A 115,343-nucleotide genomic window follows, 5' to 3' on the forward strand; every position below is an offset into this window, starting at 1 on the left:
CGTGCACACCGGCGAGCTTGCCGCGCACGGCATCGTTGATCTCGAACGTCGTGTTCGCCATTCCGAGCGGCTTGAAGATGCGTTCGGCGAAGACCTCGCCGAGCCGCTTGCCGGTAATGCCCTCGACCACCTGCCCGACCCAATCGATGTTCGTTCCGTATTCCCATTTCGAGCCGGGATCGAACAGAAGCGGCGTCATCAGCGAGGCCTTCGACGAGGTGATCACGCTCGGCTGCCCGTGGTCGGTCGCCAGGCGCAAATAGCTTTCATTGAAGAAGTCGTAACCGAAGCCGCCGACATGCAGCAGCAGCATGCGCGTGGTGACCTCGCGCTTGGGTGCGCGGAGCATGGGCTGGCCCTTGGCGTCGAAGCCGTCGATCACCTGCAGTTTGCCGATGTCAGGCGCATATTTCTTGGCGGGGGCATCGAGGTCGAGCTGGCCCTCTTCGATCAATTGAAGAGCCGCGGTGCCGGTGATCGCCTTGGTGGTCGAGAAGATGGCGAAACTCGAGTCCGTCGTCATCGCTTCCGGCTTGTCGGTGCGACGTTTGCCGGCGGCGCCTTCGTAGATATTGCCGTTGCGATCCGTCACCATGGCGACGACGCCCGGGACACCCGGCCCGCTCGTGACCGTCTCATTGAGGATTGCGTCGGCGTCTACTGCGAATTCCTTGCACATGTATTCCTCCAGTTTGTGTTTTATGAGATGCGAGAAAGGAGGGCCGCGCTCGCGGGGAGCGCTCGCGCGACCTTGCGTCGATCACTGCTTGGCAAAGCCGGGATAGGCCGAGGAGGCAACTTCATCGCACTTCTGGCGATAAGTCCCGACGCCACCGATATAGGAGAGCAGGCGGCGCGGCTTGCCCTCGACATTCGAGCCCATGTACCAGGAGTGCGTCTTGGTCACGAGGGTGGTGTTCGCGACCTCATCGTGATGCGCGACCCAGGCGTCCTGCGTCTCCTTGGTGGGCTCGATGACACTCAGATGGTTCTTCTTGAGATAGGCGATGCAATCGCTGATCCACTCGACCTGCTGCTGAAGACATGTCGTCATGTTGCAGAGCGCCGTCGAGGGCGCCAGCGGCGCGCCGGTCGTGAACATATTGGGATAGCCGTGGACCTGAAGCCCCATCGTGGTCCTGATGTCGCGGCTCCACTCGTCCTTGAGCGAGCGGCCGTCGCGGCCACGGATGTCGATGCGCGTCAATGCGCCGGAGCCGGCGTCGAAGCCGGTCGCGAGGATGATCACATCCAGCCCATACGACGTTCCATCGGTGAGCTCGATACCCTCTGGCGTGATCCGCTTGATCGGGTTGTTCTTGACGCTGACGAGCTCGACATTCGCCTGGTGAAAAGCCTCCAGATAGTTGGTCTCGAGCGGGACCCGATGCGTGCCGAAGCCGTAATCGGTCGGGATCAGTGTCTCGCAGAGCTTGGGGTCCTTCAGGCGCGCGCGCATCTTCTTGCGGACGAACTCTGAGATCTCCTCGCTGACGTCCTCCTCGAAGAACATCTCGACAAATGAGGCGAGCCACAGCCGCAGCGAGCCTTCATCCCAGATCTTCTCCAGAACGGCGTGCCGCTGGTCCGCCGTGAGATCCTTCCAAGCGCCGTTGGTGAAGTCGTATTCGAAGCCGGTGAAGGAGTGCGGCAGGACCTTGCGGAATTCCTCGAACCGCGCCTTGTAGGCCTCGACCTCCTTCGGCCCGTATTTCGGGTTCTTCATCGGGATGATGTATTGCGGCGTGCGCACGAACGCCTTCAGGCTGCCGACCTCGCCGGCGATGGTCTGGATCACCTGAATGCCAGTAGCGCCATTGCCGACCACGGCGACGCGCTTGCCGGCGAGATCGAGCTTCTGCTTCGGATAGCGGCTGGTGTGGACGAGGACCCCCTTGAACGTCTCCTGACCGGGAAACACCGACGTCAGCGGCGCGGACAGCATGCCGCAGCAGGTGATCAGGAACTGCGCGTCGATGACATCGCCCTTGTCGGTTGTGATCGTCCATCGCTGCGTCGCCTCGTTGAAGGCCGCGCTCGTGATCGTCGTCGAGAACCGGATGTCCTTGCGCAGATCGAGCTTGTCGGCGACGTAATTGAGCCACCTTTCGATCTCGGGCTGACCGGGGAAACGCTCGCTCCAGCTCCAGCCTTTGTACAGCTCCTCCGAAAAGAGATACTGGTAGATATAGGCTTCGGAGTCGAAACGTGCTCCCGGATAGCGATTCCAGTACCAGGTGCCACCGACGCCGGTGGCCGTATCGACGGCCTTGACCTTCAGTCCCTGCTCGTCGCGCAGCTTGTAGAGCTGGTAGAGGCCGGCAACTCCCGTGCCGATCACCACGGCGTCCAGGCTTTCGTGCCTGCCAACGCCATTGCTCTTGGACTCACTCATGCATTCCTCCCAATGTCAGACTTGTTCTGCTCCCCGCGGCAAAGCGCGGGAGACGCAAAGGGGGAAACGCAGATTGCGTGCCAGATCGGATTTCTGGATTTAAGCGCTTGCAGTCATTGAGGTGTTGGCTGCGGAAGCCAATTTCTCATCCGTTCGAAATTCAAACGGGACGTATGCGGCCAGACCGAATTTCGATCGCCAGACTCAGGAAACCCGAACGCTAAGAACGTGGCACGCTACATCACCGGCACGGTGATCCCGGTGGACGGCAGCTTACTGCCGTGCCCTAGGGCGCGGGGTTCTTAGGAGCAGACAGCGTCGGCTCGCTCTCATGAACCGGCTGAGAGCCAAGCACAGCCTCTCCCGCCGGGTCCCTTTGACCAAAGCGGCCGTGTTTGAGAGTCCAGATCTTGCCATTTCTACGAGAACTCGCGTATGCACGACCTGTAGGATCGTAGTGTGAGAAATTCAAATGGCGATGGAGCTGACGGGCGCGCAAGGCGAGGGATTTGCGACGATTGCCGCTGATGGTCGCGTGTTAGATTCCTGGTTTCTTCGGCTACGCCTGGTTGAGGAGGCCGGCAACGCGGCAACGGTGCGGCTGACGAGCGACGAGATCAACAGATCGTTGGGTGAGTCGGCAGACGGATATGCGCGACACGACGACATCCGCAAAGTCGACATCGTTGCCATTCGCACAGAAATTGACTCCCTTGCATCTGCGCCGACTGATGTGCACGATGCATTTCTTCGGCTCCATCTGCTGAGCCACCGGCTCGTCCAGCCGAATTGCCTGAACCTTGAAGGAATTTTCGGTCTGTTACCCAACGTTGCCTGGACGACGCTCGGTCCCTGTGAATGCTCTCGTGTACCGGAGGCGCGAATCCTCGCGCGAAAGCGTGCTCTCGCGTTTGAGGTGACGGGCGTGGATAAGTTTCCGCGCATGACTGATTATGTGACGCCAGCGGATGTGAGAATTGCAGATGCGGATCGCGTAAGGCTCGGAGCCAATTTGGCTCCGGGCACAACCGTCATGCATGAAGGCTTTTGCAATTTTAATGCGGGTACGCTCGGTCCCTGCATGGTCGAAGGCCGGATAACCGCCGGTGTGGTTGTGGGTAGCGGCAGCGACGTTGGTGGCGGAGCGTCGATCATGGGCACTCTGTCCGGAGGAGGGAAAGAGAGGATTACAGTTGGTGAGCGCTGCCTGATCGGAGCCAACGCCGGTATCGGCATTTCATTGGGTGACGATTGTATCGTCGAAGCGGGCTGTTATGTCACGGCAGGCGCGCGCATCCTTTTGGAAGATGGCCGGGTACTGAAAGCCAAGGAACTCTCGGGCCAGAAGGGCCTGCTTTTTCGACGTAATTCCCAGAGCGGCGCTCTTGAGGCAACCAGACGTACACCAAATTGGGACGGCCTCAACTCGCAACTTCACAGCTAGGCAGTTCAATCCAATGCGAGCGCTTATTGCCGCGGCCTGCGCACGTAGAGCGAGAGAAACCGGTCGATCATCGGATTGATCTGTTCCGGCACTTCCAGCGACAAGAAATGCCCGGAGCCGACGGCCTTGGCCGTAACCAGTTGCGGGCATAATGCCGCAAAGCGATCCAGATCTGCGAGCCGATGAGCCGCTTCGATATACAGCACTGGGACCCGGCAGGCCTGGGCGCACGAGCCCGCCCGATGCAGATCCCAGGGGAATAGACTTGTAAACGTCGAGACCATCACGTGCTGCGGTGTCGCGAGAAAGGTCTGTTCAACACGGGCGCGACAGGCGTCCGTCGGCAGACAGGACTCCGCCACTATTTTTCGCACCTCGTCCGCAAAGCTCGGCCCCCTCAGGCCTTCCAAATAACCGGTGAACACTGCTCCTGCTGAGGCAGGGAAGAACACCCCGGAGTCGAGCAGCACCAGGCCTGCAGGAAAGTCCGGATAGCGCGCGGCGATTTCCAGTGCCATGTTGCCACCCATGCTTTGACCTACGATGACCGGCTTCGTGATCTGTTGCTGGGTGCATAGCCAAACGAGATCCTCGGCGAAGCCTTCGATCGAATAGGCCTGTTGCGGCTTGTCGCTCTCACCATGGCCCCGTAGTTCGGCATTCAAAGCCCGGCCGTGACGAGTGAAATACTCCATCTGGGGGGCAAAATGCGTGCGATCCCCGCCAAGCCCATGCACGAACAGGAACTCAGGCGTTCCGGCCCCGGCGATGTCGAAAGACAGTTGGACGCCGTCACGCGCGATCTTCATGGACTATCTCCATTCTTGCCGACACCCATCGGCGATTGATGCGGTGCCTCGATTCCGGACTGTGCAAGCTGGCGGTGCTCGGTAGCAGTTCTATCACACGCGAGAACAGCTATGTCGCCCAAGAGGGCGCGCTTCTACGTCCGGTCTACCCCGATCACAGCAGCCATTTCGAAGCCCGACCCAACTTCGATATCGAGCCACCAACGCATGCCTATTGCCGATCGATTACTTCCCGCCCCAGCGCCAGCGCGGCGGTTCGCCTTTCCACCAGCAGACGCCGACAAGCGCAAGGCCCAGAACAACGACATAGACGACGAATATGACTGGCGACTGGCGAGCTGGAAGCACCACGGCGCCTCCGATCAGCAGGACGATGAAGACGGCGAAGACGGTCCAGCCTTGCCAGGTGATGGGAAAGCCCCAGCCCCATCCGTAACGCTTAGTCGGGAACCAATAACGGACTTCATCCTGCATGGGCCCGCTCCAAATCGAAATTCGGTCTGACCGCGATATAGGCGCAGGTCCAAAGTTTTGGAGGGGTACCGGGAGACGCCCGCGCGCTCGGCGCGCTGCCTCGCCCCGCTCTTGCGGGGGTGCGACCAGCTTCGCTCGCGCTGGAGGCGAAGGGGTGGCTCACTCTGACTGCAAAATTTCCGCGATGGCGGCGCCGGTCGCGATCGTGCCGAGTTGGCCGCCGACGTCGCGCGTGGCCCGCCCCCGCGCGATCGCCTTCGCCACCGCGTCCTCGATCGCGTGGCCCGCCTCTTCATAGCGTGCGGCCCCCGTCTTCTCCCCGTGCCAGGCCAGCAGCAGCGCGGTCGACAGGATCAGCGACACCGGATTGGCGACGTCCTGCCCGGCGATGTCGGGCGCCGAGCCGTGCGCGGCCTGCGCCATGGCGTGGCGGGCGCCGACATTGAGGGAGCCGCCGAGGCCGAGGCTGCCGGACAATTCCGCGGTGAGATCGGACAGGATATCGCCAAACATATTGGTAGCGACGATGACGTCGAAGCGCTCCGGGCTGCGCACGACATGCGCCATCATGGCATCAACCAGGATGTCGTCGACCTCAAGCCCACGATAGCCCCTCGCCGCCTCGCGGCAGATGTCCAGAAACATGCCGTCGCCGATCTTGAGCACATTGGCCTTGTGCACGATGGTGAGATGCCTGCGCCGCTTCATCGCCAGCCGGCAGGCCGCATGCGCAATGCGCTCGCAGCACAAGCGCGTGATCCGGCGCAGTGAGATCACGACATCAGACGTGACCAGCAGCTCGCCATTGCCTTCTTCCATGTTGCGGTCGGCATAAAAACCCTCGGTGTTCTCGCGCACCACGACGAGATCGAAATCGCCGAGTCGGCCGGGCCGTCCAGCATAGGTACGCGCCGGGCGGATGTTGGCGTAGAGGTCGAGGTTCTTGCGGAAATAGCGCGACGGATTGATCTCGCCACGCGCCTCGTCCTTGAAATCGAAGGTCGCGGTCGGGCCGAGGATCAGGCCGTCTGCGGCGCGCACAGTGTCGAGGAGCTCGCCCCGCACCGTCGTGCCGAATTGCTTCAGGCTGGCGTGACCGACGGCATGCTCCTCGAGCCGCACATTGAGCTCGAAGCGTTCGGATGCGACGCGCAGCACGCCCGTGGTCGCGGCCGTGATCTCCGGCCCGATGCCATCACCTGGCAGCACCACAATTTGCATGGGTCATACCTCTCAAGCCGGCTCGGTCCGATCATACGCCATCGCGCGCGATCACCGCCCGATCTTCGTGCATACCCGCATGCAAGCATATGCCTGTGGCAGGCGGCGCGGCTGTAGTACATCCCGAAAAGCAACACTCAACCCACGCTTTGCGGAGACGGCGCAGGCAATGACAATGACGTTACCTGCGCTCGCGAAAGAGCCCGAACGCCCCCTCGCCGACGGCCTGCCCACGATGCGCCGGCGCTGGGCGATCGCCGCGATTTTCACCGCACTCGCGATGGCCTCGCTCGATACCGCGATCGCCAATATCGCGCTGCCTGCGATTGCGGCCGATCTCCATGTCAGCCCCGAGCAGGTGGTCTGGGTGGTCAACGTCTACCAGATCGCGCTGGTCGCCACGCTGTTGCCGCTGGGAGCACTCGGCGAGATCGTTGGGCATCAGCGCATCTATCTTGGCGGCCTTCTTCTGTTCACGATCGCCTCGCTGCTCTGTGCGGTGGCCTGGTCGCTGCCGAGCCTGCTCGTGGCGCGCACGCTGCAGGGCCTCGGCGCGAGCGGCATCATGAGCGTCAACACGGCCCTGGTGCGCTTCGTCTATCCCGGGCGGATGCAGGGCCGCGGCTTCGGCCACAACGCGCTGGTGGTCGCGACCGCCTTCACCTTGGGGCCGTCGATTGCGTCCGCGATCCTCGCCCTCGGGCCGTGGCCCTGGCTGTTCGCGGTGAACATTCCTTTTGGCCTCGTCGCCATGGGCATCGGCTTTGCGATGCTGCCGAAGACGCCGCGCGCCGATCACGGCTTTGATTTCACCGGTGCCGTGCTGGCCGCGATCTGCCTCGGCCTGTTCATCACCGGCATCGGCAGCGCGGCTCATAATCTCTCCCCGCGCCTCGTCGCGGTCGAGCTGGTCGCAGCACTCGTGATCGGCTTCATCCTGACGCGCAGGCATGCAGATCATCCCGCACCGATGCTGCCGATCGACCTGTTCAGCCGCCCCATGTTCGCGCTGTCGGCGGCGACCGCGGTCTGCTCGTTCGCGGTGCAGGGCCTCGCCTTCGTCTCGCTGCCGTTCTATTTCGAGGACGTGCTCGGACGCTCCCAGGTCGAGACCGGCTTCTTCATGACGCCGTGGCCGCTGGTCGTCGGCATCATGGCGCCGATCGCGGGACGCCTCTCAGACCGCCACGCGGTCGGACTGCTTGGCGGCATCGGGCTCGTGCTGCTCGGCATCGGCATGGCGCTTTTGGCGACGCTCCCGGCCAATCCGTACATCCCCGACATCATCTGGCGCATGGTGATCTGCGGCATGGGTTTTGGGTTCTTCCAGGCGCCGAACATGAAGGCGGTGATGGGAAGCGCACCGCCACATCGCAGCGGCAGCGCAAGCGGCATCGTCGCCACCGCGCGGCTGACCGGACAGACGACCGGCGCAGCGCTCGCCGCGCTCTGCTTTGCCCTCGCGGGACATGACGGCGCCACCGTCGCACTGGCGCTCGGCGCCGGTTTCGCCGCGCTCGGCAGCGTGATGAGCTTCCTCAGGCTGGCGGTGAAGTAGAAAGTGACGCGGACGCGACTGCCGCCGGGATCGGCATCTTCTCGTTCAAAGAAGCCAGACGCTCATCAATGGCGTCGATGACCCGGCGCGAGAACGGTCCGAGATGCGCGTAGGCCGCGATCATCGCGACCGCGATGCGGGCCGAGGATGTGTCGCGCTTGGCGCAGCTGAGAAAGGTTTTCCAGAGCGGACCGTGCGCTTCGGGAATGCTCGACGTCACGCGATGCACGGTTTCCAGCGCACGCACCTTGTTGCGAATGTCGCCCTCGGGAAGCTCCGGACGCTGCCGTGAGCGGTCGAGCATCGTCATCAACCGGTCGACACGGCTCGCATAGGCGGCCGGGTCGTAGATCCTCTCCAGGATTTGCCTGTAGTCCATCAGGATGTCGCGCAGCGGACGCACCGGATCGAAATTGATTCCGGCGGTGCACTGGTCGCCGCCGTTCATGGTCGCCGCCGAATCGTGGTTCGGACGCAACCGGCCTTCGCGGGCGAGACGTCGCGTCAGCTGCGTATTGGGCAGGGCAAAGAGCAGGCCGACCATGCAGACCGGAATCGCCGCCTCCTCGATGAAGTCGATCATGGCATCGGCCATCGAGACCTTCTCGCTGTCGAAGCCCACGATGAAGCCGGCGGTGACGAGCATTCCGGCGCTGTAGATCCTGTGAATGCTCTCGGCGATGTTGCGCCGCGTGTTCTGCTTCTTGCGCATTGCGACCAGCGTCGCCGGATCCGGACTTTCGATGCCGACGAAGATACCGAAGAAGTTAGCAGCCGCCATCAGGTTGAGGAGCTCCGGATCGTCGGCGAGGTTGACCGAGGCTTCAGTCGAGAATTCGAAGGGATAGTCGTGCGCGCGCTGCCATGCGGCGAGCTCGGGCAGGAACAGCTTGAGCGACTTCTTGTTGCCGATGAAATTATCGTCGACAAAATCGAGATGGCCGCGGTAGCCCATCCGGTACAGCGTCTCGAGCTCGGTGAACATCTGCGGCGTCGTCTTGGTACGCGGCACGCGTCCGTAGAGCTCGATGATGTCGCAGAACTCGCAGGTGAAGGGGCAGCCGCGGGAATACTGCACACCGAGATAGAGATAGTCCTCGAATTTCAGGAGGTCGAAACGCGGCACCGGCGTCCTGGTGACGTCGGCCTGGAATTTCGGCGCCGTGAAGACGCCTGAGCGGGCACCGCCCTGCCAGGCCGCGACGAACTCGTCGATGATGCTCTCGGCCTCGCCCAGCACCTGAAAGTCGGCTCGCGCGTAGAGATGGGGGCTCGATGTCGGATCGGGGCCACCGACAACCACCGGCTTGGCCTTGGCGCGGCAAAGCTCGATCAGCCGCAGCGCATCGGTCTGTTGTGGCAGCATCCCGCCGGTGAAGACGACATCCGCCCAGTCAAGGTCATCATCGCCAAGCGGCGTCGTGTTGCAGTCGATGAGGCGTATCGTCCAGCTCTCGGGCAACATCGCCGCGACGGTGATCAGCCCCAGGGGCGCCGCGGGGCGCCGGACGCCCATCAATTTGCAGGACTCGCCAAAACTCCAGAACGACTCCGCCGTGAACAGCGGATAGAGCATGAGCACGTTGCAAGGCCGCGGCACGTTCATGGAACCCCCCAAAGGCTTCGTACCGAGTGTATCAAAGCGCGCCCGTCTTGCATCCCTACAAGCGGGACAAGCGGTCACTTTCTGTTCCAGTGAGAGTCAAACGCCGGAATTGTCGTCAGCTGGGCGTCGTGACAGGCCGCTTTGCCGACGTTCGAAGCGACGGCTCACCGGTACCTGTCCTCGCGGAACTCACCCGCGACCAAAGTCTATTGCTGCAGTGCCTGTTCATTGGGAACCGGGCGACGGCCCAAGCTTTTGTTCGGATGTCCTCACGCGCAGGAGGTGCGTCATGAGCAAGTGGCAAGAGCGCGAAACGGTCCCCGATATCTACAACCTGTTTCTCGCCGCCGTGTTGTTCTTATCGCCGTGGCTGTTCAGGCTGACGAACGAGCAGGGCAAGGTCGATCTCTGGATCACCGGCATCATCATCGGCCTGGTCTCGCTGGCGGCCGTCATCACCTATCGGGATTGGGAGGAATGGCTCAACGTCCTGATGGGAGCCTGGCTCATCGTTTCGCCCTGGCTGTTGGGATTCCCGCATACGCGGGCCATGCACATCAGCATCGGTATAGGCGTGGTCGTCGTGCTTCTGGCCTTCCTCGATCTCTTCCTTCACTACGAGAAGAGGCACCCGGAGGAATTTGCTTCGCCGGGCGGACAGGAAGGACCTCACCCCTAGAGTGCGACGCAGCAGCGCGACGCGGACCTGGATGCCGGGGACGTCATGAGCTGCACGCGCCTTTCCACTGCGCATGCCGCATGGCAGCTTGCTCGGCTGCAACACCGCGCAAGCGGCAATCTTCCTGCGATCCAGCAAAATTCTTGGGCCCCAACCCCAGATTGTTGATTTGAAACGGTTCCGTTTGCCGGACAAATTGCGCGCCTTGAGCCTCATCGGTGGATGGGCCAATCAGGGGACTTGCGATGGCAAACCTTACGATCAACGGAAAATCGATCACTGTCGACGTCGAGCCGGATACACCGCTGCTCTGGGCGATTCGCGAGAACGTCGGCCTCACCGGCACCAAATATGGCTGCGGCATCGCGCAATGCGGCGCCTGCACGGTTCACATCGACGGAGTCGCCACCCGCTCCTGCGGCGTCGCGGTCAGCGAGGCCGTGGGCAAGCAGATCACCACGATCGAAGGGCTGGCGAATGGCGCTACGCTGCACAAGGTACAGCAGGCCTGGATCGCCCATGACGTCCCGCAATGCGGCTATTGCCAGAGCGGCATGATCATGGCTGTCGCGGCGCTGCTCAAGGAGAAGCCGAAACCGACCGACGCCGATATCGACGAGGCCATCACCAATATCTGCCGCTGCGGCACCTTCCAGCAGGTGCGCGAAGCGATCCACACGATCGCGAACGCTTGAGGAGGCGGCCATGAACAAGCACGTTTCACCCGCCATGAATCGCCGCGCCTTCGTCATCGGCACCGCCGCGGTCGGCGCCGGCCTCGCGCTCGGTCTCGACATTCCCTTCGGCGGTCCGGCCGTGGTCCGCGCCGCTGACGGCTCACCCGAGGTGAACGCCTGGGTCGTGGTGCGGCCCGACGACACCGTGGTGATCCGCATCGCCCGCTCCGAGATGGGCCAGGGTACGCTGACCGGCCTTGCGCAGCTCGTCGCCGAGGAGCTGGAATGCGACTGGTCGAAGGTCACGACCGAATTCCCCTCGCCCGGACAGAACGTCGCCCGCAAGCGCGTCTGGGGCGAATACTCGACTGGCGGCAGCCGCGGCATCCGCACCTCGCACGACTATGTGCGCAAGGGCGGCGCCACGGCACGCATGATGCTGATCCAGGCCGCCGCCAATGAATGGAAGGTGCCGGCCTCCGAATGCACCGTCGCGAGCAGCGTCATCACCCATACGCCGTCGGGCAAGACGACGACCTATGGCAAGGTTGCCGAGGCCGCCGCAAAGCTGCCACCGCCGACCGACATCAAGCTGAAGGATCCCAAGGACTGGAAGCTCATCGGCAAGGGCGTCAAGCGCCTCGACACGTCCGACAAGGTCACCGGCACCACTGTCTACGGCATCGACGTCAAGCTGCCCGGCATGCTCAACGCCGCGATCAAGGACTGTCCCGTCACCGGCGGCAAGCTGAAGAGCTACGACGAGGCCAAGATCGCCGGCATGAAAGGCGTAAAGAAAGTCGTGCGAGTCGGCGACAGCGCGGTCGCCGTCGTCGCCGATACGTTCTGGCACGCCAAGACCGCGCTCGATGCGCTGCCGATCGTCTGGGATGAAGGCGAGAACGTAAAGGTCTCGAGCGAGTCGATCGCGAAATGGCTGGCTGAGGGTCTCGAAAGCGGCCCGGCCTACGTCGGGAATTCGAATGGCGACGCGAAAGCCACGCTGGCGGGGGCCGCCAAGAAGATCGAGGCGGTCTACAACTATCCCTACCAGAACCACGCCACCATGGAGCCGATGAACGCCACCGCGCTCCATACCGGCGATAAGTGCGAGGTCTGGTGCGGCACGCAGAATGGCGAGGCCGCGCTCGCCGCCACGCTGGAGGCCTCAGGTCTTCCGGCCGAGAAATGCGACGTCAACAAGCTGTTGCTCGGCGGCGGGTTCGGCCGGCGCGGCCAGACCGATTACGTTCGACAGGCCGTCCTCATCGCCAAGCAGATGCCGGGCACGCCGGTCAAGCTGCTCTGGACGCGCGAAGAGGACATGACGCATGGCCGCTACCATCCGATCACGCAATGCAAGATGACGGGCGGCTTCGACGCCGACAACAATCTGACCGCGTTGCACATACGGATCTCCGGCCAGTCGATCCTGTTCAGCCTGCGTCCGGAGGCGATGGTCAACGGCATGGATCCGGCGACCTTCGCCGGCCTCAACCCCAAGGGCGACGCGCCGTTCGGTTATTCGGTCCCCAATCTCCTGATCGAACACTCGATGCGCAATCCGCACATCATCCCTGGCTTCTGGCGCGGCGTGAACGTCAACCACAACGCCATCTACGTCGAATGCTTCATGGACGAGCTGGCGCACGCCGTGAACCAGGATCCGCTGGAGTTTCGGCGCAAGCTGATGAAGGACCGTCCGAAGCATCTAGCGGTGCTTGAGGCCGTGGCCGAGAAGATCGGCTGGGGCAAGCCGCCGCCGCAAGGCATCTACCGCGGCCTTGCGCACTTCGCCTCCTATGGCAGCTATGTCGCGGCGGCCGCGGAAATCTCGGTGACCGACGGCACCAAGATCAAGGTGCATCGCATCGTGGCCTCGACCGATCCCGGCTATGCCGTCAACCCGGCACAGATCGAGCGCCAGATCGCCGGCTCCTTCGTCTACGGGCTGACCGGACTGTTCTACGGCGGCTGCACCGTCAAGGACGGCGCGATCGTCGAGACCAACTTCGACACCTACGATTCCATGCGTATCGCAGCGATGCCGAAGGTCGAATCGATCGTGATGCCGAGTGGCGGCTTCTGGGGCGGCGTCGGCGAACCCACGATCGCCGTTGCAGGACCAGCCGTGCTCAACGCCTATTTCGCAGCGACCGGCAAGCGCATTCGCTCGGTGCCGCTGCGCGACCAGAACATCACCTTCGCTTGAGAGGGTGCGGCCGCGGCGGCCCAAGGGCCGCCGCAGCATTATCCGGATGATGCTCATGACCACGCGCTCCGTGACACGGCGGAAAGCCGTCCTCGGCATCGCGGCCGCATCGCTGGCCGTCCCTGCGATTGCGCGCGCGCAAGGCGGGGCGCGCGTTGTCGTGGTCGGCGGCGGCTTTGGCGGGGCGGGCTGCGCGCGTGCGCTGAAACGGAACGGTGCGGATCTGCAGATCACGCTGGTCGAACCGAACAGGACCTTCACCGCCTGCCCGTTCAGCAACGAGGTGATCGCAGGCCTGCGCGAGATCGAGGCGCAGCAGTTCGGCTATGAGAAGATCGCTGCTGATGGCGTAACCGTCATCGCGCAGGCCGCGACCGCGGTCGATCCGCAAGCGCGGCGCGTCACGCTGGCCGATGGCTCATCGCTTCCCTACGACCGCCTCGTTCTCTCGCCCGGCGTCGACTTCCATTTCGAGGCGCTGCCCGGCTATGACGAAGCCGCAAGCCAGAAGATGCCGCACGCATGGAAGGCCGGCGAGCAAACCATGCTGCTGCGCAGGCAGTTGGAGGCGATGGAGGATGGCGGCCTCGTCGCAATCGCGGTGCCGGCCAATCCCTCGCGCTGCCCGCCTGCTCCTTACGAGCGCGCCAGCCTGATCGCGCATTATTTCAAGACGAAGAAGCCGCGCTCAAAGGTACTGATCCTGGACGCCAAGGATAATTTCACGCAACAAAGACTGTTCGAGAAAGCGTGGACGGAGCTTTACGGCGGCCTGATCGAGCGCGTATCCCTGTCGCAGGGCGGCCGCGTGACCTCCGTCGATCCCGCGAGCAACACCGTCATTACCGAGTTCGGCAATTACACGGCGCAAGTCGCCAACGTTATTCCGCCGCAGCGCGCCGGGCGCATTGCGGCGGTTGCCGGGGTGGCGGATACCACCGGCTGGTGCCCGATCGATCCCATGACCTTCGAATCAAGACTTGTGCCGAACATGCACGTCATCGGCGATGCCTGCCTCGGCGGTGGCATTCCGAAATCGGCCTCGGCTGCGAGCGCGCAAGGCCGGGCCTGCGCGGATGCGATCGTCAACCTCATCGCGGGCCGAACGCCACAGACACCACGGCTGACCGGCGTCTGCTACAACACCGTCGCGCCCGCCTACGGCTTTTCGCTCGCCGGCAACTATCAGCCCAAGGGCGACATCTTCGCCGAGGTCGAGGGCGGCGCCACCAGCCCGCTCGACGCCCCGCCGGAACGACGCGCTCGCGAGGCTGCGGACGCCGAGCGCTGGTTTCAAACCCTCACGGCGGCGACCTTTGGCTAGGCCGATGAATCATATCGCCGCGCTCATCACGGCGAGCTTTGCGCTTTCCACCGGCGCACGTGCGCAGGCGCTGGTGCCCTACGACATCGTCGGCGACGGCATCCCGGAGTCGCTCACCGGGGTGCCGGGCGATGCGGCGCGCGGGCGGGCGTTGGTGCTCGATCGCAGCACGACCTGCATCCTCTGCCATTCCGGGCCGTTTCCGGAAACGCGGTTCCAGGGCGATCTCGCACCCGATCTCACCGGTGCGGGGAACCGCTGGTCGGCAGGTCAGTTGCGACTGCGATTGGTGGACGCATCGCGCTTTAACCCGCAGACCATCATGCCGTCCTACTTTCGCACTGACGGGCTCGTTCGCGTCGGCCGCAACCTTGCCGGCAAGCCGATCCTCAACGCGGGCCAGATCGAGGACATCGTGGCCTATCTTGCAACGCTCCGGGACTAGGACGATCGATGCGAAGCACACGTCGACAATTCTTGCGTCTCACCGTCGCGGCCGGGACGATCCCCATCGTCACGATTCGTCCGCTCGAGGCGACCCCCGCGATGCTGAACACGGCGATCCGCAACGTCATCGGAGAGGCACAACTGCACACCGGCAAGGTCAGGCTCGACATTCCGCCGCTAGTCGAGAACGGCAACACCGTGCCGATGACGGTCAGCGTCGCGAGCCCGATGACGGCGACCGACTATGTCAAGAGCATCCACGTCTTCAACGAGAAGAACCCACAGCCGAATATCGGCAATTTCCATCTCGGCCCGTGGGCCGGGCGCGCGCAGGTCTCGACCCGCATCCGGCTCGCCGACAGCCAGAAGGTTGTCGCGATCGCGCGCCTGTCCGACGACTCCTTCTGGCAAGTCGCAGCCGACGTCGTCGTGACACTTGCCGCCTGCACTGAGGAGGTGAACTGATGGCCTCTGCCCTGATCAACGTTCCCCCGAAAGCGAAGCGCGGCGAAGTCATCGAGATCAGGACGCTGACCTCGCATATCATGGAGAGCGGCTTTCGCCGCATGGCAGCTGGCGATCTCGTGCCGCGCGACATCATCACGAACTTTACCTGCCGCTACAACGGCACCGAGATCTTTCGCGCCGACCTCTTTCCGGCGATCGCAGCGAATCCGTATCTGTCTTTCTTCACGGTCGCGAAGGAAAGCGGCAAGTTCGAGTTCGAATGGATCGGCGACAACGGCTTCGTGTCGACGGCCTCGGCGTCGATCACGGTCGAATGAGTTTTGCGCGCACGATCATCGCGGCGATGCTGCTGCTCGTCGCCGCACCTGCCCTGCTCGCCGGCGAAATCCCGCTTGAACAGCGCCGCTCGGGTTATTCCTTCATGGGACCCGACACGCGCGCGATGCAGGACGACGATACGTCCAATCCGGGCATGCTGTTCGTGCTGGACGGTGAAACATTGTGGAAGACGAAAGGCGGCATTGCCGGCAAGTCGTGCGCCGATTGCCACGGCGATGCGCGCGAGACCATGAAAGGCGTCGCCGCGCGTTATCCCGCCTTCGACAAGACGCTCGGCCGCCCCGTCACGCTGGACCAGCGCATCAATCTCTGCCGCGCCAGACATCAGCGGGCAACGGCGTTGCCTTACGAGAGCCGCGACCTCCTCGCGCTCGATGCCTTCGTCGCGCACCAGTCGCGCGGCGTCGCGATCACGGCCGGCGACGATCCCGAGCTCAAGCCGTTCGTCGAGCAGGGTCGCGCGCTGTTCATGCAGCGCGAGGGCCAGCTCAACCTTGCATGTGCCAATTGCCATGACGACAACTACGACAAGCATCTGGCGGGCGCGCCGGTCACGCAGGGGCAGCCGACCGGCTATCCGCTCTATCGCCTGGAATGGCAAACACTGGGATCGCTGGAGCGGCGGTTGCGAAGCTGCATGACGGGGGTCCGCGCACAAGCCTATGACTATGGTGCGCCCGAGCTGGTCGCGCTCGAGCTCTATCTGAAGGCGCGGGCGCGCGGCATGCCCATGGAGAGCCCGGCCGTGCGGCCTTAATCCGCAGAGGAATATTAGGACTAGGCAGGCGCGGCACGGACGCTAGTATCCCCTCCCAAGAAACGAGTCACAGGGAGGACAGACGTGGCTGACCATCGTATTTCGCGCCGCACGCTTTTGCAGGGGACCGCTGCGGCTGGCGCGCTCAGCCTGACCGGATTTCCGGCGCACGCCGAGGTCAATTGGAAGAAATATGCCGGGACAAAGCTGGAGGTGATCCTCGCCAAGGGTCCGCGCGGCGACAATCTGCAAAAGAACATCAAGGAGTTCACCGATCTCACCGGCATCCAGGTGGAGTCGGAGCAGATTCCCGAGCAGCAGCAGCGTCAGAAGTGCGTCATCGAGCTCACTTCGGGCCGGCCGAGCTTCGACGTCGTCCATCTCAGCTATCACGTGCAGAAGCGTCAGTTCGAAAAGGCCGGCTGGCTCGCCGACATGACGCCGTTCATGAAGGATCCGACGCTGACTGCGCCCGATCTCGTCGAGAACGATTTTTCGGCCGCAGGCCTGCAATACGCCAAGAACGACAAGGGCCAGATGCTCTCGCTGCCCTGGTCGGTCGACTATTTCATCCTTTACTACAACAAGGAGCTGTTCCAGAAGAAGGGCGTCGCGCTGCCCAAGACGCTGGACGAGATGGTCGCGGCCGCCGAAAAGCTCACCGATGCCAAGGAAGGCACCTATGGCTTCGTCGGGCGCGGCCTGCGCAACGCCAACATGACCTTGTGGACCAACTTCTTCCTCGACTATGGCGGCGAGTTCCTCGATGCCAAGGGCAACATCCTGACTGACGGTCCCGAAGCCATCGCGGCGACGAAGCTCTACCAGACGCTGTTGACGAAGGTCGCTCCGCCCGGCGTCGCCGGCTTCAACTGGATGGAGTCGATGGCCTCGTTCACGCAAGGACGATCCGCGATGTGGATCGACGGCGTCGGCTGGGCGCCGCCGCTGGAGGATCCGGCGGCCTCGCGCGTGGTCGGCAAAGTCGGCTACACCGTCGTGCCTGCAGGGCCGAAGGGACAGTATTCGGCGACCTACGGCGACGGCCTCGGCATCGCCGCCGCGAGCAAGAACAAGGAAGCGGCCTATCTACTCTGCCAGTGGGCGGTCTCCAAGGCGCAAGGCGCGCGGCTGTTGCAGGCCGGTGGCGGCGTGCCGTTCCGCAACTCGATCCTGAACGATCCCGAGGTGCAGAAGGGTGTGAAGATGCCCGCGGAGTGGCTGCAATCGGTGATCGATTCTGCCAAGATCAGCAAGCTCGGCCTGCCGGTGGTGATCCCGGTTGCCGAATTCCGTGACATCGTCGGCGCGGCGATCACCGCAACCCTTTCCGGGGCCGATCCGGCGACCGAGTTGAAGAAGGCCAACGATCAGTACCGGCCGATCCTGGAGCGTAGCGAAAAGGCGTGAGTGCGTTGACACAAGCAACTCCGGCCGCGGCAAAATCTGGTGCCGCGCCGGAGAAGGAGTTGCGGCCCCCCTCCTACTGGCCGTTCGTGGTGCCGGCGCTGGTCGTCGTGCTCGCCATCATTATCTTCCCGTGGGTCTTCACCATCTGGATGAGCCTGAACGAGTGGAAGGTCGGCGCGCCGACCACCTTCGTCGGGTCTTCCAACTATCTGCGGCTGACAACCGATCCGCGCTTCCTCGAGGCGGTAGGCCACACCATCGTCTACACCGTGCTGTCAGTGGTGCTGCCGCTGATCCTCGGCACGCTCGCAGCCGTGGTGTTTCACCAGAAATTTCCCGGCCGCGGCTTCCTGCGCGGCATCTTCATCATGCCGATGATGGCAACGCCCGTGGCGATCGCGCTGGTCTGGACCATGATGTTCCATCCGCAACTCGGCGTGCTCAATTACCTGCTGTCACTGGTCGGGATTCCGCCGCAGCTGTGGGTGTTTCATCCTGCAACCGTGATCCCCTCGCTGGTGCTGGTCGAGACCTGGCAGTGGACGCCGCTCGTCATGCTGATCGTGCTCGGCGGCCTGGCTGCGATCCCGACCGAGCCTTACGAAAGCGCGCAGATCGACGGTGCCAATCTCTGGCAAGTGTTCCGCTTCATCACGCTGCCGCTGATCATGCCGTTCCTGTTCATCGCCGGCATGATCCGCATGATCGACGCGGTAAAGAGCTTTGACATCATTTTCGCGATTACGCAGGGCGGACCGGGCTCGGCGTCGGAGACGATCAACATCTATCTCTACAGCGTCGCCTTCACCTACTACGACCTCGGCTACGGTTCGGCGATCGCGGTGGTGTTCTTCCTTCTCATCGTCGCACTCGCTGCCCTGATGCTGTACATGCGCCAGCGCTTGCTGTGGACCGAAATCGCGAGGGGCGCATGACCCCACGTCAGATCATCGGCCAGATCGGCCTGTGGCTTTCGGTGCTCGTCATCGTGTCGCCGGCGATCCTGTTCTTCCTTTGGATGGCTTCGCTATCGCTCAAGTTCGAGGTCGACAACGCCGCCTACCCGCCGGTGTTCTTCCCCGAGCATATCGCGTGGAAGAACTATGCCGACGTGCTCGCCTCCAACCGCTTCCTCACCTATTTCTTCAACAGCCTGGTCGTGACCGGCAGCGCGACCGCGCTGGCGCTGATCGTCGGCGTTCCCGCCGGCTACGGGATCGCGCGGATGGCCGCGCACAAATCCGCAATCGTGATCCTGATTGCCCGCATCACGCCCGGCCTGTCCTACCTGATCCCGCTATTCCTCTTGTTCCAGTGGCTGGGACTGCTCGGCACGCTGGTGCCACAGATCATCATCCACCTCGTGGTGACGGTGCCGATCGTGATCTGGATCATGATCGGCTATTTCGAGACCACGCCGATGGAATTGGAAGAGGCCGCGCTGATCGACGGCGCCACGCGCTGGCAGGTATTCCGCCATGTCGCGCTGCCGATCGCAAGGCCAGGCATCGCGGTCGCCTTCATCCTGGCGGTGATCTTCTCCTGGAATAATTTCGTCTTCGGCATCGTGCTGGCCGGGCGCGAGACGCGCACCCTGCCCGTCGCCGTCTACAACATGATCTCGTTCGATCAGTTGAGCTGGGGCCCGCTCGCCGCCGCAGCGCTGATCGTCACCTTCCCGGTGCTGCTGCTGACGGTGCTCGCCCAGCGGCAAATCGTCGCCGGGCTCACTGCGGGAGCAGTGAAAGGCGGATAAGCCCCCCTCGTCGCACCGACCAAGCCGAAGGAGCGATGAGGCCATTCGCTGCGTACGCAGCAATCATCCTGAAGAAGAAAAGATTGGGACCATGGGACGAAGCACAGGCGCCGACCGTATCAAGCGAAGCCACGCGACGTGCCGCGCGTCGAAGGCCGCAGCCAGCCTGGCCCTCTGCGCGATCGTGTTCTCCGTGAGCGGCGGATCATCGGCGGCAGACGAGGCGCTTCAAGGCGCCTGCGCAAGCCTCGCTGGGCGAACGATCCCGGCTCGGCTGATCGGGCTTCCCAGCGGGGACGCTACCGTCACGTCGGCCAGCGTCACGCTGGCGGCACCGGCAAAGGCGGCCGCTCCCGCGACGCCGAACTTCTGCAAGGTGACGGGCACCATTGCGCCAGTCGACCCGGCAGCACAACTGATCAACTTTCAGCTCAACCTGCCAGCCGTGTGGAACGGCAAGCTGCTGCAATATGGCGGCGGTGGTTACAACGGCACCCTGGTGAGCGGCCTTGCACCGCTGCGCGATGCAGCTCCCGACGATGCGCTGCCGCTGACGCGCGGCTATGCCACGCTCGGCACCGATTCCGGGCATCAGGCCGCGAGCTTTGCTCCCGATCGCATCGGCCAGTTCGGCCTCAATGACGAAATGCTGAGCAATTACGGCTACGCCTCCTACAAGAAGGTGCGCGATGTCGCCGTCGCGCTCATCGGTGCGCTCTATTCGAAACGCCCGGCGAAAATCTATTATTTCGGCGGCTCGGAGGGCGGTCGCGAGGGGCTCACGATGGCCCAGCGTTTCCCGGCCGATTATGACGGGATCGTCAGCGTGGTACCCGTTGTGCAGCTCTCGATGCTGTTTCAGTCCTACATCCCGAACAATCTGCCGCAATTCAAGGGTGGCTGGCTCAACCCGGCCAAGAGCGAGACGCTTGCGAAATTCGTCGCCAATGCCTGTGACGAACTCGACGGCTTGCGTGACGGCATCATCAGCAACTATCTCGCCTGTCAGCCGAAGGTGAACCTGCAGGCGCTGCGTTGCCCGGAGGGCGCGGACACAGGCGATGGTTGCCTGTCGGACGCGCAGATAACAGCGGTTCAGACCGTGCACGCTGCACATCCGTTCCCGCTTGCGATGGCGAACGGCATCACGACCTATCCGCAATCGCTCTACGGCAACGAGACCACACCAGACCCGCAACGGATGACCATGACGCGTTGGGTGATGGGCACGGCGGCGCCAACGGAGCAACTCGATGTCGCCACGGTCTCGCAGCAATGGCTCTACGGCAGCAACGCCGTGCGCTTTCTCCTGACGCGTGACGAGAAGTTTGACCCGCGCACCTATCGTCCAGAAGACTTTCGAGCGCGCGTCGAGGAGGTGTCGAAGATCCTCGACTCCACCAATCCGGACCTGTCCGCGTTCTTCGCCCATGGCGGCAAGCTGATCCTGCGCGAGAACATGGCCGACCTCGCGCAAAGCCCGCTCGCCGGAATCAACTATTTTCAGTCGGTCGTGGCGCGGCTCGGCGAGGCGACGGTCGAGGCATCGGCGCGGCTCTACGTCTCGCCCGGCTCGACGCATACAGGACACGGTACAAGCGTGCTCGACGGCTCCGCGATCCCGACGATGGTCGACCTGCTCGAACCGCTCGACCGCTGGGCGAGCGACGGCGTCGCGCCGCCCGACGCACTGGTCCAGACGTCGAAGGAGCCTGCGCCGCCGTTCGCGCTGAAGGCAGCCCGGCCGATGTGCCGCTACCCGAACTACCCGCACTATGTCGGTGGCGACAAGGCAGCGGCCGCAAGCTACATCTGCAAGATGTCGACGCCGTGAAAAACGGCGGGCGGTGATTGGCCGCCCGCGCTTGCACGTCCCATTCCGAAGCTTGCTATGTGCCGTTGGCGCTCTACCTGGCGTTGACGCAAAGTTTGCATATGCGTATGCTACGGTTTGTAGCACAAGCTCAATGTGGTGCGCCCCCGAACCACGAGAGACGCCAGATGTCACCTCGTCCCCTGATCCCTCGCCGAAAGCTGTTTGGTAATCCGACATACGTTGGAGCCAAGTTGTCGCCGGATGGCCGGCGTCTGTCCTGGCTCGCCCCCGTTGACGACGTCCTCAACATCTGGGTGTCGCCGGCCGACAACGTCGCGGCAGGACAGCCCGTGACGCGCACCAGGGGCAGACCGATCAACTGGCAGGATTGGAGTCCGGACGGTCGGCACATCATGTTTCTGAACGACGAAAACGGCGACGAAAATCTGCACTTGTTCGTCGTCGATCCCAGCACCCTGGAGCTCAGGGATCTCACGCCGCTGGCCAATGTCCGCGCGTTGCCGACCTACTGGTCGCACGTCGTCCCCGACAAGATCGCGATTGGTCTCAACGATCGCGACGTGCGATGGCACGACGTCTTCCTGCTCGACCTCGCAACCGGCGAGCGCACGCTGGTCTGGGAAAATCGCCAGGAGTTCGACTACGTCGGGCTCGACTGGCAATTGAGGCCACGCCACGCCCGCAGCAACGCTCCCGACGGAGGCACGCGGCTTTGGCGCCTTGATGACGGGAAGGTCACGCATTGGCGCGACGTCCCGTTCGAGGCCTTTGCAGGCACGCGGCTCTGGACGTTCGATGCTGCCGGCAGCCACCTTCATATGAGCTCGAGCCTGGAGCACGACAAATCCGCGCTGATGCGGATCGACTGGGCGACGGGGAAAGAGAGCGTCCTGTTCGGGAGCGACCGCGCCGACGTCACGGGCGCCATATTCAATGCTCGAACCTTCGAACCGGAAGCGGTTTGCATCGATCCCGGCCGACAGGAATGGACGGCCTTGACGCCTGCGGTGACGAGCGAACTCGACTTGATCCAGGCGAAGCTTCCCGGGCATGACTTTCACCTCGAGAGCCAGAGCAATGACGGTCGTCGGTGGATCGTGGGAAGTCATGCACCGGAGCAGCCGGTGACCTATCATCTCCTCGATCGCGACAAGCAGACTCTCACCGAGCTGTTCACGGCGCGACCCGAGCTCAAGCCGTACCGGCTGGCGCCGATGCAGGCCGTGCAGGGCAAGTCGCGCGACGGCTTCACTCTCGTCTCTTACCTGACCTTGCCGGCGGATATCGACGGTGATCGCCCGCCCGGACCGCTGCCGATGGTCCTGATCGTTCACGGCGGTCCCTGGGCGCGCGATATCTATGGCTATCGCCGCGATCATCAGTGGCTGGCCGATCGCGGTTACGCCGTGCTGTCGGTCAATTATCGGGGATCGACGGGCTTCGGCAAGGCGTTCGTCGCGGCCAGCGAAAAAGAGCATGCTCGCAAGATGCACGACGATCTCATCGACATGGTCGATTGGGCAATCTCGGAAGGCATCGCGCAAAAAGACAAGGTTGCGATCTTCGGAATGTCCTACGGCGGATTGGCGTCGTTCGTCGGCGCGACTTTCACGCCGGAGGTGTTCTGCTGCTCCATTCCAGTCGTCGGCATTTCCAATCTCAAGACGCTGTTGGAATCGATGCCACCCTATTGGGCCGGCTTCGCGGAATTCATGTATCGCAGCTACGGCGATCCGCGCACCGAGGAAGGCCGCAAGCTGCTTGCAGAACGCTCGCCTATCAACAGGGTCGACAACATCAAGAAGCCGATGCTGATCTTCCATGGCGCCAACGACGTGCGGTGCAAGGTGGCCGAAAGCGACACCATCGTCGCAGCCATGCAGGCCAAGAACATTCCGGTGACCTATATCGTCTATCCCGACGAAGGACACGGCTTCCAGAGACCGCCCAATCAGTTTTCCCACCTCGCCATCACCGAGGCCTTTCTCGCACGCCATCTCGGCGGGGCCTGCGAACCGGTCGGACAGGATTTTGAAGGATCAAGTCACGAGGTTCGCGCCGGGGCCGATATCCTGTCCGATCTGGGCGTGGCCTGACAGTAACTTCGGCCGAAAAACGGCCGGGCGACGTTAGTGCCATCGAAAAATGACCTGTGCCCGGCTCCAGCGTCCCATGGTTAACGGAATCCCCGGACTCGCTGTCATTCCCCTTAGACGTGCATCAACGCTTTTGGCTTAGACCCCTCACCTGCCGCCGCGTTGCCGACAATCCTTGGCTCGCGGCTTGCAAACTTCGTCGCATCGGCGTTTTCGAGGAAGAGAGTGGTCTGAAATGACACAGTTGATCTCCCGCTTCGAGACAGGCGAGGCGGCGGCCGCGCGACCGCAGCTCGTTTCCATCCAGTATCTGCGGGCGCTGGCCGCGCTGATGGTCCTCGTCACCCACGCGCTGTACTGGCCACTCGAGAGCCGCAACGAGGCGCTGCTCGTCACCGGCCGGCTCGGCGTGGAGATCTTCTTCGTGCTCAGCGGCTTCATCATCACGGTGATCGGAGGAGAAGCGCGCTTCGAGCCGATCGCCTTCGCCCGCAACAGGATCCTGCGCATCGTGCCGATGTACTGGGTTGCGACCTTGCTGGTGGTCGGTCTCGCAACCGCCAGCCCGAGCAGCTTTCTCACCACGGTGCCGACGACCGAGGGCATCATCAAGTCGCTCCTGTTCATTCCATCCGATATGCCGAAGGCGCCGCTCTTGCGTCTCGGCTGGACACTGGACTACGAGGCCTTCTTTTATTTGGTGTTCGGAAGCCTGTTCTTCGTGAGATCGGCGACGCGCACCGCGCTGCTTGCGATCCTTTTTGTCGGGCTGATCGTCATCGGGCGCGTGATCGACCAGCCGTCCCATGTCCAGGATTTCTATACGAGCCCCAGCCTGCTCGGCTTTCTCGTCGGCGCCGGCGTCGGCCGGCTCTATCAACTCGGCTTGCTGCAGCGGCTCGGCCGAATCCAGGTCCTCGGCCTGCTCGCCGCCGGCGCGCTATCACTTTCCGTCCTGTACCGGACCGATCCGGATGTGCATCTGCTGTTGTTCCACCTGTCGATGTCGTTCGGCGCCATGACCATCGTCGTCGCCGTGATCTGGGCCGAAGAGGCTGGGCGCCTTCCGGTCGTTCCGGCCTTCCGCTTCCTCGGCGACGCATCCTATTCGCTGTACCTCTTCCACTTCTTCGCCATGGCAGCGGCGTGGGCGATCGGACGGAAGCTGTTTGGTCCGGTCAGCGCATTCAACTATGCGCCGTTGGCCGTTGCAGCGATCGCTGCCGGCCTCACCGCCGGATGCCTTGCCTACTGGTATCTGGAGCGGCCGATCCTCAACTGGACGCGGCAGCGCCGCCGCCCGGCGGTCGTGACGCAAGGAAGCACGCCGTGATCCTCCGGCGGCGCGATCTGCTGCTCGGCGCCAGCATCGCCGTTGGCACCACGGTGTTGCCCACCTCCCTTCTCGCCTTCGCTGCACCGAATGCCGAGATGATTGCGCGCAGCGTGGTCGCGCAGGGCAACACCACGCGCCTGAAGCGGGTATTTGCCAAGGCCGCGCGGGGCGAACCGGTCACACTCGGCTTCATCGGCGGCTCGATCACCCAGGGATCGCTGGCATCCGAGCCGTCGCGAAACTATGCATCGCAAATTGCGGCCTGGTGGGGCCACCGCTTTCCCAATGCGTCTCTCTCCGTGGTGAATGCCGGGCTTGCGGGCACCGGCTCGCTGCTGGGTGCGTTTCGCGTCGGCGCCGATCTGTTGTCGAGGGACCCGGATCTCGTGGTCGTCGAATTCAGTGTCAACGATGCCTCCGCCGATGCGGACGCCTACGAGGGACTGTTGCGGCAGATCCTTGGCCACCACACCGCGCCGGCCGCGCTCCTGCTGTTCATGATGTGGGAGAAGGGCGGCAACATGCAATCGATGCAGGCGCCGATCGGCCGGCACTACGACCTGCCGATGATCAGCGTCCGCGATGCGCTGTGGCCGGAGATGGAGGCCGGACGGCTCGCCTGGCGCGACGTGATCGTGGACGAGGTTCACCCCAATGATCTTGGCCATCGCTGGACTGCCAGCTTCTGCACGAATTTCTTCGGGAAGGTGTTGCAGCAGCAGGCCGCGACGCGCGGCGTATCCACCCTCGACCAGTTGCCGGCGCCACTTGGATCGTCGCTCTATACGCATGTCGGGCTGATGCCGGCGATCGACTTTGCACCCATCGATCGCGACGGCTGGGAATTGACCCATTCGCAGATCTGGGGGCCGATCTGGGCCATCGTGCAAAGCACCGCCCGCTTCGAGCTCGACTGCAAGGCGCGCGGTATCGCGCTCATCGTCAGCGGCCGCGCCTCGACGCTGCTCGAAAGATCGATACTCACAATCGACGGCGTCGCGGTCCGGCCGATGGAGGCGCGCAATTTCCTCGATCGGGAAACCATCGTACTCGCAACCGACCTGCCGAACGGCCATCACCGCTTGCGGCTGGAGACGGCGGATTTCCCCTCATCCGCATTCGGCCGCAGCGGTCTGCGCGCCCTTGGCCTGTTCGACGATCCGACGGCGGACTGATCGTTCAGATGGTCGAGGGCTCGCCCGCCGCCGAGGGGAACCGGGCGAAGTAGTGCAGCGCGAACGTGGCCAACAGGAACGTGAACCAGCCCGGCTCGATGCGATAGAGAAACACCGTCTCCATCGAGGCGAGGTGGATGCCGAAGAGCCAGATTTGCAGGAACAGCGCCAGCAGCGAGCTGTCCGGGTGAATCCGTCGCGCGAGACAATAGTTTCGAAGTGGATTGTAGAGGAACACCAGAAGGCTCAGCGCGAGACCGGGCAGTCCGATGGTGACAGCAAGATCAAGATAGCCGTTGTGGCTGTGCGCAGCCTCCACCGCCCAGGCAGTGTCGCCTTCGGGCTGCAGGTTCGCGGAAGCCGGCTCACCCCAGAACGCCGCGAAGCCGTAGCCCAGGATCGGACGCATGCGAATGGCGTCGAGCACGAAACTCCAGATATCGGACCGGCCAGTGAAGGATGCATCCACCGGCAGAATCGCCAGCACCGAACGCAACTGCGGAAACAGCACCGAACCGATGGAGATCACGTTCAGCAGGGCGAGAGGCACGAAGGCGACCAGAGCCATCGCGCGCAGGCTCGTCAGCCGAAGCAGGAGCCAGGAGACCAGCACCGTATAGGCGCAGAGCGCGGTCGCGGTCTTGCCGCCTGAAAAGAACAGAAAGATCGCGCTGCTTGCGACCATCAAGACCCCGCCGATGAGATTGCCGGAGCGCAAGAGATGCAGGCCGACGAACACCAGCATGGCCATCACAGGCGCCGTGGAATTCTTGTGGCCGAAAGTGCCGCGCCAATCGCCGGCGAGGTGGGGCTCAGCGATGTCGTGTTGGGTGTGGGTCGCGAGATCCGGCACGAGCATCACGCCGAGATAGCAGAGCGCAAGCAGCGTCCAGGCCGCGAACGCGATGCAGCGGTTCAAGGTCGCTTCCGAACCCGCCAGCAGCGGCAGACTTGCCGCCAGCACGAAAGCGAAGGCAACGAGCACGAGCCGCATGACCGAGACCGAGGGGCTGGTCGACAGGACCGCATTGACGACGAGCCAGACCCAGTAAGCGGACATGGTGCCGCCGGCCGCGCCTGCCAGCGCGCCGTAGCGCTCATGCACCAGTAGCAGCGACAGGCCGGCCATCAGCCCGAAGACGGTGTAGTTGAGCGGGCCGTTGGTGGCGGACTCGACCTGAAGGCTGGTGTACGGTGTCGGCGTGATCCACACCATCAGCAGGATGGCGGTCAGATAGACGTGCCGCAGCGCAATTGGAACCGGGAGCCGGCCGAGCCAGAGATCGAGCGCCTCCCGGACGGAAGCGTTGTGCGCGGGTGGCATCGGTCACGGATCCGAGTTGGAACCGCGAAGTTTTATCGACCAATCGTTAACTTTCGCTGACGCCATAACAGGCGGCCGGGTCGCTTGCGTCGCCCGGCCGCTTTGCAGCTCTCAACATCTACTCCGCAGGCGCGGCCGACATCTCCGCATGCGAGGCGTAGTGCTCGCTTGTGCCGAGACGGCCGAGCGCGAACAGGCCGCCGGCCATCACGGCATAGGAGAGCGCCACCGCCGGCGTGACGCCGAAGCCGCTGCCGATGCCGACGGCCTCGCCATGCATGAAGCCGAAATAGGTGAGGACCGCACCGACCAGGGCGAAGCCTGATGCCTTCTCGAAGTCGCGCTCGATGATGAAGACGCCGATCGCCCCCAGGATCAGGCCGGCGAGAATCGAGCCGCCGCCCATTACCTCGAGGCCGTGATAGAACACGCCCTGCTGCGGCAGCGCGGCGATTGCGGCGGCCTTGACGGCATCCGCCTTGTCGCCGGCCATTCCGCCGACGGTCGCCGCCGCCGTCATGGTCGAGGCCAGCATGGTGTCGATCTGGAGTTTTGCCCAGGCGGCGAGATGTGGCGTCAGCGCCAGCACGATCGCCGGTGCATGCTTGACCGGCGTGCTCTGGAACGCCTGCGCACCGATCAGCATGCCGATATAGAGCAGGATCGGCGAGATCGCGACCACAGGCACCAGCGCCAGCAGCACCGAGATGATGCCGAACCAGGACAGCACCACCACCATCACGCCAGTCGCCGCGGAATAGCCGATGCGCCCGCCCATCGCCTTCCAGCCGGGATGCCCGATATAGACGGCGTTGATGAAGGGGTTACCCATCAGGCAGCCGATCAGGCTGACGACGCCGTCGGCGGTGAGAACGCGCGTCGTGGGATATTCGTCGCCAGCGGCTTCCGCGCTTTCGACATTGTCCATCGCCTCGACGAGGTCATAGATACCGAAGGGAATCGCGGTGACCAGGATGACGCCGAGGAACTCGAAGCCGGAGAACACGTAGCCCACGGCAGGAAGTGGCACCGAGAAGCCGAAATTGGCGAAGGCATCGCCAACGCCCTTCACGCTCAATCCGCCGAGACCAAGGCCGAACAGGTTCGAGCCCCAGGCGATGATCATGCCGACCGCGATCGCGACGAGGCCCGCCGGGATACCGCGCGGATATTTCACGCCGCCGAACCAGCTCACCAGGATGATGGCGAAGCAGACGAGACCAATCTGCGGCGTCATGTACATCTCCAGTGCGGGGCGCATCGAGATGAAGGTGACGGAGACGCCGGCGAGCGTACCGAGCAGCGCCGCGCGCGGCGTGATCCTGCGGATGAACGGCGCGATGAAGCCGCCGATCATCAGGATGAAACTCTGGAAGAACACCCAGACGAGGCCGGCCGACCAGCCCTTTAGCGGATCGCCCGTCCGAAGCGTGATCGGCAGCATGATCACGAATGTGACGATGAACATGTGCGGCACGCTCACCCCAGAGGGCAGCGCGCAGACGTCGCTGCGGCCCGTCTTCTGCGCCAGGCGGTAGGCGAGGAAGGCATAGTAAAAGGTCGACAGGCACATCATCAGCCCGAGCGCGGGCAGGATGCGGCCGAACACGAGGCTGTCAGGCATCTTCAGCACGAAGCGCAACAGGCCCGTAAGCACCAGCATGTTGACGAGGATGTTGGTGCCGAAGCCGAAGAACGCGTTCCAGTCGCCCGGTGTCCATAGTGCCGGCTTGAACTCGGTCTTATTGATCTCAGATTTGCCGGCCGTCCCTGTCAATGTGCTCATGGTGATCCCCTAAATGGTCGAAGTCTTCAACGCCTCCAGTACTGCGGCTGAGCTTGCTACCCAGCCGAAGATGCCGCCCTGGGCCTTGATCATCTTCAGACCCATCTCGTGAAACTCGGGGAAATAGGATGCGCAGCCGTCCGAGATGACGACGCAGCGATAGCCGCGATCATTGGCCTCGCGCACAGTGGTGTTGACGCAGACTTCCGTCGTGACGCCGCACACCAGCAAATTTTCGATGCCGTATTTCTCGAGCACGTCGGTGAGCTCGGTGGCGTAGAACGCGCCCTTTCCCGGCTTGTCGATCACGACCTCGCTGTCGAGCGGATAGAGCTCGGGGATGATGTCGTGGCCGGCCTCGCCGCGGATCAGGATGCGGCCCATCGGGCCGGGATCGCCGATGCGCAACGACGGCGCTCCGCGCTCGACCTTCGCGGGCGGCGCATCGGACAGATCGGGCAGATGGCCTTCGCGGGTGTGGATGACCAGCATGCCCGTGTCGCGCGCCGCCGCAAGCACCGCGCCGATCGGCTTCACCGCGCGCGCGAGCTGGCTGACATCGTTGCCGAGCGTCTCACCAAAACCTCCGAGCTCCATGAAGTCGCGCTGCATGTCGATGATGAGAAGCGCAGTGGTCGACCAGTCGAGCTTGATCGGCTCGGGCTCTGCGGTGATGACGCCCAGTGTCGGTTTCGCTGAGTTCAACATTCACGTCCTCGCGAGAACTCCCGTTACCAGCAGTTCTGCAAGCACCGTGCCATTGTGTACAATGGCGGTGGCGCGGGGCGGCTGCAGGATTTCGCTGCACTTTCAGCGCGTTATGCCGGAAGCCGCGGCCTGCTCATTCCCTGTGCGACGGCTTTGCGACGGGCATCTGCTCAAAGGATGAGCGGCAGCGACGCTCTCTCCACGCCGTCATTCCGGGGCGACGCGAAGCGTCGAGCCCGGAATCCATCTCGCCATTTGCGCTGCGGCCCGATGGGTTCCGGGCTCGCGACTTCGTCGCGCCCCGGAATGACGAGTGGAGGGATTGGCGCCTATCGCGCGCTCCCATACAACCGCCGATACTCCTCCTCATACGGCGCGTACGAGTCCTTGATCGTCGCCATATTGAGCAGCATGGTCGCGACCAGCGCGTTCGCGTTGTCGAACACGCGCGTCTTCACCCAGGCGCTCTCGGTGCGGCGGCTGCCGGAGAGCGCGACGACCTCGCGCTCGACCTCGTAGTCCTCGTCGACGAAGAGCGGGCCCTTGATGAGCCGGATCTCCTGATCGGCGAACAGGCCGACGGCCGGTCCCTTCGACGGCAGCGGATCGTCCTTCGCGCGGTACTGGAAGAGCACGCTCAGCATCTCCATCGGGATGACAGCTTTCCGCCACGGATTTTCTCTGCTCGAATAGAACGGCGAGTTCTCGGTGATGACCGCGAGCTTCTGCCGCAGCGAGAACGGATAGAGGTCGCCCATGTTCTGGTCGAGGCTCATGCGTACGCCCTGACGCTTGCTGGTCTGCGCCACCTTCACGTCGCGCAGGATCACGGGATCAGTGAGCGGCTTGAGCTCGGTGAGGCGCGTCTCGAGTGCGGTGGCAACCTGCGGATCGCCGATGGAGGCCGAGCCGCGCAGCACTTCGGTGCCGTCGCGTTTGACCATCTGGATCTGGCACTGGCTCGTGCCGGGAAGCGGCTTCGACAGGATCGCCTGCACCTCCTCGCCCTCGAAGCAGGCGTTGCGGTAATGCGCGGAGAGGCAGCCGGTCTCGAACCACGTCCGTCCCCACAGCCGCGCGCCGAGCGGCGCGAACTGGCTGAAGTGGGTCGGGCCTTCGATGGTGCCGCCCTTGAAGCCGAGCTTTTGCGCGGTGGCATCATCGTGGATCGACGCATGCGCGTCATAGACCTGCGCCTGCAACATCTGGCGCGGCTGGCGCCATGGCCCGATCAGGGCGCTGTCGGTTTCAGTGATGTCGCTGTCGAACGCTTGTGCGGTCATGGTGGCCTCCCTTGCAGCCATGACTAGCAGGAGCGACACGGATGCGGCCAGCGATATTGACTTCGCCGGCGCATGCTCTTGACTGCAACGAGCTGCTTCGCAAGGCCGCAAGCCCCCTCCCCGCGACGCAATTCCTCCAGCCGGAACAAGAAAAAGGAAGAACGAGATGACGCTGTTGCAGGTCGAGCTGGAGGACAAATACCGGCTCGAATCGAAGCGGATTTACCTGTCCGGCACGCAGGCCCTGGTCCGTCTTCCCATGTTGCAGCGCGAACGCGACCGGCTGGCGGGGCTCAACACCGGCGGTTTCATCTCGGGTTATCGCGGCTCGCCGCTCGGCATGTACGACCACGCGCTGTGGCGCGCGAAATCTCACCTCGCAAAGCACGACATCGCCTTCGTCCCCGGCCTGAACGAGGATCTGGCGGCAACCGCTGTGTGGGGCAGCCAGCAGGTCGGCCTGTTCCCGGGTGCCAAGGTCGATGGCGTGTTCGGCATCTGGTACGGCAAGGGCCCCGGAGTCGACCGCTCGGTCGATGCACTGAAGCACGCAAACTCCGCCGGCACCGCGCGCCACGGCGGCGTGCTGGCGCTGGCGGGCGACGATCACGGCTGCCAGTCCTCGACGCTCGCCCATCAGAGCGAGCAGGTGTTTGCAGCGGCGCTGATCCCTGTAATCAATCCCGCGACGCTGCAGGACTATCTCGATCTCGGCCTCTACGGCTTTGCACTGTCGCGCTTCTCCGGCTGCTGGGTCGGCTTCAAGGCGATCGGCGAGACCGTGGAGAGCTCGGCCTCCATCGACAGCGATCCGGCGCGCATCCAGATCAAATTGCCTGATGATTTCGAGATGCCGCCGGGCGGTCTCAATATCCGATGGCCCGATCCGCCGCTGGAAGCGGAGAAGCGCCTGTTCGGCCCGAAGATGGAGGCGGTGAAGGCGTTTGCCCGCGCCAACCAGCTCGACCGTATCGTGCTGGATTCAAAGCCCGCACGTCTCGGCATTCTCGCGACCGGCAAGGCCTATCTCGACTTGCGGCAGGCGCTCGCCGATCTCGGCATCACCGACAAGGACGCGCAGGATCTCGGTCTTCGCATCTACAAGGTCGCCATGACCTGGCCGCTGGAAGAAAGTGGTGCGCGGCGCTTTGCCGAAGGTCTTCAGGACGTGCTGATCGTCGAGGAGAAGCGCGGCTTCATCGAGGACCAGTTGATGCGCATCCTCTATAATGTGGATGCTGCGGGGCGCCCGACCATCGCGGGCAAGCGCGACGAGAACGGCGCGCCGCTGCTGCCGAGCGAAGGCGAGCTGACGCCGACCATGGTCGCCTCCGCGCTCGTGGCGCGACTGCGTCGGCTCGGTCATCAGAGCCCCCTGCTCGAGCAACGGCTGGCGCGGCTCGAAGCCTTCGACAATCCCGTCACAGCGAACGCGCCGATCAAGCTTTCGCGCACGCCGTTCTTCTGCTCGGGCTGCCCGCACAACTCTTCGACACGCGTGCCCGAGGGCAGCCGCGCCATGGCCGGCATCGGCTGCCACGGCATGGCCTTGAGCATGCCAAGCCGCCGCACCGACCTGATCTCGCATATGGGCGCAGAGGGCGTGAACTGGATCGGACAATCGCCGTTCACCACCGAGCAGCACATTTTCCAGAATCTCGGCGACGGCACCTACACTCATTCGGGGCTTCTCGCTCTTCGTGCCGCGTCCGCTGCCGGTATCAACATCACCTACAAGATCCTCTACAACGACGCGGTCGCGATGACCGGCGGCCAGCTAGCCGAGGGCGGCTTCAACGTCGCGCAGATCGCGCACCAGGTCTGGGCCGAGGGCGTCAAGCGGCTCGCAATCGTCTCGGACGATCCCACGAAATACCCAGCCGGCAACTACTTTCCGCAAACCGCGAGCGTCCATCACCGCCGCGAGCTCGATGCGATCCAGCGCGAGTTGCGCGACATCAAGGGCCTCACGGTCATCATCTATGACCAGACCTGCGCCGCGGAAAAGCGCCGCCGCCGCAAGCGCGGGCTCTATCCCGATCCGCAAAAGCGCGCCTTCATCAACGAGCTCGTCTGCGAAGGCTGCGGCGACTGCTCGCAGGCTTCCAACTGCGTCTCGGTACAGCCACTGGAAACCGAGTTCGGCCGCAAGCGGCAGATCGACCAGTCGAACTGCAACAAGGACTATTCCTGCGTCGAGGGCTTTTGCCCGAGCTTCGTGACCGTTCACGGCGGCACGCTGAAGCGGATCAAGACCTCGGCGGTCGATTCCGGGCAGTTGTTCGCCGATCTGCCGCTGCCGCCCGCGCGCGAGGTGGACGGGCCCTACAACATCCTCGTCACCGGCATCGGCGGCACCGGCGTCATCACCATTGGCGCGCTGCTCGGCATGGCGGCCCATGTCGACGGCAAGGGCTGCTCCGCACTCGATTTCACCGGCCTGTCGCAGAAGAACGGCGCGGTGATGAGCCATGTCCGCATCGCACGGAGGCCGGAGGACATCTCCGCGGTACGCATCACAACCGGCGGCGCCGACGTCATCCTCGGCTGCGACATGATCGTCTCGGCAGGTCCCACCGCACTCAGCCGCGCCGAGCGCGGCGTGACCAGGGCGTTCATCAACGCCGACCTGCAACCGACCGCGAGCTTCGTGCAAAACCCCGATCTCGATTTCGAGATGGGCGCGATGCAGACCGTGCTGCGCGATGCGGTCGGGGACAAAAACCTCGACATCGTCGATGCCACCGGCATTGCCACCAGCCTGATGGGCGATTCCATCGCGACCAATCCCTTTATGCTCGGCTTCGCCTTCCAGAAGGGCGCGATCCCGCTCTCGCTGGAGGCGTTGCTCCGCGCCATCGAGATCAACGGCGCCGCGGTCGAGATGAACAAGCTCGCCTTCACCTGGGGGCGCCTTGCCGCGCACGACATCTCGCGGGTGCGCAGCGTGCTCCAGTTCAAGAGCCGGGCGAGCGCGCCGGCCAGATCGCTCGACGACATGATCGCGACGCGTGCAGAGTTTCTGACCAATTATCAGGACAAGGCCTATGCGGATCGCTACCTCACGGCGGTCGCAAAAGTACGCCAGGCGGAGACGGCCGCCGCGCCCTCTTCCACCGAGCTGACCGAGGCGGTGGCGAAGAACCTGTTCAAGCTCATGGCCTACAAGGACGAGTACGAGGTCGCCCGCCTCTACACCGACGGCAGCTTCGCGAAAAAAGTGTCGGAGAAGTTCGACGGCGACTTCACGCTGAGATTCCACTTGGCGCCGCCGATCTTCGCGCGCCGCGACAAGGTGACCGGACATCTGCAGAAGCAGGAATATGGCGGCTGGATGATTCACGCCTTCCGCGGGCTGGCAAAACTGAAGTTCTTGCGCGGCTCCGCGTTCGATCCGTTCGGCCGCACCGCAGAGCGCAAGACCGAGCGGAAGCTGGTCGAGAACTATATTGCGATGATCGACCAGCGGTTCGCGGTGCTGAAGGCCGAACAGCTTCCGCTGCTGGCAACGCTCGCGCGTGTGCCGGAGACCATCCGCGGCTTCGGGCACGTGAAGGAAGGCAATATCAAGCAGGCGGAAGCCGAAAAGGCGCGGCTCGAAGCCGAGCTCGAGAACAGCCGCTTTGCGGCTGCTGCGGAGTAGAGTTTAGTCGGGAAACTCATTCCACGCGTCATTGCGAGCGCAGCGAAGCGACGAAGCAATCCGGACTTGCGCCACGGAAAGGTTGCTGGATTGCTTCGCTGCGCTCGCAATGACGAGATTGTGGAATGAGCTCGCCACACACTCAACTGTCGTCGCCCGGCTTGACCGGGCGATCAAGTACGCCGCGGCGTTTGTTGTGAATCTCGCCGCCTCTGGAATACTGGATGCCCCGCTTTCGCGGGGCATGACGGCGGAGGGGATGGTCAGAGTGAGACTGCGGCAGCACTCGGCATAACCATCGCCCCCTCCGCCATGTGCCGCCCCGCGATGTACCCAAACGTCAGCGCGGGTCCCAGCGTAATCCCCGGGCCCGGATAGTTGCCGTTCATGATCGAGCCCATGTCGTTGCCGCAGGCATAGAGGCCGGCGATCGGCGTGCCGTCCTCGCGCAGCACGCGGGCGTGGGCGTCGACCTTCATGCCGATGGCGGTGCCGAGATCGGCAGGATAAATGCGCAATGCGAAGAACGGCGCGCGGGTGATCGGCGCAACGCACGGATTTGGCTTTTGGCCGATATCGCCGAGATGGCGCTGATAGATGGTGCTGCCGCGGCCGAATTCGGGATCGCGGCCCTCGCACGCATGGGCGTTGTAGTCGGCGATTGTTGCTGCGAGCGAGGATGGCGCGATGCCGATCCGCTCAGCGAGAGGCGCGATGCTCGCGGCCTCGATCAGCTCGCCGCTCCTGACGTAGCGCCGGTAATTCCAGGTGAAGGGCTTGATACGGCCGAAGCCGTAGGTCCACAGGAAGTTGCGGTCACAGATCAGGTAGAATCGTCGATCAGGCTCGCCATTGCCGTCGCGGAGCATGGCGAGCACGAACTCGTGGTACGACAGCGCCTCGTTGACGAAGCGCCGGCCCGCCGCGTTGACGGCGATCACGCCAGGCTTGGCGCGGTCCGTCACCGTGTGCGGGAACACGCCGCGGCTGCCATCGGCGCGGCGGAACAGCGAAGCCGGCACCCAATAGGCCGGGCTCGTCGCCTCCGTGTTCAGCACGGCGCCGCCTGCGATCGCAAGGCGCAGCCCATCGCCGGTGCCTGCGGGCGTGGTTGCCGAGACATACCCCGCGGCGGTGGGAAAGAAGCGCTTGCGCAGAGGCGCATCGTGCGAGAAGCCGCCGGTGGCGAGCACAACGCCGCGACGCGCCGAGATCAGGCGGTCGCGCGAGCCGTGGCGGATGGTCACGCCGTTGACACGGCCACCCTCGGCGACGAGGTCCTCGACATCCGTGCTGAAGAGGATTTCGACCTGCCGCGTCAGCAGCGAGGCGTAGAGCATTGCCGCGAGCGCGTTGCCGAGATGCAGCGTGGTGCCACGCGGCGAACGCAGCCGCTGCAGCGCATGTTGCGAGATCAGCCGCAGCGAACGCAGGGTCGAGCGGACCGACTTTCCTATCTTGCGCAAGTGCGGGATGTCGAGCCGGTTGACCATCATGCCGCCGAGCAGCGTGAACTCCGGCAGCGGCGGTCGCAACCGGGCAAAATGGGCGCCCAGTCTGGTGCCATCGAACGCCACCGGCTCCAGCACGCGCCCGCCCACGGTGGCGCCCAGCCGCTCCGGATAGTAGTCGGGATAGGCCTTCACCGGCTGGAGGCGCACTTCGGTGTTGGCCTCGAGATAGGCGATCGCCTCAGGCCCGCGCGCAAGGAATGCGGCGCGCAGGCCTGCATTGGCAGGCTCTGGCACGGTGCTTGCGAGGTACTGGACGGCGTCAGTGACGCTGTCGGAGAGTCCCGCCGCTTTCATCTTGCCGTTGGCGGGGATCCAGACCATGCCGCCCGACCAGGCGGTGGTGCCGCCGACGAACGCGGTCTTCTCGATCACCAGCACACGCAGGCCTTCGGCGGCAGCGACGGCCGCCGCCGTCATGCCGCCGGCACCGGCGCCGATCACGATGACGTCGTAGGTCTCGTGCGCCGGCATCATGCGGCGGACTTTCCCGGGCAAAGCATGACGCAGTCATACTCGCCCGGCTGGTCACAGGCTAGCGGGCCGGCTTGCGCTCGACGGGATCGACGTCGATTGCCCGCAGGCGGCCGAGCCGCAGCACGTCCATGGCGACCTTCCGTCCGATGCGGTCGCGGTCGAGCACACGGATCAGATCGTCGACGCCGTTGATCTCGACGCCGTCGAGCCTGATCACGACGTCGCCGGGGAACAGCCCCGCCTTCGCCGCCGGCCCGTCCGGCTCGATCTGGGCAAGCAGCGCGCCCATCTTGTTCTCGACGCCAGCGAGCACCGCATGGCGCCGCGGGATCGGCGCGGTCTGGCCGGCGACGCCGATATAGGCGCGGCGGACATAGCCGTGGCGGATGATTTCCGACAGCACGAACTGCGCAGTGTTGCTCGCAACCGCAAAACAAATGCCCTGCGCGCCGCTGATGATAGCGGTGTTGATGCCGATCACCTCGGAATTCGACGAGACAAGCGGCCCGCCGGAATTGCCGGGGTTGAGCGCGGCGTCGGTCTGGATCACGTCCTCGATGGTCCGGCCACTGACCGAGCGGATCGAGCGGCCCAGCGCCGAGACCACGCCGGCGGTCACAGTGGACTCGAAGCCCAGGGGATTGCCGATCGCGATGACGAGCTGGCCGCGCCGCAAGCCCTTCGAATTGCCGAGCGCGGCATAGCGGAGGTCGCGGACGCCGTTGGCGCGCAGCAGCGCCAGATCCGTGTCGGGATCGACGCCAAGCACGCGGGCGTCGCCGACATTCCCTTCGATATCCCGCAGCCGGATCTCCTTGGACGAGCCGACGACGTGGCTGTTGGTGAGCACCAGCCCATCCGGCGAGATCACGATACCCGAACCGAGGCCGCCGCGCTCACGACCATTCGGCACCTTTGGCCCGGTCTCGACGCGCACCACGGCCGGCCCGACGCGCTCCGTCACGCCGATCACGGCATTGGAATAGGCATCGAGCAGGTTCTGGTCGTCGACGGGGGTGGATGGGACGGGTTGCGATGACAAGCTGGCATCGCTGAGATCTGAGGTTAAATCTAACATGGCGAATTTCCTTCGCGGGTCAGATGGTTACCTCGGACTTATAATGCAAGCCGGCCACTCTTCACGAACTGCTTAACTGACCTGACGCATCGTGTGAGCTCGGGCCTTGACCACGTCGAGCAGAGACCAATCGCCGTCCTCCAGCACGTGCCCTTTGGGGAAAGGCGCGCGCGGCTCGAGCCCGAGCGAGCGCAGCACGCGGTCATCGCGGTAATAACATTGCAGCACGACACGCACCAGTGTTGCGCCCGGCGCACCGCCTTCGGCTCGGAATGCGCCGATGACGCCGTCCCGCGTCGCAGCATCGAGTTCGGCAAGTGGCATGCCGGCAAGCCGCGCGAGATGATCGAGTGCCACGGCAACCGGCTTGGCGTCGCGGCCGAGCGTCGCGAGGATGTCGGCCTGGATGAGCTCGTCATCCGCACCGGGCATCCGGTACTCATCGCTCGTCGGGATGATCATGGCGGCAATGGTGCGCAAGTCCTGGCGCTGCCGCTGCGTGAGGGTGGCTTGGTCTGACATGGTCATCCCTAATCGAAGAGATTGGCGAGGCGCTGCTTCATCTGGTCGGCGACGTAGAGCGCGATGGCCTGGATGGTCGAGGTCGGGTTCACACCGCCCGAGGTGACGAAGACGCTGCCGTCGACGATGAACAGGTTCTTGACGTCATGCGAGCGACCCCATTCGTTGACGACGGAGCTTTGGGGGTCAGTGCCCATCCGCGCGGTGCCGAGCAGATGCCAGCCGCCCCAGGGGATCGGACTGTTGACGCAGATGTCGGTGGCTCCCGCGGTTTCGAGAAACTCCCGGCCGCGCGCCAGCGCGTGCTCCATCATCTTCCGGCTGTTCTCGCTGATGGTGTAGTCAATCTTTGGGGCGGGAATGCCGTGACTGTCCTTCAGGACGGGATCGAGCGTAACGCGATTGTGCTCTTCCGGCAGGTCCTCGCAGATCGCGGAGAATCCCAGCCGATGGCCGTTGAGCTTGCGGAAGACGCGGTGATGATCCGCGCCCCAGGGCAAAATGCCCTTCTGCTCGCTCACGACGGCTTCGAACACCGGTCCGGCACCGCGCACGAACTGGACGCCGTAGCCCCGCACGAAACCGCGTGACAGGTCTGTGTCGTAGAACTCCTTACTCCACAAGCAGGTCGGCGGCGCGCGATTACTGTCAGTCGGCTCCGTGACATAGCCGTAGATCTGCGCGTAAGGGTGGAACATGAGGTTCTTGCCGACGAGGCCTGATGAATTGGCAAGCCCATTCGGAAAGCGCCCCGACGCAGAGTTGAGCAGCAGGCGCGGCGTGCCGACGCCGTTGCAGGCGATGATGACGACGTGCGCGCCCTGGAACTGCTCGACACCGTCCTTGTCGTAGTAGACGACGCCCGACGCCATGCCGTTCTCGTCGGTCGTGATCTCGCGCACCCGGCAATGGGTGCGCAGCTCGACGCCGGCGCGGATCGCCTGCGGCCAATAGGTGATGTCGGTCGAGGCCTTCGCACCTTGCGCGCAGGCCGGCGTGCAATGGCCGAGGTTGATGCAACGCGCCCTGCCCTCGTAGTCCATCGTCGCAACCGTCGTGTCCGACGGCCACCAGTGCCAGCCGAGCTTGTTCATGGCCTTGGCGACGAGGGGACCGGAGAGCCCCAGCGGCTGCGGCGGCATCGGCGGATGCGTCAGCGGCGAGAGCGGATCGCCCGAGAGACCCGAGGTCCCCATGATCCGGTCGTTCTCCTCGAAGAACGGCACCAGCCTGTCGTAGTCGATCGGCCAGTCGTCGGCCACGCCGTCCAGCGTCTTCACCTTGAAATCGGAGGGATGTAGCCGCGGCCAGTGCGCGGTGTACATCACCGTCGAGCCGCCGACCGCGTTGAAATTGACGACCTTGATCGGCGAGTTGTCGTCGTTGATCGGATAGTCCTCGGGCCGGCCGCGGATGTTCGGACTGGTCGACCATTCGCCGTAGAACCTCGCTTCCCAGTCCCGGCCGGTGCTCGGATAGTCCGCCGGCTTCATCCAATCGCCCTGCTCGAGGCAAAGGATGTGCATCTTGGTCTCGGCGAGTGACCAGGCGACCGCGGCTCCGGAGGCGCCGGCGCCGATGATCAGGACGTCCACGGGGTCGTTTGCCAAAGTCATCCTCCCGCCCTCGCCGCTTCCCGGGCGATTAAGCCTTGCGTGCAACGTCAAACGATAGGGTCAGAGCGGCCGGCGAGTAAAGCCGCGGGGGACGAATGTCAGGCTTCGCTGGGCGCAGACCATTGGTGTTGCAATGTCGAGATGCTAGAGAACCCTCGCGAAAGAGCAAATCGATAGCGAGAACGTATGTCCTTCCAAAATTTCTTTGCCACCGCCCGCGCCGCCGCACTTGTCTTGTTTCTCGCTATCCTCGGCTGCGTCGCCGATACCGGACCTGGCTTCGCCGTGACGGCCAGCGCAACGGTACGGGACGGCAACTCCATCCAGCTCGGCGATGCGACCTACCGGCTGGACGGTGTCGACGCGCCGGAACTTGACCAGGTCTGCATCGACGACCACGCCGATCCCTGGACCTGCGGCCTGGAGGCGCGCGATCAGCTCACAAAGCTGATCAACGGCCGCAACGTACGCTGCGACGATGTCGGGCCCGAGAAGAGCTTTGGCAAGCGCCACCGCGCCATCTGCACGGCCGAGGGCGACAAGGCGAGCCTGAACGAGCAGCTCGTCCGCCTCGGTTTTGCCGTCGCGCGCGAGCCGATCAAGGCGAACGTCAAGCCGGCCGCCGCCGAGGCCAAGACGAATACGGCCGGCATCTGGAAGGGCTGCTTTGTTGCACCGCAGGAATTCCGCACCGGCAAAAAGGACGGCACACTGCTCGGCGCCGCCTGCCGCCCCGACCGCGACAAGGAAATCCGCACGGTGCTGTTTCCGGACGATCTGACCATGCCGCCGAATTGCAGCATCAAGGGCAAGCTCGCGGTGCGCGCGCGCGTCACCGGCAATATCGGCATCTACCATTTGCGGGGCTGCCCCAGCTATCCGGCGACGACGAAGCCGGACCGCTGGTTCTGCTCGGAGGACGACGCGCAAGCGGCGGGATTCCGCAAGGCTTACAACTGCCGCAGGCCGAAGTGATCTGAGCGAGGGCGCGACCTCGCCTCTCACTGCATCTGCATGATCTGGTCCATCGCCGGCATGTTCTCGTTCAGGTGCGACATGATCCAGACCGAGCCGCCGACCACCAGGAAGACGATCAGGAGCCCGAAGGCGAGTGCGAGGACGTTGTTGGTGTTGTCGGGACCGGTCGTGATGTGCAGGAAGAACACGAGATGCACGCCCATCTGGGCGATCGCGAGCACGATGATGGCGATCGGGATGGAGGGCTGCCAGACGAGGTTGGTGCCCGCAATGAAGAACGACGTCGCCGTCAAGAGCAGGGCAAGGGCGAGGCCCACGACATAGCCGAGAATCCGCTCGCCGACACTGTGTACCTCTTCCTCGCCGGGTGCGAGGTCATGTTCGACCGGCCGGTGCGTCAGATCGCTCATACGCCACTCCCAAGCAGGTAGACGACGGAAAAGACGGCGACCCAGATGATGTCGAGCGCGTGCCAGAACAGCGCAAAGCACATCATGCGGCGCAAGATATCGGCGCGAAAGCCCTTGGCGAAGACCTGGGCCATCATGGTGAGGAGCCACAGCACCCCGGCAGAAACGTGAAGGCCGTGGCACCCGACGAGCGAGAAGAACGCGGTCAGGAACGCGCTGCGCGACGGGCCATAGCCGCGGGAGACGAGATCGGCGAATTCGCGGAATTCGATCGTGAGGAACGCAAGCCCCAACACGAGAGTGATGGCCATCCCAAGATAGAACCAGAGTCGGTTGCGCACGTCGGCCGCAATGCTCGCCATGCCGCATGTAAAGCTCGACAGCAGCAGGCAGACCGTCTCGATCGCCACGTTCCGTTGCTCGAAGATTTCCGAGCCCTTCGGACCATCGGCTGTCTGGCCCACCAGCACCGCATAGGCTGCGAAGAAACAGGAAAACATCACGATGTCTGACAGCAGGAAGACCCAGAAGCCATAGGCCGTCACAATTCGTTTTGACGCAGGTCCGGGATGCTCGACAACGAGCCCGATATGATGAGGGTCGGCATGCGCGTGGCCAGCGGTCGCAGTCATCGCCATCAGACCACCCCCGCCATGCTGACGAGGTTACGACGCTCCTCGATATTAATGCGATCAATGCGCGCGACTTCGGCCGCCGGAATGACGTATTCGTCATGGTCGCGCCAGGCGAATATGACGAAGGTCGCGAACGCGCCTAGCCCGCCCAAAATCACCATCCACCAGATGTGCCAGATCAGCGCAAAGCCCATGATGGAGGCGAAGAATGCGCAGACGAAGCCGGTCGGCGAATTCCGGGGCATCTCGATGTCCTCGTATTCAACCGCCTGCTCGAACTGCTGCTGCTTGGCCTTCGCCTTCATCTCCCAATAGGCATCTTCGCCGCGCACATCGGGATGGAACGCGAAGTTGAACACCGGCGGTGGCGACGACGTCGCCCATTCCAGAGACCTGCCATCCCAGGGATCACCGGTACGATCGCGCAAGGCTTCCCGGTTGCGGATGCTGACGACGAGCTGCGTTATCTGGCAGATGACGCCGATCGACAGCACGGCCATGCCGATCGCCGCCACGAACATCCAGGGCCGCCAGGCCGCGACGTCGTAATGCTGCATGCGCCGCGTCATGCCGAGCATGCCCGCGACATAGAGCGGCATGAAGGTGATCCAGAAGCCGATGAAGGTGAACCAGAACCCCGCCTTGCCCCAGCGCTCGTCGAGACGGAAGCCGAAGGCTTTTGGGAACCAGTATTCGAAGCCGGCGAACACGCCGAACAGCACGCCCCCGATGATGACGTTGTGGAAGTGCGCGACCAAGAACATGCTGTTGTGCAGCATGAAGTCGGCGGGCGGCACCGCGACGAGGACGCCGGTCAGGCCGCCGATGATGAAGGTCACCATGAAGCCGACCGACCACAGCATCGGTGTCATGAAGCGGATGCGGCCGCCATACATCGTGAACAACCAGTTGTAGATCTTCACCCCCGTCGGCACCGCGATGATCATGCTGGCGATGCCGAAGACGGCATTGACGTTCGGCCCCGCCCCCATGGTGAAGAAATGGTGCAGCCAGACCATGAAGGAGATGACGCAGATCGCCATGGTGGCGAGCACCATGGAGCGATAGCCGAACAGCGGCTTTCCGGAGAAAGTCGACACCACCTCTGAGAAGATGCCGAAGGCCGGCAGCACGAGGATGTAGACCTCGGGATGGCCCCAGGCCCAGATCAGGTTCATGAACATCATGATGTTGCCGCCGGCTTCGTTGGTGAAGAAATGGAAGCCGAGATAGCGATCGAGCAGCAGCATCGCGAGCGTTGCGGTCAGGATCGGGAACGCCGCGACGATCAGGAGGTTGGAGGCAAGCGTCGTCCAGCAGAACATCGGCATGCGCAGATAATTCATGCCCCGGGTGCGCAGCTTGAGGACCGTGGTGACAAGATTGATGCCGGCCACCAGCGTCCCCACGCCCGATATCTGCAGCGACCATGCGTAGTAGTCGACGCCGACGCCGGGCGAATAAGTCAGCTCCGAGAGCGGCGGAAAGGCGAGCCAGCCGGTGCGCGCGAACTCGCCGATGACGAGCGAGAGGTTGACCAGCAGCGCGCCGGTGGCGGTGAGCCAGAAGCCGACCGAGTTGAGGGTCGGAAAAGCGACGTCGCGCACTCCGAGTTGCAGCGGCACCACGAGGTTCATCAGACCGATCACGAACGGCATCGCCACGAAGAAGATCATGATGGTGCCGTGGGCGGAGAAGATCTGGTTGTAGTGCTCCGGCGGCAGATAGCCTTGCGACTGGTAGGAGACCGCCTGCTGGATCCGCATCATGATGGCGTCGCTGCCGCCGCGCAGCAGCATGACGGAGGCGAGCAGGACGTACATGACGCCGATGCGCTTGTGATCAACGCTGGTGATCCATTCGTGCCAGAGATAGGGCAGATGACCCTTCACGACGACCCAGGCCAGCACCGCGAGGATCCCGACCAGCACCACGCCGCCTGCGACCAGCGGGATCGGCTGGTCGAACGGGATCGCCGACCAATCAAGCTTACCGAGCATCGTGCTCTCCACTGTGCTCCCGCCCGGCATCCGAGGTCAGTTGCGGGCCCGGCCCCGGCGGAATGTGCTGGGTCGCGATCAGGTCGAACAGGCGTGGGTCTTCGAGACGATAGGTCGGCCTGCCCCGCTCGACGAACTGCTGCATCAGCTTCTTGTAGCTGTCTTCATTGAGCACCTGGTCGGACTTCGCCGTGCTCGCTACCCAGTCCGGAAAGGCGAGCGGCGAGATCACGTTGACGTCAAACATCATCTCCGGAAAGCCGTCGCCGGAGAAATGCGCCGACAGGCCCTGGAGCTTGCCCTCGTTGTCGGCACGCAGATTGAGCCGCGTCACCATGCCGTTCATGGTGTAGATCATGCTGCCGAGCTGTGGGATGAAGAACACGTTCATCACGCTCGACGACGTGAGCTGGAAGTTCAGCTCGGCGCCCGCCGGCACCGTCAGCGAATTGACCGTCGCAATGCGCTGGTCGGGATAGATGAAGAGCCACTTCCAGTCGAGCGAAACCGCCTGGATGCGCACCGGGCTGCCGGTGCCCGGCACCGGCGCCCGGGGATCAAGCTGGTGCGAGCCGATCCAGGCGACGCCGCCGAGCAGGATGATGGTGAGCGCCGGGATCGCCCACACCACCATCTCGACGCGGCCGGAATAGACGAAGTCTGGTTGATACTGCGCTCGCGGATTGGAGGCGCGAAACCACCAGGCAAAGCCGAGGATCGCGACGATCGTCGGCACCACGATCGTCAGCATGATGAAAACGGAATCGACGAGAATCGTACTGTTGGCAACAGCAACAGGCCCTTGTGGATCGAGCAGATTCATCGGCAAGCCACTGGCGATTGGGAAGCCCCGGAGGAGAGCCTAGCGCGGAATGGTACCGGCAACAAACGTCATTCGCATGACCGGGGGTTCCGGCGCAGTCACAGGTCATTGCACCTCCGCACGTTTTAGCTCGTACAACGGAGCCATGCAGGTTTTGCGGGACATGGCGCGTTGCACGCGGGGCAAGCGGCGCAGTGCCGATCTTTTCCAATCCCCGGACGATTGCTATCGTGATGAAAAAGCAGGGAGAAACGTCATGCGCTTGAAGGACAAGGTCGCTATCGTGGTGGGTGCCGGGCAAAGCCCCGGCGAGGGCATGGGCAATGGCCGCGCCACCGCGCTGACCTTCGCACGCGAGGGCGCAAAGGTCGTCTGCGTCGATCACAATCTCGAATCGGCACAGCAGACCGTCGCGATGATCGCGGCGAAGCAAGGCACGGCCAGCGCCTTCAAGGCCGACGTGACCCGGACTGCTGACATCAAGGCGATGGTGGCGGACGCGCAGGCGCGTTGGGGGCGGATCGATATCCTGCACAACAATGTCGGCGTCAGTCTCGGTGGCGGCGACGCCGAGCTGCTGAAACTGACCGAGGAGGCATTCGACCGCGTCGTCGCCATCAACCTGAAGAGCTGCATCCTCGCGGCCAAGGAAGTGATCCCGATCATGCGGACGCAAAGAAGCGGCGCGATCATCAACATCTCCTCGATGGCCGCGATCACCACCTATCCTTACGTCGCCTACAAGGCGACGAAGTCGGCAATGATCGCCTTCACCGAACAGCTCGCTTATCAGAACGCCGAATACGGCATCCGCGCCAACGTCATCCTGCCGGGCCTGATGAACACCCCGATGGCCGTCGATACCCGCGCGCGGGAATGGCACAAGACCCGCGCTGAAGTCGAAGCCGAGCGCGACAGCAAAGTGCCACTGCGCAGGAAGATGGGTACCGCCTGGGACGTCGCGAACGCCGCGCTGTTTTTGGCCTCGGACGAAGCGAACTTCATCACTGGCGTGACGCTGCCGGTAGACGGCGGCGCGAGCGTGATCAGAGGGTGATACTGTCGACGCGAACGCCGCCCCTCTTCCTTCTCCCCTTGCGAGAGAAGGTGGCGCGAAGCGCCGGATGAGGGGTTGCATCCGCGAATACAACTGAGAGAGTAACTCGCGGAGAGAGACCCCTCACCCGGCTTCGATGCTACGCATCGAAACCACCCTCTCCCGCAAGGGGAGAGGGTGCATCCGTTAGCGCTGCGCAGCGCGTCATTGCGGCGCGTGCGTGACCCGCCAGATCGTGCCGTTGCCGTCTTCCGAGATCAGCAGCGCGCCGTCTTTGGCCACCGCGACACCCACCGGGCGGCCCCAGACGTCGCTGTCGTTGACGACGAAGCCGGTGACAAAGTCTTCGTACTCGCCAGTCGGCTTGCCGTCCTTCATCCGGATACGGATCACCTTGTAGCCGGTGCGCTTGGATCTATTCCATGAGCCGTGCTCGGCGGCGAAGGCATCGCCTAGATAGTCGGTCGGAAAATTGCTGCCTTGATAGAACGTCATGCCGAGCGAAGCGGAGTGCGATTGCAGCAGCACGTCGGGAATCGTGACCTTGTCCTTCAGGTCGGGCCGCGCGCTAGCATGGCGCGGGTCTTCATTGGCGCCGATATAGAACCACGGCCAGCCGTAGAACGCGCCTTCCCGTACGCTGGTGACATAGTCCGGCACGAGATCGTCGCCAAGGCCGTCGCGCTCGTTGGTCGAACACCAGGGCAGGCCGCTGCGCGGCTCAATGGCGAGGCCGACGCAGTTGCGAATGCCGGTCGCGTAGAGCTTCCTGTTCTTGCCGTCCGGATCGAAGGCCAGCACCGCTGCGCGCTCGGCCTCATAGCCCCAGGGCGCGCCGAGAGCTTGCGCGCGTGACCATGCCTCGATGCCGCCGGGCGGATTGCCCATGCCTTCGCCGGCATTGCCGGCCGAGCCGACCGAGACGAACATCCGCTTTTTATCCGGCGTGAAAACGATGTCGCGAGTGGAATGGCCGGTGCCGTGCGCGAGGTTCGCGACCACCGTTTCCGCCTTGCCGGATGCCTTGAGATCGCCGCTGCGATAAGCAAAGCGGACGACGCTGTCGGTATTGGCGACATAGACCCATTGCGGATTGTCGCCGTTCGGGAAGAAGGCGATGCCGAACGGACGGTTCAGCCCACTGGCAAAAATTTCATTCGCCACGATCTTCGCGCCGTCTGCGCGCAGCACGCGGATGCGTCCTGCCCGCGTTTCAGCAACGAAGATGTCGCCGTTCGGTGCGACGCGCAGGATGCGGGGGCCTGAAAGCCCTTCGGCAAGCAGCTCGATCTTGAAACCCTCCGGCGCCAGCGGCGCCGCTTCGGCGGGCCGCGCCACTACCGACGACGCATTGGCAACCGATCGCGACGCGCCCGGCGCAGGAAGATCCCGCGGCCGGATCAACCTGAGGATGCCAGGCTTGTCGGATTGCCAACTGCCGAAGGCCTCCTTGCCTTTCAGCACGGGTTCAGCCGAGGCGGTCGTGCCGATGACAGCCGCGAGCAGTGCGGAGGCCAAAACCGACTTGGGACGTCCAAGATACTTCGTCACGAGTTCCTCCGCAGCCTTCGAGTGCCGAATCGCACATCAGCTCATGCCCGCAGGATGTGCAATGCGTATTGCTGTCCTGCTGGAAAATCCCGTCGATCGGTGCGACACATTGTAGGGGCGCGGCCGCCGGTTGCGGTCATCAAAGCTGCGGCATCGACGTCGCGACGGATGGGGTAAGCATGTGGGGATCCATCATCTCGGAATGGGCGAGCCTGCTCCTGCGCTGGCTGCATGTGGTGGCGGCGATCGCGTGGATCGGCAGCTCCTTCTATTTCATCCATCTCGATCTCAGCCTGAAGCCGAAGCGCGACCTGCCTGACGGCGTGCAGGGCGAAGCCTGGCAGGTGCATGGCGGCGGCTTCTACCGGATCATGAAATATTTGGTCGCACCAAGCCAGATGCCGGAGGAACTGACCTGGTTCAAATGGGAGGCCTACACCACCTGGCTCTCCGGCTTCGCGCTGATGGTGGTGGTCTACTATCTCGACGCCGATCTGTTCCTGGTCGACAAGTCGATCCTCGATCTCACACCAGCTCAGGCGGGCCTGTTCAGCTTTTGCAGCCTCGCACTCGCCTGGCTGCTTTACGAGATCGCCTGTCGCACGGGCCTCGCCCAGCGCGAGCTCGGCTTTGCGATCGGCGGCTATCTTTTCCTGGTCGCGCTGACCTACGCCTTCACCCATGTGCTGAGCGGCCGCGGCGCGTTCAACCAGATCGGCGCGATCATCGGCACCATCATGGTCGCCAACGTCTTTGCAGTGATCATCCCGAACCAGAAGAAGATCGTAGCCAGCCTGATCGCGGGACAATCGCCCGACCCGAAGCTCGGCAAGACCAGCAAGGAGCGCTCGGTCCACAACAATTATCTGACGCTCCCCGTCGTCGTGCTGATGATCAGCAACCACTATCCCCTGCTCTACGCGACGCGTTTCAACTGGATTATCGTCGCGATCGTGCTGGCGCTGGGGCCGGTGATCCGACATTTCTTCAACGAGCGCCATGCCGGCCGCAAATCGCCGTGGTGGGTGTGGGCTGTCGCAGCAGTCGGCGTGATCGCGATCGGCGTTCTCTCCGCCGCCGGCCCGCGCGAGGTGAAGACCGGCGCGCTTGCCGCGCAGCCGACGCTCGCCAATGTCGAGGAGATCGTGATGTCCCGCTGCAGCATGTGCCATGCCGCAGAGCCCGTGTGGGCCGGCATCGTCACCGCGCCAAAGGGCATCCTGCTCGACGCACCCCAGCATATCCAGCGCAACATCAGGTTGATCGGACGCGTCGCTGCATGGTCGAGCGCGATGCCGCCGGGTAACATCACGGAAATGACTGGCGAGGAACGCGCGGTGCTGGCCGCCTATATCACGCAGGCCGATCGCTGACGCCAATCGCTGCGACGCGTCCATGCGACCTTTTGCGGAAGGATATTCCGCAATCGCAGACCATTTCAAAATGACTTGAGCGCCGCTCCGGCGTAGACAGGGACACTGTGTGGCCGTTAGCTGCGGCCCTTAAGTCGTTTTTGGAGACCTCGTATGGATTTGACCCGCCTGGAAATCAACCGCCGCACGGCGCTCCTGACCTCGGCGGCAATCGCCGCCAACGTCATCAACCCGATGCGGGCGTTTGCGCAGGAGACCCCGAAGAAGGGCGGCGTGTTCAACGTCCATTACAATGCCGAACAGCGCCAGCTCAATCCGAGCATCCAGGCATCCACCGGCGTTTACATCATCAGCGGCAAGATCCAGGAGAGCCTGGTCGATCTCGACGCCGACGGCAAGCCGGTCGGTGTGCTCGCCGAGAGCTGGGAATCCTCGCCCGACGGCAAGAGCATCACGTTCAAGCTGCGCAAGGGTGTCACCTGGCACGACGGCAAGCCTTTCACATCCGAAGACGTCGCTTTCACGGCGATGAACATGTGGAAGAAGATCTTGAACTACGGCTCGACGCTCCAGCTCTTCCTCACCGCCGTCGACACGCCGGACCCGCAAACCGCGATATTCCGCTACGAGCGGCCTATGCCGCTGAACCTGTTGCTCCGCGCGCTACCCGACCTCGGCTACATCTCCGCAAAGCATCTCTATGAGAGCGGCGACATCAGACAGAACCCGGTCAACCTCGCCCCCGTCGGCACCGGCCCGTTCAAGTTCGTCAAATATGAGCGCGGCCAATACATCATCGCCGACCGCAACCCCGACTACTGGCGGCCCAACGCACCCTATCTCGACCGCATCGTCTGGAAGGTGATCACCGACCGTTCAGCTGCCGCAGCCCAGCTCGAAGCCGGTGAACTGCAATACTCCCCGTTCTCGAGCCTGACGATCTCCGACATGGCGCGATTGGGGAAGGACAAGCGCTTCATCGTCACCACCAAAGGCAACGAAGGCAACGCGCGCACCAACACGATCGAATTCAACTTCCGCCGCAAGGAATTATCGGATATACGCGTGCGCCGCGCGATCGCGCATGCCATCGACGTGCCCTTCTTCATCGAGAACTTTTTGGGCGACTTCGCCAAGCTCGGCACTGGGCCGATTCCGTCGACCTCGACGGATTTCTATCCAGGTCCGAACACGCCTCAGTACCCATACGACAAGGCCAAGGCGGCTGCCTTGCTGGACGAGGCCGGGTACAAGGCCGGCGCCGGTGGCGCCCGCTTCTCGCTGAAACTCCTGCCCGCGCCCTGGGGTGAGGACATCTCGCTGTGGTCGACCTTCATTCAGCAATCGCTGAAAGATGTCGGCATCAGCGTCGACATCGTGCGCAATGACGGCGGCGGCTTCCTCAAGCAGGTCTATGACGAGCACGCCTTCGATCTCGCCACCGGCTGGCACCAGTACCGCAACGACCCCGCCGTCTCGACCACGGTGTGGTACCGCTCGGGCCAGCCCAAGGGCGCACCCTGGACCAACCAGTGGGACTGGGAAGACAAGCAGGTCGACAAAACCATCGACGATGCCCTCACCGAGCTCGACGCTGCCAAGCGCAAGGCGCTCTATGCCGAGTTCGTCAAGGAGGTGAACACGGAGCTGCCCGTCTGGATGCCGATCGAGCAGATCTTCGTCACCGTGATCACGGCCAAGGCCCGCAACCATTCCAACACCCCGCGCTGGGGCTCATCGAGCTGGCACGATCTTTGGCTTTCCGCGTGATCCGTTTTTCGTCAAGATGATGCCATGCGCATCATAGGCCTCGCGGGGCGGCGGCTCGCCGCCTCGATCCCGACCCTGTTCCTGATGCTGATCGGCGTCTTCCTGCTGCTGCAACTCGCGCCGGGAGACACCGTCGACGCGCTGATGGCGCAGATGGGCGGCGGCGACGCCGCGACCGCGCGCGAGCTGCGCAAGTTCTACGGCCTCGACCTCTCGGTCCCGGCGCAGCTCGCCAACTATCTCTGGCATCTGGTGCGGCTCGATCTCGGCTTCTCCTCGATCTACGGCAAGCCGGTCGCGACCGTGATCGTGGAACGGCTGCCGCCGACCCTCCTGTTGATGACGGCCTCGCTGTCCTTCGCGTTCTTCTTTGGCCTCGTGTTCGGCGTGATCGCCTCGCGCGCCGTCAACAAATGGCCGGATACGCTGATCTCGACGCTGGGCCTGATCTTCTATGCCACGCCGTCATTCTGGTTCGGCCTGATGGCCATCGTCGTGTTCTCGATCTATCTGCAATGGCTGCCGGCCGGTGGTTTCGAGGATATCGGGGAGGTGCGGACCGGCATCTTCCGCATCATCGACATCGCGCGTCATCTCATTCTGCCGACGCTGACGCTCGGCCTGATTTTCCTTGCGATCTACCTGCGCATCATGCGCGCCTCGATGCTCGAGGTCTTGAACCTCGACTATGTCCGCACAGCGCGGGCCAAAGGCCTCGACGAGACCCGCGTCGTCATGGGGCACGTGCTGCGCAACGCGCTGCTGCCGATGGTGACGCTGATTGGCCTGCAGGCCGGCACCATGCTCGGCGGCTCGGTGGTCGTCGAGAGCGTGTTCTCGCTGCCGGGACTTGGGCGGCTGGCTTACGAGTCCGTGATCCAGCGCGACCTCAACACCCTGCTCGGCATCGTCTTCGTCTCGGCGCTCTTGGTCATCGTCGTCAATTTCGCCGTCGACCTCCTCTACGCGCGCCTCGACCCGCGCATTTCGGCGGAGCGCTGAGATGGACGCGGTGAAACGCTATTTCCGCAGCCCCGCGGCCGTGATCGGCCTCGTGCTCCTGCTCGCCGTGATCGCGATGGCGATCTCGGCCGGCGTGCTCTATCCGCGCGATCCACTGGCGCTCGCTGGCCGGCCGCTGGTGTGGCCGTTCACCAATCCGCACTTTCCGCTCGGCACCGACAATTCGGGGCGCGATATCGCGGCGCAGATCTTCTACGGCGCGCGGATCTCGCTCCTGATCGGCGGCGTCGCCACCGTGATCGCCGTGGCGATCGGCACGCTGATCGGGGCGTTTGCCGGCTATTACGGCGGCTGGGTCGACAACATCCTGATGCGGATCACGGAAGCCTTCCAGACGCTGCCGAATTTCGTGCTGCTGCTGGTGCTCGTCGCCGTGTTCGGCTCGACGCTGACGACGGTCACGATCGCGATCGGCATCGTGTCCTGGCCTGCATCAGCGCGGCTGACCCGCGCCGAGTTCCTGTCGCTGCGCAACCGCGAGTTCGTTCAGGCCGGGCGCACGCTCGGCATGAGAGACCTTCAGCTCATCCTCGGCGAGATCCTGCCCAACGCGCTGCCGCCGGTGATCGTCTATGCCAGCGTGGTGATGGCGCTCTCGATCCTGCTCGAGAGCGCGCTCGCCTTCCTGCGGCTGTCCGATCCCAATGTGGCATCCTGGGGCAACCTCATCGGCCTCGGGCGCGACGTGCTGCGCGTGCAATGGTACGTCTCGGCGATTCCCGGCATCGCCATCCTCGTCACCGTGCTTGCGGTCTCCCTCGTCGGCCAGGGCCTGAACGATGCACTGAATCCGAGGCTGAAGAGCCGATGAGCGAGCAACCGGTCCTCAGCCTGAATGGCCTCAGCGTTCGCCTGCCCAAGGGCGCCGATCGCACGCATGCGCTGAACGACGTATCGCTGTCGATCGCCTCGAACGAGATTCTCTGCCTCGTCGGCGAATCCGGTTCCGGCAAGTCGATGATGGCCAATGCCATCATACGGCTGTTACCGGCCGAGGTCGGAATCGAGAACGGCCGGATGATGTTCGACGGCCGCGATCTCTGCACGATCGACCCGGCCGCGATGCGCGAGGTGCGCGGCGCCGGCATCGCCATGATCTTCCAGGAGCCGATGACCGCGCTCAATCCCTTGCGGACCGTAGGCGACCAGATCGCGGAGATGTTCCGGATCCACACCAATCTCTCCAAGGCAGAGATCGGCGCGCGGGTGCTGTCGCTGCTCGAAGACGTCCGCATCCCCAATCCGAAATCCGCGGCCAAGGCCTATCCGCACGAACTCTCTGGCGGCCAGCGCCAGCGCGCGATGATCGCGATGGCGCTGGCGCTCGACCCAAAGCTGCTGATCGCGGACGAGCCGACCACCGCGCTCGACGTCACCACGCAGGCGCAGATCCTGAAGCTGATCCGCGATCTCCAGCAGCGCAAGAAGACGGCGGTGCTGTTCATCACCCACGATTTCGGTGTCGTCGCCGAGATCGCCGACCGCGTCGTGGTGATGCAGCACGGGAAGATCGTGGAGCAAGGCACGGCCGATGACGTACTAAGCCGCCCGACCCACGCCTATACGAAGCAGCTCATCGCCGCGGTACCGCCGCTGGCGGCGCCGCCGCCGCGGCCGCTGTCATCAGACGACATCCTCACCATCACCAACGTTGCCAAGACCTATCGTACCGGCGGCTTTCTCGGCCGTGGTGCGCGCGTCACCGCGGCGGTGAAGGACGCGTCGTTGACGCTGCCCAGGGGCGCGACGCTCGGTATCGTCGGCGAGTCCGGATCGGGCAAGTCGACGCTTGCGCGCTGCATCGTGCGGCTGATCGATCCCGACCATGGCGCGATCCTGGTCGACGGCAAGGATTGGGCGAAACTGCCGCGCGATGATATCCGCCGCGAGACCCGTCACATCCAGATGGTGTTCCAGGACCCCTTTGCCTCGCTCAATCCTCGCCGCAAGGCCGCCGAGCTGGTCGCGCAGGGCCCGATCGTCCACGGCACGCCGCGCGCGACCGCGATGACTGAAGCCAGGGAGCTGTTCGCGCTGGTCGGGCTCGATCCATCCGCCGGCGACCGTTTCCCGCACGAATTCTCCGGCGGCCAGCGCCAGCGCATCGGGCTCGCGCGCGCGCTCGCGCTGAAGCCGGATGTGCTGATCGCGGACGAGCCGGTGTCCGCGCTCGACGTGTCGGTACAGGCGCAGGTGTTGAAACTGCTCGGCGAGTTGCGCGAGCGGCTCGGGCTCTCGATCGTCTTCATCACTCACGATCTGCGCGTCGCGGCGCAGGTCTGCGACCTGGTCGCAGTCATGAAGGACGGCGAGATCGTCGAGCATGGGCTGGTGGCGGACGTGTTCGGCCGGCCCCAACATCCCTACACCCAGGCGCTGCTCGCCTCGGTCCCCGGCGGCACGTTCGCACGGGAGCATCAAACGGCCGTGTAGCGGAGTCGACTTGCGTCATTTGGCCGAGGCGCTTCAACCCAACGCCGGCGCCGGAGCAGCCTTTCCGATGCGCGCGGTCTCCTCGGCCAAAGGCAGGGTGAACTGGAACGCCGCCCCGCGCGGTTCGTTCGCGCCAGCCCACATCTTCCCGCCATGTGCCTCGATGATCGAATGGCAGATGGCGAGCCCCATCCCCATGCCTTCAGACTTGGTGGTGTAGAACGGTTCGAAAACGCGGCCCATGCTCTTCGGATCGAGCCCCGGGCCTGAATCCCGCACGCTAATGACGACGCCGTTCGTATCGTTTCTGCCGGTGGAGATGAACAGCTCGCGCGGGTCTTCGCGGACATGGCTCATCGCCTCGACGGCATTGATGATCAGGTTGAGAACCACCTGCTGGAGCTGGACCCGGTCTGCCTGAACGGGTGGCAAGCCTTCGGCGAACTGCATCCGCACCGTTACGTCGTGCTTCAGCACTTCGCTGTGCGTCAAGGTCATGACCTCGCGCACCAGCTGATTGATCTCGAGGTCCTCCATTTGCGGTGGGGCGTTCTTGATGAGGGCACGGATCCGGCTGATGATCTCGCTGGCTCGCATGCCGTCGCTGATGATCCAGCCCAACGTCTGCCCGACTTCATCCAGATTTGGCGGCCGGGCGCCGAGCCAGTTCAATCCAGCTCGCGCGTTCGCCACGGTGGCGGCGATCGGCTGGCTGATTTCGTGAGCGATCGAGGCCGTCAGCTCGCCCATGGTCGTGATGCGGTTGGTGTGCGCGAGCTCCATCAGGGCCTCGCGATAGCGCCGCTCATTCTCCCGCGCCTCGGCCTCCACTCGCTTGAGCTCGCTGAGGTCGAGAACGAAGCCCACGCCCTGACTTCTGTTTTCCTCGAACATGGCGCCGCCGATCAGGACAGGCACGCGACTGCCATCCTTGCGAAAATACTCCTTCTCGAACGGCTGGACGGTCCCGATCCGCTCAAGCTGCGCAACATGCTGCGCATCGTCTTCGTGCCATTCGGATGGCGTCAGGGTCCTGCGATGCAGGCGACCCGCAGCGAGGTCCTCCCGATCGTACCCGACGATGCGGAGAAAGGCATCATTGGCCTCGAAAATACGGCCTTCCAGATCCCAGATCATGATCCCGATGATGTTGGACTCGAACAGCCGCCGGATCTTCCTGTCGCGCGCCAGGAGGTCGCTCTGGAGCTGGACGTTCTCCTCGGTCGTCATCCGCCGCCGTCTCGCCTCGACGCGCGCCAGCGCCAGTGCCGCACCGGCCAGAGCGACGACGAAGACGACAGTCGCGATGGTGAGCCGCGTTCTGCGCTGCTCGAGCTCGTCAGCCGCTTTGTCGAGATCCACCTGGCGGAGCCGTTCCTGATCGACCATCAGGTCGATTTGCGATCGGATGTCCTCCATGCCGCGGATCATCGCCAGCGCTGCCAGCCCGGATTCGCGCGCCGCCGTCTTGACGATGTCGTCGATCTCCTTGAGCTTCGCCGAAAGGGTCAAGGCAAGATGTTCGGCGCGCAGGCTCTGCAACGGATCCCTAGCGACGAGCGCCTGGAGCGCCTCGGCCTGCCGTCGCACGCTTTCGTCGGATACGCCGTAAGCCTTCAGATAGGCGGGATCGAGGGTGAGCAGATACCCGTGCCTTTCCGCTTCCAGGTCGGCGATGATCGCTTTGAGTCGATCGAATGTTTCGAACACGTCGCGGCTGTGCGCGAGCGAAACATTGAGCGCCTGCCGATCGCGCCAGTAGCGCAGGCCGAGAACCCCGGTCACGACGAGCAGAACGACGAGCCCCGCAACCACTGGGATCAGCGGCCGTGCAAACCATCGCAAGCCATGGCCCGAAGCAAGGATTGACATTGGCGTTAAGTCTTCCATGCTCGCGGGCGCATCTACTGGTGCCAACGCCAGAGCATGGCTAGAACAATAACATGAACCGGCCCCCATTGGGGAGCCGGAAACTCAATATCCTCCGCATGTTACTCCGGCTTCGAACCTGATCCTTCGGCTTTGGCGAAGCCGACTTGCGTCACAGGTTGCATGTTGTGAACGACCAACCACAACGAGGAGCATCAACATGGCACCACGAGAAGATTCACGTAGCGGGCGAGCGCCGACCAGCCGGCGCAGCTTCATCAAGACATTGGGCATGGCAGGGGTCATCGTGCCGACCCTCACGACGTGGCCGCGGAGCAGCCTCGCCGAGGAGGCCGCCGCGGACTTTGCCAAGGCCAAGATCGACTGGAAACAGTTTGAGGGGCAGACGATCACGCTGGTGGGCGCGATCCATCCGTGGTCGAGCGCGATCACGCCACTGCTGCCGGAATTCACCAAGCTCACCGGCATCAAAGTCGTCACGGACTTCCAGCTTGAGACCACCTATTTGAGTGCGATCCCGGTTCTGCTCGCGCGCGGCGGCAACACGCCTGACGTTTTCATGTTCACGGTCTATGGCCAAGGCATCTCCGGCGGATGGCTCGAGCCGCTCAACGCCCACTACGCCAACAAGTCTCTGACGGATCCCGCCTGGTACGACGAGAGCGATCTCCTGAAGACCGCGCGCGCCTTTCCGGTGTGGTCCGACGGCGAGCGCTACGCCGTCCCCATCACTTCCGAAGCGATGACCCTGTTCATCAACACCGATGCATTGGCGGCCAAGAACCTGCCGGTGCCGCAGACCTTCGACGAGCTGCTCGCGACGGCCAAGGCGGTCAAGAGCAGCGACATGGCGGGAATCGCAATGCGGGCGCAAGCTGGCGGCAATTCGACCCCACCGGCGATGGGCTTCGTGTTCTCCTACGGCGGTTCCATGGTCAACAAGGACGGCACGGCCGCCTTCGGTAGTCCCGAGGCGATCGAGGCCATCGACATGTATGCGCGGCTGCTCAGCCAGGCAGGACCTGCCAATGTCGGCACTTATGAATGGTATCAGGTGCTTGACGACTTTCTGCAAGCGAGAGCTGCAATGGCGATCGACAGCAGCAACTTCGCCACCGACATCTCCAATCCGGGGAAGAGCCGCGTCGCCAAGCAGGCGGGGTTTGCACCCTTCCCGCACCTTCCCGGCAAGACACCCGTCCCCTTCATGTCGCACTGGCAGGCCTGCGTGAATTCAAAGTCGCAGAACAAGCGGGCGGCGTTCCTGTTCCTGCTCTGGGCGACGAGCAGACCGACCTCGCTGCAAACTGCGGCTGCTGGCCTTGCGACGACACGCGTCTCCGCATGGTCGAGCAAGGCCTTCAAGGATGCGTTCGGCGCGCAGGCCGCCGAGGCGGCGCTGGCGAACCTGCAGAACGCCGATGTCGAGCGCGCCAAGGCGATCCTGTTCCATCCGCAACAGCGGCGCCTCCTCGACGCCTTCATGATCGGCGTCAATGAAGTGGTCTCAGGCAACAAGACAGCGAAGGCGGTGATGCCCGCTGCCGCCGAACGCGCGAATGCGGCGATCCGCGGATAGTAACGATCGCGGCGCGCGCTAGATCTCGCGCGCGTCGCGGCGTCGGTAGACCAGGAGCATCAGCGGCGCGAGCTTGCGCATCAGGCCGTGCGCCGGGATCGGCACTGGATTGGTGAACGGCAGAGCGAGCTCGCTGTCCGGCGCGCCGCGCACGGCCCTGGCGAGCTGATCGCCGAGCGGAATCGTCAGAGCCACCGCGCGGCCGTTGCAGCCGGTCCAGCCATATGCATCCGGCCCGAGCTTGTGGATCCGCGGCAGAAAATCCGAGGTCATGCCGACATAGCCGTTCCAGACATAGTCGAAGCTGACCTCGCCGATCTGCGGCCAGAGCCGTTGCAACCGCTCGGTGACGCGCGCCTTCAGCCGCTCCGCCCTGTTGCCGGGCCCGATCACGGCACCGCCGGTAACGAGCCGGTTGCGCGCGTCGTAGCGGGCGAAATAGAGCTCGCCATGGGTATCCGACATCGCCTGACGTGCGGGGATGATGGTCTTCCTGACATTGTCCGACATCGGCCGGGTCGCCATCTGCCAGGACAGCACCGGCATCACCTCGTGCGAGATGTCGGGTACGAGCTGCTTGGAGAACTCGCCGCTATAGGCATTGGTCGCCATCACCAGCGCGCGGCCGGAGATCTGGGCCTTCTCCGTCTTCACCATCCATCTGTCGTTGCGCCGCTCAAAGCTCACGGCCGGGGAGCGCGCATAGATGCGCGCGCCGAGGCCGAGCACGCTGCGCGCCAGTCCGCGCGCCAGCGCGAGCGGATTGATGTGGCCGCCGGTGCTGTTCCAGAAGCCTCCATACCAGGCATCCGAGCCAAGCATGTCCCTCACCTGCTTGCGCGACAGCAGTTCGACGGGCGCGCCGAATTTCGACCATTGCCGCACCCGCCGCTCTGCGATCTTGATGCGGCCCGGCGAATGTACCGGCTGCACCCAGCCCGCCTGCTCCTGTTCGGCCTCGATGCCGTAACGCCGCGTCACGTCGAACAACGTCGATGCACTGTCACGCAGCAGGTGGACGAAGCGCTCGCCCACCGCGCCGTGTCGCGCGATGATGTCCTCGGGATCGGGGCGCGACAAAGTCGGGATCACCTGGCCGTTGTTGCGGCCGGAGGCGCCCCAGCCTGGCTCGGCCGCCTCGACGATCGCGACATCGACACCGGCTTCGCGCAAGTGCAGCGCCGTCGACAGGCCCGTGAAGCCGCCGCCGACCACGATCACATCCGCCTTCTCAGCTCCAATCAGCTCCGGCAATTCGGGCCCCTGCGGCGTGACCGCGGCCCACAGCGAATGCGGCCAGGTGACGGATGAACCACTCATCATCAATCTTTCCAAATTGTCCCAAGCGTCACGAGATACCGCATCTGCGACTGTCGCAGTTGACAGCCGCTTGCAGGTGCGTTGTCGTGCCCGCCAGTCTAATGCACCCATTCATGCCGGGGAAATCAAGTGGCCCTCAAAAACGTCATCGGAATCGACCACGCCGTGGTCATGGTGAAAGATCTCGACAAGGCCGCGGAAAACTACAAGCGGCTCGGCTTCACGGTCTCGCCGCGCGGCACCCATAGCGCGCATATGGGATCGGGTAATTACACCATCATGTTCGACCCCGACTACATGGAATTGCTCGGAGTGCTCGCGCCGACAGAACATAATGCTCCGGCACGCGCTTTTCTCGAGAAGCGCGGCGAGGGAATCGAGCGAATCGCCTTCACCGCTGTCGATTCCACGGCGGGCGCGGAGGAGATCCGCGCGCAAGGATTTCCGCCGGTCGGGCCGGTTGATTTCGAGCGGCCAGTGACGCTGCCAAATGGCACGGTGTCAGCGGCGAAGTTCCGCGTCTTCCAGTGGCCGGTCGCGGAAGCGCCCGGCGGCGTGCGCATCTTCGCCTGCCAGCACAAGACGCGCGAGACGGTGTGGATTCCCGAGCTGATGACGCATACTAACGGAGCGAAGCGGCTGAAGCAGGTTCTGATCGCAAGCCCGGAGCCGGCGAGGGACGCCGCACATCTGTCGCGCCTGATCGACCGCGAGGCAAGAGCGGAGGCCGACGGCGACGTGACCGTGCCCTCCGGCGGCGACCGTGCCGACTTCGTGTTCCTGACACTCGACCAGCTCGGCAAGCGCTATCCCGGCGTCTCGCTCGCAGGTCTTGCCGAGCGTGGCGGAGCGGCACTCGTGCTTGTGAGCGGCGATCTCGCAGCGACCGAGAAGGCGCTCGGTGCGGCCGCCTCGCGCAGCGGCGCTGCGATCTGCGTGGCGCCGGCCGCAGCCAACGGCACCCTGCTCGCCTTCGTTACCGGCTGATTTGAAGTAATTCTTTAACATGCGTTTACCCCGGCTCCTTAGGGTTTGCGGCAGATCAAGCCGCCAGGGCTCAAGCGCATGTTTAGAGAAAGCTCGCCGATCGCCTATGACGCGCCGGCCGAACTGAAGAAGTGGCCGTCGCTGAAGGGCCAGCGCCTCAGGGACCGAGGCCCGCCCTATCTCGTCTACAACGGCACGCTCGCCGAATGCGTGCGCGAGCTGATGGCAAAGCCCATCAAGGGCATCTCGCTCTACGACATCATGACGAGGCCGCAGCCGGCCTTCGACCAGACTGTGCTGTCGCCGGGTGACGCCGCCGAGATCGCGATGCGCAAGGACTTTCCCAAGGACTAGCCACGCGCCTGTTCGAGGCCCAAGGACTAGCCACGCGCCTGTTCGAGGACGACGATCGTCTTGCAAGCAGGCTACATCCGCGAGCTCTTTGCGAGCGGTCGGTTCTGCGCGGGCGCTATCGCTTCTCCCGGCCGATCCAGAAACACCACCGGCGTTCCGCGCTTGATGTTCGTGCTGAGCGTTAGTGCATCCCAATTGGTCAGACGCACGCAACCGTGCGAAGCCGACTTGCTCACTTTGCCGGGATCAGGGGTGCCGTGAATGCCGTAGCCCTCGGCGGACAGGTTGATCCAGGTCGAGCCGACAGGGTTGTTCGGGCCGGGCTTGATCGTGAATGGTCTTTTCGATTTCACGCCCTTGAACCTGTAATCCGGATTGTAGCGGTAGGTCGGATTTTGATTGATGGCCGTCACTTTCAGCGTGCCGGTCGGCGTCGGCTTCTCCGAACTTCCGACTGTCGCAGGATAGAACGCGAGCAGCCTTCCGCTTGCGTCGAACGCCTTCAGCGTCTGCCGCGTCTTGTCGATTTCGACGCGCGCGACCGGCATCGCATTCTGCTGACCACTGACGTTTGCAACGGCGATCACCTCGCCCGCCCTGTCGAACCTTTTCCCGGGGTTGATCGCGCTGAGCAGCGCCTCGCTCATGTGGAATTTTTCGGCGAGCCCCTCGCGCGGACTCGTGTAGTTCAGCGCCGCGAGTCTCTTCATGTCCTCCATCTTCGCGGGCAGTTTCTTGAGAAAAGGTCCTTTCACGTCCGCTTCCGTGATCTTGTAGTCGACGATGACCGGGCCGTCGCTCGCCGCCGTGAGCTTGTCCCAGAGATCCGGCGTGATCGCCCTGTCGAGGTTTAGCTCATTTGCTTCGGCAAACGCGGACAAGGCCTTCTGCGCGTTCTCGCCAGGCTTGCCGTCGATCTCGCCGGGCGAGAAGTGCGCACGGTCGAGCAGGATCTGAAGCTTGACGATGGAGCTGCTCGGCTTGTCGGAGCCCGTCGGCTTCGCGGGCATGGCCGCATCATTGATGGCGGCGGCATCGAGCCCACTTGCGGTGACAGGCGTCGCCGCAAGCAACGAGAACACCACAGCCGCAAGAATTCGCAACATCCTGCATCCTCAGCCTGGGATTAAAGTCGCGGAACGCGATGAAGTTCCTCAGTGAGGAAAATACGGTGTTCCCATAAGGAACAGCAAAGATCGCAGCTTCGCCGCAATCGACTCGTCAAAAAGTCCCTATCGGCAGCGCATTTGCGGCCAACTCACCCACAATTGAGGCTCACACAAGCAATGCGATTTGTCTTCGCGGCGCTCGCCGCGTTCCTCGTCCTGATGCTCGACCTCGACGGACCAGCCAATACGGCACCGAGCGCCAACAATCTCCTCCTCGCAACCAGTCCATCCGAACAAATCTCCTCCGCGTTCGCAGCGCTGTTTGAAAGCGCCAAGGCCGACGAACAGTCGAACAAGGCGCCCGCACAAGAGAGTTCTCCCCCGTCGGACACGCCGGCGGATGCGACCACCGAACGCAAGGCGGAGGAGTCGCAGCACGATGCATTCTGCCACGCGCTGCGCGAGGCCGCTGAGAACAGCGAAATCCCGCTTGCGTTCTTTGCACGCCTGATCTGGCAGGAGAGCCGCTTCCGCTCGAACGAGGTCAGCCACGCCGGGGCGCGAGGCGTCGCGCAATTCATGCCGGAAACCGCAGCCGAAGTCGGGCTCGACAATCCCTTCGATCCGTTCAAGGCGCTGCCTGCGTCCGCAAAGCTGCTGCGCAAGCTGCGGGATGACTTCGGCAATCTTGGCCTCGCTGCAGCCGCCTACAATGCCGGCAGCGGCCGCATACAGAAATGGCTGGCGAAGCAGGGCGTACTTCCGCGTGAGACACGCGACTACGTCCGCATCATCACCGGTACTCAGGCGGAAGACTGGATCGAGGACGCCGACATGCTCGCGATCCGCATTGATCTGCCGAGCGAAGCGCCGTGCGAAGGCGTCGGCGGGTTATCCAAGACCAAAGAGGTCGCGTTCGTTTCGGCGTTGCCCGCGGCTGGCGTCACTGCGCTGCTGCAGAAGGCGCAGGCTGCGGAGACTGCCACGAAGCTTGCGGCTCACCGCGTGCGCACGCGACTCGCCCTGCTGGTCAAGAAGAGCAAGCCATCGGCGGGGGCGACCCGGCTCGGCAGGGCACGCAGCATGATCGCCGCGCGCGCAGCCAGGGGCGCGAAAGCTCGCGTTCGCGTCGCATCGCGCTAGCGGTCGTCGAGCCCGCGTAGGCCCGCGAACCAGCCGGTTGATGTGACCGCGGATTCTGCGTTGAATGTAGCGCTCACCGTTCCGGACGGAACTCAAAAGCGCAAACGTGGAACCTGCGATGCCATCCAAGAGTGCCGGGATCATCGCCTACCGAATGCGGCCGCCGGGTATCGAGGTTCTCCTCGTCCATCCCGGCGGACCGTTCTGGCGCAACAAGGATCTCGGCGCCTGGTCCATTCCAAAGGGCGAATACGCCGATGGACAGGAGGCCGATGCAACCGCACGACGAGAGTTCGCCGAGGAGCTCGGGACGGAGCTAGCGGCACCGCTGATCGAGCTCGGTCAGGTCAAGCAGCGCGGCGGCAAGATCGTCACTGCCTTCGCCGCCGAGTTCGACGTCGATCCGCGCAACATTCGCAGCAACACATTCGAGATCGAATGGCCGCCGCGTAGCGGCAAGCGGCAGAGCTTTCCCGAGGTCGACCGCGCCGAATGGTTCGCGCTCGACCAGGCGCGCGAGAAGATCAACGAGGGGCAGCGCCCGTTGCTCGATCAGCTGGCACAGCGCGTCGGCGGCGGCTCGGGATAGCTCGCGTTGGCGCGCCGCGCCCAGCCTCAGGGCAAAATCTCGAAAACAACCCCATGCAAAGTAGGGGGAGGCCACCAGTATGGTCGACTTCGTCTTTTACGAAATCGTTTGACACGTCGGGCAAATCAGTGGCAAACTGCCATGATCTTGCAATCCGCAGGATGCCCATTCCCTTCCGACACTGCCCGCTCAGACAGGTTTCTCGTCATCCGTCACCGGCGAGGTGACCACCAGGAACACGAGATCGACCAGGCCCGAGTTCGAGATCGCGTGCTCGACGCCGGGCGGCAGAAAAATCACATCGTGTTTGCGCACGACATGGTTCTTGCCGGCGATTTCCATCAGCCCCTCGCCTTCGAGCACGTGATAGACCTGCTCCTGCACCTTGTGATGGTGGCGTGCGACATAGGCCATCGGCTGGTACATCGAGATGCGGTAGTCGATGTGGCGCGAGCCGGCATTCTCCGGCATCACCAACGGTTTTGACAGCGCTCCACCGACATGGTTGGGGAATTCGCGCCAGGGCACTTCGGCAATGTGACGAATGAAGGCGCCGCCGGTTTCTTCGGCCATGATCGAACTCCCTTCAGCTCAGTTCACGAGCGCGCCGCCGTCGACATGGACAATCGAGCCCGTAACAAAACCATTGGCCATGGAGCTCAGGATCTGCTGCGCGATGTCCTCGGCGACGCCGACACGGCCGACCGGCAGCGCGGCAGCCGTCTTCGCCAGCATCTCGCGCCGCGCCGCTTCCGGCATCGCGGCCCGGATCGGCGTATCGATCACACCGGGCGACACCGCATTGACGCGAACCGGCGCGAGTTCGAGCGCCAGCGCACGCGCGAGCGATTCCAGCGCGCCGTTCGCTGCGCTGATGATCGCCGAATTCGGACGCGGCCGCACGCTGAGAAAGCCGGTGACCAGCGTGAGCGAGCCGCCCGGCCGGATCTCAGCCTCGCGCGCCACGCGCCAGGCGCCCCAGAATTTTCCCTCCATCGTGCTGCGCACGTCGTCGATGGCGACCGTCTTGAACGGCCCCGTCTTGAGCTGTGCCGCGGTCAGAACGACGTGATCGACCGGGCCGGTGCGGCGGAACAGATCGGCCACACTCTCGTCGCTGGTCACGTCGGCCGGAATCGCGATCACATTCAGCCGCTCGGCGACCCCACCGAGCTTTGCAGCGTTACGCGAGGCGATGATGACGTCCGCGCCCTGCTTCTTGGCGAGCTCGGCCGTGGCGAGCCCAATGCCGGAGGAGCCGCCGACCACTACGACCTTCTTGCCTGCGAGCGTCATTCCCGTGTTCCCTGATGTTGACTTGAAAAGCCGAGCCGCGCGATCAGTCCGGCTGATAGCGCGTGCCGATGCCCGCCTTGCTTTGGCCGAGACCCGGCAACTCCCACACGCCTGCGCCGACCGGGTTGACGTCGGCAGCGATATCGACGTCGATGAGATACGGCTTGTTGGCGGCGATGCCCTTGCGGATGGCTTCGCCGATATCTGCGGCGCGGTCCACCCGCACGCCTTCGACGCCACAGGAACGCGCCATCGCCGCGAAATCAGGATTGTAGCGCTCGCCAGTGACTGGATGCTTGAAGTCGGTCGCAAGCTCGCGGCCGCCGAGATAACCGCGCTGCAAGCCACGGATCGAGGCGTAAGCGTAGTTGTTCCAGACCACCCACACCACGGGCAGATCATATTCGAGGGCGGTACCCAGCACGTTGGCGTGCATGAAGAAAGCGCCATCGCCGCACACCGACACACAGGGCCGATCGGGCGCGGCGAACTTCGCGCCCATCACGCCGGCGACGCCAAAGCCCATCGGGCCAAAGCCCATCGAGCCGATCAGCGAATCCGGCCGCTTCGGCTTGCAGAAGCCCAAGAGCCAGTTGTGGTGCACGCCGATGTCGCTAACGAGGATCGCGTCCTCCGGCAGTGCCTTGTCAATCTCGGCCGCGGCACGCTGCGGATTGACCGGGGTGGTGTCGTCGGAAAAGCCCGGTGCGACGAACTTGTCCCACTCCTTGCGATAGTCATCGATCTGCGCCAGCCACTTCTTGCGCGCGTCGGATTTCCTGAACAGGTTGTCGCGACGGTCGAGCTCGGCGTGCACCTGCCGCAGGAAGGTGCGAACGTCCGCCATCAACCCCAGCGCCACCGGATAGTTGCGGCCGATCTCCTCGGGATCGATGTCGACGTGGATGAGCCTCGTCGGCGGGATGGTGAAGGAATAACCGGGAATCCACGAGCTCGAGGTGCGGTCGTCGAAACGGACACCGAGCGCGAGCAGCACATCGGCCTGCCGTGTCGCGTGATTGGCCTGATAGTGCCCGGCACGCGCGACGAGGCCGAGTGCGAGCGGATGATTAACGTCGAGCGCGCCAAGGCCTGAAGCCGACGCCGCGACCGGAATCTGCAAGCGCTCGGCGAGGTTGCGCAACTCTTCTGCGGCACCGCCGTAACGCACGCCCTGCCCGACCAGCATCACCGGCCGCTCGGCCGAGAGCAGCATGTCGACGGCCTTGACTACGCCTTCGGGATCGGCGCCGCAACGGCTGGAGATATTTCCGTTCCACTCGAGCGCCCTCGGCGCTTCTTCGGCGGCCGACTCCAGGAAGACGTCGAAGGGAACGTCGACCACCACCGGCCCTGGCCGTCCCGTGATCATGGTCTTCCAGGCCTGCCGCACCGCAAGCGGCACCATCTCGCCGCGCGTCGGCTGAAACACCTTCTTGCAGATCGAGCGCACCGTGGAGGGAAAGTCGGCCTGATAGTGCCGGTACATTTCCTGGAACGCACCGCGGTTGAACTGGCTGGTCGGCACGTTGCCGGTGATCGCCATGAACGGCACGGAATCGAGAAAGGCATTCGCAAGCGTGATCGGCAAATTGGCCGAGCCCGGCCCGCAGGAGGTGAAGGTCGCGGTCGGCCGTCCCGAGACGCGGTAATAAACGTCGGCCATGAAGCCGGCGACGCTCTCATGATGAACCGAGATCGTCTTGATCTCGGACGAACGCTCATACAGCGCGTCGATGAACTGGATATTGCCGTGCCCGCACAGCCCAAACACCTGCGGCACTTTCTCCTGGATCAGGTAGTCGACAATGACCTGGGCGCCATTGAGCATGTTTCGCGACATTCAACCCGTCTCCCTGCGGCCCGACGGCTTCTTCTTCGACGCAGCGGCCATCATTGAGCCGCCGGCACCCTATTTCTCATAATGCTGTACGTCAATTTATATTGTGATAGTCTTTCTTCCGTGGAAACGCGCGGTGCCCCGCGCCTGTCGCGTGCTAGTGTCAGGGCTGGAGCCATGATGGATTCATCGAAGGGGGCCTTTTCCTTGAGATCGCGTACCAAGCCAAGCACCAGCGAAAAGCCCGCAAGCCCGCGCAAGGCGGCCATTGCAAAACTGGTCCCGCCGCCACAGACGCATGGCGACGACGCCGACGACAAGCAGCGCGCCGGCGGCGTACAGTCGCTCGGCCGTGCCTTCTCGATTCTGGAACAGGTCGCGCGCCACCGCGAAGGGATCGGCCTTGCCGAACTGAGCAAGCTCGTCGGCCTGCACAACTCGACAACCTTTCATCTCGCCAAAACGCTGGTCTCGCTCGGCTATCTCCGGCAGGAGAAGGAGAACAAGCGCTATCGCGTCGGCCGTCCGCTGTTCGCGCTCGCCGCATCCGCGCTCGACGAGATCGAGATGGTCAATCTCGCAACGCCTGTGCTGGAGGACCTCTCGCGGGAGACCAGCGAAAGCAGCCATTTTGCCGTGCGCATGGGCGATGCCGTCATCGTCATCGCGCGCACCAGCGGGCCAGGCGCGTTCCAGCTTACCGATCGGGTCGGCGTGGTACGGCCTGCGCATTGCACGGCACTCGGCAAGATCATTCTCGCTTCGCTGCGACCCGAGCAGCTCAAGCGCTTCGTCGATCGCGCCGAACTGAAGCCGTCGACGCCGAAATCCATCACCGATCCAGGCGTACTGATGCGCGAGATCGCCGAGGTGCAGCGTACCGGCGTTGCCTTCGACGATGGCGAGTTCAATCCGGAAGTGCGTTGCGTCGCCGTGCCGGTCTTGGATTTCACCGGACAGGTGATCGGGGCGCTCGGCATTTCCGGACCGATATGGCGGCTGTCGAACCAGGCGCTGCACGCGAGCGCACAGGTCGTTCAGGTCGCGGCCAACCGGCTCTCCGCGGAGTTCGGCGCCAAAACGACGCCGTCCAAGCCAGCAGCGACAAAAGTCTAAGGCGCGCGCAAGCGGCGATTTTGCCGGTTGACACCGGCGAAGCCGTTCGGGATTATCCTCCAGCATTAGAAAAACGTCTCTCACAATATCGCATCGTCGGTACTGAAGGGAGACACCGCGATGCACCGGGAGGGAGGCTTTGAGATGATCCGCACCAGCCGACGGACATTGCTAAAGGCGAGCGCTGCGTTTGCCGGTGCATCCGCGCTCGGATTTCCCGCGATCGCGCGCGCCCAGGTGGAAAAGATCAGGATCGGACACCTGACGCCGCTGACGGGCTTTCTCGGCGTGATCGGCGGCTACGCCCAGCTCGGCGTGAAGCTCGCCGCCGAGGAGATCAACCAGTCCGGCGGCATTCTGGGCAAGCAGATCGATCTCCTCTCCGAGGACTCCATCAACCCCGCGACCGCAGCGACCAAGGCGCAGCGGATGCTGGAGCAGGACGGCGCGGTGGTGCTGCTCGGCGAAATTTCGTCGGCGTCCTCGCTCACGATCATGCAGGTCGCCGAACGCAACAAGAAGGTGTTCTTCTCGACCGGCGCGCGCTCCGACGCGCTGCGCGGCAAGAACTGCAACAAATACTCCTTCCACTGCGACATCCCCAATACCGTGATGGTCAATGCGGTCGGCACCGCGCTGTCGCAGAAGGGCATGGTGAAGGGCAAGAAGTTCTTCACGCTCACCGCCGACTACATCTTCGGCCACGACCTCCTGAAGGCGGCCAAGGCCTTCTTCGGCACGCACGAGGCCAATCTGATCGGCGACGAGCTGATCGCAACCGACGTCACCGACTTCAGCCCATATCTGCTCAAGGTGCGGCAGGCCAAGCCCGATGTGGTGTGCTGCAACCTCGCCGGCAACCAGGTCACCAATCTCGTCAAGCAATATGCCGAGTTCGGCCTGCCCTACCCGCTGGTCGGCTTCAACCTCAACACCGGCGATGCCTGGGCGGCAGGCGCCGGCAATCTCAGCGGCACCTGGCCGACTGTCTGGTATCACACGCTGGACAACCCGACCTCGAAGGCGTTCGTCGCCGCCTTCATCAAGAAATACGGCAAGCCGCCGGAAAACCACGCCTGGATCGACTACGTGACGCTCAAGCTGCTCGCTGAGGCAATCAACACGACCAAGTCGACCGACAGCAGCGAGCTGATCGGTTATTTCGAGAAGCAGTCCCAGTTCGACATCGGCAAGGCGCGCAAGGCCTACTTCCGCTCCTGGGATCATCAGCTCGTGCAGGAGGCCTACCCGTTCACGGTGAAGCCGAAGGAGCAGATGAAGGACCAGTGGGACATGCTTGTGCTGGGCGATGCCGTCCCGGCGGCGAACGATCCGTTGGAACAGATCTATCCGACCAGGGAACAGAATCCCTGCGAAATGAAGGCCTGACGCACGCTCGCGAAAAATGTCAGTTGGCGCCAGCGGCGTCGGCAGAGCAGCCGACGCCGCTTTGCCAAGGTGATGGACGCAACATGCAGTTCGAGTTTTTGCTGGAACAGGTGGTGAATGGCCTCGTGCTCGGCGGCTATTACCTGCTCATTGCGCTCGGGCTGTCGTTGATCTTCTCCGTCGGCGGCATCGTCAATCTCGCGCACGGCGCCTTCTATGCGCTCGGCGCCTATGTCTTCGTCGAGTTGACGCATCACCTCGGTTTCAGCGCGTCTGTCGTGATCTCGCCGCTCGCCGTGGCGCTGCTCGGCATTCTCTTCGAGCGCTTCATCCTGCGCCGTTTCTATACGTCAGACCCGATCCTCAGTCTTCTTGTGACCTTCGGCCTTGCCATGGTCGCCGAGCAGGCGATCCGCATGATCTGGGGCGCGGCGCCGGTGTCGGCCGAGATTCCGCAAAGTTTTCGCGGCTCGGTGATCGTCGGTGATTTCCTGTTCTCGCGTTATCGCCTGCTGATATTGGCGGTGGTGGCAGTGGTGCTCGTTGGCATCTGGCTGCTCCTGCACAAGACATCGTTCGGGCGCGTGGTGCGCGCCGGCATCCAGCGGCCGGATATGGTCGCGGCGCTCGGCATACGCCTTCAGCCGTATATGACCGCGATCGTCATGCTCGGCGTCGGCATGGCCGCGCTCGGCGGCGCCTTCTTCGCGCCGATCACGACCGTACATCCTGCGATGGGCGCCGAGATCATGACGGTCGCCTTCGTCGTCGTCGTGATCGGAGGGCTCGGCAGTTTTTGGGGCGTCGTCATCGCTGCCCTCCTCGTCGGCGTCGTGCGCGGCATCGCCATCCATTTCGAGCCGGCCGCGGGTGAAGCCTCGATCTACATCCTGATGTTTTTGGTGCTGCTGGTGCGCCCGCGCGGCCTGCTCGGCGAACGCATCGAGAAGTTCGAATGAGGCGCGCATCCACCCTCGACAAGCTGAAGCCGCTGCTGGTCGCGGCGGTCGCAGTCATCGCGCTGCCCTTCCTGCTCAGGGCCCTCGGCCTGTCGATCAATACCGGCACCTGGGTGGTCGGCCTTGCGATCGCCACCATGGGGCTCAATCTCTGCATCGGCTACACCGGCCTCGTCTCCTTCGGCCACAGCACCTGGTTCGGCGTCGGCGCGTACGCGGCCGGGCTGATCCAGCTTCGCTTCTTCCCCGGCGAGATCTGGCTGCCGCTGCTGTTCTCGACGGTCATCGTCGCCGCGGCTTCAGTGGTCGTCGGCGCGCTGATCCTGCGCCGGCGCGGCGTCTACTTCTCGCTTTTGACGCTGGCGCTCGCAGCGCTGGTCTATACGACGGCGTTCCGCTGGACGAGCCTCACCGGCGGCGAAGATGGCCTTGCCGGCCTGAAGCGCGGCCACTTCGGCCCGCTCGATCTCGATCATGCGCTCGCCTACTACGTCGTCGTCGCGGTGATTGGCTTGCTCGTGCTCTACGTCCTCTTGCGCCTGGTGCGCTCGCCCTTCGGCCATGTGCTGGTCGCGATCCGCGAGAACCAGTTGCGCGCGACGTTCCAGGGCTATCCGGTCGAACGCTACAAGCTCGCGGTGTTCGTGATCTCGGCGGTGGTCACGGGCATCGCCGGAGCGCTGATCGCGTTCCTGAACTATCTCGTCTCGGCGGAGGCCGTCTCCGTCCCGTTTGCCGGCGAGCTGCTTGCGATGGTCGTGATCGGCGGTATGCGCAGCCTGCTGGGCCCCGCGTTAGGTGCGCTGTTCTTCATCCTGTTCCGCGAGCTGTTCTCGATTTGGACGTCGGACTGGCTGTTCTGGTTCGGCATCACTTTCGTGGCCTTCGTGATGTATTCGCCCAGCGGCCTCCTCGGCATCGGTGCACTGATCATGCGTCGCTTGCGGCCCGCGAGCGAAGAAGCGGCCGCGATGAGCCGGCGAAAGATCTATGACGGCCTGCCGCTGCCGGCCTTTCTGCGCCCGCAGGCGCTTCCGGGAACGGCGCTGGAGGTGAGCGGTGTCTCGAAGAAGTTCGGCGGCATCCGTGCCGTGCACGATGCGAGCATCCGCATCAGTGGCGGCGAGATCCACGCGCTGATCGGCCCGAACGGCGCCGGCAAGACCACGCTGTTCAACCTGGTCTCCGGCCTCTACGCGCCCGACCAGGGCAGCATCCGCCTCAACGGCCGAGACGTTGCGGGCGTGCCATCGAACGTGATCTGCCATCAAGGTCTGGCACGCTCGTTCCAGATCACCAACCTGTTCCGCGGGCTGACCATCTACGAGAACCTAAGGCTCTCGCTTCAGGCGCGCCGGCCGATGCGTTTCAACATCTGGAATGACATCGACGCCTACGAAGAAATCCACGCCGAGACCGCCGAGCTGGCCAAGTTCCTCGGGCTCGAAGGCATCGAGGAGATCGAGGGCGGCGAGCTCTCCTATGGCGGGCAGCGGCTGGTCGATCTCGGCATCGCCCTTGGCTCCAAGCCGCAGGTGCTGCTGCTCGACGAGCCGCTCGCAGGGCTTGCCGCGGCCGAGCGCGAGCGCGTCTCCAGCCTCGTCAAGAACATCGCGGCCGACATTCCCGTGCTGATCGTCGAGCACGACATCGACCGCGTACTCGGATTCTCAGCAGTGGTCACGGTGATGAACCAGGGCGAGGTGCTGATGTCGGCCTGCCCTGAGGCAGTGCGCGCAGACCTGCGGGTGCAGGAGATCTACACCGGCACGGGCATCCCCGCGGTCGCGCATCAGCGCAGCGATGATGCGACCAGCGAAACAAAACCCATCCTGCGCATCGAGCGCGTCAACACGTTTTACGGCAAGAGCCACATCCTCAATGACGCCTCGCTCGACGTGCGCGAGGGCGAGATCGTTGCGCTCCTGGGCCGCAACGGCGCCGGCAAGTCGACGCTGCTGAAGACGCTCGCAGGCCTCGTGCCTGCGGCGTCAGGCAGTATCGACTATCGCGGCGAGGATATCGCGCACCTCGCAGCGCCCGACATCGCGCGTCGCGGCGTCGGCTATGTGCCGCAGGGCCGCGGCCTGTTCGCCGGCATGACCGTGCGCGAGAACCTCGCGCTCGGGCGACTCGCGCGCAAGACCGACGGCAGCGACGGCGTGGTCTGGGACGAGACGCAGATCCTGCACACATTCCCGCGGCTGAAGGAGCGCATGAACGTCGCGGCCGACTATCTCTCCGGCGGCGAGCAGCAGATGGTGGCGGTCGCACGCGCGATGTCCGGCAGTGTCCGCCTGCTGCTGCTCGACGAGCCCTTCGAAGGCCTGGCGCCGGCGGTGACGCTCGAGCTGTTCAAAGTGTTCGACCAGCTTCGCCGGCACATGTCGATCGTGATCGTCGAGCACAATCTCGACCTCGTGCTCGCGCTCGCCGACCGCGTCTTCGCGCTGGAGCGCGGCGCCGTGTTCCACGAGGGCCCGGCCAAGCCGCTTCTGACGGACCTCAGCTATCGCAAGCAGATCCTGTGGCTGTGACAGCGACCACGGGTGCGCTCCCTCTCCCGCTTGCGAGAGAGGGGCGAGGTGCCGGCGCGACAGCTTACGATTTTACGAAATCATTTGACACGTCGGGCAAATCACCGGCATGATGTCATCATTGCCAAATCCCTGAAGTGACCCACGGCGTGCCCGGCAAAAGCGCGTCGCGACAGTTTGCGCGCAATTCACCCTCATCCACATCAGCAATCGGTCCAGCAGGCCGCGGGCAGGCAATCGGCCTTGCGCGCAGTCACCCCTGCGCCTGCGCCGGCCGAAAGGAAGCATCGACATGACGGCATCTTCGAACCACGACGCGGCGGCGATCACATCAGGCGATCGACCGCAAACGACAGAATTCCCGCGGATCAAGTTCTCCAAACGCGGCTTTGCGATCGACCATCCGGATCTGGAGGCCGGCGAGCGGCTGATGGCGGATGCGTTCGGGGTCGCGGACAGCGACGCCATGTACGGCATTCTCAAGCAATTGGTGAAGGCGAGTGTGAACGGCAGCAAGCTCGACCACGCCAATCTCGCCTTCATGATTTCGATGATGCAAGGCATCAAGCCCAGGGACGCCATCGAGGCCATGCTGGCGGCGCAGATGGTCTGCGTGCACGTCACCGCGATGCGAAGTGCCCATCACCTCGCCAGCGCCGTCGACATCCAGTGCCAGGACAGCGCCGCGCGTGCGCTCGGCAAGCTCGTGCGCACGTTCCCGGCCCAGATCGAGGCGCTCAATCGTTACAGGAACAAGAGCGAGCCGGCCATCACCGTGCAAAACCTGTCGGTGCAGCACGGCGGCAAGGCCATCGTCGGCAACGTCACGCAGCATGCGCGCATGATCGTTGCGCAACCGAGCGAGGTGGCTGCGCTGGCGGATGCGCGGACAGTCCCGATGCCAATCGTCGGCGAACGGGAGCCCGTCAACGCAAGCCAAGATGCCTCCGCATGAGCGGCGGTCACGCCCGCACCACGAGCGCGATGCTGGCAAGCCCGCGCTGCGGCGCCAGAACGCGCGGCGGCGGCGCCTGCCGCGCGCCGGCAACGCAGGGTAAGAGGCGCTGCCGAATGCACGGTGGTGCGGACGGATCGGGCGCGCCAGAGGGAAACCGGAATGCGCGGAAGCATGGGCTGTTCACGAAGAAGGGCATCGCCGAGCAAAAGCAAATTCGGGAATTGTTGGGTGAGACGCGGAGACTGCTCAGGGAGCTCGAGTGAGACTGGCCGACGCTTCGAGCGGTCGGCCCTTTCGTCGTGCGCCGCCCCTTGACCCTCATCATTCAATGGACTGCGCGCCTCCGCGGAGAAGGCGATAATCGTTGCTATCCGGCTGCCATGCAGGCGATGCTCTCCCAATGGGTTGACCCGGTCGCCTGAGCGACACACGGAGGGAGACGACATGAAATTCGTTTCTGCCGCCGCATTGGCACTCATTGGTTGCCTTGTCGGCTTCAATTCCGCAAACGCACAAGGAGCCGCTATGAAAACGACGCCGACGACCAAAATCCTCGCCATCGGGACCATCAATCCCGGTTTCGAACAATCGCAGGTGTTTGCTGTTCTGCCGGAGGAAGTTCGGGAAACTGTCGACCTCTACCTCGATGGCAAGATCGAGCAGTGGTACTCGCTCCAGGGAAAGCCGGGCGTGGTGTTCATCATCAACGTCACCGATCCGGCCGTCGCTCACGAAATGCTCGAAAAGCTGCCTTTGGGTAAAGCACACATGATGAGCTTCGAACTGATCCCCATTGGCCCACTCAACCCGCTTCGCTTTCTGCACGGCATGCAGCCGAAACCCTGAGATATGCAGAGCCCTGGTTGGACGTCATGCGCGGGCGCTTGCCTGACAAAGCGTGACCGTGCGATGTGAAGCACACTTTCTGGCTCCAGTCCCGAAGCAAGGGTCCGCTCCTGGCGCAGCAGGGCGAGATCTGCTCGGAGTCACTTGGCGGCAACGGTCTCCTTGAACAGCTCAACCTTGCCGACCGCGTTGTCGGTCAACGCAAAGACCTCGTATAAATCGATCTGCGGCTTCATGCCGTAGCGCTGGATGATGCCCTCGAGCCACGGCCCGGTATAGAACGCTTTGGCGTCCTCGACGCGCTCCCACTGGTACACGCCGCCGGCCCAGCCGCTTTCGGACCAGATGAAGTGCTTGCTGATCAGCCCCGTCACCTCGCGGAAGTTGGGTGCGATCTTGTGAAAGTGCTCGCGACACGCGGCGTAGTCGATCTGCGGTGGAAGTTTGTATCGTACAACGGCGGTAATCATGCGACCTCCTGGGAAGGATGCCTTCGGCGCAAGATTGATGGCAATTCCATTGATCAAGCAAGCGAAGACCGAAATATCGACCATCTGCGCGCGCCGATCACGATCAAATGTGCCAGGCGCTGCCGCGAGTAGGTCAACACGATTGACGAGAGGCTTATCGCCGCGCGGCTATCTCATCCCAATTTTTTGCGTTCAATTTTTTGCGTTAATGTGAAACGCTTCACAGCTGTTTAGCCGACGGGCTCGGATGATGCCCAAAGCAAGAGAGGCGAGCTAAGGCCCCGCAAAGCGCCACCCGGTTCCGATGGGTTTTTTCCATTCACACGCGAGTTTGGGAGCAACACATGGAAAAGCGCGAAATTGACAACAGCTTGACGAAAGATCTGACCGAAGCGAAGCAGGGCGCCTTCTCGCGCCGCTCGTTGCTGACGCTGGCTTGCACCCTTGGCGCCGCCGCGCCATTTGGGATGTTTGGAGCGGCTCGCGCGCTGACAGCATCCGGGACTGGATCGCTGTCTTATATTCCGGCCGAGCCTTTTATTTGCCGCGTCGCAGCGAACGGTGAAGAGCTGCAAGGCCCGCCCCGCCAATTGAAACTCGCCTGGAACGCAAACGCGGCATGCACGGTCGCCGCGCCAGTCGCAAAGGAACGGGGTATCTTCGCCAAGCACAACCTGGATGTCGATTTCATCAATTTCGGCGGTTCGACCGACCAGTTGCTGGAGGCGATTGCAACGGGCAAGGCGGATGCCGGTTTGGGATTGGCCCTGCGCTGGCTCAAGCCACTGGAGCAGGGCTTCGACGTTCGGCTCACCGCCGGTGTGCATGGCGGCTGCATCCGGCTCCTCGGCTCCAAGGCTGCGAATATCGACAGCCTGGAGTCCCTGCGCGGCAAGTCTATCGCGATCAGCGATCAAGCGAGCCCAGCGAAGAACTTCTTTGCGATCTACCTCGCCAAGAAAGGCATCGATCCGGCCCAAGAGGTAGAGTGGCGCCAATACCCGGCCAATCTGCTCGCGCTCGCCGTCGATAAGGGCGAAGTGCAGGCGCTGGCCGAGATCGATCCGCTGCCCTATCTGTGGCTCAAGGACGGCAAGCTGAACGAGATCGCGACAAACTTGACGGGTGAGTTCGCCGACCGCACCTGCTGCGTTCTCGCGATACGCGGCAGCCTCACCCGAAACGAAATGCCGGTGGCGGCCGCTCTGACGCGATCGATCCTGGAGGGGGCAGACCACGTCGCCGACGATCCCGCCGATGCCGCAGCAATCTATTCGGGCTACGGCGGCAAAGGGTCCCTGGAGGATCTCGCCACGATGTATCGCAGCCATACTCACCACAATCATCCCGTCGGGGCGACGCTCAAGAAGCAACTTCTACTGTACACCGACGAACTCAAGGCAGTGAACGTCATCAAGCGAAGCACTGACCCGGCCAAGTTCGCCGAACGTATTTATCTTGACGTCCTAAGCTGAACTGGAAGATCCGCAGTGAGTTCGGTCATCGACGAAGCGCCGAGGCCATCAGAGAAATCGGGTTTCGGCTTTTTTGAAAGTTCAGCCACAGGGCCGTTGATCGGTGGACTGTCTGTGGCCGCCGCATGGTCCATGGTTGCCGCGCTCACTGCGTTCTGGCCGGACAAACCCGAAAACGATTGGACCTACACGGGCGGCTTCGCCATTGCCTGCGGAGCATTGGCCGCCGCCCTCGCCGTGGTGGCCTTTGCCGGCGTTCGTTTTGCCGCTTTCCAACGTCTCAAGCGGCTTTTCCCATGGCTGTTCGCGCTCGCGCTGTTTTTTGCTGCCTGGGAAGCCGTGACAGCAAAGCTCGGATTGCTTCCGTTACCGTTTTTTCCGCCGCCGCAGGCCATCGTCGAAGTCGTAATCGACGACTGGGGGCGGCTGGCTGAAGGCACCTTCGCCTCTGCTCGTCTGCTCGCGACCGGTTATTTTATCGGTGCCGCGGTGGGATTCGTGACCGGCGTGGCGATCGGCTGGTCGCGGCTCGCCGGCTATTGGATCCACCCGGTGTTGCGGTTCATCGGGCCGCTGCCCGCGACGGCCTGGCTGCCGCTCGCATTTTTCGTTTTCCCGTCGAGCTTCAGCGCCAGCATTTTCCTGATTGCGCTCGCCACCGGGTTTCCGGTCACCGTGCTCACCTGGTCGGGTGTCGCAGGCGTGAAGACCGCCTATTACGACATCGCGCGGACATTGGGAGCATCCCAGCGCTTCCTCGTGCTCAAGGTTGCCATTCCGGCGGCAATGCCGCATGTCTTCGTTGGCCTGTTCATGGGCCTCGGCAACTCGTTTGCAGTTCTCGTCGTAGCCGAAATGCTGGGCGTGAAGTCGGGGCTTGGCTGGTATCTGCAATGGGCGCAGGGCTGGGCGGCCTATGCCAACATGTACGCCGCGCTGCTGCTCATGGCGTTCTTGTGCTCCGGGCTGATCACGCTGCTGTTCCGCTTGCGGGACCGCCTGCTATCCTGGCAGAAAGGCCTGGTGCGATGGTAGCGGCGATCGCAGGCGAACAGCCGGTCCACGGATCGACGCTGACGATCCGCGAAGTGAGCCATCGCTTCGATCTCGAAGGCCAGCCCCTGCCTGTATTGGACCGCATCAGCATGCAGGTCGGCCGCGGCGAATTTGTCGCTCTCCTGGGACCGAGCGGGTGCGGAAAATCGACCTTGCTGCGACTGGTCGCGGGGCTCGACACTCCAACTGCCGGCGCCCTGCTAACGGAGGGAAGGGAGATCGAAGCGCCCGATCCGTCGCGAGTCGTCGTTTTTCAAGACCCCACGCTTTATCCATGGCGGACGGTGTGGAGCAACGTTGCTCTGGGACTGGAAGCACGCGGGTTGCTGCGCACCCATCGCGGACGTATTGAGGACGCCTTGCGCCTCGTCGGGCTCACGAGCTTCGCCAACGCCTACCCGCACCAGCTTTCCGGAGGCATGGCACAACGCGCGGCTCTGGCGCGCGCGCTGGTCAACGACCCGAAGCTGCTCATTCTCGACGAGCCTTTGGGCCAGCTCGACTCGCTGACTCGCATCGCCATGCAGGCGGAACTTGTATCACTTTGGCAGCGCTCGAGCTTCACGGCGCTGCTGGTCACGCACGATGTCGAGGAGGCGCTCTTGCTCGCCGGCCGCGTCATCGTGCTGAGCGATCGACCTGCACGGATCAAGGCCGAAGTCGTCAACAGCCAGCCCTATCCTCGCCACCGGGGCGATCCGCGCTTCGTTGAGCTTCGTCGCGAAGTGTTCGAGCATCTCGGCCTCGATGAGGCATGGTAGCCGTCAAAGCGAGCTCGCCGGGTCCAGAAGTCTGGCGAGCGCACGGAGACTTCGATGACCTCCGAATTCAACGTCCACAACGCCGCGGGCTATGAGCAGCTCATGGGCCGCTGGAGCCGAAGGCTCGCCCGGCTATTCATCGACTTCACAGGGGTCGCCGACGGCGAAAGGATTCTCGACGTCGGCTGCGGCACCGGGAGCTTGACCTTCGCGCTCGCCAACGCCGCCGACCTCGCGGAGATTGCCGCGATCGACTATTCACCGGTCTTTGTCGAGGAGGTGATCCGGCGCAACACAAACCCGCGAATAAGCGCCCGACAAGCGGATGCCTGCGCCCTGCCCTTCAAGGACGGCACGTTCGACCGCGCCTTGGCGCTTCTCGTGCTCCACTTCGTTCCCGAAGCGGGCAAGGCAGTCGCCGAGATGCGCCGCGTCGTTCGGTCGGGCGGCGTGGTCGCGGCGGCGGTGTGGGATCATCTCGGCGGCATGCCCGGCATGCGCATGATGGTCGATACGGTGGCGGCACTCGGTGAAAGCGGGCGCCAGTTGCGCAGTCGCTATTTCTTTCAACCTATGATGCAGCCGGGCGAATTGAGACGAACTTTTGTCGAACAGGGTCTCGTGGACGTTGCGGAAGTGGAGCTGATGATCCGTATGGACTACCAAAGCTTTGCCGACTATTGGGCGCCGATTGCCGCTGGCGAAGGGCCGCTCGGCAAGTATGTGGCAGCGCTCGACGCTGCGGAGCGAGCACGCATCGACGCCGCCATGCGCGATGCCTACGAGGCCGGCCGGCCCGATGGCCCGAGGTCCTTTGCAAACGTCGCGTGGGCCTGCCGTGGCATCGTTCCCTAATTCGACGGTCAGAGCCATCTCTTATGTGACCTGGATCATAGTCCGCGTCCCCTAAACGGATTAGGCTGACTCACAGGTTAAGCGTTAGCTTGCTTTGCCGCGCCCGACGGGCGGTTCCTCCCAAGACTCGGCCGATCGCTTCGAACAACCGAAGCGATCGGCCCGTTCGTCTTGCGTGAGCTCCAATATCGCAGCCGCCAATCAAACGCGCGATCGCTTCGCTTTGAGGCTCTCCTCCGGCCCCACGATGGCGCAACGAATCACGACATTTCGTGACGCGATTGATGCGCGGGTTTGCGTGCCTGCATGAACCTTTCTGATCCGGAATGACGGGGCTGTCTTTCCCGCAGTTGGCACCCTCCTTCCGATCGTGTAACGCCACCGAAAAGCTTTTCGGGATGGGACGCTCATGACTGCGGTGGCCACGGAGGAAGCGGGAGTTGGCACCCGCGCGCTGATCCTTGCGCTGATCGCGCTCGCGTGCGGACACATGCTCTCGACCTTGCTGCGCACCATTCCGGCGGTCAGCCTCGATCTGATGGCGACGGATTTCGGCATCAAGGCGCAGGCGCTGGCCAGCCTCACCTCGGTCTATCATTTCGCCTTGGCCGCAGCCCAAATCCCGGTTGGCGCGGCGATGGACCGCTTTGGCGTGCGTCCGGTGTCGCTCAGCCTGCTCGGCGGGACCGTGGTCGGCGCAACGGCTTCCGGCTTTGCGACAGGGCCGGAAAGTTTTGCGTTCGGGCAATTGCTGCTGGGCGTTGCCACCTCCGGCATGCTGATGTGCCCGATGACGCTGGCTGCCAAGCAATTGTCGGCGGCGCGGTTCGGCCTGTGGTCGGGTGCAATCCTCTCGATCGGCAATATCGGCATGCTGCTGTCGTCGAGCCCGCTCGCCCTCGTGGTCGATCATTACGGCTGGCGCGCGGGATTCTGGATCTCGGGCGGCGCGGGCATCCTGGTAGCACTCGCCGTCTTTGCGCTGGTGCCGAACCAGCCGGCCGAGCACAAGGACGATTCCTCGCCTCTGTCGCAGATGATCGAGGTGCTGCGACTCGGCTTGTCACGCCCCCTGCGCGGCTTGATCGCGCTCGCGCTGGTGTCGCTTGCGACCTCGCTGGTGCTGCGGGGCCTGTGGGGCGGGCCGTGGCTGATGGAGATCAAGGGCTTGTCGCGGATCGAGGCCGGCAACGAGCTCGGCGCATTCACGATCGCGATGATCGTCGGCCCGCTTTGCATCGGCATGGTCGATCGCTGGTTAGGCCGCCGCCGCGAGCTGGTTGCCGGCGCGCACCTTCTCGCGGCATTTCTGCTCGCACTGATGGCGTTCGGCGCGCCGTACTACGCTGTCTCTCTGCTGTTCGGCGTTCCCGTCATGCCGCCGCAATACGACCTCGTGCTGTTCGTGCTCATTGGCCTTGCGACCTCCGCGCAGCCGCTGCTGTTCGGCATGTCACGTCAACTGGTTGACGCGCAGGTTGCAGGCAAAGCACTCGCCGCGGTGAACCTCGCCTTCTTCCTCGGCGCAGCCCTGATGCAGTCGACCACCGGCGCAGTGGCGGCGCTCGCGGGACTGCCGGCGGTGCTGCTGTTCATGGCCGCGACGCTTCTGATCGGCACGCTGATTTTTCTGGCTTATACGTCACCGAGCCCGCAATCGCCACGCATGAATTGATGAGGGAGCACGCCGGGCTTTCGCCGCGGCTACCCGCGATCGAACGAATGCTCGCGCCGCGAAAGTTCGTTCCGGTCAACACTGGCCGCCGATCCGCACCAGCCGGGATGGAGCCTGCACGACTTGCGTGACGCTGCGAGGCAGATTGTCGCGGGCGTCGAAATTCGCCGCTGACTGTGAATTGGCTCACAATGGACACTCGATCGGCGGGCTAAGATTTTTGACGGAAGTCGGTTTGCGAAATTTTCTGCGCAGAAGATTTCCTTCAGGAAATTGTTCTGGATCCGAGCTATCGCGGTTGCCTTCGACGTCACCGTCGCAACGGCTGCGCCTGCCTCTGCCAGACAGAATCGTTGGCTGCGCGCTGCCGATTGATAGCTAAGCCAGCGATGTTTCGATCACAGTTGATGTTGAAGACTGCCGGCTGGCGACGCGGCGGCGATGATGCACGTGCCGGCAATAGGAGTATCCGGAGATTGCGCCATGAGCACGATCTACAGTGCAACAGCATACAGACGGCTCGCTTCCGCCCGGCGCGTCGTCCGATTCCTGGAAAGACACTGGGAGGCGTTTCAAGAGCGGCGCAAATGCGCGCGGGTGCAGGCCGCCCTGTCCGATCTGGGTGACAGGGAATTGATGGATATCGGCATTTCGCGTGGGGAGATCGACTACGTCGCCTCAAACCCGAACATCGACCCGCGCGGCGCCCGTCCGATTCCGCCAGCGATGATCTGATATCCGCCCCCATGCGTGCCCCGAACTGCGCTGCGGCCGCAAGTCGGCCGAGCTCCTGCGTAGCCGGTCGAATATCGAGTTCTTGGTGAAACCCGCCTTGAACTGCACGTGGGTTTCACTGCGCTCCAGCAACCTTGCGAGCTATCGCTTGATTAGGCTGGCGCGATCGGCGTACCCTGCAAAGAAAAATGCGGGATGGAAGCATGGCACGCATCGCATCGGCCGAGACCGGACTCTACCGAATCCCCCTCCCCGTCACTCTTTCCGACAGCACGCATGGCGAGATCAGGGCGTTCGAGCTCATCACCTGCCGCGTGCGCGATGCCGATGGCGCGGAAGGAACAGGTTACACCTACACCGTCGGCCGCAATGGCGGCGCGATCGCCGATATCTTGAAACGGGAAATCCCCGAGCTGATCGACGGCTTTGAGGCCGACGATACCGAGGCGATCTGGCATCACGTCTGGTGGGGCCTGCATTATGGCGGACGCGGCGGCGCCGCGGTGCTCGCGCTCTCGGCGCTCGACATCGCGCTTTGGGATCTGAAAGCACGCCGCGCGAACCTGCCGCTGTTTCGCCTGCTCGGCGGTTTCGATGCCCGCGTGCCCTGCTATGCCGGCGGCATCGACCTTGATCTCCCGGTCGAGGCGCTTCTCAAGCAGACGGACGACAATCTCGCCAAGGGCTTTCGCGCCATCAAGATGAAGGTTGGCCGGCCCGATCTCAAGTCCGACGTCGCGCGCGTCGCGGCGATGCGACAGCATCTCGGCGACGGCTTTCCGCTGATGGCGGATGCCAACATGAAATGGACCGTCGAGGAGGCGATCCGCGCCGCCCGCGCGTTGCAGCCGTTCGATCTCACCTGGCTCGAGGAGCCGATCATCCCCGACGACGTCGCCAGCCACGCGCGTATCCTTGAGTCCGGCGGCGTGCCGATCGCGGCGGGGGAAAATCTGCGCTCGCTGTGGGAGTTCAAGAACTACATCGCCGCGGGCGCGGTGTCCTATCCCGAGCCCGACGTCACCAATTGCGGCGGCGTCACGGCCTTCATGAAGATCGCCCGGCTCGCCGAGGCCTTCAACCTGCCCGTCACCAGCCATGGCGCGCACGACATCACGGTGCACCTGCTCGCGGCTTGCCCGAACCGCTCCTACCTCGAGGCGCACGGTTTCGGGCTCGACCGCTACATCGAGCATCCGCTGGTGCTCGACCGCGGCATGGCGCTGGCGCCAGTGCGGCCCGGTCACGGCATCGGCTTCGACTGGAAGGGGCTGGCACAGCTTTCGCCTTAGAGAGCAGGTCGTCATGCCCGGGCTTGTCCCGGGCATCCACGTTCTTGGCGCCTGCGAGGCAAGCCGTGGATGGCCGGGACAAGCCCGGCCATGACGATGGGGCGACAGCCTCTGCACGCGAGGCATTTGCTGGCGCTGCATGCGGCGGCCGGATAATCCGCTATGGTGACCACAGCCGGCACCATCCGAAAGACACCTGCCTTGACACCTGAGCTTCACCAGAAACTGACCGCGTGGCGCCAGCATCTGCATGCCCATCCCGAACTGTCCTTGCAGGAAAAGGCGACCTCGGCCTTCGTGCAGGACAAGCTTGCCGAGCTCGGCATTCCCTTCGAGGCCGGCATCGGCGGTCACGGCATCGTCGCGACGCTGAAGCGCGGATCTGCGCAAGGCCGGGTCGGCTTGCGCGCCGATATGGATGCGCTGCCGATCACTGAGGAAACGGGGCTTGCCTACGCATCACGCCATCAAGGCGTGATGCATGCCTGCGGCCATGACGGCCACACCGCATCCCTGCTCGGCGCGGCGGCGCTGCTGGCGGCAGATGCGAGCTGGAGCGGCACCGTCGATTTCATTTTCCAGCCGGCCGAGGAAGGTTTTGGCGGCTCGCGCGCGATGGTCGCGGACGGTCTGTTCGAGCGCTTTCCGATGATGCGGATTTTTGGCTTCCACAACTGGCCGGGCCTGGACGCCGGCACCATCGCGGTGCACGACGGCGTCGTCATGGCCTCCGGCGGGCGTGTCACGTTGACGATCGAGGGACACGCGGGCCACGCCGGCATGCCGCATCTGACGCGCGATCCGGTCGTTGCCGCCGGCCACCTGATCGTGGCGCTGCAATCGATCGTGGCGCGCAATGTCGACCCGCTCGACACCGCCGTGTTGTCGCTGTGCACGATCGAGGGCGGCACGGCGGCGAACCAGGTCGCCGGACGCGTGGTGATCCGCGGCACGCTGCGCAATCATCGCGGCGCGGTGCGCGATACCATCGTCGAAGGCATCGAGCGGACCTGCGCCGGAATTGCGATGAGCTTTGGTGTCAAGGTCACGCCCGACATCACCTTCGGCGTCGGCACGGTCGTCAATACGCCGGCGGAAGCGGGCCTTGCGCGGATCGCCGCTGAGAAGGTGCGGGCGCCGCTGCGCCGCGACCTCGCCCCGAGCATGGCCGGCGAGGACTTCGCCTTCTACCTCCAGCATTGCCCCGGCGCCTTCGTCTGGATCGGCAACGGGCTCTTGCGCGATGGCGCCGAACTTCACGGCCCGCGCTACGACTTCAACGACGCGGTCTTGCCGGTGGCATCGAGCTGGATGGCCGAGGTCGCCAAGACGGCGCTGGCTTCGAACTAGCCAATCGACGGCTGGCCGTATGCGTTCGCTGAATTGTTTGAGCATGGTCTCCGCGCAAACGCGTTCCGGGTTTGTCGCCAGAGAAAGCCGCTTCAAGCTTTCCGGATCATGCTCTAGATGATGCCGTCTTGCCGAAGCGCCGCAATCGCAGCCTCATCGTAGCCGAGTTCGGCCAGCACGAGATCGGTGTGCTCGCCGAGCGTCGGCGGGCGCGTTGCAATTTCACCCGGCGTTTCCGACAACCGGACGGCAGCGCGTGTCACCGGTGCGGGCTTCGGCAAGCCTGGATAGTCGACATCCTGCATGAATCCGGCAGCCCGGATGTGCGGATGATCCAACGCCTGTTGCGGGCTGAGGACAGGACCGGTCGGAATCATCGCACGTCCCAGCGTGTCGACGGCCTCCTGCGTGGTGCGCTCGGCGCACCAGCGCGCCATCCGCTCGCTGATGACAGGGCCGTTATTGCCGCGGCTGATATCGTCGGCAAAGCGCGGATCACCGAGCCATTGCTCCTCCTCACCCATCAGCTTGGCCCAACGTTTGAACAGCGGATGGCCCGTGACCTGGCACAGCACCCAGCCGTCCTTGGTGCGGTAGATGTCGGCTGGAGCCGCGGTCTGGCCGAGATTGCCGGTCGGAACGCGATTGATCGATATCACGGCCTGCTCGATCAGCGTGGCGTTGGTGAAGGACAGTGCCGTTGCGAGCAGCGCGCCCTCGACGATCTGCCCGCGCCCGGACTTGCCGCGCTCGATCAGCGCGGCAAGTGTCCCGAATGCGCAGTGCAACGCGGTACCGAAATCAACCCAGTTCACCGCGGCCCGGTAAGGCGGATCGCCGGCGCCCGTCATGTACACCGAGCCCGACATGACCTGCCCGACACCGTCGAAGCCGACGCGGTCGGACCAGGGCCCCGGCCCGCCGAACGCGGTTGCCGTCGTCAGGATGATGTCGGGCTTGATCGCCTTCAATGACTCGTAGTCGAGCTTCATCGCGCGCAGGGTCTGTGGAGGCAAATTGGCGACGACGACGTCCGCAGTCGCGATCAGGCGGCGCATCACCTCCTGCCCTTCCGGCTTCATCGGATCGAGCGTGATGCACTTCTTGTTGCGGTTGATCTGTAGAAACAGCGCGCCTTCACCGCCTTCGCCGACGGGCGCCACGAAACGGTCCTCGCTGCCATCGCGCTTTTCCACGCGAATGACCTCGGCGCCGAACTCGGCCAGCAACGTCGCGCAATACGGCCCCGCGATATAGCGCCCGAAATCGAGGACGCGCATGCCCTCCAGAACTCCCCCCATCGATGGCTTTCCTTATCGTATTTTGCCCGGTGTTTCTGCCAGATTACAGGGACTGGCTGCGGCGGCAAGGAGGCAACGGACGTCATGCTCTGCTCGTAGATGTGATCGGCCAACAGTTTCGGCTGACGGAAATTCTGCTCTAGTATGGTCTGTCCGTCCCCTAGCCAGAGCGTACATCCATGCCGCATCAATTCGATCGCTCCGCCGAAGATCTCGGCAATGCGATCCATCTCGAGCACGTCAACGTCCAGGTCCCGGATCAGCGCCTCGCCACCTTGTTTTACGTCACGGGGCTCGGGCTCACCCGCGACCCCTATCTGATGGTGTCCGACACCAACATGTGGATCAATGCCGGACAGAGCCAGTTTCATTTGCCAAGCGGCAGGCCGCAGGTGCTGCGCGGTCACGTCGGGCTGGTCATTGCGGGGCGTGAGGCGCTGCTGCAGCGACTCGCATCGGTCGCGAGCAAGCTCGAGGGCACGGCGTTCGCGTTCGCCGAGCACAACGACTACGTCGAGGCGATTTGTCCGTGGGGCAATCGCCTGCGCTGCTACGAGCCGGACGCCGCGCGCTTCGGGCGCATCGCGCTCGGCATTCCCTACGTCGAATTCGACGTGCCGGCCGGATCCGCACCCGGAATTTGCGCCTTCTATCCCGAGATCATGGGCATGCCCGCTAGCTTGCGGAACGGCGACGGCCGGGTTGCCGCCGTGAAGACGGGCCGCAACCAGCATCTCCTGTTCCGCGAGACCGATCGGCCTCAGCCTGATTATGACGGCCACCACGTGCAGATGTATATCACCGATTTCTCCGGCCCTTACCGAAGGCTATCGGCGCGCAAGCTGATCTCCCGCGAGGACAATCAATACCAGTACCGGTTTTGCGACATCGTCGATCTCGACGGCGGCAAGCGTCTCTTCACGGTCGAGCACGAGGTGCGCAGCGCGACCCATCCAATGTTCATGCGGCCAATGGTCAACCGCAATCCGGCGCTGACCAACCGCAACTACGCATTCGGCCACGATCAGTCGTCCTGGGCGATGGGGCCGGATCAATATGAGGGCTAGAGCGTGATCGCGGCAAACGCGGTACGCGGTTGCGCGGCGATCATGCTCAAGCAAAAATCCTAGAGTGCGATGACGATTCATCCCAATCTCATCGCACCGCGCTCCAGGGAGCAATAAGGATTGTGCTTGGCATAGGCCGGCTGGTGTGCCGCTCCTTCGCTCATCAGAAGGATGATGTCCACGTGCGGAGCCACCCGTAAATTTCCCAAGTGTTGGCCACTTGGCTCACTGGTTAACTGGTGCAGGTCGAGCGCCGCACCATGAAGACACCGAAGCCAAAGCAATGGACCGAGCTGGAAGTCCGGCAATTGGTCAAGCTCGCCCGGCGGGGAGTTGGCGCATCGAAAATAGCCGCCGAACTGGGGCGCCACGCCGGCTCGGTGAGGCGAATGGCGCGGACGGTGGGAATATTGTTGAAGAAGTAACCGTCGTGGACAAGCGCGAAAGGTCTGGATGGCCGCGCAACAAGTTTGGGTGATCCAACTAAGCATTCGACACCCGAACAGATCCGATCTATTGCAGCGCAATGCGCGCCGTCGGCTACGGCTAACTCTTTATATCCATGGCTTTCTCACCGCAAAGGCTCAGAGTGCCGGCATCAAGCAAAGCCAATTCTTTCTGGCGGAGGCCCCATGAGCCGCTCACCCTCTATCGTGCCGCATGCGTCAGCCAACCATGACATCTACCTCGTGCTTGAAGACTTCGGGGGCAGGCTTGGGTGTGCCTGGTGCGAGACTGCCGAAGAGGACGCCAATCGCGTTACGCTGATGCGGCACCTGGTCGAGGGCCAATACGAGCATCCCATCCGCATCGTTGCCTTCAATCCGATAGAGGGATGGTCACGTGATGTGACTGCGGACATCGCCGATGAGATTCGTCGTCGCTTCGTCGAGCTCGACGAGGTGGCGCCATCTCTGCTGGAGTTTCTCGACAGAGCGGCCGGCCACTGATTGCCACGCTCGCGAGCTTGTCAAACAACACACCTGTTTGGGGCTTCCTCAAGAACCAGGAGGCGCTATACTCACCTCATTGCAATATCATTTTTGTATATGGGGACGACGATGTTGGACGATGAATTTAACAAACAGCGCGCGAGGATATTGCGTGACCTCGCAGAGCAAGCTGATCCTTTTATCAAAAGACGTCTTCTCAAGTTGGTGGAGCGCTACGAGCCCAAGCGACCGAACGCGCCAATTGACCAACAATTTCAAGTCCGGCCTCAGCGGGACATCGAACATCACGACATCACTTCTGACTGATTATTGAGGCCCATCTCTTTTGATACCGGTCAAAAAGAACTGGCGTTCGAGAGCAAGAGGGTGGAAACTCCAGTCCACTAGCATCACGTCAGCCGTAAATTGGAAAATTGCGATTTCGCCAACGCGGGAGCAGCGTCATGCGATACGCTTTTGGGCAGATAGTCTCTCTTCAGGATCAGTTCTCGAAGGTCGCGCAGGAGAGCCGAGAGCAGGCGAAAACGATGCATGCCGGCAAGGAGAGAGAGGAGCTTCAGAGGAAGGCCAGCCAAGCCGACACGGCGGCCCACATAGACGACTGGGTCAATTCTTCCGGGCTCCGGCGCCCAACCTAGTCGGATCAAATCGTCGCCAATTGAATGAAGGCGCTTATCAAGGCTGGTTGTTCGGCGGCCTTTCGATGAACCTGCGACTGCCGTTGAGAAGCTCGAGGTTATTGGCGATAACCGGGTTACCTGGATCGAGAGAATAGGCCTTCTCGAACTTGCGTCGCGCAGCACTCAGATTGCCGCGCAGCATGTACGAATATCCTTGATCATTCAGGATTTGAACGGTTTCACCCCCAAGCTTGATCGCCTGAGCATAAGCCTGGTCGGCAAGATCGAACCGGCGGATCCGATCATAGCTCGCGGCAAGCCCAATCCAGGCCGTCACGTCCTTCGGCGATTTCTCGACAGCGTCCTTGAAATAGCGCTGGGCGAGCCCATAACTGCCGCGGTTGTAATGCTCCAGTCCCAGGCGAACCGGCTCGTCCGACGGGTAGTACTTGACGTCGGTCGGCTCCTGCACGGGATCCCCGCCCGGCGGATCGACGGGAGCCACGATTGCCGCTTCCCGCGTTGTGTAGTCACACGCCGCGAGGACCGTCCCCAAGCAGCAACAAGTCAGCAATAAGATGATGCGCCGCATAACCCTTGTCCCCCGCCCGGCCCAGCGGAAATCACCGCACCGTTCGTAACTATCATCGCCAAATTCACTTACCAGAAGCAGTTACCTACCCACTGCCGCTGCTCCCGCCCCGCCGACCGGCACCGATACCCCGGCGTTCGATCCAGGCGGCAATCCCTCTATGTTGATATTCTGGTTGGAGGGAGGCCGCTGGCCCATCGCTTCGGTCGCCGGCCCGATATCGGGAAGCTGATCGATCGGCCGTGTCGTGTTGCCATAGCGTGTCACGGCAGAGCCCACGCGCCGCGCGTCGTACGCGATCCTGCGATCGCCGACGTAACGCGGCCATGGATGGATCGTATGGGTGACAGCGTTGACCTCTTTGGCATCGCCGGCGCTCATCGTGATGGTATCGGAGCGCTGGAAGTAGCGATCCACCTCGTCATGACCGGCAACGCCGTAACATCCGCAGAGCAGGAGGGGGGCGAACAGAGCCAGATACCTGATGGTCATCTCTCGCTTCCTCTAGTTGAGGGTTTTCACGACCGGCTGGTCGACAGCAGCGGCCGGGGCCACAACGGGCGCCCTGACTTCAGGAGCGATGATGTGGCCATACGGACCCTTCACGTCGCCACCCGAATTCACATAATCATCGTAACGCTTGCGGACTTCCATCTGGCCATTAAGGAAGAAATCGACGTCGTTGGCCGGCAGGCGCGAATCGAGCGGCGACGCCAGTTTCTGACCGGGCGCCGCCGGCGCGACCAGGCGCGGCGTCACGATAATCACCAGATCCGTTTCCTGCTGCTGGTACGACTTGCTGCTGAACAAGCTGCCGATCACTGGCACCGAGCCGATCCAGGGCAGTTGCGAAACGTCCTGCCGGTTGCGCGTCTGGAGCAGGCCGGCGATCGCAAAGCTCTGGCCGTCGCGCAGCTCGACCGTAGTGCGCGCGTCGCGGCGGGTCAGCGCCGGAATAACTGTCCCCGCAATCTGGACCGCATTGGAGAAATCAAGCTCGCTGACCGACGGCTCGACCCGGAGGTTGATCACGCCACGCGAGAGAACGGTGGGCACGAAAGCCAGCTCAACGCCGAACTTCTTGAATTCGATGGTCACCGTCGGTACGAGGCCAGCGGTACCGGCCGTGGACGCTACAGGCACTGGAAATTCACCGCCGGCCAGGAAGCGAGCGGCATCGCCGGACAGCGTGGTGAGGTTTGGCTCCGCCAAGCGGCGAGCCAATCCTTTGGTTTCCAGTGCAGAAATCAACAGATCGATCGAGCCGCCGTTGGACGTCCGAACGATGCTGGTCAACAAGCTCCCGAACGGCGTGGGAGCAAGACCACCTGCGGTGCCGACCAGCGTCCCCAATGTTCCCAGTACGGGCAGGCTACCCGTCGGGGGAGAACCGACAGCGCCCCCGCCAGCACCGAGGGGACCATTGGCGTTGTTGATCCCACCAATCGGCGTTCGGCCGGCAGCGGTGACTCCGCCCAGCCCGGAATTCCCCACATTCGTTCCATTGGCATTCGCCGCATAAAGGTTGACGCCCAGGTCGCGACCGGCGTCCCGATTCACCTCAAGAAAGCGCACCTCGAGCATCACCTGCTGCGGCGCCGCGACAGTCATCGCGTTGACGACGGTGCCGCCTTTCGAAACGCTGCCGGTGGCAATCGCCATGGCCCGCTCGGCCGCAACCGCGTCGGTCGCGGTTCCACTGAGCACCACCTGCCCCTCGGAGGCCGAGACGCGAATACCCTGCATGCCGGTGCCTGACCGGATGTTCTGCTGCAGGTTGCCGGTGTCGATCACGACCTCGACGTCGAGGATCCCGATCTGCTTCATCGAGGAGTCAAATAGTATGACGTTTGTGGTGCCGGTCTGCTTGCCCTGGACGTAGATCAGGTGATCGCTCAGCGACTTGACGTCGACGATGTCAGGCGAGCCAGCTACGATCGTGGCAAAAGGCGTGTCGACCTTGAAGGTGCGCGACTTGTTGACGACCACCTTGACCCGCTGGACGTCGTTCATTTCGCTGACGAAGACGCCACCGCCGGAAGAAACGCCGCCGGAGGAGGCCCTCCGGTCTGCAGCCGTCGCGCGATCTGCCGATGCGGACAAGGCAAGTGCTGCGCCGAGCCCCATCACGCTGAATGCGAAAAGCTTCCCTACCTTGTTACCTGAAACGCGACCGCAACCCATTCGAGTTCCCCCCGCTGTGATCCACGGCTCTCCCCGCAGATCCACGCACTCGATGTTCCCCTAAAAGTTCCCCTCCGCGCACCACGTCACAGAGCGAGCTTACAATTCGTCCAATTACAAATCGTTACTTCGTATTTCCAACATCATCATCCCGCATGCTGCCTAGTTGCAAGAAGAGACGCTTACTGCATTGCGGCAAGACCAGAGAAAACTTCGCAATGTTGCCAGTGAGCACCACTCTCTCTGCCTCTCGGAACGATCCTGCGGCGGAATCGCACACGAGCTCCCGCTGCCCGCTCCACTGGGCAAGTTCCCTGTCGATTTTCGGAAGATCTATTCGGGTAAATGGGGACTCGCTCTATCCGCCTACCGAAATCCACACGCCATTCCAAGGCGGTCGCCCACTACCACTAGAACGGAATTGTGGTCGACGCGCTCGGCGCATTGAGTGCTGTGCCCCATATCGGCATCAGCATCTTGAAGCTCGGTACAGAAGCCGTAACGGTAAGTGCGGAGGCTCCCGTGGTCGTGCTCAGCGACGGCGACAGACCACCGAGCATTGGGGCAACGGCCTTTTTGGCAGCAACGGATGGCAGGGGGTCGCCGCTGCAGGTTGGTGAAGTTCTGGCCATTGAGCTGTTGACGTAGCAGTCGCTGATCATCCACGTCCGAGCACCGGCATTCGCGAGTGTCCGCAACGACTGCATGGTGATTGCGTAACGCCCGAGATCGAAGATGGTGAACATCAATATGAAAAGCGGCAGAGCGACTAGGCAGAACTCCATCGCCCCGACGCCACGCTGATCGAGCTTTCTCATCACTGCACCAACTGGACATACTGGCTTTTAGGCAGCTTCGTTTGCGACGGGCACCCTGTGGTGTCGAAGGTCGCATTGCCGTTGAACGCGACTGACTTGGCGATCAACTGGCCACAACTGCCCCCGGAAAAGCTCATCGTCGGATTGCCCTGAAACGTCACTGCTGCGTTCGGAGCGTAGATGTTTCCTTTGAAGTTGATGTTGGTGTTTCCACCGAAAGTCACATCGGTCGCGGAGGCATCGTAAATAGCCATACCTTGGAATAAGCTAGCTTGAGACCGAAGAGCCGGGGGAAGCGACGTGGTAGCAGGGGCCGTTGTCGGCCCCGAAATGTTGATCACCGCATTCCCCTGGTTGCTGATTGACGCCCCTGGCAGCAGAATGAAGGTCACTCCCGTCGTACACGTACTCGCGTTCTGGATCTGGGGAGTTCCTGTAATTTTCAAAACATTCGTGATGAAGTAAACCCCGCACAGATTTTCGGGGTTATTGCTTGTGATGTGGAGGCCATTGTTGCTCCCACCACTCGCACCATTCGTACATGGGGTGGCGGCCGTGTAAGCGACGAGCGTATTCCCTCCGCAATTTGGGAGGCCGCAAGTCGCGGGAAGCGTGGGGTTCGCTCCGCACAACGTGGTGAGGGAGCCATCGAGTGCAGAGAAAGGATTGGGGGTCGGGGTCGGCAAGTACTTCAACGCCTTGTCACAGAACGATGCAGCCCCCGTGCAGCCGCCGACAGTCGACAGCGAGCCGAGATTCATGGTCATCCCGCCGCCGGTGAAGTTGATTGCATTCGCTGCCCTGGAGTTCGAGGCCATGCCGCAATTCGGCGCATTGATGTTCGGACTGCCCTGGAAACTGATGGAGCCTGTCAAAGCCAGGACGCAGGGCGGCGCCGTCACGATTTGTACTTTGGCCACGGCCGTCGCGGGTATGTTGACGGTGGTCAACCCAAGCACTCTCGCCAGGTATGCCGGCTGTTGCTGGCTAACAGTTGCTTGAACGTAGGTTCCGGCCGCCCCCTTCCATGATGTGAGCGAAGCGACCTGGACGCTCTGCGAGATTCCTGACGGAAGGCTACCGGCGCACGTTGAGCCAGGATAGGAGGCACCGCCGGTGTTGCAGAACGAGTTCTGGGCCGCGGCCTGCTTTGCGCGATAGTCCACAGTTTGCGTAACCGTGCACGATGATGGATCCGATAAGCACAATTGCTGCGTGGCACCCGAATAGGCTGCCGCATCGGCCGCATTCTGCGCATGTTGCCTGGTGACGTACCACGATCCCGCCTCGCCCCCGAGTGCGACCACTCCTATCAGCGGCACCAGGGCGATAACGGTTGCGAAAGCGGCGGCACCACGACGAGAGTGAAGCAAGCCACGCATGAAACACTCCTATTGAAACCGTTCTGCGTAAGCCAGTGTGAACGAACAAGGATTGGCGTTACCGCTCCGACAGATCACTGATCTCAACACGATTGGCGCCACGGTGACGGTCGTCGTGTACGTATAGTGCTTGGGCGAACCAGAGTTGGATGCGGAGCAGGCAGCCATGGTATCGCTGCAAACGACCTGGAGGTTGTTGATCGGATAACCCGACACCGAAGTGGGGAGCGCTGACTTCCAGCTTGCCCAAGAGGTAACGTCCTGTGGCGGGTTGTACTGGATCCTTTGCCCGAAGGCGCGCAATGCCTCCCATGCGGATACAAACCGAAAACCAGCGGCAGCCAGATCGCCGAGCGGCATGAGCAGGCTCGACACCAGAATAACGTAAACGAACATCATCTCGAGCGCGGCGGCACCGCGCTGATCCGCGACGAAAGACTTTCGACGGCTCGCGCGCCCGACTTGACGGACCCTTACCGCGTCCGGACGCCTGGTCCGAGCACGAGCGATTTGAACGATTTCCATGACAGTTCGGTCACGCATAGCCGCTCACCAAACATAGGGGACCAGTCTCCAACGCGATGCTTCGTAACTGGAATACTCCGGGCAAGTGCGCCGAAGCAGGTCTTCTTCGTAAAGGATTCGGCAGACCTGGACGCCGATATGCAGGACCAGCACGATCACCGTGAGCGGCGTCAGATATTGCAGCACCACGCCCACGATCACGATCTCTTCCGCCAAGTAGAGCGGATGCTTGATCCAGCGATATGGACCGGTTTGCACCACCGAACGCGCCTGCGGCACCAGGCTGAACGACCGCCCCAGATGTCGGATGGTGACAAGCATCATGATCATGCCGATCAGCACAAAAGCGGTGGACACGAGGTTCGGCAACGCCTGGTCGCTCTTGCCCAGGAAGGTGATCGTCCATGGCAAATAGCTGCCGACGAACGCAGCTACTCTCGGCAGCAGGCCGTCTGCATGCGCCTTTGCCGGCGACCTCGTCATGATCAACACCGCCAGGAGCATGTAGAAGATGGCAAGACAAAAACTCGACAGAAGCGAGGGCCAGGGATCGGTAAATGACCCAATTCTGATGGCGATGCAAAGGGCCAGCAACATGAACCACGCGCTGCCGAGCAGCTGCATCGTCCATTCATAAGACCGGCTTTTCGACAGCGTAACCGTGGTCATGGCCTACTTCACCCCGATGCTGGAGAACGTACGAACGAGGTGCAGAAACGGACTTCCACCCAAAATGACGAACATGGCTGGAAGCAAGAACAACACCATCGGAATAGTCAGCTTGGCGCCCAACTTGTGCGCCCTCTCCTCCAGGTTGGTAATACGTTCCCGCCGGAGGTCGATGGCGATACTGCGCAGAGCCTGGCTCAATGGCGTTCCGTATTGCAGGCTTTGGCTTACCATGGTGCCGAACCGGCGAAGTCCGTCTGACGTCGATCCCAATTTCTCGAACGCCTCGCTCCGATTTGGCAATATCCGCAGATCATCAAGAAGGCCGTACAAAACCCCGGACATGGCGGGATTAGTCTGGGCCATCTCTTCCGCAACTCGTTCCAGCGCGCTCTCCAGGCCCATTCCCGCCTCGCTGCAGACAACCAGCAAGTCGATCATGTCCGGCGTGCCAAGCCGAATCGCCGCATTGAAACGCCGTCTCAGCACCAACAGGATCAACCGCGGCCCCATGATCCCGATCACGACGCCAATGAGACCGAAGATCATCACATCCGTCAGTGGCTTCCCGAGAAGTTGCGCAACAACCAAGGCAATGACCGGAAGCAAGAACATACTGACGGTTTTGACACCGATCCAGATCGACAAGGTTCGATGAGGATTCAGGCCCGACGATTGAACAATGGTTCGGAGCTGGTCCAGATTTTCCGCAGAATAAAAGCGCCGATACCGCGTGCCGAGCGACGAAAGCCAGCCGGTCATGTCCTGGAAGGACGTTGACCGACCAGGAAGGCCCAACACGGCGTTCGACACCCGCATGTCCAACGCACGAATGTGTAGTTCGTGAATGATCAACACGAGGGTCGCAGTTGCAAGTGCGATGGCGAGGGCTACCAAACCGAGACCCAAGGTCATAGTTCTGTTTCCCTTCTGACCATCCAACGTATCACAAGGGATCCGACAATCACCGAAGCTGCTGCGTAAGCCAGGAGCCTGTTTCCCGTCGGATCATAGATCAGCAGATCGACCGTTACCGGATTGATCGCGTATAGCAGCCCACCCACAATTATGGGCGACAATGAAAGAGCTCGTGAGGAAAAGATCACCTCTCCAGCCAAGGCCTTCGCGCGAGCGGCGAGCGCAACACGCTGCCTCACGGTGTCTCCCAGCGTCTGCAAGGTTTCGGTCAAACTGCCACCAGACTTCAGCTGGACTGCAAGTGTAACGGCAAAGATCCCATACTCCGTCACTTGCGTTCGCCGATAGACAGCTTCTACAGCCTCCTCTGGAGGTCTCCCCAGACTCACTTCGCTGCATACGATGGCAAACTGCCCGGCTGTTGGTTGTGGCATCTCGCGAGCAATGGTGCGAAATGCTTCAGTCACGGGCAGCCCGGATCGCACCGTACTCGTCACCAGCTGGATCGCGTCGGGCAGCTGTCGAAAAAGCTGACTGGCGAGACGATGTCGCTGCCATCCAAACAGACCTCGCACCACCATGAACGCGACAATTGCAGCCACCGGATACACGTAGAGGCCCGACAATTTCAGCACGCCATTGGCGTAAAGGATCGCGACTGCTGCGATCACACCGGCAAACACCACATAAGCGGGATGCCAAGCGTAGGCTATCCCAGGCTTGTAATTGAGCATGCGGAAGAGAAACTGCCAGCGCGACCCGGCCTCTGACCGGCGAATGGAGGGCAGGTTCGCCAACTCTGAAACTGGCAGAGCTATTGCCAGCTGACGATCGATGCGTCGCTGTCGTGCGTCGAGCCACAACGTCACGGCCGCTGCGCAGATCAGAAGCGCCAGATCACCGGTGGTCAAAAACTCGAGCATTATAGCTGCCTCATAGCCTCAGCCCAGGCTCGATCGAGCCCATAATAGGAAAGACGGCTCTTGAACTTTGGGACTGCGTTGGTGGACCTGTAGGTGCCGGATATCCGCCCGTGAACATCCTCGTGCTCGTATTCGAACGCCGCGATGTCATTGGTGGTGATCACGTCGCCTTCCAGCCCGATCACCTCGCTAATCTGAATAATGCGACGCTGTCCGTCCCGCATGCGTTCGACTTGCACGATGAGATCCAACGCCGCAACGATCTGAGATCTGATCGCCCGCAGCGGCAGATTTGGCTGTCCCATCTGCACCATGTTCTCGATACGGGTCATGGCGTCCCGGGCGCTGTTGGCATGCACCGTGGAGATCGAACCATCATGACCGGTGTTCATCGCCTGCAGCATGTCGAATGCCTCAGCGCCGCGCACCTCGCCTACGACGATCCGGTCAGGACGCATTCGCAGTGCATTCCACACCAGATCGCGTTGTGTCACCTGCCCCGTGCCTTCCAGGCTCGGAGGCCGGGTCTCCAGACTGATCACGTGCGGCTGCTGAAGCTGCAACTCCGCCGCATCCTCGATGGTGACCACGCGCTCACTGTGATCGATGAACTGGCTCATGGCGTTGAGCAGCGTCGTCTTGCCGGAACCGGTGCCGCCGGAGACCAGAACGTTGAGCCGGGATCGGGCGGCAATCTCCAGCAATTGTCCGACGGCTGCGGTCATTGAGCCGTTTGCGATCATGCCGGCCGTATCCAGACGGCGGCTCGGAAATTTTCGGATCGAAATGCAAGGGCTATGGATCGCCAGCGGCGGGAAGATGATGTTGACCCGGCTGCCGTCCGGCAATCGGCAATCCACCATCGGGCTGGATTCATCGATCCGGCGTCCGACTTGCGCAGCAATTTTCTGCGCAACCGATGCGATGTGATCATTGTCGCGGAATCGTACCGCGATCCGTTCCAGCTTGCCGTTTCGCTCCACATAAATGTTATTCGGCCCGTTGACCATGATGTCGTTGATCGACTGATCGAGCAGAAGCGGACGTAGAGGACCGTATCCGGTCATGTCGTCCGCAATCTCGTCCGCCAGCTGAAACTGCTCGCGGCCTGACAGTTCGAGCCGTTCCTCGTTGGCGATTCCGTGGATGATTTCCTCAATCTGCCGCCGCAGAACATCGCGCGAAACCGTTGCGGCGACCGATGGTTCAATCTGCTCGATGACTCGTTCGCGCAGCGAAGCTGGCATCACCGGCCGCTGCATCGCGGGCTCGTCGCGTCGCGGCGTGGGTGGGGGCAAGCTTGGCGCGGACAAGCTTGGCGTCAATGCAGGCAAACGAGCCGGCGTGTCGTCTTCGCGCCTACCAAACTTCTTCATAGCCCGAGCAGCCTCCGCAGCCGTCCCTTCCGCTCGGCGCCGACGCCCGTGATCTCGCGTACGATCGGAGCGAGGTGACGCCGCAATCCTGATACGTGCTTCAGAGCCGGAATTCCGAGATTGACCGCCTGGGTCATCCCCTTCCCGAGATCGGGAATCACCATGTCTGGTTCGGCGCCGAGTGCCTTGACGATCGTGGCCTTCGGAAGGCCGCCGGCACGATCGGCACGGTTGAGCAAGGTAAACACGCGATCCTTGCCGGCGATATTGGTGACGGCGGTGCGCAGCGCATGGGCGTTGCGAAGTCCCGTCACTTCCGCTTCCAGCAACACCATCACGTGGCGAGAAAGAGTGATGACCGGATAAATGGATGGCGGAAATGGCACCGGGACATCGACGACGATGTAATTGAATCGTTGACGGAGCAGGCCCAGCACGTGTCTCACACCCGCTTCCGTGATATCGAGCTGCGCATCGAGCTCCTCGTCGGCGGAGACCAGGCAAACGCGCTCGTTGACGTCAATTGCCGCGCGCTCGAGGAATAACGTGTCTGCCCGCATCGGGTTTTCCAGAGCGATGCGCAGTCCCGGTCCAGGCTGAACCCCCAACATCACGGCCGTTTCACCGCCTTGCAGATGAAGGTCGAGCAGCGCGACCTTGGCTTTGGTGGTTTCAGCCAGTTGGAGTGCGAGGTTGATCGCAATACTCGTAGCGCCGGCTCCGCCCTGCGCACCACAGATCGAGATCACATGCCCGCCACGATCGGTCGGACCGGGCGCCACGTCGCCAAGCAGCTTCGGGCGCAGCTGGTCCAGCACCATATCGCGCGTCAGCGGCCTCGGCAGATACTCCGTCAAGCCCATTTCCATGAGCTCGCGGTAGAAGGTGATCTCCCTGCTCTCGCCGATCAGAGCGACTCGAACATCGGGCGGGCAGACGCCGGCCAATCTTTCCAGCTCGGTAAATGGATCATCGATCCCGCTGATGTCTGTCACCAAAGCGGCTAGATCGGTGTCGCTTTCGAGCATCCGTATTGCATTGCGGATCGTGCCACGCCGGATCGATAAGTTGCTACCCTCGAGGCCTTTGCGCAGAGTCGCCGCACTAAGCTCGTCGTTTACGAAACAGACGATGCGGTCACGCGTTACAACAGACGCGGGTACTTCAGGCGGACTTACTGCTGCTGTGCTAACAATCACCACTGCCTCCCATTACCAACGTGACGTTACGGCCGAAGCGACCGGTGCCGATGGGGCAACTCTCGGCGACACATCGCCGCCCAACAGCGTGCGCGTGCTCCCCGCGTCGTCTCTCCTGACCGAGTATTTCGTGCCGTAGTTTCGTGCATAGACCATCACCGTCGCGGCCGTGTCCTCAGCATCCTGTCGATCGATCGCCGACCGTACGGCCAGGGAGAGCTTTCCGAGCACTGCTGCGACCGTGACCTTCTTGACCTGCTCCGGCGCAAGCTGCAGCGATACAGTGTGCGCGACCTTACCGGCTGCGGAGTTGCTGGCCGATCCGCCCTGGACGATCTCCTGGTCAATCGCGACGATTCGAACGTTGTGAACGACGGTTTCGCTCAGCGTGCCATGCTGGTAGTCGGGATTTATCTTCTCGCCCGCCGTCGTCGACTCCTGGGTCAACACGACATCCACATAGTCACCTGGCCAGATCAGGCCCGAGACACCAGACGCGGCGTCAACGTTGATGCTGATGGCGCGGCTGTCAGGCACCAGTACGCTGGCGAGAAAACCCCGTTCTCGCGGGCGCAATATGTCTTTGGACGTGACGGGGCTGCCAGTGTCGAGGAAGTTGCGAACCAGGGATCCGCGAAGTCCGATCTTGGCGTCGGGCGTATCGCGGATCGCCTCTGCCGGGACACTACCCGGCGGCGACGAGCGCACCTCGAAATCTTCATCTCGCGCCAATGTCCCTCTCGGTAGCGGGTGTGCCGCGACAAAGTACCCGACGGTGGGAGGCGGCGCCGGAGTATTCTCCGTGACCTGCGCTATCGGGACCTGCGCTTTCGGCAGGTACATGCTGTAGGCGATAAGCCCAAGCGCGACGGCCGCGAGCGAAAACACCATGATGATCGAGAGACGCAAAGCGGATGACATGTCACAATCCTTTGCTGAAAATGGTCCAAATGCCACCGCACGCGATCGCAACCCCGTAAGGTAACGGTGCGTGTCGCAAATGGCGCCAACGCTCGACCGCGTAGACGCGTCGCACGATCGACGAGCCGGCGGGCGCCAGCCTTGGGTATGGAAGCAGGCGCATCACCAGATGCACCAGGGCAAGAACGCCGCCGGCCAGCGCGGTGACGGTCAGCAACTGGATGATGCCTGTCAGCGGAAGACCAATCGCCAAGGCAACCAGCAACTTGACGTCGCCGCCGCCGATCATTCCCCGCTGGTAAATCATGAACAGCAGCAGGAACAGGATCGTCGCTGATATCAGGGATTCGACGAGTTGCATCGGGCTCGCCAGTTGACCTGCAATCCCGATGAGCGCCAGCGCCAGACAGATCTCATTTCGGATCAATCGTGTCGCGACATCGATCGTTGCGACATATAGCAACAACAGGATCTCGATAAACGAGGTTGTGGCAACGATCCAACTCATCAAATACACGCCTTAAACAATGTAGTGACAGATCGCCCCGTGCCTCCATGGGCCCGGACGGCTGTATTAACTTCCGACGGCAGCGGCGATGGCGCCGCTGATCGCGTTAATCCCGCTAATCAGCGCGTTCGTGACATTTCCACCAGCACTTGTGCCGAAAGCAGCACTCACTGCGCCGACGATGCACGCCGCAACCATCACGTATTCGAAAGACACCACGCCGTCCTTGTCCGTGCGCAGACGCTTCAACGCGTCGGTGGACTTAACGTGATAACCCAACATGGGAGGAATCCTTTTGGTCCGAATGCAGAACTTTCAGAAACGAGGCTGTGGGAGCAATCCAGTTCACGAACGCATGCTTCAAAAAAAGTTGGGGGGCAGATTCCGATGCCCCCCTCCGGGGCAAGATGTCTGTATTACACGGCCGCAGTGAAAGCGCCGGTGATAGCGGTGATCCCGCCAGTCAGCGCATTCGCGATGGCACCACCGGCGCCAGTACCGAACGCAGCAGTCACTGCGCCGATGATGCAAGCCGCGACAATGATGTACTCGAACGACACCACGCCGTCCTGGTCCGTGCGCAGACGCTTGAACGCTTCCGTGGTCTTGACGTAATAACGAAGCATAGGAAAATCCCTTCTTTGAAGATGAATTTGCACATCGACGGCAGAGAAAAGCCGGTGCCGACGGATTGATCTATAGCGTGGCGAATATCTCGTCGGCTGTGATTTCCAGGAGTAGCCCGAAATTGCCACGTTTTCCTGACGCAGTTCTTTGCGATGCTTGCTGCCTGAGGGATCGCGTTCGCCGCACTTCGCTTAACGTGCGTAAGGCCTTCACGGAACGGCGAAAACTTCACTGCGGGGAAGTCACCGAGCATGACGAATGAAGATTGCAAATCTCCTTGAACACGCGCATCGGCAGCCGTTAACCACAGGCCGAGAGCGATCCTTTCACCCGTAGACATACGGGGTTCTGCATGGAGTTGAGCAGCTGAAAGCGGCAACGACAGTTAGACGCCGACCTGTTGCAATGGTGAAGGATCTTGAGGTGCGGGTCGGAGCATCCTTGCAGAACGCCCCTTCCCTGCCGCGCGCAGAAAGATCACGCGAACGCACATGAATGCGCCCGTCACGTCATGCGCCTATGTCACCACCATGTTTGCTAGTCGGCGGCGCCGTGCTGGCGCCCCGTAGGGCGATGCGAGAGAGTAGCCTAGTACACGCACTGACGGACGTAGTAGCCGTTCACCCGTATCCACTGGCACGGGCTCGGCGGAGGCTCCTTGATGATGGTGAAGCCGTGATAGTCGATGTTGGTTGGCGCGGTCAGGCCACGCCAGAACACCGCATTCGCGTCGGATGAGCTCAGGGTCATCGCTGCTGAGAAACAGGCCAGGGCGGCACAGAGCAGAAAGAGTGTTCGCATCGTCATTTTCCGGTTTTGAATCGCTTGCCGTAGCACGCGCATCTTGATTGGTCCCAGCGAGGCTCGCAAGCCCGATCGACCATCAAAAAGGTCGGCGGATAGCAGAACTTCCGCGCCGGTTCGGCGGCGACTGGGCTCGTTCTCCCGGCGCAACCGCCTCTCAGGCCGCAAGCTTCGCCGAGTGCGCGAAATCCCAATACAGCTCTCGCGCACGCGCAAAAAAGCGCCCGGGCTTGAGCTGCCGGTCGTCGATCCGGATCACTGGCGCGACCTTGGCGAAATTGCCGGTCGAAAAGATCTCGTCCGCAGTGACGAAATCGGCATATCGTAGCGTTGCCTCTATCACCGTGATGCCATCACCGCGCAACAGCTCGATCACGCGCTGCCGCGTGATTCCGTTCAGGAACGTACCATTCGGTGTCGGCGTATAGACAACGCCCGCTTTCGCCATGAACACGTTGGAATTGCCGAACTCCGCGACATTACCGAGCATGTCCAGCATCAGGCAATTCTGAAAGCCGCGCGAGGCGGCCTCCCTGAGCGCACGAGAACTATTCGGGTAAAGACAGGAGGCCTTGACATCGGCGGGCGCACATTCGGCGGTCGGTCTGCGGAACGGGGACAGCGTAATCGCACTGCCGACAGGCGCCGGGATCGGCGATTCGTAGATGCAAAGGCACCAGTCCGTCGTTTCCGGATCGAACAGCACGCCGCCGCCGATGCCGTTCTGCGGCCAGTACATCGGGCGAATGTAGAGTTCGGCATTGGCCGGAAAACGGGCTATACCTTCACGCGCCAGTTCGAGCCACGTGCCGAGATCGACGACGGGCTTGAGCCCGAAGTTGACCGCAGATTGATTGACGCGAGCGCAATGACGATCGAGGTCGGGCATGACGCCTTCGAAGGCGCGCCCGCCATCGAATACCGTCGAGGCGAGCCAGAGCCCATGGGTGCGCGGCCCCATGATCGGCACGTTGCCCTCGTGCCACTCGCCTCGGAAGAATGTCCATGTCCTCGAATGGCTGACGGACCGGCGTTAACCCCATGACCGGCGTCCTGCCACACGGCGTCCACAGGCGAAGCCTCTGCGCGTTCATGGCGCTTGCTCCGATCACTTCTCCCGCATGACGCCTCGCAGACGGTCTTTGAGCGGGCGGACCAAGTAATCAAGAACCGTTCGCTCGCCGGTGGGGAAAATCACATCCGCGGGCATTCCAGCTGACAATCGATCCTTTACGAACGAGGGTATGTCATCCACGACAACCTGAGCAAGGAAGTACGGTTGCTTGGTCTGTTCGTCGATGAGGCGATCGCGGGAGATACTCTCGACCTGCCCCACAATGATCGGAAGGATACGGGTTTGAAATGATGTGAACCTGACCTCTGCGGGCATACCAGACTGGAGATTTTCCGTATCCTGTGGTTGCACGTGCGCCTGCACAATGAGCGCGTCGTGCTCGGGGACCACGTCAACCATGGGCTCACCCGGTTTGACGACGCCGCCAGAGGTAAAGACCCGCAGATTTTGTGCAACGCCCGTGCTGGGAGACACGATGTCCACGCGAGACAGGACGTCCTGCGCGACTCTGACTTTCTCACGAAGATCATTGATCTTCTGTCGCGTTTCGAGCATCGAGCTAGCAACATCCTCCTGGAACTTTTGGCGAAGTTGCCGGATCTGCAGACGCGCTTCTTCGATGCCGTTGCGGGCCTTTGATTCATCCGCAGTTGAGCGCCCAAGCAAGCCTTCCAAGCGACTCCTTTCGCGCTCGAGCGCCATCAATCGACTTTTCTGGGTTAGCTGATTCTCAAACAAGTGACGGACGTCAACCAATTCTTCATTTACATACTTGAGCTGATTGGCCGTTCCGCTTCGCTCCTGCCTTAGGCCCTCGATCTCCGATCGATATTGATCGATCCTGGCGTCAAGTATTTGGACCTGACCCTTGAGAGAGCCGCACCTCTCGCGAGATTGAGCCACTTGGTCGGCAATTGCCCGCTTGACGTTTGGATCGTCGGCGCGATCAAGCAGCTCCTGGGGAAATGCTATTTCGTCCTGGCCATCCCGTTCGGCGATCAAACGCGCTTCCTGGGCGATCGCTGAATCCAGCTGGTTGCGCTGCAGCTCATATCCAGCCTTTGCCTGCGTAAGGTCCAGTTGGAATAAGACCTGCCCGGCTTGGACGTGTTGTCCCTCGCGAATGCGGATTTCGCGAACGATACCACCCTCCAGATGCTGGACGGTCTTGCGGTTGGTTTGCGCGGACACAACTCCGGTGGCCGTGATCGCACTGTCCAGCCGAGCAAAGGCAGACCATCCACCTAGAACGAGAAAAGTGCCGACGATGACGACGTAGCCGGCTATGGCTGGGACTCTCCAGTCCGGAACGAGGTTCTTCTGCATCGTCGCACCTATCGGACGGCTGTTGCAGCACCGGCGACCGCCGCGATTTTCGGACCGCCCATCAATCGAGAAAGCACCTCAACGCGACCGCCGAACGCCGACACCCGTCCGGCTGCAAGCACGAGCACTTTGTCCACCGCAGCAAGCATCGCGGTCTTGTGCGATATAACGACAACGGTCGAGCGCGATCGCTTCAGCGCCTCGATCGCCTCCATCAACGCAGCTTCGCCTTCCGAGTCCAGACTCGCATTTGGTTCATCGAGTATCACGATCGGTGGCTTTCCATAGAGCGCGCGAGCCAAGCCTATACGCTGTCGCTGCCCACCCGACAGGACAAGTCCGCCTTCGCCTACCTGGGTATTGTAACCATCGGGCAAGCCTTGCACCAACTCGTGAACTCCAGCCATTTCGGCCGCAGCAAACAGCTTCTCCTCGTCATGCTCGCCGAACCGGGAAATGTTTTCTGCAAGCGTACCGGAAAACAACTCAATGTCTTGCGGAAGATATCCAATATAGGGGCCAAGCTGATCGCGATTCCAATGAGCCAACTCAGATCCGTCAATTCTGACTTTCCCAACGGCGGGTCGCCACACCCCAACCAACGCTCGTGCCAAGCTGGACTTACCTGCTGCGCTCGGACCTATAATTCCCAAGATCTCACCAGGCTGCAGGGCGAAGGAGAGTTCCCGGATAACGGGCTCCTTTCCGCCGGGGGGGATGACGAGAATATTCTCGACTGAGATCAGGCCTTGGGGCGGACGAAGCGCGATTTTTTCGCCTTCCTCGGGGAGCATTTTCACGAGATTGCTTATCCGCTCGTATGCAGAGCGAGCTGCCAGGAATGTCTTCCATTGTCCGACGGCTATTTCGACCGGGGCAAGTGCGCGCCCCATGATGATCGAGGCTGCAACCATTGCGCCTGCCGAAGTCTCCTGGTTGACCGTCAGATACGCACCAACTCCGAGTATCGCAATCTGAAGAAACGCACGAACGAACTTGCTGAATGCCACAAGAAAACCGGCCCGATCACTGGCGCCCGCCTGCAATTGCAGGCCTTCACTATGTCGATCAGACCAACGGTCCCGCAAGCCCTTGAGCATGCCCATGGCATAGAGCACGTCTGCATTCCGGAACGTAGCTGCTGCGTACGAATGGGCCTGGACCGAATTGCGAGAGGCGTCCTTCAATTGATTACGCGTCAATAGCTCGTTGGCCAACGCTAACGCAAAAATGAGCAATGCCCCCACGCCGGCCACATAACCGAACCAGGGATGCATAATGAAACATCCAGCGACAAATACAGGAACCCAGGGCGCGTCGCAGAACGCGATGAGGCCTGTGCCAGTCAGGAACTCGCGAATAGTATCGAGGTCTCGTAAAGCCTGCGCCTGGTTTGCGCCCGGCTGAACAATCGTGCCGCGCAGGACCGTATCAAACAACGGGCGCTTTGCCTTGTCGGCGAACAGAAGCCCAAGCCTGACAAGGACGGACGATCGGATTTTCTCCAGAGCCGCATACACGATCAGGAGAAAGCCCGCGATCATGGTCAGCGCAACCAGCGTGCCGATGTTTCGACTGCCCAGAACTCGATCGTACACCTGGAGCATGTAGAGGGGGCCCACAAACGCCAGCAGATTTATGAAGAAGCTAAAAACAATGGCCGTTGCGAAGCCAGGGCGAATAGCCTTGGACGCGTCGGCCAAAAAAGATGGACGTTTCGACATGGGGGGCAACTCATAACAACGACTGATAGGCTTGGTCGATTTCACGCCAGAGCAGTTGAGGTGTGGTGCACATCAATTCCGACGATGCTGACCGTCGAGCCATCCGATACGTCGAGATCGTGTGTGTTGGCGCTCACATCATTAGCGGCGTAGTTTACCTGAGCGGTCGGGCTGCCGGTCGCCGCGACCTGGCTTACCTGGGCGTTCGGGTCGCAGGTCGCCGCGACCTGGCTGACCTGAGCAGTCGGGTCGGCGGTCGCCGCGACTTGGCTCACTTGAGCGGTCGGGTCGGCGGTCGCCGTGAGCTGGTTCACCTGAGCAGCCGGGTCGACGCTCGCCGCGAGCTGGTTCAGCTGAGTGGTCGGGTCGACGCTCGCCGTGAGCTGGTTCACCTGAGCGGTCGGGTCGGCGCTGGCCGAGAGCTGGTTCACCTGAGCGGTCGGGTCGACGCTGGCCGTGAGCTGGTTCACCTGAGCGGTTGGGTCGACGGTCGCTGTGAGCTGGTTCACCTGCGCGGACGAGTCGACGGTCGCTGTGGGCTGGTTCACCTGAGCGGACGGGCCGACGGTCGACGTGACTTCGGGCTGTAGATCCGACACCGGCGTCTGGGTCGCGTCAGCCTGACTTATCACGTTAGGGATCAAAGGAACGGTGGTGGTCGTATCCGCATGCGCAACCGCTGTGGTCGACGCCGTCGAAACATGCTCAGGAGCAGGATGGTCCGGCGGCAGATTTGACGGGGCGGAGGAACTGACAGGATTCTGGGTGACGGTTCGTTCAACCTGTTCCCCGGCGGCAATCGGGAAGCCGTCGCCCTGCTGCGGGTGAAAATCCGCCAGCTTCAAATCGAGATCATGCTCGGCACGGACTACGTCATGCGCCGAACAGGCCGCCACACTATCGTGATGAGATGACTCGGGAGGGGGACCAGACGGCTTGGCCACCAGGCCGGCAATCGCCGGCTCGTTGAAGTGGTGAACGGCGTCCTGCCCGTCAAGATGGAGAGCCGCCGCAGCCAAGACGGACCGATCATCCGTGACGTGAAACGCCTGAAAATTTTGCAGCAAGTTGTCGTCAGCGACAGCCTGTCCAATATGTGGACAGTGCTCGCCGTGGGCGGGCTGTGCATGATCGAGTGACACGAGATCATCAGACGGCTTGCTAACCGAACCGCCTAGCGCCAGGCTATCCCAGACTGAAGCGATTACGATTGCGGAATATGTCGCCGCAAGATCGTGACGATCGAGGAACCACCCGAACGACTTCTCCGGTCGGCTGCCGTCGTCGGCAGTCGCATTCAGTTCACTGCTCTTGACGTAGCCCGTGACCACCAGGGCGGCCAACAGTGTGGCGGGATGCAGAAAAACGGTCGATCGCGACGAATGCTGCTTCGGCAAAACGTACGGATGGGAATCCAGCAACTCCCGCACCAGCCTCTCGAAGTTTCGGCCGCGAAGTACTGCTTCGGTGAAATTCGAAGCGACAACGTATTCCCCGCCGATGCGGGCAAAGTGAACGATTACCTCTTCGTTGTCTTGCCGGAAGAAAACAAACCAGGGCTCGCCCTCGTCGGTGAGCCCACGATCTGTTGAAATCCCAACTCCGGATTTTGTCAGGGCAGCTTCCACCCTGTAGAATTCCGCCAGCTCCGGCTGGCTCCAATCGCCTCGCTCGTAGGCCCGAAAAAAGGTAAGAACCTGATTACTCTGCAACATGAAAGTACTCAGCCCAATGGTGAACTCGCTGCGTAACAACCGCTCATCGTCGATGCGGCCAAGCTCCCCCAGGACCGGAAAGTACAATCGAAAGTGTTGATGCCCCTGGGGCCTACCTCTTGTCGCTCTTTCCGAACAATATCGAATGGGTGACCGGATCGTAGCACCTTAGGAGATTTCTGACGAAAACCTTCGGCTCTACGCCCAAAACCTCGGCCCACACCAAATATCGGTCGGGGGGTATCCGGCCGCGCCCTGACTCCAATTGAGAGATGAAGGTGTAATAATTCCCCCCCACCTTCTCAGCCATCTGGCGCTGCGACAACCCCCGCCTTTCCCTCAGCTCTTTGAGCCAGAGGCCCGCCTCTTTACGCAACTCAACGACCTCTGGCGATGAAATTTGCTGATGGCTCGAATACATCACTCCACCAATGACATTGCCCCAAATTCACTGGCCGGCGGGGCGTGAAAAATGGCAATCGTGTATAGTGTTTTTGCTACCAATTGTAAATATCCATGCCGCCAGGAATTTATCTCCGTGAGAATACGGACGTGACCAAATACGGACGAGGGGCGGAAATCTACCCCGCACATTCAATACAAGGAAAAACACCAAGCGCCTCGATCAAGATCGGCGGTGGCAAAACCCGGCCCAAGGCGCAAGCCGGGCGTCCCAAGAAGGCCAACGGCTCAAGATGCGAGATCGTGCGCCGCGACTACCCGGACCGTGACCATCCGAAGCTGCTCGAGCACATCGTCGACCAGCGCGCAAACGCAGCAGCAACGGCGGTTCGTAAGTCGCACGCCGGCGGTGGCGGATGACCTTCTAGCCCAACGAATCGATACCCGGATTTGTGAGCAAGACGGAGGAGCCGCAACGCTGTCGCGCGGCTTCCACTCTCATTCGCCATTGTCGCGTCGAAGTCTGCGCACCACGGCCAACAGCGGCGTCGGAAAGTACGAGCCTGATCGCACCGGTTTCCGAGTTGAAATATAGACCACCCCCTATTTTGATTTTGTGATCGAGGGCGAAAGGGCACCGCAGATTCCGCTTGCGTCGATGGCCAAGCAGTATTAACTTTACTGTACACCAGACAGCCCGGGGTATTGCGTACCGGTCTCAGTGTCGGTCCCCGCTCCGGCTACTCCGGAGCGGGGTCTGCCTTCAAGGATGGAGGGAAAGAATGGAACGGTTGTACCTGGGCATCACTGTTACCAGCACGTTCACGCTGGTCACGATGGCGTTGATTCTAGTGTTCATGCGATAAGGCCGTCTCAAGTTGCTGGCATCTCGTCTTTATCCCTCAGGCGGCATGAGTATTGCTCACATCAAGGCAAACAGGATGACGCGAGCAACCACCACGATGGCGCCTTCCTCAATCTGTTTTGCGAGGAGCTAGTCTGCGAGTAGTTGCAGCCAAAAGTTTTTCTGCTGAGGCTTTGCTTCGAAGCGTCCACGAAATGGCCGAACGTTACTGAACTTGACGATCTTCGTAGGCGGGTGCGGGAGGCCGAAGAGAGAGCGCGTGCTAGACGGTGGCACACATCATCCAATCCAGCTACCTCGAAGATGTGACTGGCTGGAATTATCATCAGCCTTGGCGGCGTTCTACCTTAGACGACAGCATTGAACGAGACAGCATTGAACGAAAAGACTTCACCTCCGAGCCCATTTTTTTGGTGCAGGCTCGCTATTTTGAATCGCCCGTCGAAGTGTCAGTCTTCGTCAGTTGGGAGAGTGATATGAGGCGTCAATCTTTTGCAACGGTTCTTATTGGGAAGAATATTTTAGTCAGGGAAGGTATTGCCCAAATCCTGCGTGCGGAACGTTTCCGGATCCTGGCTTCGGTATCAAGCGTGGATGAATTGCCGAGCACGCTTCAATCGCCCCAGCCGCTATTTCTTATTGTCCAAGCCGGAGATGATTTCGATCTCGCGGCAGAACACATCGGGCTGGTGAGGGATCAGCATCCAGGTGGACGCATAGCGATAGTGGCCAATCGCGATCGGCCCGCCGAACTGGCTTTGGCATTTCGGGCGGGCGCCAACGGTTATTTCGTGAACGTCAACTGCTGCGATGCATTCATCAAATCGATCGAACTGGTGGCGATGGGTGGGACAGTCTTCCCGCCGGCATTTCTATCGCTCGCTCTCGATACCAAAACTGACCACGGAAGCAAAGCAGCGATCCACGATGAAAACGAGGGGGCGATCTTCGTCACCACGGACGACACGGTCGCGCCACAGCTCTCGCCGCGGGAGAAATCAATTCTGCGCTGCCTGGTCGAAGGCGATTCCAACAAAACCATAGCCCGAAAGATCGATATCGCCGAGGCGACGGTGAAGGTCCACGTCAAGGCGATCTTGCGCAAGATCCGGGTCCAGAACCGGACACAAGCGGCAATTTGGGCAATGAACCATGGGGCGCTGGCACGTGCGGAAATGAGCGATGCGCCGCCCTCAGGCCGCGACATCGACCGACGAACGCCGGAGGTCATCGACGTCATTTCCAATGTCAAGCAAATTGAGGCGCCGGGCTCACGTGAATTGATCAACGGCCAGGGTAATCACGTTGGCGTACCTCGCATCGCCAGCTTCGAGGTTGACGTTCGAAGGTCAGAAGCACTGCTCCGCAAAAACCTCAGTTGAAAGACGTAACGGGCGGGGACGGTGCGGGTCGCATTAGTACACGCACTGTCGGACGTAATAGCCGCCGTTCACCCGTATCCACTGGCACGGGCTCGGCGGAGGCTCCTTGATGATGGTGAAGCCGTGATAGTCGATGTTGGTTGGCGCGGTCAGGCCACGCCAGAACACCGCATTCGCGTCGGATGAGCTCAGAGTCATCGCTGCTGAGAAACAGGCCAGGGCGGCACAGAGCGGAAAGAGTGTTCGCATCGTCATTTTCCGGTTTTGAATTGCTTGCCGTAGCACGCGCATCTTGATTGGTCCCAGCGAGGCTCGCAAGCCCGATCGACCATCAAAAAGGTCGGCGGATAGCAGATTTCCGCGCCGGTTCGGCGGCGACTGGGCTCGTTCTCCCGGCGCAACCGCCTCTCAGGCCGCAAGCTTCGCCGAGTGCGCGAAGTCCCAATACAGCTTTCGTGCACGCGCATAGAAGCGCCCGGGCATGAGCTGCCGGTCGTCGATCCGGATCACGGGCGCGACCTTGGCGAAGTTGCCGGTCGAAAAGATCTCGTCCGCGGTGACGAAGTCGGCATATCGTAGCGTTGCCTCTATCACCGTGATGCCATCACCGCGCAACAGCTCGATCACGCGCTGCCGCGTGATTCCGTTCAGGAAGGTGCCATTCGGCGCCGGCGTATAGACAACGCCTGCTTTCGCCATGAACACGTTGGAATTGCCGAACTCCGCGACATTACCGAGCATGTCCAGCATCAGGCAATTCTGAAAGCCGCGCGAGGCGGCCTCCCTCAGCGCACGAGAACTATTCGGGTAAAGACAGGAGGCCTTGACATCGGCGGGCGCACATTCGGCGGTCGGTCTGCGGAACGGCGACAGCGTAATCGCACTGCCGACGGGCGCTGGGATCGGCGATTCGTAGATACAAAGGCACCAATCCGTCGTTTCCGGATCGAACAGCACGCCGCCGCCGATGCCGTTCTGCGGCCAGTACATCGGGCGAATGTAGAGTTCGGCATTGGCCGGAAAACGGGCGATGCCTTCACGCGCCAGTTCGAGCCACGTGCCGATATCGACGACGGGCTTGAGCCCGAAGTTGACCGCAGATTGATTGACGCGGGCGCAGTGACGATCGAGGTCGGGCATGACGCCTTCGAAGGCGCGCCCGCCATCGAATACCGTGGAGGCGAGCCAAAGCCCATGGGTGCGCGGCCCCATGATCGGCACGTTGCCCTCGTGCCACTCGCCTCGGAAGAATGTCCATGTCCTCGAATGGCTGACGGACTTGGTGTTGGGGATCATGACGAACCTCCATTCTGGGACGACTGAGTTATGGTCCGTAGATCACCAGCTCAGTATCGGACAGATCGGCAAGCCGGGGGCGATGCGGACCCTTGAAGTATTTGCGGCGTTCCCGGTAGAGCCCGACCAGGCCCTTCATGCGCCCGTTGGCATCGAGAGCGACGGAGATTCGGCCGCGCCAGAGCAGGAAGCGGCCGATGGCGCCGGCGCAGGCGACGTAGTCAGCCACATCGATGCAATAGATCAACTGCATAGTGAGAGGCGCGATCCAGCGGATTCGGATCGACTGCAGGACGAACGGAAAGGCGCGGCCATCGGCGGCGCGGCAGACCAGGCTGAGGCAGCCATAGGCTGCGTGGCGTGCAAGCAGCGCAACGTCAGCTTCGGACAAGCCGGCGACCGTTCGCGCGTCCTCCCTGACGACTTCGACACGCATAGCCGCGGCCGGGCGCGACACCGCTGGAAGGGAGAAGAACAGGCCGCCGCAATAGCGGCGGAATCCCTGCGCTTCGATGGCTTGCCAAGTCCATTGCGCCGCACTGATATTGACGTAGGTGACGTCCTTGTGGCGCTGCGCGACCTTGGTCAGCATCGGCGCGTAGCTGCGAAAGGCAGGCTCCACATACCAACTGGAGAGATTGCATCGGATGAAGGTACGGCCGTCATCGTTCCGTGCGGTGTGGATCAACAGCAGAGCGCCGACGGGCGTCCCCTCATGGTCAAGCAGGTAGCCGAAGCGCGGGAAACCTTCGGGTACTTCACGCTCGGACATGCGCCGGAGTCCGTCGATCCAGTAGTTGCGCGCGCGGACCGGAAAGCCGCGTGTCAGAAGGTCGGCGATGGCACCAAGATCGGCTGTTCCTATCTCGCGGCATCGGATCATGGTCCGAGCACTCACTCAGGATATCCGAGCCGCGTCTTGGTCATCTGGTTTGGCAAGCGCGCCAGGCGGGCGGATCGAGCGGCAACCAACTTGCGCCCATGGCGACGCGCCGGAATTCCGGCTGTGGAGAGAGCCGCCTCTCGCGGAGGCTTTGAGCGTCCGGCGCGCTGCGATACCATGTACAGCAACCAGTTGCGGTATATGCGCTTGGCTGGCAGATGCCAGACGTTGTTCAGGTCCTTCGTCACTTCATCGACTGGAAAGTCGGCGAAAAGCTCCGGGGATCTGTCGGCAAGAGCCTTCTGTCGGAAAGCGGTCAGTAACGCTTCCGCCTTCTCGTCCAGATAGCCCTTTGGTATCGTCGGACAGACTTCGTTCTCTCCCCGGAGGAAGCGACCCATGTCTCTTCTATATTCGCCCAACAGGCTCTGGGATTCGTACTCCGGGTGACCCTGGAAATGGACGAAAAGGCTCTTCTTCTGCTGCTTGACGAAGCAGTCGACCCCCGCCTCCTCCGACCCGGACAGAACCGAGTATCCGCAGTTCGCGAGATCCCTCTCCTGCACCTCGTTCCACCGAGCGTGCGGTATTCTGAAGGTCGTCGGCACGTCTTGCATCAAGGCATGATGTCTCCTCTTTGTTTGAGCGAAGACACCGAAGCATTTGGTGGGCAGCTTGTGGCGCGCGACCCCGTCCATGTGCAGGACGACCCCATGGACGGCCAGACACGAAAACACCGATGACAGGGTATTCTCCCTGGCCCACTCAGCGATCTGGACAAAGGTGGTCCAATATGGCTCTTCCGCCAGGCAGGCGGCTCTGGGTTCGGCGCCGGTCACGATCACCCCATCCAGCCTCCTGCTCAGCAGATCGTCGATGCCACGGTAGTATCGACGCACATAGTCGCGCCCCCATTCCGTACGGGGTGTCGCCTCCATCGTATAGAAATGCAGCCTGACGAGAATTCGTCCGGCCGCCGCGTCGAGCAGGTCAAATACCTGGCGCTCGGTCGACATCAGGGCGGCGTCCGACATGTTGTTGATGAGCCCGATGTCCAGGCACTCCACCCGGTTTCCCGGTGACTCCTTTGCACAATCGCTTCCGCGCGACGCTCTCGATAAGAGGTGGTGTTCGTACGAATCTACATCGATCAAAACGGCCATCCGAATGCCTTCATGTTTGACGAAACATCAATTCGCAGCACGAAGGGCCTGATCGAGATCTGCGATGATGTCGTCGATATGCTCGATTCCGACGCTTAGCCTGATCATCTCGGGGCGCACGCCGGCTTTCTCCTGCTCTTCGCGCGACATTTGCCGATGCGTGGTCGATGCGGGATGGCAGGCGAGCGATTTCGCGTCGCCAATATTGACCAGCCGTTTGCAGAGCCTCAGCGCGTCGTAGAACCGCTTGCCCGCCTCGAAGCCTCCAGCCACGCCAAAAGTCAGCAGCGAACAGGCCCGGCCGCCCAGATATTTCTGTGTCAGCGCGTAATAGGGGCTGTCGTGAAAGCCCGCATAGTTCACCCACCCGACGCCGCGGTCATTGCGCAGGAACTGCGCGACCTTCTCGCCATTGTCGACGTGCCGTTCGATCCGCAGCGCGACGGTTTCAATGCCCTGGAGCAGCAGGAAAGCGTTCATCGGCGCCAGGACGGCGCCGGTGGTTCTCTGGGAGACGGCGCGGCAGCGCGCGATGTAGGCAGCCGCCCCGTAGCGCTCGGTGAAGACCAGCCCGTGGTACGACTTCTCCGGCTCGTTCATCATCGGGAAGCGCCGACGATGCTGTGCCCACGGGAATCTGCCACTATCGACGATAATTCCCCCGAGCGTGGTGCCATGCCCGCCCATGAATTTCGTCAGCGACTCCACGACGATGTCTGCGCCATATTCGATCGGCCGCAGCAGGATCGGTGTCGGCACCGTGTTGTCGACGATCAGCGGGACACCGTGCCGGTGCGCGACGTCGGCCATCGCTCCGATGTCGCAGACGTTTCCGGCCGGATTTCCGACGCTCTCGCAGAACACCGCCCGCGTATCGTCGTCGATCAATCTTTCTACGCTCTCCGGCCGGTCGTCTTCCGAAAACCGGACCGTAATGCCCTGTCTCGGCAGGATGTGCGCGAACAGCGTATGCGTGGTTCCGTAGAGCTGCGGGACCGAGACGATGTTGGTGCCCATCTCCGCGATATTGACTACCGCATAGTTCACCGCGGCCTGACCGCAGGCCACGCTGAGCGCATCGATGCCTCCTTCCAAGGCGGCGACGCGACTCTCAAGCACCGCGTTGGTCGGATTGCCGATCCGCGTGTAGCGGAAGCCGTCCACTTCAAGGTTGAAGAGCGCGGCTCCATGGTCGGCGCTGTCGAATGCGTATGAGGCGGTCTGATAGATCGGCACGGCAACGGCCTTCGTGGCCGGATCGTCTTTGAAGCCGCCGTGGACGGCGATGGTCTCTCTCCTCATGGAGGAGGGTCCTTCGACCCTTCGATCCCGGGCGATCTCGGGATGTCCCTGGCGCATCGCGCGTCCTCCAATTCCAATTTCCACGTCGCCTACCGGTCATTCCTCGGAAAACCGAGCAGGTCCCGCACCGCGGTCGGCCAACGGGTCGTGTTTCCGCCGTGGGTGTGGAACATGGCGACTGCGAGACGGTCCATTCCGAACGCCACGCAGGCGGTATGGGCCGGCTCGCCCGCCGCATCCACGATGCCCCAGGTGGCACCGAAATGTTCGCGGTGATAGTTGAAGCTCATGCAGGCAGTCGGCTGCTCCTCGGAGCGCAGAGGCACCAGCAGTTCGAATTTCAGCGACATTTGCTTTTGGCTCAGGGCCATCATCTGGCCGACCCGGCCGAAGAACGGATCGCTGGCGTAGTCGACCCTGAAGGGCAGCCCGAGATCGCGAGCGATCTCCTGAGCCCGCTCGATCCAGCGCTCCCGGAACGCGAAGGCCTGATCAGGGCTGCCGATGCAGACGAATTCACGCATCCTGAAGGACTGCAGCCGGTCGAGATGGTGCGAGGGCTCGCGGCGGAAGCAATCGGCGGCTACGTCGAATCGCCAACCGCCTGCGGGTACGGGACCGCGGCTCGCTGCGATCGGATAGGCCGGATAGCAGGCTGCGGGCGACAGCACGAGGTCGGCCGGTGAAAGCGACTGCGTCCAGTCGCCGCCGGCCTCGAAGCGGCTGACCGCGGCGTGGATCTCGCTATCCGTCCCGTGCAAGCCGCAAACGCAACCCAAAAGGTTCGGAAAGCTTTTCAGATAGCCCGACCTCTCAAGCTGCGCGCGATTCATCACGGGAGGAAAGCGCATCACCTCGGTGTCCGCTTCGCGATGCCGCGAGATCAGCACTGCAAGCCGCTCTACGACGTCTTCATAGAGCGCAGTGCGACCATAGACCCCCGGAGAGCCCATCTCGTAGAACAGCAAATCGGTAAGATGGTCCAATGGATCGGACGGACGAGAAGCGGATTCCGACTGTGCTGCAAACATGGCCACGTTCATATCGAGCCCCATTTCCTTTCGAGGACCAAATATCAATCGCGCAGGGACTCCGGGACGGCGCTCATCAGCGTCGCGGTGCCCATGCTGGCGAGGATGCGATCGTTGTTGATCATGATTGGAGCGGAAAGCACGTCGCGCAGGTGGCGACCGATACTTACGTCGGTATCGTTGCGGTAAC

The 115,343-nt window shown here is 62.6% G+C and carries 105 protein-coding genes and 1 pseudogene (1 of these 106 running past the window's edge); 51 read left to right on the top strand and 55 right to left on the bottom strand.

What is annotated here, in order from left to right:
• Together Q3C01_RS02525 and Q3C01_RS02530 are read right to left on the bottom strand one after the other, a co-directional pair.
• A partial coding sequence (locus tag Q3C01_RS02525) for a serine hydrolase domain-containing protein (RefSeq protein ID WP_458143573.1) occupies positions 1-679 on the bottom strand: 679 nt, incomplete at its 3' end.
• Between the two features lie 81 nt (positions 680-760).
• Positions 761-2,395 carry a flavin-containing monooxygenase gene (locus Q3C01_RS02530; protein ID WP_458143574.1) on the bottom strand — a complete coding sequence of 545 codons (1,635 nt, stop codon included), beginning with the start codon at positions 2,393-2,395 and terminating at the stop codon, positions 761-763.
• A gap of 472 nt (positions 2,396-2,867) precedes the next feature.
• On the opposite strand from Q3C01_RS02530, the gene dapD reads away from it, so the two are divergent.
• Positions 2,868-3,839 carry a 2,3,4,5-tetrahydropyridine-2,6-dicarboxylate N-succinyltransferase gene (gene dapD, locus Q3C01_RS02535; RefSeq protein WP_458143575.1) on the top strand — a complete coding sequence of 324 codons (972 nt, stop codon included), beginning with the start codon at positions 2,868-2,870 and terminating at the stop codon, positions 3,837-3,839.
• A gap of 23 nt (positions 3,840-3,862) precedes the next feature.
• Here dapD and Q3C01_RS02540 read toward each other — a convergent pair whose 3' ends face one another.
• The 3 genes from Q3C01_RS02540 to Q3C01_RS02550 all read right to left on the bottom strand — a co-directional run bounded on the left by Q3C01_RS02540 (position 3,863) and on the right by Q3C01_RS02550 (position 6,343).
• Positions 3,863-4,648, bottom strand: coding sequence for an alpha/beta fold hydrolase (locus tag Q3C01_RS02540; protein WP_458143576.1), 786 nt, complete (start codon positions 4,646-4,648; stop codon positions 3,863-3,865).
• A 225-nt stretch (positions 4,649-4,873) separates the two neighbouring features.
• A complete protein-coding gene (locus Q3C01_RS02545; protein ID WP_458143577.1) occupies positions 4,874-5,122 on the bottom strand; it encodes a hypothetical protein in 249 nt (82 codons plus the stop codon).
• A gap of 159 nt (positions 5,123-5,281) precedes the next feature.
• Positions 5,282-6,343 (bottom strand): isocitrate/isopropylmalate dehydrogenase family protein, encoded by a 1,062-nt coding sequence (locus Q3C01_RS02550; protein ID WP_458143578.1) that lies wholly within the window; start codon positions 6,341-6,343, stop codon positions 5,282-5,284.
• A gap of 169 nt (positions 6,344-6,512) precedes the next feature.
• Between Q3C01_RS02550 and Q3C01_RS02555 the strand changes: the two genes are divergently transcribed.
• Positions 6,513-7,901: an MFS transporter gene (locus Q3C01_RS02555; protein ID WP_458143579.1), complete on the top strand. Its 1,389-nt coding sequence runs from the start codon at positions 6,513-6,515 to the stop codon at positions 7,899-7,901.
• Here Q3C01_RS02555 and Q3C01_RS02560 read toward each other — a convergent pair.
• The gene (locus tag Q3C01_RS02560; protein ID WP_458143580.1) at positions 7,882-9,507 is read right to left on the bottom strand and encodes a B12-binding domain-containing radical SAM protein; all 1,626 of its coding nucleotides are present in this window, start codon (positions 9,505-9,507) and stop codon (positions 7,882-7,884) included. The genes Q3C01_RS02555 and Q3C01_RS02560 overlap by 20 nt on opposite strands.
• A 289-nt stretch (positions 9,508-9,796) precedes the next feature.
• On the opposite strand from Q3C01_RS02560, the gene Q3C01_RS02565 reads away from it, so the two are divergent.
• The 15 genes from Q3C01_RS02565 to Q3C01_RS02635 all read left to right on the top strand — a co-directional run bounded on the left by Q3C01_RS02565 (position 9,797) and on the right by Q3C01_RS02635 (position 26,020).
• Positions 9,797-10,186 (top strand): SPW repeat protein, encoded by a 390-nt coding sequence (locus Q3C01_RS02565; RefSeq protein ID WP_458143581.1) that lies wholly within the window; start codon positions 9,797-9,799, stop codon positions 10,184-10,186.
• A 245-nt stretch (positions 10,187-10,431) separates the two neighbouring features.
• Entirely contained in the window at positions 10,432-10,881 is a 450-nt protein-coding gene (locus Q3C01_RS02570) for a (2Fe-2S)-binding protein (protein ID WP_458143582.1), read from the top strand.
• Between the two features lie 10 nt (positions 10,882-10,891).
• Positions 10,892-13,075: a xanthine dehydrogenase family protein molybdopterin-binding subunit gene (locus tag Q3C01_RS02575; RefSeq protein ID WP_458143583.1), complete on the top strand. Its 2,184-nt coding sequence runs from the start codon at positions 10,892-10,894 to the stop codon at positions 13,073-13,075.
• 46 nt (positions 13,076-13,121) lie between these two features.
• Positions 13,122-14,399, top strand: coding sequence for an FCSD flavin-binding domain-containing protein (locus tag Q3C01_RS02580; RefSeq protein ID WP_458143584.1), 1,278 nt, complete (start codon positions 13,122-13,124; stop codon positions 14,397-14,399).
• A 4-nt stretch (positions 14,400-14,403) separates the two neighbouring features.
• On the top strand, positions 14,404-14,844 hold the full coding sequence (gene soxX, locus Q3C01_RS02585; RefSeq protein WP_458143585.1) for a sulfur oxidation c-type cytochrome SoxX: 441 nt from the start codon (positions 14,404-14,406) through the stop codon (positions 14,842-14,844).
• A gap of 8 nt (positions 14,845-14,852) precedes the next feature.
• The gene (locus Q3C01_RS02590; protein WP_458143586.1) at positions 14,853-15,311 is read left to right on the top strand and encodes a SoxY-related AACIE arm protein; all 459 of its coding nucleotides are present in this window, start codon (positions 14,853-14,855) and stop codon (positions 15,309-15,311) included.
• Positions 15,311-15,631, top strand: a complete 321-nt coding sequence (gene soxZ / locus Q3C01_RS02595; protein WP_458143587.1) for a thiosulfate oxidation carrier complex protein SoxZ — start codon at positions 15,311-15,313, stop codon at positions 15,629-15,631. The genes Q3C01_RS02590 and soxZ overlap by 1 nt, the downstream gene beginning before the upstream one ends.
• Entirely contained in the window at positions 15,628-16,410 is a 783-nt protein-coding gene (soxA, locus tag Q3C01_RS02600) for a sulfur oxidation c-type cytochrome SoxA (RefSeq protein ID WP_458143812.1), read from the top strand. Before soxZ ends, soxA begins: the two co-directional genes overlap by 4 nt.
• Positions 16,411-16,494: 84 nt before the next feature.
• Positions 16,495-17,820 (top strand): ABC transporter substrate-binding protein, encoded by a 1,326-nt coding sequence (locus tag Q3C01_RS02605; protein ID WP_458143588.1) that lies wholly within the window; start codon positions 16,495-16,497, stop codon positions 17,818-17,820.
• The gene (locus tag Q3C01_RS02610; RefSeq protein WP_458143589.1) at positions 17,817-18,755 is read left to right on the top strand and encodes a carbohydrate ABC transporter permease; all 939 of its coding nucleotides are present in this window, start codon (positions 17,817-17,819) and stop codon (positions 18,753-18,755) included. Before Q3C01_RS02605 ends, Q3C01_RS02610 begins: the two co-directional genes overlap by 4 nt.
• On the top strand, positions 18,752-19,576 hold the full coding sequence (locus tag Q3C01_RS02615; RefSeq protein ID WP_458143590.1) for a carbohydrate ABC transporter permease: 825 nt from the start codon (positions 18,752-18,754) through the stop codon (positions 19,574-19,576). Before Q3C01_RS02610 ends, Q3C01_RS02615 begins: the two co-directional genes overlap by 4 nt.
• A gap of 91 nt (positions 19,577-19,667) precedes the next feature.
• Complete coding sequence (locus tag Q3C01_RS02620; protein WP_458143591.1) at positions 19,668-21,410, top strand: tannase/feruloyl esterase family alpha/beta hydrolase; 1,743 nt, start codon at positions 19,668-19,670, stop codon at positions 21,408-21,410.
• A gap of 167 nt (positions 21,411-21,577) precedes the next feature.
• A complete protein-coding gene (locus tag Q3C01_RS02625; RefSeq protein WP_458143592.1) occupies positions 21,578-23,509 on the top strand; it encodes a S9 family peptidase in 1,932 nt (643 codons plus the stop codon).
• A 235-nt stretch (positions 23,510-23,744) separates the two neighbouring features.
• The gene (locus tag Q3C01_RS02630; protein WP_458143593.1) at positions 23,745-24,842 is read left to right on the top strand and encodes an acyltransferase family protein; all 1,098 of its coding nucleotides are present in this window, start codon (positions 23,745-23,747) and stop codon (positions 24,840-24,842) included.
• Entirely contained in the window at positions 24,839-26,020 is a 1,182-nt protein-coding gene (locus tag Q3C01_RS02635; protein ID WP_458143594.1) for an SGNH/GDSL hydrolase family protein, read from the top strand. Before Q3C01_RS02630 ends, Q3C01_RS02635 begins: the two co-directional genes overlap by 4 nt.
• A gap of 4 nt (positions 26,021-26,024) precedes the next feature.
• On the opposite strand, the gene Q3C01_RS02640 is transcribed toward Q3C01_RS02635, so the two are convergent.
• The 4 genes from Q3C01_RS02640 to Q3C01_RS02655 form a co-directional block, all read right to left on the bottom strand.
• Positions 26,025-27,344, bottom strand: a complete 1,320-nt coding sequence (locus Q3C01_RS02640) for an O-antigen ligase family protein (protein WP_458143595.1) — start codon at positions 27,342-27,344, stop codon at positions 26,025-26,027.
• Positions 27,345-27,462: 118 nt separating this feature from the next.
• A complete protein-coding gene (locus Q3C01_RS02645) occupies positions 27,463-29,130 on the bottom strand; it encodes a regulator (RefSeq protein ID WP_458143596.1) in 1,668 nt (555 codons plus the stop codon).
• Between the two features lie 9 nt (positions 29,131-29,139).
• Positions 29,140-29,838 carry a cysteine hydrolase family protein gene (locus tag Q3C01_RS02650; RefSeq protein ID WP_458143597.1) on the bottom strand — a complete coding sequence of 233 codons (699 nt, stop codon included), beginning with the start codon at positions 29,836-29,838 and terminating at the stop codon, positions 29,140-29,142.
• Between the two features lie 329 nt (positions 29,839-30,167).
• Positions 30,168-31,121 (bottom strand): hypothetical protein, encoded by a 954-nt coding sequence (locus Q3C01_RS02655; protein ID WP_458143598.1) that lies wholly within the window; start codon positions 31,119-31,121, stop codon positions 30,168-30,170.
• A 166-nt stretch (positions 31,122-31,287) separates the two neighbouring features.
• On the opposite strand from Q3C01_RS02655, the gene Q3C01_RS02660 reads away from it, so the two are divergent.
• Positions 31,288-34,764, top strand: a complete 3,477-nt coding sequence (locus Q3C01_RS02660; protein ID WP_458143599.1) for an indolepyruvate ferredoxin oxidoreductase family protein — start codon at positions 31,288-31,290, stop codon at positions 34,762-34,764.
• Between the two features lie 263 nt (positions 34,765-35,027).
• Here Q3C01_RS02660 and Q3C01_RS02665 read toward each other — a convergent pair whose 3' ends face one another.
• From Q3C01_RS02665 to Q3C01_RS02680, 4 genes are all read right to left on the bottom strand, one after another.
• Positions 35,028-36,752, bottom strand: a complete 1,725-nt coding sequence (locus Q3C01_RS02665) for an FAD-dependent oxidoreductase (protein WP_458143600.1) — start codon at positions 36,750-36,752, stop codon at positions 35,028-35,030.
• Positions 36,753-36,810: 58 nt separating this feature from the next.
• Positions 36,811-37,830 (bottom strand): S1C family serine protease, encoded by a 1,020-nt coding sequence (locus Q3C01_RS02670; protein WP_458143601.1) that lies wholly within the window; start codon positions 37,828-37,830, stop codon positions 36,811-36,813.
• A 72-nt stretch (positions 37,831-37,902) separates the two neighbouring features.
• Complete coding sequence (locus tag Q3C01_RS02675) at positions 37,903-38,352, bottom strand: hypothetical protein (RefSeq protein WP_458143602.1); 450 nt, start codon at positions 38,350-38,352, stop codon at positions 37,903-37,905.
• Positions 38,353-38,360: 8 nt separating this feature from the next.
• Complete coding sequence (locus Q3C01_RS02680) at positions 38,361-39,962, bottom strand: GMC family oxidoreductase (RefSeq protein ID WP_458143603.1); 1,602 nt, start codon at positions 39,960-39,962, stop codon at positions 38,361-38,363.
• A gap of 192 nt (positions 39,963-40,154) precedes the next feature.
• Here Q3C01_RS02680 and Q3C01_RS02685 point away from each other — a divergent pair, with 192 nt between their 5' ends.
• Entirely contained in the window at positions 40,155-40,943 is a 789-nt protein-coding gene (locus tag Q3C01_RS02685) for a thermonuclease family protein (protein ID WP_458143604.1), read from the top strand.
• A 26-nt stretch (positions 40,944-40,969) separates the two neighbouring features.
• Here the strand turns inward: Q3C01_RS02685 and cyoD are convergent, their stop codons facing one another.
• The 4 genes from cyoD to Q3C01_RS02705 are packed head-to-tail and all read right to left on the bottom strand — an operon-like array spanning position 40,970 to position 44,814.
• Positions 40,970-41,356 (bottom strand): cytochrome o ubiquinol oxidase subunit IV, encoded by a 387-nt coding sequence (cyoD, locus tag Q3C01_RS02690; RefSeq protein WP_458143605.1) that lies wholly within the window; start codon positions 41,354-41,356, stop codon positions 40,970-40,972.
• Positions 41,353-41,994: a cytochrome (ubi)quinol oxidase subunit III gene (locus Q3C01_RS02695; RefSeq protein WP_458143606.1), complete on the bottom strand. Its 642-nt coding sequence runs from the start codon at positions 41,992-41,994 to the stop codon at positions 41,353-41,355. Before Q3C01_RS02695 ends, cyoD begins: the two co-directional genes overlap by 4 nt.
• Positions 41,994-43,991, bottom strand: coding sequence for a cytochrome o ubiquinol oxidase subunit I (gene cyoB, locus Q3C01_RS02700; protein ID WP_458143607.1), 1,998 nt, complete (start codon positions 43,989-43,991; stop codon positions 41,994-41,996). The genes Q3C01_RS02695 and cyoB overlap by 1 nt, the downstream gene beginning before the upstream one ends.
• Positions 43,981-44,814 carry a cytochrome ubiquinol oxidase subunit II family protein gene (locus Q3C01_RS02705; protein WP_458143608.1) on the bottom strand — a complete coding sequence of 278 codons (834 nt, stop codon included), beginning with the start codon at positions 44,812-44,814 and terminating at the stop codon, positions 43,981-43,983. The genes cyoB and Q3C01_RS02705 overlap by 11 nt, the downstream gene beginning before the upstream one ends.
• 256 nt (positions 44,815-45,070) lie before the next feature.
• Between Q3C01_RS02705 and Q3C01_RS02710 the strand changes: the two genes are divergently transcribed.
• A complete protein-coding gene (locus Q3C01_RS02710; RefSeq protein WP_458143609.1) occupies positions 45,071-45,871 on the top strand; it encodes an SDR family NAD(P)-dependent oxidoreductase in 801 nt (266 codons plus the stop codon).
• A 204-nt stretch (positions 45,872-46,075) separates the two neighbouring features.
• Here the strand turns inward: Q3C01_RS02710 and Q3C01_RS02715 are convergent, their stop codons facing one another.
• Positions 46,076-47,389 carry a PQQ-dependent sugar dehydrogenase gene (locus Q3C01_RS02715; RefSeq protein WP_458143814.1) on the bottom strand — a complete coding sequence of 438 codons (1,314 nt, stop codon included), beginning with the start codon at positions 47,387-47,389 and terminating at the stop codon, positions 46,076-46,078.
• 212 nt (positions 47,390-47,601) lie between these two features.
• Here Q3C01_RS02715 and Q3C01_RS02720 point away from each other — a divergent pair, with 212 nt between their 5' ends.
• The 5 genes from Q3C01_RS02720 (at position 47,602) to Q3C01_RS02740 (ending at position 54,021) form a co-directional block, all read left to right on the top strand.
• Positions 47,602-48,795: a urate hydroxylase PuuD gene (locus Q3C01_RS02720; protein WP_458143610.1), complete on the top strand. Its 1,194-nt coding sequence runs from the start codon at positions 47,602-47,604 to the stop codon at positions 48,793-48,795.
• A 153-nt stretch (positions 48,796-48,948) separates the two neighbouring features.
• Complete coding sequence (locus Q3C01_RS02725; RefSeq protein WP_458143611.1) at positions 48,949-50,565, top strand: ABC transporter substrate-binding protein; 1,617 nt, start codon at positions 48,949-48,951, stop codon at positions 50,563-50,565.
• Between the two features lie 24 nt (positions 50,566-50,589).
• On the top strand, positions 50,590-51,567 hold the full coding sequence (locus Q3C01_RS02730; protein ID WP_458143612.1) for an ABC transporter permease: 978 nt from the start codon (positions 50,590-50,592) through the stop codon (positions 51,565-51,567).
• 1 nt (position 51,568) lies between these two features.
• Positions 51,569-52,399 carry an ABC transporter permease gene (locus Q3C01_RS02735; RefSeq protein WP_458143613.1) on the top strand — a complete coding sequence of 277 codons (831 nt, stop codon included), beginning with the start codon at positions 51,569-51,571 and terminating at the stop codon, positions 52,397-52,399.
• Positions 52,396-54,021 carry an ABC transporter ATP-binding protein gene (locus Q3C01_RS02740; RefSeq protein WP_458143614.1) on the top strand — a complete coding sequence of 542 codons (1,626 nt, stop codon included), beginning with the start codon at positions 52,396-52,398 and terminating at the stop codon, positions 54,019-54,021. The genes Q3C01_RS02735 and Q3C01_RS02740 overlap by 4 nt, the downstream gene beginning before the upstream one ends.
• Before the next feature lie 33 nt (positions 54,022-54,054).
• Here Q3C01_RS02740 and Q3C01_RS02745 read toward each other — a convergent pair whose 3' ends face one another.
• Positions 54,055-55,893 carry an ATP-binding protein gene (locus Q3C01_RS02745; RefSeq protein WP_458143615.1) on the bottom strand — a complete coding sequence of 613 codons (1,839 nt, stop codon included), beginning with the start codon at positions 55,891-55,893 and terminating at the stop codon, positions 54,055-54,057.
• A gap of 217 nt (positions 55,894-56,110) precedes the next feature.
• On the opposite strand from Q3C01_RS02745, the gene Q3C01_RS02750 reads away from it, so the two are divergent.
• Positions 56,111-57,490 carry an ABC transporter substrate-binding protein gene (locus Q3C01_RS02750; protein ID WP_458143616.1) on the top strand — a complete coding sequence of 460 codons (1,380 nt, stop codon included), beginning with the start codon at positions 56,111-56,113 and terminating at the stop codon, positions 57,488-57,490.
• A gap of 18 nt (positions 57,491-57,508) precedes the next feature.
• Here the strand turns inward: Q3C01_RS02750 and Q3C01_RS02755 are convergent, their stop codons facing one another.
• A complete protein-coding gene (locus Q3C01_RS02755; protein ID WP_458143816.1) occupies positions 57,509-58,810 on the bottom strand; it encodes an NAD(P)/FAD-dependent oxidoreductase in 1,302 nt (433 codons plus the stop codon).
• A 129-nt stretch (positions 58,811-58,939) separates the two neighbouring features.
• Here Q3C01_RS02755 and Q3C01_RS02760 point away from each other — a divergent pair, with 129 nt between their 5' ends.
• Positions 58,940-59,797: a VOC family protein gene (locus Q3C01_RS02760; RefSeq protein WP_458143617.1), complete on the top strand. Its 858-nt coding sequence runs from the start codon at positions 58,940-58,942 to the stop codon at positions 59,795-59,797.
• A 78-nt stretch (positions 59,798-59,875) separates the two neighbouring features.
• On the top strand, positions 59,876-60,151 hold the full coding sequence (locus Q3C01_RS02765; RefSeq protein ID WP_458143618.1) for a hypothetical protein: 276 nt from the start codon (positions 59,876-59,878) through the stop codon (positions 60,149-60,151).
• Positions 60,152-60,222: 71 nt separating this feature from the next.
• On the opposite strand, the gene Q3C01_RS02770 is transcribed toward Q3C01_RS02765, so the two are convergent.
• A complete protein-coding gene (locus Q3C01_RS02770) occupies positions 60,223-61,257 on the bottom strand; it encodes a L,D-transpeptidase (RefSeq protein WP_458143619.1) in 1,035 nt (344 codons plus the stop codon).
• Between the two features lie 180 nt (positions 61,258-61,437).
• Between Q3C01_RS02770 and Q3C01_RS02775 the strand changes: the two genes are divergently transcribed.
• Positions 61,438-62,403 carry a lytic transglycosylase domain-containing protein gene (locus Q3C01_RS02775; RefSeq protein WP_458143620.1) on the top strand — a complete coding sequence of 322 codons (966 nt, stop codon included), beginning with the start codon at positions 61,438-61,440 and terminating at the stop codon, positions 62,401-62,403.
• Positions 62,404-62,521: 118 nt separating this feature from the next.
• Entirely contained in the window at positions 62,522-62,992 is a 471-nt protein-coding gene (locus tag Q3C01_RS02780) for an NUDIX hydrolase (RefSeq protein ID WP_458143621.1), read from the top strand.
• A 189-nt stretch (positions 62,993-63,181) separates the two neighbouring features.
• Here the strand turns inward: Q3C01_RS02780 and Q3C01_RS02785 are convergent, their stop codons facing one another.
• From Q3C01_RS02785 to Q3C01_RS02795, 3 genes are read right to left on the bottom strand one after another with little or no spacing between them, the layout of a single operon-like run.
• On the bottom strand, positions 63,182-63,565 hold the full coding sequence (locus Q3C01_RS02785; RefSeq protein WP_458143622.1) for a cupin domain-containing protein: 384 nt from the start codon (positions 63,563-63,565) through the stop codon (positions 63,182-63,184).
• Positions 63,566-63,583: 18 nt separating this feature from the next.
• The gene (locus tag Q3C01_RS02790) at positions 63,584-64,288 is read right to left on the bottom strand and encodes an SDR family oxidoreductase (RefSeq protein ID WP_458143623.1); all 705 of its coding nucleotides are present in this window, start codon (positions 64,286-64,288) and stop codon (positions 63,584-63,586) included.
• A gap of 43 nt (positions 64,289-64,331) precedes the next feature.
• The gene (locus tag Q3C01_RS02795; RefSeq protein ID WP_458143624.1) at positions 64,332-66,131 is read right to left on the bottom strand and encodes a thiamine pyrophosphate-binding protein; all 1,800 of its coding nucleotides are present in this window, start codon (positions 66,129-66,131) and stop codon (positions 64,332-64,334) included.
• 204 nt (positions 66,132-66,335) lie between these two features.
• On the opposite strand from Q3C01_RS02795, the gene Q3C01_RS02800 reads away from it, so the two are divergent.
• From Q3C01_RS02800 to Q3C01_RS02830, 7 genes are all read left to right on the top strand, one after another.
• Positions 66,336-67,244 carry an IclR family transcriptional regulator gene (locus Q3C01_RS02800; RefSeq protein ID WP_458143625.1) on the top strand — a complete coding sequence of 303 codons (909 nt, stop codon included), beginning with the start codon at positions 66,336-66,338 and terminating at the stop codon, positions 67,242-67,244.
• Between the two features lie 120 nt (positions 67,245-67,364).
• A complete protein-coding gene (locus tag Q3C01_RS02805; protein WP_458143626.1) occupies positions 67,365-68,633 on the top strand; it encodes an ABC transporter substrate-binding protein in 1,269 nt (422 codons plus the stop codon).
• An 83-nt stretch (positions 68,634-68,716) separates the two neighbouring features.
• The gene (locus tag Q3C01_RS02810; protein WP_458143627.1) at positions 68,717-69,592 is read left to right on the top strand and encodes a branched-chain amino acid ABC transporter permease; all 876 of its coding nucleotides are present in this window, start codon (positions 68,717-68,719) and stop codon (positions 69,590-69,592) included.
• Positions 69,589-72,129, top strand: a complete 2,541-nt coding sequence (locus Q3C01_RS02815) for a branched-chain amino acid ABC transporter ATP-binding protein/permease (RefSeq protein WP_458143628.1) — start codon at positions 69,589-69,591, stop codon at positions 72,127-72,129. The genes Q3C01_RS02810 and Q3C01_RS02815 overlap by 4 nt, the downstream gene beginning before the upstream one ends.
• A 292-nt stretch (positions 72,130-72,421) precedes the next feature.
• Positions 72,422-73,084, top strand: coding sequence for a hypothetical protein (locus Q3C01_RS02820; protein WP_458143629.1), 663 nt, complete (start codon positions 72,422-72,424; stop codon positions 73,082-73,084).
• Between the two features lie 29 nt (positions 73,085-73,113).
• Positions 73,114-73,350, top strand: coding sequence for an HGGxSTG domain-containing protein (locus Q3C01_RS02825; RefSeq protein WP_458143818.1), 237 nt, complete (start codon positions 73,114-73,116; stop codon positions 73,348-73,350).
• 181 nt (positions 73,351-73,531) lie between these two features.
• Positions 73,532-73,933, top strand: a complete 402-nt coding sequence (locus Q3C01_RS02830) for a hypothetical protein (RefSeq protein ID WP_458143630.1) — start codon at positions 73,532-73,534, stop codon at positions 73,931-73,933.
• Positions 73,934-74,073: 140 nt separating this feature from the next.
• Here Q3C01_RS02830 and Q3C01_RS02835 read toward each other — a convergent pair whose 3' ends face one another.
• A complete protein-coding gene (locus tag Q3C01_RS02835) occupies positions 74,074-74,403 on the bottom strand; it encodes a hypothetical protein (protein ID WP_458143631.1) in 330 nt (109 codons plus the stop codon).
• Positions 74,404-74,747: 344 nt separating this feature from the next.
• Between Q3C01_RS02835 and Q3C01_RS02840 the strand changes: the two genes are divergently transcribed.
• From Q3C01_RS02840 to Q3C01_RS02875, 8 genes are all read left to right on the top strand, one after another.
• Entirely contained in the window at positions 74,748-75,878 is a 1,131-nt protein-coding gene (locus Q3C01_RS02840) for an ABC transporter substrate-binding protein (RefSeq protein ID WP_458143632.1), read from the top strand.
• A 27-nt stretch (positions 75,879-75,905) separates the two neighbouring features.
• On the top strand, positions 75,906-76,913 hold the full coding sequence (locus Q3C01_RS02845) for an ABC transporter permease (protein WP_458143820.1): 1,008 nt from the start codon (positions 75,906-75,908) through the stop codon (positions 76,911-76,913).
• The gene (locus tag Q3C01_RS02850; protein ID WP_458143633.1) at positions 76,907-77,695 is read left to right on the top strand and encodes an ABC transporter ATP-binding protein; all 789 of its coding nucleotides are present in this window, start codon (positions 76,907-76,909) and stop codon (positions 77,693-77,695) included. Before Q3C01_RS02845 ends, Q3C01_RS02850 begins: the two co-directional genes overlap by 7 nt.
• A gap of 54 nt (positions 77,696-77,749) precedes the next feature.
• Positions 77,750-78,550, top strand: a complete 801-nt coding sequence (locus tag Q3C01_RS02855) for a class I SAM-dependent methyltransferase (RefSeq protein ID WP_458143634.1) — start codon at positions 77,750-77,752, stop codon at positions 78,548-78,550.
• 409 nt (positions 78,551-78,959) lie between these two features.
• A complete protein-coding gene (locus Q3C01_RS02860) occupies positions 78,960-80,225 on the top strand; it encodes an MFS transporter (protein WP_458143635.1) in 1,266 nt (421 codons plus the stop codon).
• A 483-nt stretch (positions 80,226-80,708) separates the two neighbouring features.
• Entirely contained in the window at positions 80,709-80,960 is a 252-nt protein-coding gene (locus Q3C01_RS02865; RefSeq protein ID WP_458143636.1) for a DUF1127 domain-containing protein, read from the top strand.
• 203 nt (positions 80,961-81,163) lie between these two features.
• Positions 81,164-82,252, top strand: coding sequence for a mandelate racemase/muconate lactonizing enzyme family protein (locus tag Q3C01_RS02870; RefSeq protein ID WP_458143637.1), 1,089 nt, complete (start codon positions 81,164-81,166; stop codon positions 82,250-82,252).
• Positions 82,253-82,453: 201 nt separating this feature from the next.
• A complete protein-coding gene (locus Q3C01_RS02875; RefSeq protein ID WP_458143821.1) occupies positions 82,454-83,602 on the top strand; it encodes an amidohydrolase in 1,149 nt (382 codons plus the stop codon).
• Positions 83,603-83,715: 113 nt separating this feature from the next.
• Here Q3C01_RS02875 and Q3C01_RS02880 read toward each other — a convergent pair whose 3' ends face one another.
• Entirely contained in the window at positions 83,716-84,903 is a 1,188-nt protein-coding gene (locus Q3C01_RS02880; protein ID WP_458143638.1) for a CaiB/BaiF CoA transferase family protein, read from the bottom strand.
• 179 nt (positions 84,904-85,082) lie between these two features.
• Here Q3C01_RS02880 and Q3C01_RS02885 point away from each other — a divergent pair, with 179 nt between their 5' ends.
• From Q3C01_RS02885 to Q3C01_RS02900, 4 genes are all read left to right on the top strand, one after another.
• Complete coding sequence (locus Q3C01_RS02885) at positions 85,083-85,970, top strand: VOC family protein (protein ID WP_458143639.1); 888 nt, start codon at positions 85,083-85,085, stop codon at positions 85,968-85,970.
• Between the two features lie 239 nt (positions 85,971-86,209).
• Positions 86,210-86,395 (top strand): hypothetical protein, encoded by a 186-nt coding sequence (locus Q3C01_RS02890; protein WP_458143640.1) that lies wholly within the window; start codon positions 86,210-86,212, stop codon positions 86,393-86,395.
• Between the two features lie 207 nt (positions 86,396-86,602).
• The gene (locus Q3C01_RS02895; protein WP_458143641.1) at positions 86,603-86,920 is read left to right on the top strand and encodes a hypothetical protein; all 318 of its coding nucleotides are present in this window, start codon (positions 86,603-86,605) and stop codon (positions 86,918-86,920) included.
• Positions 86,921-87,031: 111 nt separating this feature from the next.
• Positions 87,032-87,229, top strand: a complete 198-nt coding sequence (locus Q3C01_RS02900) for a hypothetical protein (RefSeq protein WP_458143642.1) — start codon at positions 87,032-87,034, stop codon at positions 87,227-87,229.
• A gap of 369 nt (positions 87,230-87,598) precedes the next feature.
• Here Q3C01_RS02900 and Q3C01_RS02905 read toward each other — a convergent pair whose 3' ends face one another.
• From Q3C01_RS02905 to Q3C01_RS03005, 21 genes and pseudogenes are all read right to left on the bottom strand, one after another.
• Positions 87,599-88,048, bottom strand: coding sequence for a tetratricopeptide repeat protein (locus Q3C01_RS02905; RefSeq protein WP_458143644.1), 450 nt, complete (start codon positions 88,046-88,048; stop codon positions 87,599-87,601).
• Between the two features lie 168 nt (positions 88,049-88,216).
• Positions 88,217-88,627 carry a hypothetical protein gene (locus Q3C01_RS02910; protein ID WP_458143645.1) on the bottom strand — a complete coding sequence of 137 codons (411 nt, stop codon included), beginning with the start codon at positions 88,625-88,627 and terminating at the stop codon, positions 88,217-88,219.
• Positions 88,628-88,639: 12 nt separating this feature from the next.
• Entirely contained in the window at positions 88,640-90,319 is a 1,680-nt protein-coding gene (locus Q3C01_RS02915) for a type II and III secretion system protein family protein (RefSeq protein WP_458143647.1), read from the bottom strand.
• Between the two features lie 410 nt (positions 90,320-90,729).
• Complete coding sequence (locus tag Q3C01_RS02920) at positions 90,730-91,137, bottom strand: TadE family protein (RefSeq protein ID WP_458143648.1); 408 nt, start codon at positions 91,135-91,137, stop codon at positions 90,730-90,732.
• Positions 91,137-92,519, bottom strand: coding sequence for a pilus assembly protein TadG-related protein (locus Q3C01_RS02925; protein WP_458143650.1), 1,383 nt, complete (start codon positions 92,517-92,519; stop codon positions 91,137-91,139). The genes Q3C01_RS02920 and Q3C01_RS02925 overlap by 1 nt, the downstream gene beginning before the upstream one ends.
• Before the next feature lie 9 nt (positions 92,520-92,528).
• Positions 92,529-93,044: a hypothetical protein gene (locus Q3C01_RS02930; protein ID WP_458143651.1), complete on the bottom strand. Its 516-nt coding sequence runs from the start codon at positions 93,042-93,044 to the stop codon at positions 92,529-92,531.
• 24 nt (positions 93,045-93,068) lie between these two features.
• On the bottom strand, positions 93,069-93,668 hold the full coding sequence (locus Q3C01_RS02935; protein ID WP_458143652.1) for a methyltransferase family protein: 600 nt from the start codon (positions 93,666-93,668) through the stop codon (positions 93,069-93,071).
• Positions 93,669-93,716: 48 nt separating this feature from the next.
• Positions 93,717-94,628, bottom strand: coding sequence for a type II secretion system F family protein (locus Q3C01_RS02940; RefSeq protein ID WP_458143653.1), 912 nt, complete (start codon positions 94,626-94,628; stop codon positions 93,717-93,719).
• On the bottom strand, positions 94,625-95,554 hold the full coding sequence (locus Q3C01_RS02945) for a type II secretion system F family protein (protein WP_458143654.1): 930 nt from the start codon (positions 95,552-95,554) through the stop codon (positions 94,625-94,627). The genes Q3C01_RS02940 and Q3C01_RS02945 overlap by 4 nt, the downstream gene beginning before the upstream one ends.
• Positions 95,554-96,930, bottom strand: a complete 1,377-nt coding sequence (locus tag Q3C01_RS02950; RefSeq protein WP_458143655.1) for a TadA family conjugal transfer-associated ATPase — start codon at positions 96,928-96,930, stop codon at positions 95,554-95,556. Before Q3C01_RS02950 ends, Q3C01_RS02945 begins: the two co-directional genes overlap by 1 nt.
• A complete protein-coding gene (locus tag Q3C01_RS02955) occupies positions 96,927-97,925 on the bottom strand; it encodes a CpaE/TadZ family protein (protein ID WP_458143657.1) in 999 nt (332 codons plus the stop codon). The genes Q3C01_RS02950 and Q3C01_RS02955 overlap by 4 nt, the downstream gene beginning before the upstream one ends.
• A gap of 216 nt (positions 97,926-98,141) precedes the next feature.
• Positions 98,142-99,050, bottom strand: coding sequence for a Flp pilus assembly protein CpaB (gene cpaB, locus Q3C01_RS02960; RefSeq protein ID WP_458143659.1), 909 nt, complete (start codon positions 99,048-99,050; stop codon positions 98,142-98,144).
• Between the two features lies 1 nt (position 99,051).
• A complete protein-coding gene (locus tag Q3C01_RS02965) occupies positions 99,052-99,558 on the bottom strand; it encodes an A24 family peptidase (protein ID WP_458143823.1) in 507 nt (168 codons plus the stop codon).
• 66 nt (positions 99,559-99,624) lie between these two features.
• The gene (locus tag Q3C01_RS02970; protein WP_458143661.1) at positions 99,625-99,840 is read right to left on the bottom strand and encodes a Flp family type IVb pilin; all 216 of its coding nucleotides are present in this window, start codon (positions 99,838-99,840) and stop codon (positions 99,625-99,627) included.
• A gap of 134 nt (positions 99,841-99,974) precedes the next feature.
• Positions 99,975-100,184, bottom strand: a complete 210-nt coding sequence (locus Q3C01_RS02975) for a hypothetical protein (protein ID WP_458143663.1) — start codon at positions 100,182-100,184, stop codon at positions 99,975-99,977.
• 589 nt (positions 100,185-100,773) lie between these two features.
• A complete protein-coding gene (locus tag Q3C01_RS02980; protein ID WP_458143665.1) occupies positions 100,774-100,986 on the bottom strand; it encodes a hypothetical protein in 213 nt (70 codons plus the stop codon).
• Between the two features lie 160 nt (positions 100,987-101,146).
• Positions 101,147-102,004: pseudogene (locus tag Q3C01_RS02985) on the bottom strand (branched-chain amino acid aminotransferase); the annotation flags it as partial.
• A 93-nt stretch (positions 102,005-102,097) separates the two neighbouring features.
• Positions 102,098-103,390, bottom strand: coding sequence for an HlyD family type I secretion periplasmic adaptor subunit (locus Q3C01_RS02990; RefSeq protein ID WP_458143667.1), 1,293 nt, complete (start codon positions 103,388-103,390; stop codon positions 102,098-102,100).
• Between the two features lie 8 nt (positions 103,391-103,398).
• On the bottom strand, positions 103,399-105,114 hold the full coding sequence (locus Q3C01_RS02995) for a type I secretion system permease/ATPase (RefSeq protein ID WP_458143669.1): 1,716 nt from the start codon (positions 105,112-105,114) through the stop codon (positions 103,399-103,401).
• Between the two features lie 41 nt (positions 105,115-105,155).
• Positions 105,156-106,916, bottom strand: coding sequence for a RodZ family helix-turn-helix domain-containing protein (locus Q3C01_RS03000; protein ID WP_458143671.1), 1,761 nt, complete (start codon positions 106,914-106,916; stop codon positions 105,156-105,158).
• 25 nt (positions 106,917-106,941) lie between these two features.
• Positions 106,942-107,250: a helix-turn-helix domain-containing protein gene (locus tag Q3C01_RS03005; RefSeq protein ID WP_027525439.1), complete on the bottom strand. Its 309-nt coding sequence runs from the start codon at positions 107,248-107,250 to the stop codon at positions 106,942-106,944.
• A gap of 131 nt (positions 107,251-107,381) precedes the next feature.
• On the opposite strand from Q3C01_RS03005, the gene Q3C01_RS03010 reads away from it, so the two are divergent.
• On the top strand, positions 107,382-107,651 hold the full coding sequence (locus tag Q3C01_RS03010; RefSeq protein WP_458143674.1) for a hypothetical protein: 270 nt from the start codon (positions 107,382-107,384) through the stop codon (positions 107,649-107,651).
• Positions 107,652-108,365: 714 nt separating this feature from the next.
• A complete protein-coding gene (locus Q3C01_RS03015; RefSeq protein ID WP_458143676.1) occupies positions 108,366-109,478 on the top strand; it encodes a LuxR C-terminal-related transcriptional regulator in 1,113 nt (370 codons plus the stop codon).
• A 33-nt stretch (positions 109,479-109,511) separates the two neighbouring features.
• Here Q3C01_RS03015 and Q3C01_RS03020 read toward each other — a convergent pair whose 3' ends face one another.
• From Q3C01_RS03020 to Q3C01_RS03050, 7 genes are all read right to left on the bottom strand, one after another.
• Complete coding sequence (locus tag Q3C01_RS03020; RefSeq protein ID WP_458143678.1) at positions 109,512-109,727, bottom strand: hypothetical protein; 216 nt, start codon at positions 109,725-109,727, stop codon at positions 109,512-109,514.
• 159 nt (positions 109,728-109,886) lie between these two features.
• On the bottom strand, positions 109,887-110,774 hold the full coding sequence (locus Q3C01_RS03025) for a branched-chain amino acid aminotransferase (protein WP_458143680.1): 888 nt from the start codon (positions 110,772-110,774) through the stop codon (positions 109,887-109,889).
• 28 nt (positions 110,775-110,802) lie between these two features.
• Entirely contained in the window at positions 110,803-111,657 is an 855-nt protein-coding gene (locus Q3C01_RS03030; protein ID WP_458143825.1) for an acyl-CoA acyltransferase, read from the bottom strand.
• A gap of 11 nt (positions 111,658-111,668) precedes the next feature.
• The gene (gene metA / locus Q3C01_RS03035) at positions 111,669-112,820 is read right to left on the bottom strand and encodes a homoserine O-succinyltransferase MetA (RefSeq protein WP_458143682.1); all 1,152 of its coding nucleotides are present in this window, start codon (positions 112,818-112,820) and stop codon (positions 111,669-111,671) included.
• 27 nt (positions 112,821-112,847) lie between these two features.
• Positions 112,848-114,122 carry an O-acetylhomoserine aminocarboxypropyltransferase/cysteine synthase family protein gene (locus Q3C01_RS03040; protein WP_458143684.1) on the bottom strand — a complete coding sequence of 425 codons (1,275 nt, stop codon included), beginning with the start codon at positions 114,120-114,122 and terminating at the stop codon, positions 112,848-112,850.
• A gap of 89 nt (positions 114,123-114,211) precedes the next feature.
• Positions 114,212-115,165, bottom strand: coding sequence for an amino acid--[acyl-carrier-protein] ligase (locus tag Q3C01_RS03045; protein WP_458143686.1), 954 nt, complete (start codon positions 115,163-115,165; stop codon positions 114,212-114,214).
• Positions 115,166-115,197: 32 nt separating this feature from the next.
• Positions 115,198-115,343: the 3' end of an acyl-CoA dehydrogenase family protein gene (locus Q3C01_RS03050; protein ID WP_458143688.1), read on the bottom strand. 1,081 nt of this gene lie beyond the right edge of the window; only the last 146 of its 1,227 coding nucleotides appear in the window; its start codon lies beyond the right edge, outside the window; it ends in the stop codon at positions 115,198-115,200.

Source organism: Bradyrhizobium sp. UFLA05-109, from assembly GCF_054185165.1.

Bases quoted from the DNA above. Each gene is read 5' to 3' on its own strand.
- Q3C01_RS02935 (WP_458143652.1), bottom strand. From the start codon at position 93,668: ATGCAGCTGCTCGGCAGCGCGTGGTTCATGTTGCTGGCCCTTTGCATC.
- Q3C01_RS02805 (WP_458143626.1), top strand. From the start codon at position 67,365: ATGCACCGGGAGGGAGGCTTTGAGATGATCCGCACCAGCCGACGGACA.
- Q3C01_RS02830 (WP_458143630.1), top strand. From the start codon at position 73,532: ATGAAATTCGTTTCTGCCGCCGCATTGGCACTCATTGGTTGCCTTGTC.
- Q3C01_RS02755 (WP_458143816.1), bottom strand. From the start codon at position 58,810: ATGAGTGGTTCATCCGTCACCTGGCCGCATTCGCTGTGGGCCGCGGTC.
- Q3C01_RS02940 (WP_458143653.1), bottom strand. From the start codon at position 94,628: ATGACCTTGGGTCTCGGTTTGGTAGCCCTCGCCATCGCACTTGCAACT.
- Q3C01_RS02710 (WP_458143609.1), top strand. From the start codon at position 45,071: ATGCGCTTGAAGGACAAGGTCGCTATCGTGGTGGGTGCCGGGCAAAGC.
- Q3C01_RS02620 (WP_458143591.1), top strand. From the start codon at position 19,668: ATGGGACGAAGCACAGGCGCCGACCGTATCAAGCGAAGCCACGCGACG.
- Q3C01_RS03020 (WP_458143678.1), bottom strand. From the start codon at position 109,727: ATGCGAACACTCTTTCCGCTCTGTGCCGCCCTGGCCTGTTTCTCAGCA.
- Q3C01_RS03025 (WP_458143680.1), bottom strand. From the start codon at position 110,774: ATGATCCCCAACACCAAGTCCGTCAGCCATTCGAGGACATGGACATTC.
- Q3C01_RS02670 (WP_458143601.1), bottom strand. From the start codon at position 37,830: ATGTTAGATTTAACCTCAGATCTCAGCGATGCCAGCTTGTCATCGCAA.
- Q3C01_RS02625 (WP_458143592.1), top strand. From the start codon at position 21,578: ATGTCACCTCGTCCCCTGATCCCTCGCCGAAAGCTGTTTGGTAATCCG.
- Q3C01_RS02915 (WP_458143647.1), bottom strand. From the start codon at position 90,319: ATGGGTTGCGGTCGCGTTTCAGGTAACAAGGTAGGGAAGCTTTTCGCA.
- Q3C01_RS02770 (WP_458143619.1), bottom strand. From the start codon at position 61,257: ATGTTGCGAATTCTTGCGGCTGTGGTGTTCTCGTTGCTTGCGGCGACG.
- Q3C01_RS02550 (WP_458143578.1), bottom strand. From the start codon at position 6,343: ATGCAAATTGTGGTGCTGCCAGGTGATGGCATCGGGCCGGAGATCACG.
- soxZ (WP_458143587.1), top strand. From the start codon at position 15,311: ATGGCCTCTGCCCTGATCAACGTTCCCCCGAAAGCGAAGCGCGGCGAA.
- Q3C01_RS02880 (WP_458143638.1), bottom strand. From the start codon at position 84,903: ATGGGGGGAGTTCTGGAGGGCATGCGCGTCCTCGATTTCGGGCGCTAT.
- Q3C01_RS02555 (WP_458143579.1), top strand. From the start codon at position 6,513: ATGACAATGACGTTACCTGCGCTCGCGAAAGAGCCCGAACGCCCCCTC.
- Q3C01_RS02740 (WP_458143614.1), top strand. From the start codon at position 52,396: ATGAGCGAGCAACCGGTCCTCAGCCTGAATGGCCTCAGCGTTCGCCTG.
- Q3C01_RS02720 (WP_458143610.1), top strand. From the start codon at position 47,602: ATGTGGGGATCCATCATCTCGGAATGGGCGAGCCTGCTCCTGCGCTGG.
- Q3C01_RS02540 (WP_458143576.1), bottom strand. From the start codon at position 4,648: ATGAAGATCGCGCGTGACGGCGTCCAACTGTCTTTCGACATCGCCGGG.
- Q3C01_RS02685 (WP_458143604.1), top strand. From the start codon at position 40,155: ATGTCCTTCCAAAATTTCTTTGCCACCGCCCGCGCCGCCGCACTTGTC.
- Q3C01_RS03045 (WP_458143686.1), bottom strand. From the start codon at position 115,165: ATGAACGTGGCCATGTTTGCAGCACAGTCGGAATCCGCTTCTCGTCCG.
- cyoD (WP_458143605.1), bottom strand. From the start codon at position 41,356: ATGAGCGATCTGACGCACCGGCCGGTCGAACATGACCTCGCACCCGGC.
- Q3C01_RS02650 (WP_458143597.1), bottom strand. From the start codon at position 29,838: ATGTTGAACTCAGCGAAACCGACACTGGGCGTCATCACCGCAGAGCCC.
- Q3C01_RS02835 (WP_458143631.1), bottom strand. From the start codon at position 74,403: ATGATTACCGCCGTTGTACGATACAAACTTCCACCGCAGATCGACTAC.
- Q3C01_RS02790 (WP_458143623.1), bottom strand. From the start codon at position 64,288: ATGACGCTCGCAGGCAAGAAGGTCGTAGTGGTCGGCGGCTCCTCCGGC.
- Q3C01_RS02570 (WP_458143582.1), top strand. From the start codon at position 10,432: ATGGCAAACCTTACGATCAACGGAAAATCGATCACTGTCGACGTCGAG.
- Q3C01_RS02885 (WP_458143639.1), top strand. From the start codon at position 85,083: ATGCCGCATCAATTCGATCGCTCCGCCGAAGATCTCGGCAATGCGATC.
- soxA (WP_458143812.1), top strand. From the start codon at position 15,628: ATGAGTTTTGCGCGCACGATCATCGCGGCGATGCTGCTGCTCGTCGCC.
- Q3C01_RS03030 (WP_458143825.1), bottom strand. From the start codon at position 111,657: ATGATCCGATGCCGCGAGATAGGAACAGCCGATCTTGGTGCCATCGCC.
- Q3C01_RS02860 (WP_458143635.1), top strand. From the start codon at position 78,960: ATGACTGCGGTGGCCACGGAGGAAGCGGGAGTTGGCACCCGCGCGCTG.
- Q3C01_RS02840 (WP_458143632.1), top strand. From the start codon at position 74,748: ATGGAAAAGCGCGAAATTGACAACAGCTTGACGAAAGATCTGACCGAA.
- Q3C01_RS03005 (WP_027525439.1), bottom strand. From the start codon at position 107,250: ATGTATTCGAGCCATCAGCAAATTTCATCGCCAGAGGTCGTTGAGTTG.
- Q3C01_RS02945 (WP_458143654.1), bottom strand. From the start codon at position 95,554: ATGCTCGAGTTTTTGACCACCGGTGATCTGGCGCTTCTGATCTGCGCA.
- Q3C01_RS02850 (WP_458143633.1), top strand. From the start codon at position 76,907: ATGGTAGCGGCGATCGCAGGCGAACAGCCGGTCCACGGATCGACGCTG.
- Q3C01_RS02560 (WP_458143580.1), bottom strand. From the start codon at position 9,507: ATGAACGTGCCGCGGCCTTGCAACGTGCTCATGCTCTATCCGCTGTTC.
- metA (WP_458143682.1), bottom strand. From the start codon at position 112,820: ATGGCCGTTTTGATCGATGTAGATTCGTACGAACACCACCTCTTATCG.
- Q3C01_RS02580 (WP_458143584.1), top strand. From the start codon at position 13,122: ATGATGCTCATGACCACGCGCTCCGTGACACGGCGGAAAGCCGTCCTC.
- Q3C01_RS02590 (WP_458143586.1), top strand. From the start codon at position 14,853: ATGCGAAGCACACGTCGACAATTCTTGCGTCTCACCGTCGCGGCCGGG.
- Q3C01_RS02660 (WP_458143599.1), top strand. From the start codon at position 31,288: ATGACGCTGTTGCAGGTCGAGCTGGAGGACAAATACCGGCTCGAATCG.
- Q3C01_RS02575 (WP_458143583.1), top strand. From the start codon at position 10,892: ATGAACAAGCACGTTTCACCCGCCATGAATCGCCGCGCCTTCGTCATC.
- Q3C01_RS02895 (WP_458143641.1), top strand. From the start codon at position 86,603: ATGAGCCGCTCACCCTCTATCGTGCCGCATGCGTCAGCCAACCATGAC.
- Q3C01_RS02810 (WP_458143627.1), top strand. From the start codon at position 68,717: ATGCAGTTCGAGTTTTTGCTGGAACAGGTGGTGAATGGCCTCGTGCTC.
- Q3C01_RS02965 (WP_458143823.1), bottom strand. From the start codon at position 99,558: ATGAGTTGGATCGTTGCCACAACCTCGTTTATCGAGATCCTGTTGTTG.
- Q3C01_RS02735 (WP_458143613.1), top strand. From the start codon at position 51,569: ATGGACGCGGTGAAACGCTATTTCCGCAGCCCCGCGGCCGTGATCGGC.
- Q3C01_RS02855 (WP_458143634.1), top strand. From the start codon at position 77,750: ATGACCTCCGAATTCAACGTCCACAACGCCGCGGGCTATGAGCAGCTC.
- Q3C01_RS02750 (WP_458143616.1), top strand. From the start codon at position 56,111: ATGGCACCACGAGAAGATTCACGTAGCGGGCGAGCGCCGACCAGCCGG.
- Q3C01_RS02775 (WP_458143620.1), top strand. From the start codon at position 61,438: ATGCGATTTGTCTTCGCGGCGCTCGCCGCGTTCCTCGTCCTGATGCTC.
- Q3C01_RS02820 (WP_458143629.1), top strand. From the start codon at position 72,422: ATGACGGCATCTTCGAACCACGACGCGGCGGCGATCACATCAGGCGAT.
- Q3C01_RS02920 (WP_458143648.1), bottom strand. From the start codon at position 91,137: ATGAGAAAGCTCGATCAGCGTGGCGTCGGGGCGATGGAGTTCTGCCTA.
- Q3C01_RS02565 (WP_458143581.1), top strand. From the start codon at position 9,797: ATGAGCAAGTGGCAAGAGCGCGAAACGGTCCCCGATATCTACAACCTG.
- Q3C01_RS02950 (WP_458143655.1), bottom strand. From the start codon at position 96,930: ATGAAGAAGTTTGGTAGGCGCGAAGACGACACGCCGGCTCGTTTGCCT.
- cyoB (WP_458143607.1), bottom strand. From the start codon at position 43,991: ATGCTCGGTAAGCTTGATTGGTCGGCGATCCCGTTCGACCAGCCGATC.
- Q3C01_RS02665 (WP_458143600.1), bottom strand. From the start codon at position 36,752: ATGATGCCGGCGCACGAGACCTACGACGTCATCGTGATCGGCGCCGGT.
- Q3C01_RS02640 (WP_458143595.1), bottom strand. From the start codon at position 27,344: ATGCCACCCGCGCACAACGCTTCCGTCCGGGAGGCGCTCGATCTCTGG.
- Q3C01_RS02645 (WP_458143596.1), bottom strand. From the start codon at position 29,130: ATGAGCACATTGACAGGGACGGCCGGCAAATCTGAGATCAATAAGACC.
- Q3C01_RS02675 (WP_458143602.1), bottom strand. From the start codon at position 38,352: ATGTCAGACCAAGCCACCCTCACGCAGCGGCAGCGCCAGGACTTGCGC.
- cpaB (WP_458143659.1), bottom strand. From the start codon at position 99,050: ATGTCATCCGCTTTGCGTCTCTCGATCATCATGGTGTTTTCGCTCGCG.
- Q3C01_RS02725 (WP_458143611.1), top strand. From the start codon at position 48,949: ATGGATTTGACCCGCCTGGAAATCAACCGCCGCACGGCGCTCCTGACC.
- Q3C01_RS02545 (WP_458143577.1), bottom strand. From the start codon at position 5,122: ATGCAGGATGAAGTCCGTTATTGGTTCCCGACTAAGCGTTACGGATGG.
- Q3C01_RS02975 (WP_458143663.1), bottom strand. From the start codon at position 100,184: ATGCTTCGTTATTACGTCAAGACCACGGAAGCGTTCAAGCGTCTGCGC.
- Q3C01_RS02795 (WP_458143624.1), bottom strand. From the start codon at position 66,131: ATGTCGCGAAACATGCTCAATGGCGCCCAGGTCATTGTCGACTACCTG.
- Q3C01_RS02730 (WP_458143612.1), top strand. From the start codon at position 50,590: ATGCGCATCATAGGCCTCGCGGGGCGGCGGCTCGCCGCCTCGATCCCG.
- Q3C01_RS02530 (WP_458143574.1), bottom strand. From the start codon at position 2,395: ATGAGTGAGTCCAAGAGCAATGGCGTTGGCAGGCACGAAAGCCTGGAC.
- Q3C01_RS02990 (WP_458143667.1), bottom strand. From the start codon at position 103,390: ATGCAGAAGAACCTCGTTCCGGACTGGAGAGTCCCAGCCATAGCCGGC.
- Q3C01_RS02785 (WP_458143622.1), bottom strand. From the start codon at position 63,565: ATGGCCGAAGAAACCGGCGGCGCCTTCATTCGTCACATTGCCGAAGTG.
- soxX (WP_458143585.1), top strand. From the start codon at position 14,404: ATGAATCATATCGCCGCGCTCATCACGGCGAGCTTTGCGCTTTCCACC.
- dapD (WP_458143575.1), top strand. From the start codon at position 2,868: ATGGCGATGGAGCTGACGGGCGCGCAAGGCGAGGGATTTGCGACGATT.
- Q3C01_RS02930 (WP_458143651.1), bottom strand. From the start codon at position 93,044: ATGGAAATCGTTCAAATCGCTCGTGCTCGGACCAGGCGTCCGGACGCG.
- Q3C01_RS02995 (WP_458143669.1), bottom strand. From the start codon at position 105,114: ATGTCGAAACGTCCATCTTTTTTGGCCGACGCGTCCAAGGCTATTCGC.
- Q3C01_RS02815 (WP_458143628.1), top strand. From the start codon at position 69,589: ATGAGGCGCGCATCCACCCTCGACAAGCTGAAGCCGCTGCTGGTCGCG.
- Q3C01_RS02910 (WP_458143645.1), bottom strand. From the start codon at position 88,627: ATGACCATCAGGTATCTGGCTCTGTTCGCCCCCCTCCTGCTCTGCGGA.
- Q3C01_RS02615 (WP_458143590.1), top strand. From the start codon at position 18,752: ATGACCCCACGTCAGATCATCGGCCAGATCGGCCTGTGGCTTTCGGTG.
- Q3C01_RS02970 (WP_458143661.1), bottom strand. From the start codon at position 99,840: ATGTTGGGTTATCACGTTAAGTCCACCGACGCGTTGAAGCGTCTGCGC.
- Q3C01_RS02900 (WP_458143642.1), top strand. From the start codon at position 87,032: ATGTTGGACGATGAATTTAACAAACAGCGCGCGAGGATATTGCGTGAC.
- Q3C01_RS02825 (WP_458143818.1), top strand. From the start codon at position 73,114: ATGCTGGCAAGCCCGCGCTGCGGCGCCAGAACGCGCGGCGGCGGCGCC.
- Q3C01_RS02745 (WP_458143615.1), bottom strand. From the start codon at position 55,893: ATGTCAATCCTTGCTTCGGGCCATGGCTTGCGATGGTTTGCACGGCCG.
- Q3C01_RS02980 (WP_458143665.1), bottom strand. From the start codon at position 100,986: ATGCGAACACTCTTTCTGCTCTGTGCCGCCCTGGCCTGTTTCTCAGCA.
- Q3C01_RS02925 (WP_458143650.1), bottom strand. From the start codon at position 92,519: ATGCGTGGCTTGCTTCACTCTCGTCGTGGTGCCGCCGCTTTCGCAACC.
- Q3C01_RS02705 (WP_458143608.1), bottom strand. From the start codon at position 44,814: ATGAATCTGCTCGATCCACAAGGGCCTGTTGCTGTTGCCAACAGTACG.
- Q3C01_RS02655 (WP_458143598.1), bottom strand. From the start codon at position 31,121: ATGACCGCACAAGCGTTCGACAGCGACATCACTGAAACCGACAGCGCC.
- Q3C01_RS02780 (WP_458143621.1), top strand. From the start codon at position 62,522: ATGCCATCCAAGAGTGCCGGGATCATCGCCTACCGAATGCGGCCGCCG.
- Q3C01_RS02630 (WP_458143593.1), top strand. From the start codon at position 23,745: ATGACACAGTTGATCTCCCGCTTCGAGACAGGCGAGGCGGCGGCCGCG.
- Q3C01_RS02865 (WP_458143636.1), top strand. From the start codon at position 80,709: ATGAGCACGATCTACAGTGCAACAGCATACAGACGGCTCGCTTCCGCC.
- Q3C01_RS02695 (WP_458143606.1), bottom strand. From the start codon at position 41,994: ATGGCGATGACTGCGACCGCTGGCCACGCGCATGCCGACCCTCATCAT.
- Q3C01_RS02765 (WP_458143618.1), top strand. From the start codon at position 59,876: ATGTTTAGAGAAAGCTCGCCGATCGCCTATGACGCGCCGGCCGAACTG.
- Q3C01_RS02870 (WP_458143637.1), top strand. From the start codon at position 81,164: ATGGCACGCATCGCATCGGCCGAGACCGGACTCTACCGAATCCCCCTC.
- Q3C01_RS03040 (WP_458143684.1), bottom strand. From the start codon at position 114,122: ATGAGGAGAGAGACCATCGCCGTCCACGGCGGCTTCAAAGACGATCCG.